Source organism: Pseudomonadota bacterium, assembly GCA_008501635.1.
GTDB lineage: Bacteria > Pseudomonadota > Gammaproteobacteria > QQUJ01 > QQUJ01 > QQUJ01.
Genome location: QQUJ01000030.1, coordinates 173,015 through 267,328 on the forward strand (window position 1 = coordinate 173,015; position 94,314 = coordinate 267,328).

The 94,314-nt window shown below is 61.4% G+C and carries 98 protein-coding genes and 2 tRNA genes (1 of these 100 running past the window's edge); 50 read left to right on the forward strand and 50 right to left on the reverse strand.

Annotated features, from left to right (window positions below; translation table 11 throughout):
- From DWQ09_18060 to queC, 10 genes are all read left to right on the forward strand, one after another.
- Nucleotides 1-597: the 3' portion of a Holliday junction branch migration DNA helicase RuvB gene (locus DWQ09_18060; GenBank protein ID KAA3626129.1), read on the forward strand. The gene continues 456 nt to the left of window position 1, outside the view; the window shows 597 of its 1,053 coding nt (coding positions 457-1,053); its start codon lies off the left edge, out of view; its stop codon occupies nt 595-597.
- Nucleotides 587-1,015 (forward strand): tol-pal system-associated acyl-CoA thioesterase, encoded by a 429-nt coding sequence (gene ybgC, locus DWQ09_18065; protein ID KAA3626130.1) that lies wholly within the window; start codon nt 587-589, stop codon nt 1,013-1,015. Before DWQ09_18060 ends, ybgC begins: the two co-directional genes overlap by 11 nt.
- Before the next feature lie 11 nt (nt 1,016-1,026).
- On the forward strand, nt 1,027-1,701 hold the full coding sequence (tolQ, locus tag DWQ09_18070; protein KAA3626131.1) for a protein TolQ: 675 nt from the start codon (nt 1,027-1,029) through the stop codon (nt 1,699-1,701).
- A gap of 38 nt (nt 1,702-1,739) precedes the next feature.
- Nucleotides 1,740-2,177, forward strand: a complete 438-nt coding sequence (gene tolR / locus DWQ09_18075) for a protein TolR (protein KAA3626132.1) — start codon at nt 1,740-1,742, stop codon at nt 2,175-2,177.
- Between the two features lie 4 nt (nt 2,178-2,181).
- Nucleotides 2,182-3,117, forward strand: coding sequence for a cell envelope integrity protein TolA (gene tolA / locus DWQ09_18080; GenBank protein KAA3626133.1), 936 nt, complete (start codon nt 2,182-2,184; stop codon nt 3,115-3,117).
- Between the two features lie 3 nt (nt 3,118-3,120).
- Entirely contained in the window at nt 3,121-4,431 is a 1,311-nt protein-coding gene (locus DWQ09_18085; protein ID KAA3626134.1) for a Tol-Pal system beta propeller repeat protein TolB, read from the forward strand.
- A 35-nt stretch (nt 4,432-4,466) separates the two neighbouring features.
- Nucleotides 4,467-5,024, forward strand: a complete 558-nt coding sequence (gene pal / locus DWQ09_18090) for a peptidoglycan-associated lipoprotein Pal (protein ID KAA3626135.1) — start codon at nt 4,467-4,469, stop codon at nt 5,022-5,024.
- 2 nt (nt 5,025-5,026) lie between these two features.
- On the forward strand, nt 5,027-5,902 hold the full coding sequence (gene ygbF, locus DWQ09_18095) for a tol-pal system protein YbgF (GenBank protein KAA3626136.1): 876 nt from the start codon (nt 5,027-5,029) through the stop codon (nt 5,900-5,902).
- Between the two features lie 190 nt (nt 5,903-6,092).
- Nucleotides 6,093-6,734, forward strand: coding sequence for a 7-carboxy-7-deazaguanine synthase QueE (locus DWQ09_18100; GenBank protein KAA3626137.1), 642 nt, complete (start codon nt 6,093-6,095; stop codon nt 6,732-6,734).
- A gap of 21 nt (nt 6,735-6,755) precedes the next feature.
- Nucleotides 6,756-7,430, forward strand: coding sequence for a 7-cyano-7-deazaguanine synthase QueC (queC, locus tag DWQ09_18105; protein KAA3626138.1), 675 nt, complete (start codon nt 6,756-6,758; stop codon nt 7,428-7,430).
- Between the two features lie 20 nt (nt 7,431-7,450).
- On the opposite strand, the gene DWQ09_18110 is transcribed toward queC, so the two are convergent.
- Entirely contained in the window at nt 7,451-8,689 is a 1,239-nt protein-coding gene (locus DWQ09_18110) for a YeeE/YedE family protein (GenBank protein ID KAA3626139.1), read from the reverse strand.
- A gap of 383 nt (nt 8,690-9,072) precedes the next feature.
- Here DWQ09_18110 and DWQ09_18115 point away from each other — a divergent pair, with 383 nt between their 5' ends.
- Nucleotides 9,073-9,759, forward strand: a complete 687-nt coding sequence (locus tag DWQ09_18115; GenBank protein ID KAA3626140.1) for a hypothetical protein — start codon at nt 9,073-9,075, stop codon at nt 9,757-9,759.
- 727 nt (nt 9,760-10,486) lie between these two features.
- Here the strand turns inward: DWQ09_18115 and DWQ09_18120 are convergent.
- The 3 genes from DWQ09_18120 to DWQ09_18130 form a co-directional block, all read right to left on the reverse strand.
- Complete coding sequence (locus tag DWQ09_18120) at nt 10,487-10,972, reverse strand: hypothetical protein (GenBank protein ID KAA3626141.1); 486 nt, start codon at nt 10,970-10,972, stop codon at nt 10,487-10,489.
- A gap of 90 nt (nt 10,973-11,062) precedes the next feature.
- Nucleotides 11,063-11,695: a hypothetical protein gene (locus DWQ09_18125; protein ID KAA3626142.1), complete on the reverse strand. Its 633-nt coding sequence runs from the start codon at nt 11,693-11,695 to the stop codon at nt 11,063-11,065.
- Nucleotides 11,696-11,816: 121 nt separating this feature from the next.
- Nucleotides 11,817-11,999, reverse strand: coding sequence for a hypothetical protein (locus DWQ09_18130; protein KAA3626143.1), 183 nt, complete (start codon nt 11,997-11,999; stop codon nt 11,817-11,819).
- Here DWQ09_18130 and DWQ09_18135 point away from each other — a divergent pair.
- A complete protein-coding gene (locus tag DWQ09_18135; protein KAA3626144.1) occupies nt 11,998-12,486 on the forward strand; it encodes a hypothetical protein in 489 nt (162 codons plus the stop codon). The two genes, DWQ09_18130 and DWQ09_18135, sit on opposite strands and share 2 nt — an antisense overlap.
- Before the next feature lie 93 nt (nt 12,487-12,579).
- Here the strand turns inward: DWQ09_18135 and DWQ09_18140 are convergent, their stop codons facing one another.
- From DWQ09_18140 to soxY, 5 genes are all read right to left on the reverse strand, one after another.
- A complete protein-coding gene (locus DWQ09_18140) occupies nt 12,580-13,575 on the reverse strand; it encodes a hypothetical protein (protein KAA3626145.1) in 996 nt (331 codons plus the stop codon).
- Nucleotides 13,576-13,653: 78 nt separating this feature from the next.
- The gene (locus DWQ09_18145; protein ID KAA3626146.1) at nt 13,654-14,688 is read right to left on the reverse strand and encodes a DUF302 domain-containing protein; all 1,035 of its coding nucleotides are present in this window, start codon (nt 14,686-14,688) and stop codon (nt 13,654-13,656) included.
- Between the two features lie 75 nt (nt 14,689-14,763).
- A complete protein-coding gene (locus tag DWQ09_18150; protein ID KAA3626147.1) occupies nt 14,764-15,048 on the reverse strand; it encodes a hypothetical protein in 285 nt (94 codons plus the stop codon).
- A 146-nt stretch (nt 15,049-15,194) separates the two neighbouring features.
- Nucleotides 15,195-15,506, reverse strand: a complete 312-nt coding sequence (soxZ, locus tag DWQ09_18155; protein KAA3626148.1) for a thiosulfate oxidation carrier complex protein SoxZ — start codon at nt 15,504-15,506, stop codon at nt 15,195-15,197.
- 30 nt (nt 15,507-15,536) lie between these two features.
- On the reverse strand, nt 15,537-16,013 hold the full coding sequence (soxY, locus tag DWQ09_18160) for a thiosulfate oxidation carrier protein SoxY (GenBank protein ID KAA3626149.1): 477 nt from the start codon (nt 16,011-16,013) through the stop codon (nt 15,537-15,539).
- A 505-nt stretch (nt 16,014-16,518) separates the two neighbouring features.
- Here soxY and DWQ09_18165 point away from each other — a divergent pair.
- The 7 genes from DWQ09_18165 (at nt 16,519) to DWQ09_18195 (ending at nt 24,569) form a co-directional block, all read left to right on the forward strand.
- Nucleotides 16,519-17,988, forward strand: a complete 1,470-nt coding sequence (locus DWQ09_18165; protein KAA3626150.1) for a PAS domain-containing protein — start codon at nt 16,519-16,521, stop codon at nt 17,986-17,988.
- Nucleotides 17,989-18,243: 255 nt separating this feature from the next.
- On the forward strand, nt 18,244-19,320 hold the full coding sequence (locus tag DWQ09_18170; GenBank protein ID KAA3626151.1) for a C4-dicarboxylate ABC transporter: 1,077 nt from the start codon (nt 18,244-18,246) through the stop codon (nt 19,318-19,320).
- Nucleotides 19,321-19,514: 194 nt separating this feature from the next.
- Nucleotides 19,515-20,051: a C4-dicarboxylate ABC transporter gene (locus DWQ09_18175; GenBank protein ID KAA3626152.1), complete on the forward strand. Its 537-nt coding sequence runs from the start codon at nt 19,515-19,517 to the stop codon at nt 20,049-20,051.
- A gap of 159 nt (nt 20,052-20,210) precedes the next feature.
- Nucleotides 20,211-21,566 (forward strand): C4-dicarboxylate ABC transporter, encoded by a 1,356-nt coding sequence (locus tag DWQ09_18180; protein ID KAA3626232.1) that lies wholly within the window; start codon nt 20,211-20,213, stop codon nt 21,564-21,566.
- A 21-nt stretch (nt 21,567-21,587) separates the two neighbouring features.
- Nucleotides 21,588-23,144, forward strand: a complete 1,557-nt coding sequence (locus DWQ09_18185; GenBank protein ID KAA3626153.1) for an acyl CoA:acetate/3-ketoacid CoA transferase — start codon at nt 21,588-21,590, stop codon at nt 23,142-23,144.
- Nucleotides 23,145-23,242: 98 nt separating this feature from the next.
- A tRNA-Lys gene (locus tag DWQ09_18190) sits at nt 23,243-23,318 on the forward strand.
- A gap of 87 nt (nt 23,319-23,405) precedes the next feature.
- Entirely contained in the window at nt 23,406-24,569 is a 1,164-nt protein-coding gene (locus DWQ09_18195) for a MiaB/RimO family radical SAM methylthiotransferase (protein KAA3626154.1), read from the forward strand.
- Nucleotides 24,570-24,622: 53 nt separating this feature from the next.
- On the opposite strand, the gene DWQ09_18200 is transcribed toward DWQ09_18195, so the two are convergent.
- The 3 genes from DWQ09_18200 to DWQ09_18210 form a co-directional block, all read right to left on the reverse strand.
- On the reverse strand, nt 24,623-25,813 hold the full coding sequence (locus DWQ09_18200; GenBank protein ID KAA3626155.1) for an aspartate/tyrosine/aromatic aminotransferase: 1,191 nt from the start codon (nt 25,811-25,813) through the stop codon (nt 24,623-24,625).
- Between the two features lie 89 nt (nt 25,814-25,902).
- Nucleotides 25,903-26,121 (reverse strand): hypothetical protein, encoded by a 219-nt coding sequence (locus DWQ09_18205; GenBank protein ID KAA3626156.1) that lies wholly within the window; start codon nt 26,119-26,121, stop codon nt 25,903-25,905.
- 2 nt (nt 26,122-26,123) lie between these two features.
- A complete protein-coding gene (locus DWQ09_18210; protein KAA3626157.1) occupies nt 26,124-27,509 on the reverse strand; it encodes a M48 family peptidase in 1,386 nt (461 codons plus the stop codon).
- A 312-nt stretch (nt 27,510-27,821) separates the two neighbouring features.
- Between DWQ09_18210 and DWQ09_18215 the strand changes: the two genes are divergently transcribed.
- On the forward strand, nt 27,822-28,052 hold the full coding sequence (locus tag DWQ09_18215; protein KAA3626158.1) for a sulfurtransferase TusA family protein: 231 nt from the start codon (nt 27,822-27,824) through the stop codon (nt 28,050-28,052).
- A gap of 164 nt (nt 28,053-28,216) precedes the next feature.
- Nucleotides 28,217-28,699 (forward strand): peroxiredoxin family protein, encoded by a 483-nt coding sequence (locus DWQ09_18220; GenBank protein ID KAA3626159.1) that lies wholly within the window; start codon nt 28,217-28,219, stop codon nt 28,697-28,699.
- Nucleotides 28,700-29,093: 394 nt separating this feature from the next.
- Here DWQ09_18220 and DWQ09_18225 read toward each other — a convergent pair whose 3' ends face one another.
- The 10 genes from DWQ09_18225 to DWQ09_18270 all read right to left on the reverse strand — a co-directional run bounded on the left by DWQ09_18225 (nt 29,094) and on the right by DWQ09_18270 (nt 37,079).
- A complete protein-coding gene (locus tag DWQ09_18225; protein ID KAA3626160.1) occupies nt 29,094-30,200 on the reverse strand; it encodes a histidinol-phosphate transaminase in 1,107 nt (368 codons plus the stop codon).
- Nucleotides 30,201-30,306: 106 nt separating this feature from the next.
- Nucleotides 30,307-31,662, reverse strand: coding sequence for a histidinol dehydrogenase (hisD, locus tag DWQ09_18230; protein KAA3626161.1), 1,356 nt, complete (start codon nt 31,660-31,662; stop codon nt 30,307-30,309).
- On the reverse strand, nt 31,628-32,266 hold the full coding sequence (locus tag DWQ09_18235; GenBank protein KAA3626162.1) for an ATP phosphoribosyltransferase: 639 nt from the start codon (nt 32,264-32,266) through the stop codon (nt 31,628-31,630). The genes hisD and DWQ09_18235 overlap by 35 nt, the downstream gene beginning before the upstream one ends.
- 19 nt (nt 32,267-32,285) lie before the next feature.
- Nucleotides 32,286-33,545 (reverse strand): UDP-N-acetylglucosamine 1-carboxyvinyltransferase, encoded by a 1,260-nt coding sequence (murA, locus tag DWQ09_18240; protein ID KAA3626163.1) that lies wholly within the window; start codon nt 33,543-33,545, stop codon nt 32,286-32,288.
- A gap of 45 nt (nt 33,546-33,590) precedes the next feature.
- Nucleotides 33,591-33,842, reverse strand: a complete 252-nt coding sequence (locus DWQ09_18245) for a BolA family transcriptional regulator (GenBank protein KAA3626164.1) — start codon at nt 33,840-33,842, stop codon at nt 33,591-33,593.
- Between the two features lie 89 nt (nt 33,843-33,931).
- A complete protein-coding gene (locus DWQ09_18250; protein ID KAA3626165.1) occupies nt 33,932-34,252 on the reverse strand; it encodes an STAS domain-containing protein in 321 nt (106 codons plus the stop codon).
- Nucleotides 34,239-34,817: an ABC transporter substrate-binding protein gene (locus DWQ09_18255; GenBank protein KAA3626233.1), complete on the reverse strand. Its 579-nt coding sequence runs from the start codon at nt 34,815-34,817 to the stop codon at nt 34,239-34,241. The genes DWQ09_18250 and DWQ09_18255 overlap by 14 nt, the downstream gene beginning before the upstream one ends.
- A 188-nt stretch (nt 34,818-35,005) precedes the next feature.
- Nucleotides 35,006-35,479 (reverse strand): outer membrane lipid asymmetry maintenance protein MlaD, encoded by a 474-nt coding sequence (gene mlaD / locus DWQ09_18260; GenBank protein ID KAA3626166.1) that lies wholly within the window; start codon nt 35,477-35,479, stop codon nt 35,006-35,008.
- A gap of 2 nt (nt 35,480-35,481) precedes the next feature.
- Nucleotides 35,482-36,264: a lipid asymmetry maintenance ABC transporter permease subunit MlaE gene (gene mlaE / locus DWQ09_18265; GenBank protein KAA3626167.1), complete on the reverse strand. Its 783-nt coding sequence runs from the start codon at nt 36,262-36,264 to the stop codon at nt 35,482-35,484.
- Nucleotides 36,258-37,079, reverse strand: coding sequence for an ABC transporter ATP-binding protein (locus tag DWQ09_18270; GenBank protein KAA3626168.1), 822 nt, complete (start codon nt 37,077-37,079; stop codon nt 36,258-36,260). Before DWQ09_18270 ends, mlaE begins: the two co-directional genes overlap by 7 nt.
- Nucleotides 37,080-37,361: 282 nt before the next feature.
- Between DWQ09_18270 and DWQ09_18275 the strand changes: the two genes are divergently transcribed.
- From DWQ09_18275 to mgtE, 15 genes are all read left to right on the forward strand, one after another.
- Nucleotides 37,362-38,342, forward strand: coding sequence for a calcium/sodium antiporter (locus DWQ09_18275; GenBank protein ID KAA3626169.1), 981 nt, complete (start codon nt 37,362-37,364; stop codon nt 38,340-38,342).
- A gap of 27 nt (nt 38,343-38,369) precedes the next feature.
- On the forward strand, nt 38,370-39,377 hold the full coding sequence (locus DWQ09_18280; GenBank protein ID KAA3626170.1) for a KpsF/GutQ family sugar-phosphate isomerase: 1,008 nt from the start codon (nt 38,370-38,372) through the stop codon (nt 39,375-39,377).
- 13 nt (nt 39,378-39,390) lie between these two features.
- Entirely contained in the window at nt 39,391-39,918 is a 528-nt protein-coding gene (gene kdsC / locus DWQ09_18285) for a 3-deoxy-manno-octulosonate-8-phosphatase KdsC (GenBank protein KAA3626171.1), read from the forward strand.
- Nucleotides 39,915-40,472: an LPS export ABC transporter periplasmic protein LptC gene (gene lptC / locus DWQ09_18290; protein ID KAA3626172.1), complete on the forward strand. Its 558-nt coding sequence runs from the start codon at nt 39,915-39,917 to the stop codon at nt 40,470-40,472. The genes kdsC and lptC overlap by 4 nt, the downstream gene beginning before the upstream one ends.
- Nucleotides 40,453-40,989: a lipopolysaccharide transport periplasmic protein LptA gene (lptA, locus tag DWQ09_18295; GenBank protein ID KAA3626173.1), complete on the forward strand. Its 537-nt coding sequence runs from the start codon at nt 40,453-40,455 to the stop codon at nt 40,987-40,989. The genes lptC and lptA overlap by 20 nt, the downstream gene beginning before the upstream one ends.
- Nucleotides 40,986-41,708: an LPS export ABC transporter ATP-binding protein gene (gene lptB / locus DWQ09_18300; GenBank protein ID KAA3626174.1), complete on the forward strand. Its 723-nt coding sequence runs from the start codon at nt 40,986-40,988 to the stop codon at nt 41,706-41,708. The genes lptA and lptB overlap by 4 nt, the downstream gene beginning before the upstream one ends.
- 257 nt (nt 41,709-41,965) lie before the next feature.
- The gene (locus DWQ09_18305; protein ID KAA3626175.1) at nt 41,966-43,432 is read left to right on the forward strand and encodes an RNA polymerase factor sigma-54; all 1,467 of its coding nucleotides are present in this window, start codon (nt 41,966-41,968) and stop codon (nt 43,430-43,432) included.
- Between the two features lie 39 nt (nt 43,433-43,471).
- Nucleotides 43,472-43,804: a ribosome-associated translation inhibitor RaiA gene (gene raiA / locus DWQ09_18310; protein ID KAA3626176.1), complete on the forward strand. Its 333-nt coding sequence runs from the start codon at nt 43,472-43,474 to the stop codon at nt 43,802-43,804.
- 41 nt (nt 43,805-43,845) lie between these two features.
- Nucleotides 43,846-44,319 (forward strand): PTS IIA-like nitrogen-regulatory protein PtsN, encoded by a 474-nt coding sequence (gene ptsN, locus DWQ09_18315; GenBank protein ID KAA3626177.1) that lies wholly within the window; start codon nt 43,846-43,848, stop codon nt 44,317-44,319.
- Nucleotides 44,316-45,263 (forward strand): HPr(Ser) kinase/phosphatase, encoded by a 948-nt coding sequence (gene hprK, locus DWQ09_18320; GenBank protein KAA3626178.1) that lies wholly within the window; start codon nt 44,316-44,318, stop codon nt 45,261-45,263. The genes ptsN and hprK overlap by 4 nt, the downstream gene beginning before the upstream one ends.
- Nucleotides 45,260-46,120, forward strand: coding sequence for an RNase adapter RapZ (locus tag DWQ09_18325; GenBank protein ID KAA3626179.1), 861 nt, complete (start codon nt 45,260-45,262; stop codon nt 46,118-46,120). The genes hprK and DWQ09_18325 overlap by 4 nt, the downstream gene beginning before the upstream one ends.
- The gene (locus tag DWQ09_18330; protein ID KAA3626180.1) at nt 46,117-46,521 is read left to right on the forward strand and encodes a PTS fructose transporter subunit IIA; all 405 of its coding nucleotides are present in this window, start codon (nt 46,117-46,119) and stop codon (nt 46,519-46,521) included. Before DWQ09_18325 ends, DWQ09_18330 begins: the two co-directional genes overlap by 4 nt.
- 1 nt (nt 46,522) lies before the next feature.
- A complete protein-coding gene (locus DWQ09_18335) occupies nt 46,523-46,789 on the forward strand; it encodes an HPr family phosphocarrier protein (protein KAA3626234.1) in 267 nt (88 codons plus the stop codon).
- Nucleotides 46,790-46,812: 23 nt separating this feature from the next.
- Nucleotides 46,813-48,549 (forward strand): phosphoenolpyruvate--protein phosphotransferase, encoded by a 1,737-nt coding sequence (gene ptsP / locus DWQ09_18340; protein KAA3626181.1) that lies wholly within the window; start codon nt 46,813-46,815, stop codon nt 48,547-48,549.
- Between the two features lie 187 nt (nt 48,550-48,736).
- Nucleotides 48,737-50,086, forward strand: a complete 1,350-nt coding sequence (mgtE, locus tag DWQ09_18345; protein ID KAA3626182.1) for a magnesium transporter — start codon at nt 48,737-48,739, stop codon at nt 50,084-50,086.
- A gap of 22 nt (nt 50,087-50,108) precedes the next feature.
- Here the strand turns inward: mgtE and DWQ09_18350 are convergent, their stop codons facing one another.
- The 15 genes from DWQ09_18350 to DWQ09_18420 all read right to left on the reverse strand — a co-directional run bounded on the left by DWQ09_18350 (nt 50,109) and on the right by DWQ09_18420 (nt 64,235).
- Complete coding sequence (locus DWQ09_18350) at nt 50,109-51,002, reverse strand: EamA/RhaT family transporter (protein ID KAA3626183.1); 894 nt, start codon at nt 51,000-51,002, stop codon at nt 50,109-50,111.
- Nucleotides 51,003-51,034: 32 nt separating this feature from the next.
- Nucleotides 51,035-52,180 (reverse strand): outer membrane protein assembly factor BamB, encoded by a 1,146-nt coding sequence (gene bamB, locus DWQ09_18355; GenBank protein KAA3626184.1) that lies wholly within the window; start codon nt 52,178-52,180, stop codon nt 51,035-51,037.
- Nucleotides 52,177-52,818: a hypothetical protein gene (locus DWQ09_18360; protein KAA3626185.1), complete on the reverse strand. Its 642-nt coding sequence runs from the start codon at nt 52,816-52,818 to the stop codon at nt 52,177-52,179. Before DWQ09_18360 ends, bamB begins: the two co-directional genes overlap by 4 nt.
- Nucleotides 52,819-52,842: 24 nt before the next feature.
- Nucleotides 52,843-54,126 carry a histidine--tRNA ligase gene (locus DWQ09_18365; protein ID KAA3626235.1) on the reverse strand — a complete coding sequence of 428 codons (1,284 nt, stop codon included), beginning with the start codon at nt 54,124-54,126 and terminating at the stop codon, nt 52,843-52,845.
- 196 nt (nt 54,127-54,322) lie between these two features.
- Nucleotides 54,323-55,417 carry a flavodoxin-dependent (E)-4-hydroxy-3-methylbut-2-enyl-diphosphate synthase gene (locus DWQ09_18370; GenBank protein KAA3626186.1) on the reverse strand — a complete coding sequence of 365 codons (1,095 nt, stop codon included), beginning with the start codon at nt 55,415-55,417 and terminating at the stop codon, nt 54,323-54,325.
- A gap of 55 nt (nt 55,418-55,472) precedes the next feature.
- Nucleotides 55,473-56,561, reverse strand: coding sequence for a helix-turn-helix domain-containing protein (locus tag DWQ09_18375; GenBank protein ID KAA3626187.1), 1,089 nt, complete (start codon nt 56,559-56,561; stop codon nt 55,473-55,475).
- Nucleotides 56,561-57,313 carry a type IV pilus biogenesis/stability protein PilW gene (locus DWQ09_18380; protein KAA3626188.1) on the reverse strand — a complete coding sequence of 251 codons (753 nt, stop codon included), beginning with the start codon at nt 57,311-57,313 and terminating at the stop codon, nt 56,561-56,563. Before DWQ09_18380 ends, DWQ09_18375 begins: the two co-directional genes overlap by 1 nt.
- On the reverse strand, nt 57,310-58,434 hold the full coding sequence (gene rlmN / locus DWQ09_18385; protein KAA3626189.1) for a 23S rRNA (adenine(2503)-C(2))-methyltransferase RlmN: 1,125 nt from the start codon (nt 58,432-58,434) through the stop codon (nt 57,310-57,312). Before rlmN ends, DWQ09_18380 begins: the two co-directional genes overlap by 4 nt.
- A 10-nt stretch (nt 58,435-58,444) precedes the next feature.
- The gene (locus DWQ09_18390) at nt 58,445-58,876 is read right to left on the reverse strand and encodes a nucleoside-diphosphate kinase (GenBank protein ID KAA3626190.1); all 432 of its coding nucleotides are present in this window, start codon (nt 58,874-58,876) and stop codon (nt 58,445-58,447) included.
- 243 nt (nt 58,877-59,119) lie between these two features.
- Nucleotides 59,120-59,443, reverse strand: coding sequence for an iron-sulfur cluster assembly accessory protein (locus DWQ09_18395; protein KAA3626191.1), 324 nt, complete (start codon nt 59,441-59,443; stop codon nt 59,120-59,122).
- 51 nt (nt 59,444-59,494) lie between these two features.
- Nucleotides 59,495-60,688 (reverse strand): IscS subfamily cysteine desulfurase, encoded by a 1,194-nt coding sequence (locus tag DWQ09_18400; protein ID KAA3626236.1) that lies wholly within the window; start codon nt 60,686-60,688, stop codon nt 59,495-59,497.
- Nucleotides 60,689-60,744: 56 nt separating this feature from the next.
- On the reverse strand, nt 60,745-61,878 hold the full coding sequence (locus tag DWQ09_18405; GenBank protein KAA3626192.1) for a cysteine desulfurase: 1,134 nt from the start codon (nt 61,876-61,878) through the stop codon (nt 60,745-60,747).
- A gap of 37 nt (nt 61,879-61,915) precedes the next feature.
- Nucleotides 61,916-62,386, reverse strand: coding sequence for a Fe-S cluster assembly transcriptional regulator IscR (gene iscR, locus DWQ09_18410; GenBank protein ID KAA3626193.1), 471 nt, complete (start codon nt 62,384-62,386; stop codon nt 61,916-61,918).
- Nucleotides 62,387-62,444: 58 nt separating this feature from the next.
- Nucleotides 62,445-63,290 (reverse strand): serine O-acetyltransferase, encoded by an 846-nt coding sequence (gene cysE, locus DWQ09_18415; protein KAA3626194.1) that lies wholly within the window; start codon nt 63,288-63,290, stop codon nt 62,445-62,447.
- Nucleotides 63,291-63,509: 219 nt separating this feature from the next.
- Nucleotides 63,510-64,235, reverse strand: a complete 726-nt coding sequence (locus DWQ09_18420) for an RNA methyltransferase (protein KAA3626237.1) — start codon at nt 64,233-64,235, stop codon at nt 63,510-63,512.
- Between the two features lie 114 nt (nt 64,236-64,349).
- Here DWQ09_18420 and DWQ09_18425 point away from each other — a divergent pair, with 114 nt between their 5' ends.
- Entirely contained in the window at nt 64,350-65,150 is an 801-nt protein-coding gene (locus tag DWQ09_18425; GenBank protein KAA3626238.1) for an inositol monophosphatase, read from the forward strand.
- 90 nt (nt 65,151-65,240) lie between these two features.
- Nucleotides 65,241-65,531, forward strand: coding sequence for a hypothetical protein (locus tag DWQ09_18430; protein ID KAA3626195.1), 291 nt, complete (start codon nt 65,241-65,243; stop codon nt 65,529-65,531).
- Nucleotides 65,532-65,549: 18 nt separating this feature from the next.
- Here the strand turns inward: DWQ09_18430 and secF are convergent, their stop codons facing one another.
- The 6 genes from secF to DWQ09_18460 all read right to left on the reverse strand — a co-directional run bounded on the left by secF (nt 65,550) and on the right by DWQ09_18460 (nt 72,923).
- Nucleotides 65,550-66,491 (reverse strand): protein translocase subunit SecF, encoded by a 942-nt coding sequence (gene secF / locus DWQ09_18435; protein KAA3626196.1) that lies wholly within the window; start codon nt 66,489-66,491, stop codon nt 65,550-65,552.
- Between the two features lie 21 nt (nt 66,492-66,512).
- Nucleotides 66,513-68,366 carry a protein translocase subunit SecD gene (gene secD / locus DWQ09_18440; protein ID KAA3626197.1) on the reverse strand — a complete coding sequence of 618 codons (1,854 nt, stop codon included), beginning with the start codon at nt 68,364-68,366 and terminating at the stop codon, nt 66,513-66,515.
- Between the two features lie 14 nt (nt 68,367-68,380).
- On the reverse strand, nt 68,381-68,707 hold the full coding sequence (locus DWQ09_18445) for a preprotein translocase subunit YajC (protein KAA3626198.1): 327 nt from the start codon (nt 68,705-68,707) through the stop codon (nt 68,381-68,383).
- 220 nt (nt 68,708-68,927) lie between these two features.
- A complete protein-coding gene (locus DWQ09_18450) occupies nt 68,928-70,031 on the reverse strand; it encodes a tRNA guanosine(34) transglycosylase Tgt (protein ID KAA3626199.1) in 1,104 nt (367 codons plus the stop codon).
- A 61-nt stretch (nt 70,032-70,092) separates the two neighbouring features.
- Nucleotides 70,093-71,139, reverse strand: coding sequence for a tRNA preQ1(34) S-adenosylmethionine ribosyltransferase-isomerase QueA (locus DWQ09_18455; protein KAA3626200.1), 1,047 nt, complete (start codon nt 71,137-71,139; stop codon nt 70,093-70,095).
- Nucleotides 71,140-71,234: 95 nt separating this feature from the next.
- Nucleotides 71,235-72,923 carry a methyl-accepting chemotaxis protein gene (locus DWQ09_18460; protein ID KAA3626201.1) on the reverse strand — a complete coding sequence of 563 codons (1,689 nt, stop codon included), beginning with the start codon at nt 72,921-72,923 and terminating at the stop codon, nt 71,235-71,237.
- A gap of 195 nt (nt 72,924-73,118) precedes the next feature.
- Between DWQ09_18460 and DWQ09_18465 the strand changes: the two genes are divergently transcribed.
- Both DWQ09_18465 and glgP read left to right on the forward strand, forming a co-directional pair.
- Nucleotides 73,119-73,205 (forward strand) — tRNA-Leu (locus DWQ09_18465).
- 101 nt (nt 73,206-73,306) lie between these two features.
- The gene (glgP, locus tag DWQ09_18470) at nt 73,307-75,865 is read left to right on the forward strand and encodes an alpha-glucan family phosphorylase (GenBank protein ID KAA3626202.1); all 2,559 of its coding nucleotides are present in this window, start codon (nt 73,307-73,309) and stop codon (nt 75,863-75,865) included.
- On the opposite strand, the gene DWQ09_18475 is transcribed toward glgP, so the two are convergent.
- From DWQ09_18475 to glgC, 4 genes are read right to left on the reverse strand one after another with little or no spacing between them, the layout of a single operon-like run.
- A complete protein-coding gene (locus tag DWQ09_18475; protein KAA3626203.1) occupies nt 75,860-76,225 on the reverse strand; it encodes a DUF2784 domain-containing protein in 366 nt (121 codons plus the stop codon). The genes glgP and DWQ09_18475 overlap by 6 nt on opposite strands.
- On the reverse strand, nt 76,222-77,691 hold the full coding sequence (gene malQ, locus DWQ09_18480; protein ID KAA3626204.1) for a 4-alpha-glucanotransferase: 1,470 nt from the start codon (nt 77,689-77,691) through the stop codon (nt 76,222-76,224). Before malQ ends, DWQ09_18475 begins: the two co-directional genes overlap by 4 nt.
- The gene (locus tag DWQ09_18485) at nt 77,688-79,403 is read right to left on the reverse strand and encodes a glycoside hydrolase (GenBank protein KAA3626205.1); all 1,716 of its coding nucleotides are present in this window, start codon (nt 79,401-79,403) and stop codon (nt 77,688-77,690) included. The genes malQ and DWQ09_18485 overlap by 4 nt, the downstream gene beginning before the upstream one ends.
- 5 nt (nt 79,404-79,408) lie before the next feature.
- A complete protein-coding gene (gene glgC / locus DWQ09_18490; GenBank protein KAA3626206.1) occupies nt 79,409-80,677 on the reverse strand; it encodes a glucose-1-phosphate adenylyltransferase in 1,269 nt (422 codons plus the stop codon).
- 215 nt (nt 80,678-80,892) lie between these two features.
- On the opposite strand from glgC, the gene DWQ09_18495 reads away from it, so the two are divergent.
- On the forward strand, nt 80,893-83,088 hold the full coding sequence (locus DWQ09_18495; GenBank protein ID KAA3626207.1) for a 1,4-alpha-glucan branching protein GlgB: 2,196 nt from the start codon (nt 80,893-80,895) through the stop codon (nt 83,086-83,088).
- 135 nt (nt 83,089-83,223) lie between these two features.
- Nucleotides 83,224-85,278, forward strand: coding sequence for a PAS domain S-box protein (locus DWQ09_18500; protein KAA3626208.1), 2,055 nt, complete (start codon nt 83,224-83,226; stop codon nt 85,276-85,278).
- Nucleotides 85,279-85,483: 205 nt separating this feature from the next.
- Here DWQ09_18500 and DWQ09_18505 read toward each other — a convergent pair whose 3' ends face one another.
- Both DWQ09_18505 and DWQ09_18510 read right to left on the reverse strand, forming a co-directional pair.
- On the reverse strand, nt 85,484-86,401 hold the full coding sequence (locus DWQ09_18505; GenBank protein KAA3626209.1) for a sulfurtransferase: 918 nt from the start codon (nt 86,399-86,401) through the stop codon (nt 85,484-85,486).
- Nucleotides 86,402-87,187, reverse strand: coding sequence for a dioxygenase (locus DWQ09_18510; GenBank protein KAA3626239.1), 786 nt, complete (start codon nt 87,185-87,187; stop codon nt 86,402-86,404). It lies immediately after the preceding gene.
- A gap of 189 nt (nt 87,188-87,376) precedes the next feature.
- On the opposite strand from DWQ09_18510, the gene DWQ09_18515 reads away from it, so the two are divergent.
- From DWQ09_18515 to DWQ09_18545, 7 genes are all read left to right on the forward strand, one after another.
- The gene (locus tag DWQ09_18515) at nt 87,377-87,826 is read left to right on the forward strand and encodes a GNAT family N-acetyltransferase (GenBank protein ID KAA3626210.1); all 450 of its coding nucleotides are present in this window, start codon (nt 87,377-87,379) and stop codon (nt 87,824-87,826) included.
- 87 nt (nt 87,827-87,913) lie between these two features.
- Nucleotides 87,914-88,261 (forward strand): ArsR family transcriptional regulator, encoded by a 348-nt coding sequence (locus DWQ09_18520; protein KAA3626211.1) that lies wholly within the window; start codon nt 87,914-87,916, stop codon nt 88,259-88,261.
- A 76-nt stretch (nt 88,262-88,337) separates the two neighbouring features.
- Nucleotides 88,338-89,420: an arsenical-resistance protein gene (gene arsB / locus DWQ09_18525; protein KAA3626240.1), complete on the forward strand. Its 1,083-nt coding sequence runs from the start codon at nt 88,338-88,340 to the stop codon at nt 89,418-89,420.
- A 188-nt stretch (nt 89,421-89,608) separates the two neighbouring features.
- Nucleotides 89,609-90,565, forward strand: coding sequence for a permease (locus tag DWQ09_18530; GenBank protein KAA3626212.1), 957 nt, complete (start codon nt 89,609-89,611; stop codon nt 90,563-90,565).
- Between the two features lie 9 nt (nt 90,566-90,574).
- Nucleotides 90,575-90,805, forward strand: coding sequence for a thioredoxin family protein (locus DWQ09_18535; GenBank protein KAA3626213.1), 231 nt, complete (start codon nt 90,575-90,577; stop codon nt 90,803-90,805).
- A 301-nt stretch (nt 90,806-91,106) separates the two neighbouring features.
- A complete protein-coding gene (locus tag DWQ09_18540; GenBank protein ID KAA3626214.1) occupies nt 91,107-92,021 on the forward strand; it encodes a cation transporter in 915 nt (304 codons plus the stop codon).
- A gap of 209 nt (nt 92,022-92,230) precedes the next feature.
- Entirely contained in the window at nt 92,231-92,704 is a 474-nt protein-coding gene (locus DWQ09_18545) for a C_GCAxxG_C_C family protein (GenBank protein KAA3626215.1), read from the forward strand.
- Here the strand turns inward: DWQ09_18545 and DWQ09_18550 are convergent.
- Nucleotides 92,697-93,062 (reverse strand): hypothetical protein, encoded by a 366-nt coding sequence (locus DWQ09_18550; protein ID KAA3626216.1) that lies wholly within the window; start codon nt 93,060-93,062, stop codon nt 92,697-92,699. The genes DWQ09_18545 and DWQ09_18550 overlap by 8 nt on opposite strands.
- Before the next feature lie 139 nt (nt 93,063-93,201).
- Between DWQ09_18550 and DWQ09_18555 the strand changes: the two genes are divergently transcribed.
- On the forward strand, nt 93,202-94,014 hold the full coding sequence (locus DWQ09_18555) for an amidohydrolase (GenBank protein ID KAA3626217.1): 813 nt from the start codon (nt 93,202-93,204) through the stop codon (nt 94,012-94,014).
- Nucleotides 94,015-94,314 lie beyond the last annotated feature (300 nt).

The window sequence follows — 94,314 nt, forward strand, 5'->3', positions numbered from 1 at the left end:
CCTCCCTTCACCCTGGTGGGCGCCACGACGCGCGCGGGGCTGCTCACCTCGCCGCTGCGCGATCGCTTCGGCATCGTTCAGCGGCTGGAGTTCTACAGCACCGCGGAACTCACCACCATCGTGCAGCGCTCGGCGCGCATCCTCAATGTGGCGACAGCGCCTGAAGGGGCGGCCGAGATCGCGCGCCGCTCGCGGGGCACGCCGCGCATCGCCAACCGTCTGTTGCGCCGGGTGCGCGATTACGCTCAGGTGAAAGGCGACGGCACCATCACCGCCGAGCTGGCACGGCAGGCGATGGCCATGCTCAACGTCGATGACAGCGGCTTCGATGTGATGGACCGCAAACTGCTGCTGACCGTGATCGAGAAGTTCGACGGTGGGCCGGTGGGCGTCGACAACCTGGCTGCCGCCATCGGCGAGGAGCGCGGCACCATCGAGGATGTGCTCGAACCCTATCTCATCCAGCAGGGTTTTCTGATGCGCACCCCGCGCGGACGCATGGCCACCCGCAACGCCTATCTGCATTTCGGGCTGCGCGCCCCGCAACGCAGTGAACCAAACGAACGGGACAATCTCGATCTTTTCAATGGCGACTAAAGCCGAAACAGTGACCGGCTTCCTTTGGCCAGTACGCGTTTACTACGAAGATACCGACAGCGGAGGCGTGGTCTATTACGCGAATTACCTGAAATTTATGGAACGGGCCCGAACCGAATGGCTGCGTCATCTCGGTTTCGCCCAGGATGAACTTGCGGCCCGTGAAAATGTCATATTCGCGGTGAGAAGGGCGGAGGTGGATTATCTGCGCCCGGCACGATTCAACGATGCGCTGGAGATTCGATCTACCATCGTCGAGCGGGGGCGTGCCAGTCTTACCTTCGAACAACAGATCACCAAACCGGCAAACAAGGGGGAGCTGCTGTGCAGCGGACGTATTCGAGTGGCCTGCATCGACGCGACGAGCTTCCGGCCACGCCCCCTCCCGGAAATCCTGCGCAACCAACTCACCGAGTAGGGAGATGACTCGTGTCGGCTGACCTTTCATTGATCCACCTCATCGGCGGCGCGAGCCCTCTCGTGCAACTGGTGATGGTCGCACTGATACTGGCTTCGCTGATCTCGTGGACCTTCATCTTCCAGAAATGGAGCGCGCTGAAGGGCGCCAAGAACGCGGCCAACGCCTTCGAAGACCGATTCTGGTCGGGCGGCGATCTCAACCAGCTCTATCGCGAAATCGCCGGGCGCAACGTGACCACCGGCATGGAGAACATCTTCGCCGCCGGCTTCTCCGAATTCAGCCGTTTGCGCAAACAGACCGGGGGGGAACCGAAGAGTATCGTCGAGGGTGCGCAGCGCTCGATGCGCATCGCCCTGGCGCGTGAAACCGATCGCCTCGAACACCATCTGTCGTTTCTCGCCACCGTGGGCTCGACCAGTCCTTACGTGGGCCTGCTCGGCACCGTGTGGGGCATCATGAACTCGTTCCGCGCGCTGGCCAACGTCAAGCAGGCCACCCTGGCGCAGGTGGCACCGGGAATCGCCGAGGCGCTGATCGCCACAGCCATGGGGTTGTTCGCCGCGATTCCGGCGGTCATCGCCTACAACCGCTACTCCAACGATGTTGAACGTCTGTTGAATCGCTACGACACCTTTGTCGAGGAGTTTTCCACCATTCTGCAACGCCAGATGCACGTCTCCTGAAGCCAACCCAGAATCCGGATAATAACGAGCACCCGTCAATGGCCCGAGTCCGCATCCGCCGCCGCCCCATGTCAGACATCAATGTCGTGCCGTACATCGATGTCATGTTGGTGTTGCTGGTGATCTTCATCATTACCGCCCCCCTGCTCACCCAGGGCGTCAAGGTCGACCTGCCGCAGGCAGCCTCCGAACCGCTTTCACGGCAGGACATCGAGCCCCTGGTCGTGACCGTGGATAGCGCGGGCAGTTTCTTCCTCAACGTCGGTGATGGCAGCGGCAAAGCCATTTCCGCTGACACGTTGCTGGCGCGCGTTGCCGCGGTGCTGCGCCGCAGGCCGGAGACGCCGGTTCTGGTGCGTGGCGACCGCCAGGTGCCCTACGGGCAGGTGATCCAGGCAATGGCGTTGTTGCAACAGGCCGGAGCACCGAGCATCGGCCTGATGACCGAGCCGCCCGCACAAGGCAGGGCGCGCTAGGACCATGAAGGCATCACCCGGCAACAGGAACCCACTGGCGATTGCGCTCTCGGTGCTGGTGCACATCGTCGTCATAGGGCTTGTTGTCGTCAGTTTTCAGTGGACTCCATCTATCTCCACGCCCGAATCGCAGCCCATCATTCAGGCGGTGGCCGTGGATGAGCAGAAAATCGAACAGGAGGCCAGGAAGATCGAAAAAGCCGAGGCCGAGCGCAAAGCGGCCGAAGATCGGCGCAAGCGCGAGGCCGAACAGGCCGCGAAGAAACTGCGCGATCAGCGTATCACCGAAGAGAAACGACTGGCGGATCTGCAGAAGAAACGCGTGGAAGAGGAGCAACAACGCAGAGAGATCGAGCGTCAGCGTAAAGTGGCCGAACGGAAACACCAGGAGGCGGAGCGCCAACGCCAGGAGGCCGAAACCAAGCGCGTCGCTGCGCAGAAAGCGGAACAGGAGCGCCTGGAGAAACTGCGCAAGGAGCGCGAGGTCGAAGAACAGCGTTTGGCTGCACTGGAAGCAAAACGTAAAATGGAAGAAGAGAAGCGGCGCAAGGAAGAAGCGGAACGGCAGCGCCGTGAGGAAGAAGAACATATTCGACAAGAGCAGATCGCCGCCGAAAATGCGCGACTGGAGCAGCAACGCCAACTATTGGCCAATCAGACGATTGCCAAATACACAGACCTGATGCGCCAGAAAGTGTCGCGCAACTGGTTGCGCCCGGCGGGTTCGCGTAATGATTTGAAGTGCACTGTGCGGGTGCGGTTGATTCCCGGCGGAGATGTGGTAGGCGTGCAGATCATCACCCCCAGCGGCGATCCGGTATTTGATCGTTCAGTGGAGACCGCGGTGCGACGCGCATCACCGTTGCCGATTCCCAGCGACGCTCTCGTTTTTGACCGTATGCGCGAGATCGTTTTTGTGTTTGATCCAGCGAAAGGCTGACCTTTGCGAACTATACAACGATTGTTAGCAGTAGTGATGGGGTTGGGTATCTGGTTTGCAGCCCCGGCCTACGCCACCCTTACCATTGAGATAACCCAAGGCACGGAGGGAGCGCTGCCCATCGCCATTGTCCCCTTCGCCTGGGAAGGTTCCACGCCGCCACCTGAGGATGTCAGCGGTGTCATCGCCAGCGACCTGCGCCGCAGCGGCCGCTTCGCCCCACTGCCCGATCAGGACCTCATCTCGCGTCCCCACGAAGGCGCGCAGGTGCGCTTTGCCGACTGGCGCGCTCTGAATGTGGAAAACCTGTTGGTCGGGCGCGTGAAGGTGATGGGACCCGGCATGTATGTGGTGCAGTTCCAACTGTTCGACGTCTACAAGGGTGTGCAGATGGCGGGTTACAGCATCCCTGCCAACAAGGAGAACCTGCGCCGCACCGCACACCATGTCGCCGACATTGTCTACGAAACCCTGACCGGTCAGCGCGGTGCATTCAACACCCGCATCGCCTATGTCGTGGCGCTGCCACCCGGAACTGACGATGCTGTGCGCTACCAGCTGCAGGTCGCCGACTCCGACGGTTACGCGCCCAATACGATACTGCGTTCACCGCAACCGCTGATGTCGCCCTCCTGGTCACCGGACGGAACCCGGCTGGCCTATGTCTCCTTTGAAAACAAAGCACCGGAAATTTTCGTGCAGGATGTCAACTCCGGTCAGCGCCGCTCGGTAAGCCGTTTCAAGGGCATCAACGGTGCGCCCGCCTGGTCACCCGATGGCAGGCGCCTGGCGGTCACCCTGTCGCAGAAGGGCAATCCCGACATCTACACACTGGACATCGGTTCGGGCCAGGTGCAACAGTTGACCCACAGCTTCGCGATCGACACCGAGCCGGCGTGGACACCGGACGGCAAGCACATCGCTTTCACATCCGACCGCGGTGGCAAGCCGCAGATCTACCAGATCGCGGTCAGCGGCGGGAAGCCGCAGCGCCTGACCTTTGAGGGCGAATACAATGCCCGTCCGGCCTTCTCGCCCGATGGCAAACAACTGGTTTTCGTCAATGGCCAACAGAACAAGTATCGAGTCGCCATCATGGAGTTGGAAAACAAGATCCTGCGCATCCTGACGGACGGCACACTCGACGAATCTCCCAGCTTCGCGCCCAATGGCAGCATGTTGCTCTACGCCACCAGGGATCGCGGACGGGGACTGCTGGCGGCAGTCTCGGTCGATGGACGCGTCCATCAGCGGCTGGTACCTCAGGCGGGTGACGTGCGCGAACCCGCCTGGTCACCCTTCGAGCAACGTTAACCAGATCGATAACAAGATTACGAAAGGAACCCCCGATGAAACCCCTTATTAAGGCTTTACCCTACGTGTTGGCCGCCCTGGTTTTGGCGGGCTGCGGAACCACTGGCGGAATCCAGGATGAAGGGCAGCAGCCCATTGTCGATGATCAGAGCACGCTGGGCGGCGCGACCGGTCAGGACGGCGCAGGCGCCCAAACCAGCGGATTGCAAGGTCCCGGCGGTATCGATATGCAGACGCTCAACGATCCGGCGAGCCTGCTTTCCAAACGTGTCCTCTACTTTGATTTCGACAGCAGCAAGATCAACGAAGAGGAGCGCGCGATCGTCACCGCCCACGCCGGATTCCTCGCCAACAATCCGGCGGCCAGGATGACCCTGGAGGGTCATGCCGACGAACGTGGCACGCGCGAGTACAACATCGGCCTCGGCGAACGGCGCGCTCTGGCGGTCCGCCAATTGCTGCTGTTCATGGGCGCACGCGATGACCAGATCCAGACCATCAGCTACGGCGAGGAAAAACCCGCTTCGCTGGGTCACGACGAGAGCTCGTGGCGCCTGAATCGTCGCGTCGAGATCCTCTACGAGGGCTTGTGATTATGTCTATGAGATTCCCTTCCCTGCTGGCGATGGGACTCTGCCTGGCCGCAGGGACGGCCAGCGCGCAGACCAATATCGCTCCGGTCATCGACGCTTCGCGTCCGGCGGCGACCACCACCACTCCACCGCGTGCAGCCGCGCCCGCCGGTGCCACCGCGTCACCGTTGACTCCCGCCGGGCCGGCGGCGATCCCCCCGCAAAACCAGGCGCTGATCGAGGTGCTCACCCGTCTGCAGCAGTTGCAGGAAGAGGTGCGCGAGATGCGCGGCGAGATGGAGGTGCAATCCCACGCTATCGAGAACCTGAACCAGCGCCAGCGTGATCTCTATCTGGATGTCGACCGGCGTCTGCGCCGGGTCGAAACCGGTGGGCAGATCACCGCACCCGCCGTGGCTCCCGGCGCGGCCAGTCCGCCCGTCACCACCGGTGCCCCAGCGCCGACCACCGCGCCGGGGAGCAGTGCACCTGCCGCGACGGCCACCGATCCAGCCCAGGAGCAGGCTGCGTATCAGCTCGCCTTCAATCTCCTCAAAGAGGGTCGGTACCAGCGCGCGATCGGGCAGTTTCAGGAGTTTCTCGCGCACTATCCCGGCGGCACGTACGCCGATAACGCACAGTACTGGTTGGGTGAAGCCAATTACGTAACTCGTAACTTCACGCAGGCGATCGACGAATTCCGCAAGGTGCTTAGCGGTTTCCCGGACAGCCCCAAGGGCGCAGATGCCCTGTTGAAAATCGGATACGCTCAGTACGAACTGCAGCAGTGGCAGGATGCACGCGCCACCCTCACCGAGATCGGCCAGCGCTATCCGCAGTCCACTGCGGCACGCCTGGCAGAAAACCGTTTGCAGCGCATGAAAAGCGAAGGGCGTTAAGGCCAACACCAGCGGCGTCGGCGGCAGTTCAGCCGCCGGCGCCCATCAACCGATCAGGCAAACGATTGCTCTCGAGTCACGCGCATCGCAGCCCGTTCGATACCAGGCGCTTTAGGGTAGAATACCCACCCTGGCTCAGTGACCGCTCCAGCCACCGTTGAAACCCGAGGCCCAACCCGCTACGAACTCCGTGTGCAGCCTGCGCATCACCGAAATCTTTTACTCCCTGCAGGGAGAGGGGTTGAGCGCGGGTGAGCCGACGGTATTCGTGCGCCTGACCGGGTGTCCCTTGCGCTGCGCCTACTGCGACACCAGTTACGCATTTCAGGGCGGTGAGTGGATGACCCTTGCCGATATACGACAAAGAATTGCGGAGTTCGACTGCAGGCAGATCTGCGTGACAGGTGGCGAACCTCTGGCTCAGCCCAATTGCCAGGCGCTGCTACGGCAACTTTGCGATGCGGGATACACCGTATCGCTGGAGACCAGTGGAGCGCTCGATGTGGGTGCTGTCGATAGCCGGGTCATCAAGGTCATGGATCTGAAAACACCGGGATCCGGAGAAGTTGGGCGCAACCGCCTGCAGAATCTCGAGTATCTTGCGCCCACTGATCAGCTCAAATTCGTGCTTTGCGATCGAACGGATTACGAGTGGGCCAGACGGATGGTCGAACAGCACGGACTGGCGCAACGCTGCACTTTGCTTTTCAGCCCCGCCGCGGGCCAACTCGACCCGCGCGCGTTGGCGGAATGGGTACTGGAGGACCACTTGTCAGTACGCCTGCAGCTGCAGCTGCACAAGCTGATCTGGGGCGACACCCCCGGACACTGACACAGGATAATCGGGAGCACGATGAAAAAAGCGGTGGTATTGCTGTCCGGCGGACTCGACTCCACGACCACGTTGGCGGTGGCACTGGAACAGGGTTACGACTGCTATGCCTTGAGTTTTGACTACGGACAGCGGCATGCGGCGGAATTGGCGGCTGCGCGCCGTGTAGCGCAAGCGTTAGGGGTACGCGAACACAAAATATTGCATTTGGGCCTCAATGCCATCGGCGGTTCAGCACTCACCGATACCGGCATTGACGTGCCCACCGCACCCAGTGAAGGCATCCCTGTCACCTACGTTCCGGCACGCAATACGGTTTTTCTCGCGCTCGCCCTCGGCTGGGCTGAGGTTCTCGGCGCACAGGACCTCTTCCTCGGCGTCAACGCGGTTGACTACTCCGGTTACCCTGACTGCCGGCCCGAGTTCATCGATGCCTTTGAACAATTGGCCAATCTGGCCACCAAAGCCGGCGTGGAGGGAGCGCGGTTCAAAGTGCACACACCGCTCATCGATCTCACCAAGGCCGAGATCATCAAAACGGGCGCGCGGCTGGGCGTGGACTACGGATTGACCTTGTCGTGTTATGCCGCCGCCGACGATGAGCTGGCCTGCGGCCGGTGCGACTCCTGTCGTTTACGAGCCGCCGGGTTCGAGGCCGCGGGCATCAGCGATCCAACACGTTACGCCGAACGCTGAGATCACCAACCCGCCAGGGGTCAGACCGCTTCGAGTTTTCGCATCCCCTTGGGTAACAGACGCAAATCCACCAGACTCGATACCAGTGCCGACCAGATGTTGGCCTCCTCTTCGTAGACCAGCCGGTAGTACTCGACTTTCATGGTCAACACGCTGCCAAGGATGATGCCGGCCAGTGCGATCATCGAACCGAGCGCCATCGTCGAGACACCAGTCACCCCCTGGCCGATCGAGCAGCCCATCGACAGCACACCACCGATGCCCATCAGTGTCCCTCCGATGACATGGTTGACGAAATCACCCCAGGAGCGGAACCACTCGAAGTGAAAATGTTTGGTTACCACCGAGTAGGCGAACGATCCAAACACGACACCCGAAATGACCATCATCCCGAACGATATCAGGTGCCACTGGACGGGGAGTATTTCAAAGGGGTCCAACTGCACCTGCTGGGTATACCAGTAACCCCATTCGCCGGTCGGATTGATGAAGGTCAGCGACTGCGGCGCAACGCCGACCGGGGGTTGATCCATGAAATCCGCGAACTCCTTCCACTCTGCACCGATGCTGCCACCCGTGATGTACCAGCCCACGACCACCAGAATGCCGACGGCGCCACCACCCAGGAAGAAGTCAAAGCGCTCGCGGAAGTGCTCCGAGCGCAGGATGACGACAAATAGCGCCAATGCAACTGCACCCGCCAGTACCCAGCGCAGTGTGGCAGACGCCTCGATTCCCAGCATCCCGGACAGTAAAACGCTTATCTCCTGGCTCTCGATACCGAACCGGGCCAGATCGATACTCAGCGGCTGGATCCAGCTGTGGAAGACGAGGCCGTAGAAATCGGTTTTGGTCATGATGTACGCCCAGGTGCCCATGACCGTGAACACCACAATCGATTTAATGTTGCCCCCACCCATGCGAATGGAGGTCATGTTGCCGCAGCCACTGCTCAGCGTCATGCCGACGCCAAACATGAGGCCGCCCAGAATAAACCGCGGCCACATGAAATTGGAGCTGCGATAGGGAGGCAGCGTGGTACTCATGTCGACCACCCCGGTCATCTCCATAATCAGGACGCCGGTTATGGCAATGGCGATGGCGAATCCCCAGGCGCCCAGGCGCCCGTAGTGACCGATATTGATCCAATCAGAAACCGCGCCCAAGGTGCAAAACCCGGTTTTGCGAACCGCAACACCGAGTACGAAGGCCAGCACCCACGCGCTGGCCAAAACCTGATGGGTAATATTCCACTCCACCGTTCTCCCCCTTCGCAGCAACCCTATAATTGTGTGCCCATTCTACCGGGGCTCCATCCCGGACAGCGCAATAAGGCTTAGAAGTTTTTTATATGACACAAAGCTACATTGATGACACTCACCTCGGTCCCCCACCTGCTGTCGACTCAGAATCAATACTCTATCGGCGCCAGGAGAACAAACCGCTGCAAGGCCCGCTTGCCCCGGACAGTCGGCACACGGAGAGCCGCGGGGTAACAAAACACCGCCACACGGCTGGATCGCTGTCTATCCCATACTGCCAGGTTGACTATCATCATTTCAGTGTATTCTAATATACTGACTGGCTGAGGGGGCTTTAGATCGATTTTCTGTTTACAGCGTCAGCTATCGGGAGAACAGTCATGAAAATTCAGCGTATCACGAAGTCTGTATTTGCCACACTGCTATTAGCGGCGGTGGCCGGTGCGGGGATCTCAGCCGAGCCACCCCCGGGCACCGACGCTCGAACGCAGGCAATGGAGCACAAGTTCGAGAAAGCGAAACAATACTACGGGGAATGCCAGGGCGTTGATCAGGGCGACTTTGAAAAGATTCGCCCGCACCTGAAAGCCTTCACGGACATGGAGGTGATGGCGGAATACATGTCAGATCCTGCCAAGTTCGCACAGTTGGCGCAGACTATCTACGACCCGCGCACCATCCACGTCATGATGAAATGCTCCACCGAACCGGTCATGTGGGATACCTGGATGAGCGGCATGACCGATTTCGACAAAATGATGCGCACCGCCATGCGCTTCATGAATCCCGCGATGTACATGAACTGGATGATGGCGCCCATGAATCCCAACGTCTGGGGACCGATGATGGGGATGATGGATCCCAACATGATGGCTCGCTGGACGACAGCCATGGCGAACCCCGCTTTCTATCAGCCATTCTTCGCGCCAATGGACCCCAACTGGTACACACCGCGTATGCAATGGATGATGGATCCGCGCAGCATGCAGCCCATGTTCAACATGTTCAATATGCCGAACATGATCCCCGGGCAGCCCACCGCCGTACCGGTGCAGCCTAACCAGTAAACCACGCCGCGACGTAGGATCCGAAGGGTCGCCACTCCGGGTGGCGGCCCTTCTTTTTATCCTCAGCAACCGCGACCCGGTAACGACCTCCCCTATCAGAATCTATCTCAAAATCCCGCGCCTGCTGAATTGAACCCCAGGGGTGCGCGGGGGATTTTGAGATCGGTTCCTATCAACAGGTGCATTGTGGCATTTACCCGTATCCACGCGTGCGCCCGCCAGGTCCCACACCCTCCACCGCCCGCTCACGCGTCGCGCCGATGTCACTGCGCCCTTCTGTCGATCCACGGCCCGTACTCGGTGTCCATCTGCATCAGCGCCCCGCGGGCGGGTCAATCCACCGTCACCGAGGATCATGATGCAACGGGCCACAGCGGGATCGCGAGGGCATCAGAAAGGGTTTGGGAACGTCACGACTTTCAGCCCTGGGCATCAAGACAAGGGCGATTCCAGAACACCGGGGTTGCGGTTTGGGTCGGAATGCAGAGTCAGCTACAAGCGAGTTTCGCTGGTCAGGGTTGAATTGCGCCCCGGGTCGAATGCACGCACAAGCACCACCCTCGATCAACACAGCGCAACGCTGCCGCGCAAAAGGCGGTCAATACGTCGCGACAATCGTGCGCGACACTGCATGCGCCGCAGCTACCTTGAAAGAAAAAGAGGCGGAGGAAAAGGAAAACCCCGGACACATGATCTGCATCCGGGGTGGATTGCCAGGTGGCCGACCCTATCTGGGTGCTGCTGGGAAACCGGGCATCTGTCTACGCATGGCCTCCCATTTTTCACGCTGCTCCTTGGTGAAAACAGCGAGTTGTTTGTTGTAGGTGGCGATCGCGGCTTCAATCAACTGCTGTTGCAGTGCGAACATCTTGCCGTACATCGCACCTATGGCCTGCGGATCCGGGTTGGGCACCATCATCATACCGGGTAGTTTCTGGGCGACTTCCCCCATGCTCTTCATGGTGCCGAGACTGGCATCGCGCGCGGCGTTTCCGATCTCGGTCAGTTGCTGCAGTTGCTCATTGGTTAACCCGAGCACGGCCAGCGGATTGACCGCACCCATGGGTTGCATACCCGGCATCGCACCCGGCATTGGCATCATGGGTTGCTGCACGCCCATGGGCGGCATGGGATATTGGGCAAAGACCACCCCTTGACCGAGCAACAGCACGGCGACAGTGAACAATCGGAGAAAACGATTGCGATTTAGCACGGTGCGCTCCTTCTCAATGAATGCTTGGGAAACAAACAAGCACCGGCCAGAGATACTCTGACCGGTGCCGTGTCCGGCACTACAACCGGATTACTTCTTAGCCTGCGGGACCTCGGCAGGTGCCGCAGGTGCAGCGCCGGCGGCCGGAGCCGTCTGAGGCATCATCTGCGTCCAGGCATTGGGGTCAAACCAGTTGAAGCCGGCAGCACCACCCGCCGCCGGCTGACCCATCGGCATGGTATAGGCACCGGGGTTCATCCAACTCATGTAGGTGGCGGGATTCATGAAGGCCGCGTAGGCGCCCGGATTCATCCACTGCATATAAGCCGCTGGATTCATAAACTGGCTGTAGGCGGCCGGATTCATCATCTGCATATAAGTTGCCGGATTCATGAAAGCGGAGTAGGCGCCCGGATTCATCCACGCCATCATGTTGTTGGGATCAGCAAACTGCATCCACCACTGCGGCTGCATGAACTGACCGTAGGTCGCCGGATTCATCATGGCCGGGTAGGTGGCAGGGTTCATGAACATCGCCCAACCGCCCGGATGCGCCAGATTGAACTGCGGCACGCCACCACCAAATCCCTGCACGGGTGCGGCACCACCGGGTGCGCCCATACCTCCAAACCAATTCGGCACCTGGGCCTGAGACTGCTGCGGAACAACGGCAAAACCAAGAGCCAATGCCAGTGTTAGTCCTACCAAATAGCGCTTAAACATGACTTCCCTCCCGTTAGTAAAAAATCGGTGATGCTGCAAGTAAGTAGTATTTTAGAATATAGTTATATACGTATTTCAGGGTCTGTATCCCCTTCGGGGTGGAAATGGAAAATAATGTCTACTATTCGGTGATATGCAGGCTGTTTGGTACACCGGTATCGGAGGTCAATACAATGCGTAACCTTTTGTTTTTTATGTTCTTTGTTGTTTTTTCGGTGAGCGGGACGTTGCAGGCGGCATCCGCGGGGGCAAGTGCGGCAAATCCCGCACAGGCGCCCTTCGATACATCCACGGTGATGCCCATGGGCAATCCGTCATTGCAGTTCAACCTCGCCCGTCCAGAAGGTTGGGCAATGTTCATCGACCCCCGCGCCCACGCCTCCGCACATGCGGCATTGATGCATCCCGCGACCTACGCCCAGTTCATGCAGCCGCAGTGGTGGATGCAGTTTGCTGATCCCAACAACATGATGGCGTGGATGAATCCGGCCTCTTACACCACCTTTATGAATCCGGCCACCTACATGGGATGGATGAACCCCGCGCCGTACATGCACTTCATGAATCCTGCCATGTACATGCAGTGGATGAACCCCGGCGCTTATACCGCCTACATGAACCCGGCCACCTACATGCAGTGGATGAACCCCGCCGCCTATGCTTTGCCCGGGACTCAGGCGGCACCTACCGCTGTTCCCTTCAACTGGTTTGACCCCACTGCGTGGACCGCAATCAACCCGTCGTACGCGGCACCGGCTGCTCCGGCGACGCCCGACAGGAAAGGTCAGTAATAGCGCTGCTCCGACCGTTCGCCTGGAAACAGGTTGCAGAAACCAGAAACGCGCCTGAGGCGCGTTTCTTCCTGACGCGGCAAACGTGGGGTGTTACTTGGCAGCAGGTTGGGTCGTTTGACCCGTGCCTGGCATCATCTGCGTCCAGGCTTTGAAGAACTGTTCGTACTGCTTGGGGTCCATCATCTGATTCATCGGCTGTCCACCCGGGGCAGCCATCCCTGGATTCATAGCGCCCATGGGATTCGTCGAGCCCATACCCGGGCTCATCATACCCATCGGGTTGCTCATGCCACCCATCATCGGCGCCATCATCATGGGGTTCATCGGATTCATCATGCCCATGGGATTCGTCGAGCCCATACCCGGGTTCATCATACCCATCGGGTTGGTCATGCCGCCCATCATCGGTGCCATCATCATGGGGTTCATCATATTCATCGGATTCATCATGCCCATGGGATTCGTCGAGCCCATACCCGGGCTCATCATACCCATCGGGTTGGTCATGCCGCCCATCATCGGCGCCATCATCATGGGATTCATCATACCCATCATCGGCGCCATCATCATGGGATTCATCATGCCCATCATCGGCGCCATCATCATGGGATTCATCATGCCCATCATCGGATTCATCATCCAACTCATCGGGTTCATCATGCTGCTGGCAGGATTCATCATCGACATCGGGTTCATGGCCGTCCCGGGACTCATCATCGACAAGGGATTCATAGCAGTCCCGGGATTCATAGCAGTCCCGGGATTCATCATTCCCGTCCAGGCTGCGGGATTCCCCATGGCTTGGTAAGACGAGTCAGCCATATTCAGATAAGCACCGTAGTCTTTCTGATACCGGGCGACGGTCTCCGCCTCGTGACACGCAGCGCAGGTACCAATGGCCGGTTGTCCCTGCATCATCTGATTGACGACATTGCTCCAAACCGCGGGATCCATGCTCTTTGTTATGGCGTATGAGGTGGCCGGTGCGGCTGACGCAGGATCGGTCGCCGCCGCCGTTATGCCCAATCCTGCGTAGGCAGAGGTTACGACCAGCACCATGGATGAGACGGTTTGCTTAACCTTCATAGTTAAATGTCCTTGACTTCTCGGTTGTCATCTCAGGCAATCGACCCCTGAGCCAAATTGCAGCGCCAGTACGGCGGGTCAGAAGTCGCCGGTCGCCGCGCCTTCCATAATGTAGCGCATGGCGTTGCGGATGCGCTGCGCGTCGGCCCTCAACTCTTTGTCGAGCTCACTGTTGGGATTCTGCGCATAGTCCAACCAGTTGATGTCCCAGTCCATCGTCATTACCCAAAGCTTGCCCTCCCCATCTTCAAGCAGGGCGATGCGGCAGGGTATGAAGATGACGAACTCCGGCACGTAGTCGAGTATCTTGCGTGCGACGACAGCGTCGCAGAACTGAAAGATCTCGACGCGCGGTGTGTTTTCATCACCAGTGATGGCGCGCACGTCTTTCCACAAGGGACTATGGCCTACGAGCTTGAAATTCACCTCGTTGGCACGCAGCTTCATGGAATCGACCGCATCGTCGAACGAGACCCCTTCCTCCACCGGAAGTTTGTCGGTCATGATGCTGATCATGTCGCGCATGGAGAGCGGGCTCATCAGCATCATGCTCTGGTACATGCTGCGTTTCGCCTCGGTGGAAATGCTCTCTGAAACGGTATTTGGCTTCCAGTTTCGAAGGGTTTGCGTAGGGAAACCCGGTACTCGGATGGCGGGGATGCGATCCGGAACAGTGCCCTCGCCTTTGGCCAGATCGACCAGGTCCAATTTCTCTTGCTGCTCAGCTCCAGGCGTTGGCGTCAGCCCGAACATGAACCGCGGATCGGCCGCGCGCATCATCGCATCCATGACCTGGAAACGTGTCGCCTCATCCATCGCAGGCCCCATAAAATGGTTACCCATGACGTTCATCCACTGGAACATCATCCCGGCATAGTTGGCATTCGGGTTGTTGGCATATGCCGGAGGTAACTGGCCTGCCGAGTTTGCCACCCACTGAAAATCCATCCAAGGTACGGTTGGAGGTACTTGCGGTGCCGGCGCAGCGCCGGAGTTCGCAGCATTCTGCGCTCCAGCAGGCGTCACCCAGAATGCGGCTGCCAGAACGATTGCGAGGACATTCCTCAACGCCATCATTGGTCTCCCCATCGTATCAATATAGATCAACCCCACATAATCCGGCGGCGCTGAAGTCCCCCCGCAACGGACGCGGGTTTCAGCCGCGGGAAAAGATTACCAGCTGTAATTCTACTGAGTCGTATCCGACGGCGCTCCCGACAGGAGCTGCCCGAACCATGAAATCACGGTGAAAGGCGTGCTGCAGGCCACGGTCACCATGTCACTGATCATTTTGGGCATATCCAGGCATCCGGCGCTCTGGCCATACGGTTGATTCACCGGACAGGTGGATGACTGGCTGGTTTGGCCTGTAGGACACAGGAAAGTCTGACACTGCTGCGGTTCCGATGTCGCATCCGCTGTCAAGGGCGAAGCGGCGATCAACGCGATGGCTAGTAGAAGTTTCTTAGGCATTGGCAGTATCCATATCCTGGTAACTGGGTAACGTAGTTAGCGGTAGATACGCCCAAGCGTCTGGCTTCTGAGCACACCTGAATGATAACGGTCGTATTTCCTTCTGTAACTCGATCGGGGCACACAAGACACGATCGCTCGGTGCGTTACGAGATCGTGTCCGAAAGCTCGCCCGTGGCCCCCTTGCTATCCGTCCATTTCAGCGTTACCGCTTCGCCCTTGTTACCCCCTTTGAAGCGGAACGACATATAGGGATTGGCAGAGACGCCACCACCCCAGTGGACTGTCAGCACCGTATTGCCGTTGTGCAGGCAGGCGATCTCCTTGATGAAATGCTCTGGAATCAGCTCGCCCGACGTTTTGTCACGACGGCGTCCACTCTCCATAGGATGAGCGAGGATCGCCTTCACTTCCGTAACGCCGTCTTTCAACTTCACGCGAATCTTGTCTTTCGCCATTTTCTCGACCTCGTAGATTCTGCTGTCGGATCAGCCGCAACCGCCGATCGCCACCTTGACTGATTTCTGCGCCGAATAGATTTTGCCGCCCGCGTAGACCAGCGCGGTCACCGGGCAGCTTTCCGCGACCTTGATTCGTACCGAGACGTAGGCCTCGCAACCCTGGCCAAGTACGTACTCCGCCACCATCGGCCGCGGATTCTTCTCGACCAACACGACGATCTTTTCGACGTTCTCAATGTCTGTGGTGACCTCGACGGGCACTTGCGAACCGTTCTCGGCAACGTCCGGTGCGTCTACCGTTACCCGCTCACTGGCTTCCGGAGCAACACCACCAGTGATTGCATTCTTCGCCACATCAAACTTGTCGGTCGCGAATGCCTCGGCAGGCCAGGCCGCCCAAACGATACGCGGTATCAGGAATCCTGTGCTTGCGACAACGCCCATCGCGCTGGCTGCCATCGCGCCTTTCACTACCAGTCTGCGCTTTTCGTTAATCTTGTTCACTGCCAAAACTCCCACCAAAACGGATAGTCAAGCTGTTAAGAAGACCGAAACACCCCGCCGGGTGCTTGCGGCGTACAGGGTATCCAGAAAAACGACTGGCCCCCAAAGAAGATAGGTTAATTAGCACATTACCGAAAACTTCTAAACCAAAGACATAGCCCATAGTAGGTACTGAAAATGGCATCCGGTATTAATCGATTGTTTTCACCCGCCCGCGATGCACCTCACTGTATTTCATAGTGATTTACTGCGAATCTCCACGGGTGCTCATAACCCGCGGTGCCGAAAGGCGTGTAACGCATCATCGGTTCAACCGCGCGCTCAAGCACATCCCACGCAAAACAGGAACGATCGAACTTTTCCGCAGATAACGCCCCAGCAACCGCATTACATCAACCCCGAACAGCCGCATCAAGTACCAGTGCGCTGCTCGGCAGTGATTCATCGATACTCGACTCGCAAACTTGCACGCGGCAGATCCCCAGTCTAGTGTTTGAAGGGCCGAATGCAGAGGCACAGGGAGCGCCTAACAAAAGTGCAAACCGAGCAATTTCTATCCGATGCCAAGCAGTTGCACCGGCAGGCGGTGCAGTCGCTGTTCCAGCTGTTCGAGTCCCAGTGCGAAGGCAGCATCGCCGTCGATCGAGACGCGCGCATTGTCTGGATCAACGATAAGTACCGTCTGTTGCTTGGTTTGCCTGACGGATTGGATGTCATCGGCCGCGACGTCGAAGAGATCATCCCGCAGAGCATGATGCGACAGGTGATTCGAACCGGTCGCCCAATTCTGCTCGACATCATGGCGTTCCAGAATCACGATTTCGTAGTCACGCGCATCCCGCTGATCGATGAGCAGGGAGAGATCACCGGGGCGGTCGGTTTCGTACTCTACGACACCATCGAACCTCTCAATCACATCCTTACCAAATTCAACCAGCTGCAGAGCAGATTGGCAAAAACGGAACGCGAACTCGCGTTTCACCGTAAAGCCAAGTACAGTTTTTCTCAGTTCCTGGGCAACAATCCGGCAATTCAGGAAATCAAGCGCCATGCGCGGCGCGCAGCCGAGCACGATTCCAGCGTCCTGCTGTTGGGTGAAACCGGCACCGGCAAGGAGCTCCTGGCGCACGCTATCCACAACGCCTCCCCGCGCGCCGATCAACCATTCGTGGGACTCAATGTCACCGCCATCCCTGAGACGCTGCTCGAATCAGAGTTCTTTGGGGTCGCACCCGGCGCTTACACGGGTGCCGACCGCAAGGGGCGCAAAGGGAAGTTCGAACTCGCCAATGGCGGCACGCTGTTTCTCGACGAGATCGGCGAAATGCCGCTGAACCTGCAATCCAAACTGTTGAGGGTGCTTCAAGAGCAGGAGTTCGAGCCGCTCGGTTCAAACCGCATCGTACGGGTCGACGTACGCATCATCGCCGCCACCAGTGCCGAGCTGGAGGAGAAGGTCAAGAAAGGCGGGTTTCGTGCTGATCTCTACTATCGGCTCAAGGTGCTACCCATCCGCTTGATACCGCTGCGCGATCGCCTGGATGATATCCCCATTCTCTGCGAACGCCTGCTCGAGCAGCTCGCCCTGCGCAACCACAGCAAAGCACGCGAACTCGATGACTCCGCGTTGGCGACGCTCACCGCCTACGCCTGGCCCGGTAACGTCAGGGAACTCAGCAACGTGCTGGAGCAGAGCTGCGCGTTAAGCGACAAAGCCAAACTGGCCGCAGCTGATTTCGCGGGCATCCTTCCCGCGGCATCCAACTCGAAACCCACTCGCCCGCGCGCTGACAGCGTAAGACCCCTGGCGGAACTTGTCGCGGAGATCGAACGCTCCGCCATTGGTGCCGCCCTCGAGGCGACTCGCGGCAAAAAGACCGCTGCCGCGAAAATGCTGGGAATATCGCGGGCGAAGCTTTACGAACGACTCGCCGAATTCGGCATGCTGTCCAATAGCCAGACAGAAAACGTCTGAATTCCGGACAATTACTATCCCAACTTGCAGATGGTCTGCGAGGATTGGCAGTGAGTGTCCGGAATTCAGACAAGTAGCTGTCATTGGTCGGCTTGCACAAGCCGAGCACTAATCATAACTCTCTGATTATTCTGGTTTATATAAAAATGGCATGAAGCCTGCCTTAAAGTGTGGAATCCACGGCACCTGCCCTGGAAATCCGTACAACCCCCTTCGGTCGGGGGGCGTTCACCGAATGAGGAGAGAGGGAAAACCATGAAAGTATCCAAACAACTGTTGGCACTCACTGCAGCCGCCGCCTTGACCACAGCTACGGGCAGCGCCCTGGCTGCCAAAGTAAAGCCGGTACTGCTGAAGGTGCCGATTGCGTTTGCCACCGTCCTGCCGGCGCTGGGTACACCGATCAAATGGGTGGGCGACAATATCGACACGGTCTCCAACGGCACGGTCAAGATGAAGGTCTACGAGCCGAACAAGCTGGTCGCCCCGTTCGAGATTCTCGATGCCGTCAGCACCGGCAAGGTCAACGCCGGCTACACCACCGCCGGTTACTGGGCGGGCAAGATCCCCGCCTCGCCGCTGTTCTCGGCGGTGCCGTTTGGTCCTGAGGCGGGTGAGTACATGGCGTGGCTTTACTACGGTAACGGTCTGAAGCTGTATCAGGAGATGTACGATCAGGGCGGCTACAACGTCAAGGTGATCCCCTGTGCCATCATCGCGCCGGAGACCTCGGGCTGGTTCGCCAAGCCGATCAATTCGGTGGCGGATCTGCAGGGGCTGCGGATGCGCTTTTTCGGCCTTGGCGGCAAGGTGATGCAGAAGCTCGGGGTATCGACCTCGCTGATACCCGGGGGTGAGATCTTCCCGGCCCTGGAGAAGGGCGCCATCGACGCGACGGAGTTCTCCATGCCGGCGATCGATCAGCGCCTCGGCTTCTCCAAACTGGTCAAGTACAACTACTACCCCGGCTGGCACCAGCAGGCGACGGTGTTCGAGTTGCTGGTGAACAAGGACGAGTGGAACCAGATGCACGAGAGCCAGCAGGCGGTGGTCGAGACCATCTGCAAGGCCTCGATGGCGCAGTCGTTCGCCGAGGGAGAGGCGATTCAGTTCGAGGTGATGAAAAAGAACGTCGAAGAGGCCGGTGTGAAGAACATGTACTGGTCGGACGAGATGCTGGCCACCTTCCAGAAGACATGGGACGAGGTCGTCGCGGAGGAGGCTGCAAAGGATGCCTTTTTCAAGAAGGTCTACGAGGATCTGGCCAACTTCCGCAACGGCTACGATCTGTGGGAGGCCTACGCCTTCCTGCCGCGCGCCCAGCGCCAATAACACGCGCGGCGACAGATGACAGGAAGAGGGGGCGACGCGAGTCGTCCCCTCCCCTTATTTCAGGGAGCAAACCATGGCCGTTTTGGCCTGCCGGTCGCCAAGAACAACGGAAATCCTAATTGCAGTTCACCTGATTCCAAGCCGTTGACTGGATTTCTTGAGCTCTGGCAACAAGTTGGGGGGAGGGAGGTTCGATGAGCACACCAGTTATTGCTGAACATGAGCCCATACCCGTCCCGCTTGCGGACGCGATTGACCGGTTGATCCGCTGGTTAGGACACGGGATCTGCTGGGTCTACGGGGTGTTGGTGTTTGTGATCATCCTGCAGGTGGTGCTGCGCTATGGATTTGGCGAGGGCAAGGTGATCCTCGAGGAGTTGCAGTGGCATCTGTACGCCGTGGGGGTGATGTTCGGCGTCGCCTACGCCCAGGCCAACGATGCGCACATTCGCGTCGACATCGTGCACATGCGCCTGCGTCCCCGCACCCAGCGGCTGTGGGAGATCTTTGGCATCGTGGTGTTTCTGCTGCCTTTCGTGTGGGTGGTCTTTTATACCAGCCTGGAGTTTGTTACCGAAGCCTGGCGGGTGGGCGAGCGCTCCGATGCGCCCCTGGGGCTGCCCTACCGCTGGCTGATCAAAGGCGCCATTCCGGCGGCGTTCGGGCTGCTGGGGCTCGCCGCGCTCTCTAGGCTGTGGCGCGATCTTTACCTGCTGATGAAAAACAGATGATTTCGCGCCAAGGCGCAAAGACGCCAAGGGGCGCGAAGATTTTTATTCATGATTTTCTTGGCGAACTTGGCGTCTTGGCGCGAAATCCCCTTCGCCCTCATTCAACGATTCTAGGCTGCGGTTATGGGATTTGACGTCAACAACCTCCTGGTCATTGCGATGTTTCTCGCCTTCATCGCGTTTTTGTTTACCGGCTTTCCGGTCGCCTGGGTGCTGGGCGGGATCGGCGTGCTGTTCGCCGGGGTGGGGTACCTGTCCGACCTCCACCTCGACACCATCACCGGGCTCGATTTCCTCACCCTCGGGCTGGTGGTCAACCGCATCTACAAGATCATGGACAACTGGGTGCTCGTCGCCCTGCCGATGTTCATCTTCATGGGGCTGATGCTCGACAAGTCCGGCATCGCCGAGCGGCTGATGCACTCGATGCAGGAGCTCTTCGGCAAGGTGCGCGGCGGGCTCGCCGTGACCGTAACGCTGATCGGCATCATCCTCGCCGCCTCGACCGGGATCATCGGCGCCTCGGTGGTGCTCCTGGGACTGCTCTCCTTACCGGCGATGCTCAAGCAGGGTTATAACAAGGCGCTCGCCCTGGGCACCATCGCCGGGGCCGGCACCCTGGGGATCCTCATTCCCCCCAGCATCATGCTGGTGATCATGGCCGATCAATTGGGGCTCTCGGTGGGGGATCTGTTCATGGGCGCGGTGCTGCCGGGGCTGCTGCTCGGCACCCTCTACGGGGTCTACATCCTGGTGCTCGCGCTGTTTCGGCCCCGGCTCGCCCCGCTCAATCCCGAACGCCGCCCGATCACCGCGGCCATGGTGTTCGATGTGTTCAGATCGATCCTGCCCCCGGTGCTGCTGATCGTGGCGGTATTGGGTTCGATCTTCGCCGGCATCGCCACCCCCACCGAGGCCTCGGGGGTCGGCGCGCTCGGGGCGACGCTCCTGGCCGGGTACAACAAACGGCTCAGCTTCAAGGTGTTTAACGAGGTGCTGCGCTCGACCTACAACACCACCGCCTACATCTTCGCCATCTTCCTGGGGGCCACCTGCTTTGCCCTGGTGCTGCGCGAACTCGGCGGCGATGAGCTGATCGAATCGGCCATCACCTCGCTGCCCTTCGGCCCCTGGGGGATCATCGCCTTCATCCTGCTGATCATCTTTCTGCTGGGCTTTATCCTCGACTGGATCGAGATCACGCTCATCGTGCTGCCCTTGATCGCCCCGATCGTCAGCGGGTTGGGGCTCGATATCCCCGGCTTTGGGGTGGTGGATAACCCGGAGCTGGTGTGGTTCGTGCTCCTGGTCGCGGTGGCGTTGCAAACCAGCTTCTTGACGCCGCCGGTGGGTTTTGCGCTCTTTTATCTCAAGGGCGTGTGCCCCCCCGAGGTGCGCCTGGCCGATATCTACAAGGGCGTGATTCCCTTTATCATCCTCCAACTCATCGCCCTCACCACCGTCGCCCTCTGGCCCGCCATCGTCACCTGGCTGCCGTCGGTGGCGTACAGATAGCCACACAGGAGAACCGCTTGCATGGGTGTGAGCAAAGTCATCGACGCACGCGCCGCTGTCGCCAGCGTAAAACCGGGGGACACGCTGGCAACGGCAGGATTTGTTGGGATTGGCTTCCCCGAGGAACTGGCCATTGCCCTGGAGCAGCGTTTCCTCGACGAGGGCGGACCGCGCGACCTGACCCTGGTCTACGCTGCCGGACAGGGCGACGGCAAAGATCGCGGTCTCAACCACTTTGGCCACGAGGGGATGGTGCGCCGGGTCATCGGCGGCCACTGGGGGCTGGTCCCCAAACTGGGGGCACTGGCCAGTGCCAATAAAATAGAAGCCTACAACCTGCCGCAGGGGGTCATCGCGCACCTCTACCGCGACATCGCCGCGGGCCGCCCCGGGGCGCTCACTCGCGTTGGCCTCCATACCTTCGTCGATCCGCGGGTGGATGGCGGCAAACTCAATGCGGCGGCCCAACACAATATTGTTCGCCTGATGGAGATCGATGGCGAGGAGTATCTGTTCTACAAGGCATTCCCCATCAACGTGGCGCTACTGCGCGGCACCACGGCCGATCGCAACGGTAATATCACCATGGAACACGAGGCCTTGCCGCTGGAGTGTCTGGCCATCGCTCAAGCGGTGCGCAATTGCGGCGGAACGGTGATCGTCCAGGTGGAACGCATCACCGAACGCCATATCCTGAGCCCCCATCTGGTGCGCATCCCCGGGATCCTGGTCGATCACGTTGTCATTGCCCGCCCCGAGAACCATTGGCAGACATTCGGCGAGATCTACAACCCCGGCTATACCGGCGAGATCCGCACCTCGGCTGCCAACGCCAAACGACTGCCCCTCGACGAGCGCAAGATCATTGGCCGACGGGCCGTAATGGAGCTGCAGGCCGGCGCTGTGGTCAACCTCGGCATAGGCATGCCCGAAATGGTGGCAGCGGTTGCCGAAGAGGAACAGACCTTCGAGCGCGTGGCGCTGACCGTCGAGCCGGGCGGCATCGGCGGGGTACCCGCCGGGGGGCTCAGTTTCGGCGCGGTTGCGAATGCCGACTCAATCATCGATCAGCCGGCGCAGTTCGACTTCTACGACGGTGGCGGCCTCGACCAGACCTTCCTTGGCATGGCTGAAACCGACGCCCGCGGCAATGTGAACGTCAGCCGTTTCGGCCCCAAGACCGCCGGTGCCGGTGGCTTCATCAACATCAGCCAAAACGCCAAGGCGGTTTATTTTCTCGGAACGTTTACTTCAGGCGGACTGGACATCCAGGTGCGCGACGGCGGGCTGCATATCGCTCAGGAAGGCAAGGCCCGCAAATTCGTTGCAGCCGTGCAGCATCTCACCTTCAATGGCCGCTACGCGATCGAACGCGGCCAGCAGGTGATGTACATTACCGAACGTGCCGTGTTTCGCCTGACAGGTGACGGACTGGATCTGCTCGAGATTGCACCGGGCATCGATCTGGAACGTGACCTCCTGGCCCATATGGCGTTTCAACCACGGATCGCCGAATCACTGAAGACCATGGACGCTCGAATTTTCCACGACGGACCGATGGGCCTCGCCGACGAGTAAGCATCGCTGAACCCGCCCGATATTGGGATGAAAATCGGGGAGGCTTTCTGTATCATTGCGCCTTTCCTGAAATCTGTCCCCAACGATCAGGTATCCGTGGGCCGTTAGCTCAGTCGGTAGAGCATCTGACTTTTAATCAGGTGGTCGCTGGTTCGAATCCAGCACGGCCCACCATCCCCTATCCCGTACTGTGGGGGGGCGACATTGACCTCACCGCCACAAAAACCTGTCCGATTCTACATCCGCACGCTGGGTTGCAAGATGAATTGGCTCGATTCTGCGCGTCTGAATGCGGCGTTGAGCCGCGCCGGACATGTTCCTGTCAACCGCGAATGCGACGCCGACTATGTTCTCGTCAACTCCTGCACCGTCACCGCGCAGGCGGATCGCAAATCCCGTCAGCAGGCCAACGCCGCGCGCCGCGCGCACAAGCAGGTCGCCGTTCTGGGCTGCGGACCCCGTATCGACGCGCAGAGCTATAACAATCAACTGAACGATGTCCTGGTCTTCGAGTCCGAGCAGCGCCTGTTCGACTACTTCGGTATCGAGGCCGACTGTGATCCACTGCCCCTCAACACCCGCACCCGCCTGCCGATCGCCATTCAGACCGGCTGCGATGACGTATGCGGTTTCTGCATCACGCGCTTCGTCCGCGGCGCACACCGCAGCCTGCCGGTCGAGGCCATCGTACGCCAGATCCGTCACGCGGAAGAGCTCGGGTTGCACGAGGTCGTGCTGACCGGAATCAACCTGGCGGCGTGGGGTTGCGATGACACCCGTCATCCGCACAACGCCCGGCTGCATGAGCTGCTCACGGCAATCCTCGCCAAGACCGGGATCCCGCGGATCCGCCTCTCCTCGCTGGGACCCCAGTATCTCAGCGCCGGGTTCTTCGAGGTCTTCGCCGATTCGCGGATCTGCGATCATCTGCACCTTTCCGTGCAAAGCGGATCGCCGGGCGTTCTAACACGCATGGCGCGCGGACACGGAATCAGCGAAGTGCTGAACGTTGCGGCGCAGGCTCGCGCGGCGCGCCCCCAGGCAGGGCTTGCCGCCGACCTGATCGCCGGCTTTCCGGGAGAGACCGAGGCCGAGTTTCGCGAGACGATCGACACTGTTGAAAGCGTCGGTTTCGCCAAGCTGCACGTCTTCCCTTTTTCCGCACGCCAAGGCACACCTGCCGCGGGTGCCAGCGACCAGGTCCCGGGTGAAGTGAAAAAGATCAGGGCTGCAGAACTGCGCGTCCTCGGCGATACACTGCGTCAACGCTTTATTCACTCGCAATGGGGAACAGGTCACGTCGTGCTGACCGAAAAGAACGCAACCGGTCTTACACCCAACTACATCAGGGTCAGCATGCCAGGCGAAGACGAGGGCGAACTGCGCCCGGTCCGCCTGGGGCCGCACAACACGGTAGCCGGATAGTGAAACGGGCCTCGAAAGGCCCGCTCCTCATAGCCAGGCCCAGAACCAGGAAATCACAGCACCGCCGCAATGGCCGAGCACAGTGCATCCATGTTGGCACGGGTTATTCCCGCCACGCTGATACGGCCTGATCCGACGATGTAGATGCCGAACTCGTCTTTCAGACGTGCGACCTTCTCGGGATTCAACCCCGAGAAGGAGAACATGCCGTTCTGACGTTCGATGAAGCTGAAATCACGCTCCACTCCCTTGGCTTTCAGGGTCTCGACAAACAGCGTGCGCATCGCGTGGATGCGTTCGCGCATCTCGGTCACTTCCTTTTCCCATTGCGCGTAGAGCGCCGGGTCTTCCAACACAGTGGTAACGACGGCACCGCCGTGCGCCGGCGGATTGGAATACATGGTGCGCACGATGGACTTGGCCTGACTGAACGCGGTATCCGCGGTTGCGCTGTCCCTGGCGACCAGAGTGAAGGCGCCGACACGCTCATTGTAGAGACCGAAGTTCTTCGAGAAAGAGCTTGCCACCAATAATTCGGCGTTCTTCGCAGCGAAGTTACGCAGCCCCGCCGCATCCTCGTCGAGACCCCTGGCGAAGCCCTGGTAGGCGAAGTCGAACAGCGCGAGCCACCCCTTCTCGGCGCCGAGTTGCGCCAGCACTTCCCACTCTTCCGCCGTGGGGTCGATGCCGGTCGGATTGTGACAACAGCCGTGCAGCAGCACCACATCACCCGGCTGCGCCTGCTGCAGATCGCGCACCATCGCCGCAAAGTCTTTGTCCTTGGCGGCCGCATCGTAGTAACCGTACTGGAGCACTTCCAGACCCGCGGATTTGAACACCCCGCCGTGATTCGCCCAGGTCGGGTTGCTCACCCAGATGCGCCGACAGCCCAACTGACGCACGATGAACTCTGCCGCAACACGCAGCGCCCCGGTGCCGCCCGGGGTGTGCGCAGTGCGCGCGCGGTTGCCGGTCACGATTTCGCTGTCGGCGCCAAAGAGCAGGCGCTGAACACCCTTACCGAAGGCCGCGGTGCCTTCAATGCTCAGGTAGCTCTTGGTGTTCTCCTGCTCCACCAGGCGCTGCTCGGCCAGTTTGACGGTTTTAAGAATCGGCGTAGTACCGGCTTCGTCTTTGTAGACCCCTACACCCAGGTTGATTTTGTCCTTGCGTGAATCGCTCTTGAACGCCTCGCTCAGTCCCAGAATGGGATCGGCTGGTGCCTCGCTCACCTTTTCAAACATGGCTGTCCTCACAATGGCTGGCCTGACAAAGGCGGCGATTATCCCACAACAGTGCGGACTTTGTGCAGCGCGGAATGCGATACCAGATACTATTCCTGTTCCATCTCCCGCAATTGCTCTATGGAAAATCCCGCCTGCCCCCATTCGCCGCAGGAGGGACATTCGGCATGCAGCACCAGCAGTTGATCCGCGGGACTGGTGTAGTTGGCATCCGCCTCGCGGTGAAACTCCATGATTCCGGCAAAACCGCACGGACACTGGGTCCAGCGTTTGTAGGGCCCCAGGTTCTTCACGGGATTGGTACGCACCGTTACGACTCGGCCTTTTCGCGCTTCATGTCCGTGCGCATCTCGTTGCGGCGGGATTCCAGACGCGCCCGCGTGTAGAGATCGAGATCATGCACCTTAAGCGCCAGTTCCAACTGGCGGATCGCTTCACCGTAGTGGCCCAATTGATGGAACGATTCGGCCAGATAGCCGTGCGCTTCAGCAACTCTGCCTGCCTCACCACTGGCACGTGCCGCCAATCGATACAACTCTGCATCGGGGGCGCGTCCGCGCATGTACTCTTGGAGGAACTCCCGTGCTTTGGCGGCCTGGTCGGTCTGCATGAGCGTAGTCGCGTAACCCAGAGCAAGGGGGTAATTGCCCGGGAAGAGGCGCAACGCATCCGCGTAGATGGTCAGCGCCTCCTTCCATTGGGACGCGGCCACCTCAATGTCCGCCAGCAACAGACGATAGGCCAACCGATCCGGCTCCTCACGCTGCAGAGCGAGTGCCGCTTCGCGCGCGGCCGGGATACGTTTGGCGCGTAACAACAACAGCGCCTCTCCATAGCGGGCGGCATCACGAACCACGCCTTGGGATTCGGTGCTCATCTTGTGAAATTGCTGGTAAGTCGCATCGAGATCTTCGGCTGCCCGCGCCACCACGCGTGCCTGCGCCAAATGGAACTCCAGCGCCAACACCTGCTGCCGAACCGGCAAACTCGATGCCCGATCCCTGGCCTCCGCGAGTCGATCCGTGGTCACTGGGTGGGTCAGCAGATATGAGGGTAGTTGTGTGCCATAGTAACGGCTGGCCCGCTGCATACGCTCAAAGAACTCGGGCATATCACCCGGATCGAAACCTGCGTTGGCCAGAATCTGAATTCCAATACGGTCGGCTTCGCGTTCGTTGTCACGGGTGAAGTTGATTTGGCGTTGCACAGTTCCTGCAGCAACACCCGCAATGGCCGCACTCCCCAACTGCGCATCGGCGCCACCCAGAAGAATCGCCCCCAACAGCGCTGCTGCGGCAGGCAAACTCATACTGCTGGCATCCTCATAGGCACGTGCCAGATGATTCTGGGTCACATGCGCAATCTCGTGCGCCAGCACTGCTGCCATCTCTCCCTCGTCCTGGGCGGCTGCGATCAATCCGGTATGCACACCGATATAACCTCCCGGCGCGGCAAAGGCATTTATGGAGGGGTCATCCACCACGAAAAAGGTAAAGGGCTGATCGAGGACATCGGCACTGCCTACCAGCCGGGCACCAACCGCCTCGACGTATTCGGTGATCAGTGGGTCTTCCAGCAATTTGCCCGCCTGCTGCAGCCTGCGCATCAACTCTTTCCCGATACGCTCCTGTTCGTGCGCGGACCAGATACTGCCCGCGGTGCTGCCCATCTCCGGCAGTTGCACCCCGGCGGCCATGCCCACAGAGGACAACAGGAGAAGAACGGCTACGGTGGCTGCCTGAACTCTCGGTATCAAAACGGTGTCCCCTGATTCTCATGCGTCCCGGGCGCGCAAATAGGCCTGTCGACGACTGCGACTAGGCATTCTGACTCTTGCCGCTGCACGGTGTTCCCGAAAACCCCGTTCGCCGAGTATCCCCACGGGGTAGGCTGCATGCTATCCCTTACGGGAGTGCGGACGTGACTTGCCTTTACCCTGACCGCTGACATATAAGTACTGGCTGACATTCTAATAGACACATCACCATCCAATTGGAGGAGTTCAACAATGGCTGATTTCGATCAGGAACTCGACGCAACGGGCCTCAATTGCCCGCTCCCGATCCTGCGTGCCAAGAAATCCCTCGCGGGTTTACAGAGCGGCCAAGTCCTACGTGTGGTAGCCACCGACCCGGGATCCGTCAAGGATTTCGACGCTTTCGCCAGGCAAACGGGCAACGAACTACTGGATTCGAGCGAAGATGCAGGGACCTATTACTTCCGTATTCGCAAGGCCTGAACAGCATTCAACGTCGCAGCCGATCCAGTTGTGGCGTGCATCAATCGCACTCCCGCGAATGTCGCACTTGCCTGTCCAACCCGCAACCCCTTTCAGGGCTGTAGACCGGCTTGTCGCGATCCGCTGTGACCATTCTGTCGCTCTGTTGACCGGAAGGAAACTCAATGTCTGATCAAAAAAGTTTGGCCATTATCGCCACCAAAGGTTCGCTGGACTGGGCCTATCCGCCGTTTATTCTTGCGACCACCGCGGCCGCTCTGGGTTACAAGACGAGTATCTTCTTCACCTTCTACGGCCTGCAATTGCTGAAGAAGGACATGAACCTGCAGGTCACCCCGCTCGGCAACCCCGCAATGCCCATGCCCATGGGCATGGACAAGTGGTTCCCGGTTCTCGGTACTGCACTGCCGGGTATGCAGTCGATGATGAGCATGATGATGAAGCAGAAGATGAAGGCCAAGGGCGTGGCCAGCATCAACGAACTGCGCGATCTTGCGCTGGAGGCCGAGGTGAAAATGATCGCCTGTCAGATGACCGTCGATCTCTTCGACTTCCAGCCCAAGGACCTCATCGACGGCATCGAATACGGTGGTGCCGCCATGTTCTTCGAGTTTGCCGGCGAATCCGACGTCAGCCTGTTCGTCTGATCAGCAGATCGCGCAGCGGTGAGGTGGCGCTCTACAGCCACTTCACCGCCACTTCACGCCTGCCCCTCATCCAGCGTATAGCGGTCTATACGGCGCACATCCTCTTCTGCACCAGGGTGGTGTTTCAACTAAAACCTATCTCAGAATCCCCCGCGAGCTGTGCCGGTCGCTCGTGGTTCGAGCGCCAGGTGTGGCGAGCGTGGTTGGGTCATTCCCAATGAGCGAGCCGCGACGCCGCGCTGGAGCCACGAGCGCCCGGCCCTGCGGGTTGGCCCCAGAGGAGCGCTGGGTAGGCCCGAAGGCGCAGCCAATAGCAGCGCTATTGGCAAGTCGAGAACACCGCCAGCGCACCTCTGGGGCTCAACACAGTACGCGGGGGATTCTGAGATAGGTTCTAGCCTGAAGAATATTGCAGCGCTGCGCTGGATACCAACGCAGCCAGGAAGGCCCGGTTCTCCTCGGGCGTCCCAACTGTCACCCGCAAGCAATCGGTCAACCGCCCGCCGGCTCCATTGAGATTCTTGATCAACACTCCCCGCGCTTTGAGTGCGGCGAACAACTCATCGGCCCGGCCCGCAGGGCAGCGGATCAGCAGGAAGTTAGCACGACTGGGATAGACGGTGATGCCAGGCAGGGTAGCCAGTGCCTCGAACAGCGACTCGCGCTCGCGGCAGATCTCCGCGGTCTGCGCATCGAACACCGCGCTGTGGCGGAGCGCGAACCGGGCGCTGACCTGGGTCAGTACGTTGATGTTGTAGGGCAGCCGCACCTTGTCGAACTCGCCCAACCAACGAGGGTCGCCCACCAACAAACCGAGCCGCAGCCCGGCCAGCCCCATTTTCGAGACCGTGCGCATCACCACCAGATTGGGGTACTCCGCCACCGCTCCCAGAAGGGAGGCTCCCGCAAACGGCGCGTAGGCCTCGTCGACCACCACCAGCCCCGGCGCGGCCTCGATCAGCCGGCGGATCTCAGCCTCGGGCCACAGGTTGCCGGTCGGGTTATTGGGGTAGGCGAGGAACAGCACCGCCGGCTGGTGACGCTCGATGGCCGCCAGCATGGCCGGCATGTCGAGGGTGAAATCGTCACCCTTCAACGCGACACCCACGTAATCCATGCCGGTAAACAGCCCGATCATCCGGTACATGACGAAACTGGGCTCCGGCGCCAACACGCTGCGCCCCTCCCCGGCCAGGGCCAGGGCGATCATCTGAATCAACTCATCGGAACCGTTGCCGAGCAGGATCTCGGCCGCGGCGGGAATCGGCATCGCCGCCCGCAGTGCATCCTTGACACCGCGCGCATCGGGATCGGGGTAGCGATTGACCGGTGTCTCACGCAACAGCGTCAGCCACTCCTCGACCATCTCGGCGGGCCAGCGATAGGGGTTTTCCATGGCGTCGAGCTTGATCAGGTTGCCGGGATCGGGGACGTGGTAGGCGGACAACGCCCGTATCTCGGGCCGTATCCAGCGGTGCACCCATGCTTTGGAGTCGTTCATCTAAAGTCTTTCAACGCAGAGCCGCAAAGACACCACGATCGCAAAGCGAACACAACCGATAAAATCTTCGTGCCCGTTGCGTCCTGGCGCCTTCGCGTTGAATTCTTTACCGATCCTCGCTCTTCACCCGATACTCCGCCGAGCGTGCATGGGCCGTCAGACCCTCGCCACGCGCCAGGGAAGCGGCAACCTTGCCCAGATGACTTGCTCCCTCGGGCGAGCAGAAGATGATGCTGGAGCGCTTCTGGAAATCATAGACCCCCAGCGGCGAGGAGAACCGCGCCGTCCTCGAGGTGGGCAGCACGTGGTTGGGGCCGGCACAGTAATCACCCACGGCCTCGGCGGTGTAGCGCCCCATGAAGATCGCGCCGGCGTGGCGAATCTTCTGCGCCAGCGCCTGCGGATCGGCTACCGAAAGTTCCAGATGCTCCGGGGCGATGAAATTGGCCACCGCGGCCGCCTCATCGAGATCCTTGACGCGTACCAGTGCGCCGCGCGCGCCCAACGAGGTGCGGATCAGTTCGGCACGCTCCATCCCGGGGCACAGGCGATCGATGCTCTCGGCCACCCGGTCGAGGAATCCGGCGTCGGGACTGATGAGTATTGCCTGGGCGTCCTCGTCGTGTTCCGCCTGTGAGAAGAGATCCATGGCGATCCAATCGGGATCGGTCTGCCCATCGCAGATCACCAGGATTTCCGAAGGCCCGGCGATCATGTCGATGCCGACGGCACCAAAGACCATGCGTTTGGCGGTCGCCACATAGATATTGCCGGGGCCGACGATCTTGTCCACCTGCGGAATGGTTTCGGTCCCGTAGGCCAGTGCCGCCACCGCCTGGGCGCCGCCAATGGTGAAGACTCGATCGACGCCACTGATCGCCGCGGCTGCCAGCACCAGGTCGTTGACCTCGCCGTCGGGTGTGGGCACCACCATGATCAGTTCCGGTACTCCCGCCACCTTGGCCGGGATGGCGTTCATCAGTACCGACGAGGGGTAGGCCGCTTTGCCGCCAGGGACGTAGAGACCGACGCGATCGAGCGGCGTCACCTGCTGGCCGAGCACCGTACCGTCGGCTTCGGTGTAGGACCAGCTCTCCATCTTCTGGTGCTGGGCATAAGCACGCAACCTGTGCGCCGCGAACTCCAGCGCCTCGCGCTGCTGGGCAGGCAAACTCCCTCGTGCCTGCTCCAGGCGATTCTGTGGGATCTCCAACTCGGCCATTCCCTCGGCCTGCATACGATCGAAGCGGTTGGTAAACTCCACCACCGCCGCGTCGCCACGTGCGCGAACCGCGTCGATAATCTCCTGCACCGTAGCGTGAACGGCGGCATCGGAAACGCCCTCCCACGCCAGCAATGCGGCGAGCTGCGACTGAAACCCGGGCCGGGTGCTGTCGAGGCGCTTGATGTCGATCACTGCGAAATCCTCACTGCGCGGCTTGCACCGTCGTCTCCAGGGCATCGATCAGCTCCTGCACGGCGGTGTGTTTCATTTTCATCGACGCCTTGTTGACCACCAGGCGCGAACTGATGTCGGCGATGTGCTCCAGGGGAGCGAGGCCATTCGCCTTGAGGGTGTTGCCGGTATCGACCAGATCGACGATACGGTCCGCCAGCTTTACCAGCGGCGCCAACTCCATGGAGCCGTAAAGTTTGATGGTCTCCACCTGCCTGCCCTGGCGGGCGTAGTAACGACGCGTGATGTTGGGGTACTTGGTCGCCACCCGCAGGCGTTCGGCCGGTTCCGCCTCCTCGGGTCGGCCCGCCACCATCAAGCGGCAGCGGGAAATTCGCAGATCGAGCGGCTCGTAGAGCCCATCGCCCCCATGCTCCATCAGCACATCCTTACCGGCCACGCCCAGATCGGCGGCCCCGTACTCCACATAGGTGGGCACATCGGAGGCGCGAATGATCACCAGCCGCACATCGGGCCGGTTGGTCTCCAGAATCAGCTTGCGGCTGGTCTCCGGATCGTCCCGGGGAATGATCCCGGCGCCCGCCAGGAGCGGCAGCGCCTCCTGGAAGATGCGTCCCTTGGAGACAGCGATGGTCAGTGTGTCGCGCATGTTCGTTGCTGAGATGAGATCAGGAGGGAACGCGACGAATCTTCGCGCCCAGCTGGGCAAGCTTTTCCTCGATATTGTCGTAGCCGCGATCGATATGATAGATCCGGTCGACGCGCGTCTCGCCTTTCGCCACCAGACCCGCCAGCACCAGACTGGCCGAAGCGCGCAGATCGGTGGCCATCACGGGCGCGCCCTTGAGCAGCCTGACGCCGGTACAAATGGCGGTGTTCCCCTTGAGCTCGATCCTGGCACCCATGCGATCGAGTTCCGGCACATGCATGAAGCGGTTTTCAAACACCGTTTCGGTAATCGTTCCCACCCCCTCGGCAACCGCATTGAGTGCGGTGAACTGAGCCTGCATATCGGTCGGAAAGGCCGGATAAGGAGCGGTGCGGACCTCCACCGCCTGCGGCCTGCGTCCCTCCATGTCGAGATCGATCCAGGTGTCGCCGACCTCGATCTTGGCACCCGCCTCGCGCAGCTTGACCAATACTGAATCGAGCAGCGAGGGTTGCGTGTCCTTGACCTTGATGCGGCCGCTGGTCATGGCCGCAGCCACCAGAAAAGTACCGGTTTCGATACGATCGGGGAGGATGTTGTACCGCCCGCCCCGCAGGGCCGTCACCCCTTCGATGGTGATGGTATCCGTACCCTGGCCGGTGATCTTGGCACCCAGTGAATTGAGGCAATGCGCCAGATCGACCACCTCGGGCTCGCGCGCGGCATTCTCGATAATGGTGACGCCATCGGCCAGGGTGGCCGCCATCATCAGGTTCTCGGTACCGGTAACGGTCACCAGGTCCATGAAGATGCGTGCACCACGCAGGCGCTTGGCGCGGGCACGAATATAGCCGCCCTCGACAACTATGTCCGCCCCCATGGCCTGCAGTCCCTTGATGTGCAGATTGACCGGTCGCGATCCGATGGCGCAGCCGCCTGGCAACGACACGTCAGCCTCGCCAAAGCGCGCCAACAGCGGGCCGAGCACGAGGATCGACGCGCGCATGGTCTTGACCAGTTCGTAGGGAGCGACGAAGTTGTTGATGGAGCGCGGATCGACCTCGACATTCATACGCTCGTCGACGGTGAGTTCCACCCCCATGCCGCCGAGCAACTCCATCGTGGTGGTGATGTCGTGCAGATGCGGTATGTTGCCGATTGCGACCATCCCATCCACCAGGAGTGTCGAGATGATGATGGGCAGCGCGGCATTCTTGGCGCCGGACATACGCACCTCACCGGAGAGCGGCACGCCACCTTCGATGATCAGTCGGTCCATAGGTCCCGGTCGGAAAGGGCCTTGGTGTGTGTCAACGGCAGAGTGTCAGGCACTGGGACGTCCCTCGGCTTCCCACTCTTCGGGGGTCAGCGTCTGTATCGAGAGCGCATGGATCTCGGCGCGCATCTTGTCCCCCAAAGTCGCGTAGACCTGACGGTGCTGCTGAACCAGCCCTTTACCGGCAAATGAATCGGCGACAATGACAGCCTTGAAGTAAGTACCGTCTCCACTGACAGATACGTGCTCGGCCTCGGGAAGGCCGGCACGGATTATCGCCTCGATATCTTGCGCTTGCATCTTTGCGGAAACTCCTGCCCGGACACGGGAAAAGGGACCTATGATACGGGAAATTGCGGTGCGGCGTTAACGACCGGGGGACACGGCGCCTAATCGGCGTCGGGCGCCTCATCGTTCAACAATCCATACACCTGGCTAATTCGAGCCATGGCCTGCATCTGCTCGGGGATATTGCGAAACGTCAGCTTTGCGCCGCGCTGCCGCGTCTGCCGCAACCACTCAACCAGAAGCGCGAGACCGGCGCTGTCGCTGCGCTTGACGCCGCGCAGATCAATCACGGTTTCCTGGCCTGGTCTCTGCAACGGTTCCAGCAGCCCCTCCAGCTGCGGCACGCTGGCAAAACTCAGGGCGCCGGTCAGCAGCAGTTCGCCGTCGCCGCCCTGCTTCAGACAGGCGTCATTTTGCACCATCACCACCCTTGTTGCGGGTCGCGAGGGTGGCGATCAGGTTGTCGATACCACCACTGCTGATTTCGTTGGCGAAGGTGCTGCGGTAATTGGCAACCAGGCTGATATCGTCGATCGCGACATCGTAGACCTTCCATGCACCATCCGTGAGATGCATCCGGTAGTCGATGGGAATCGGGAAGGCACCCGGCTGTTCCACCTCGGCCCGCACCTTGACCTGGGTATCATCCGGTTTCATGCGCACCGGTTGCATGGTCACCTTCTGGCCTTTGTATTCGGCCAGCGCCGTTGCGTAGGTACGCACCAGTAACGCGGTAAACTCCTCTAAAAAGCGCTGACGTTGTTCCGGCGTTGCCTTGCGCCAATTCTTCGCCAGCACCCAACGCGAGATGCGTTCAAAATCGAAATGGGGCAGCGCAATCTCCTCCACCAGCCGATAGATCCGGTCCGGATCCTTTTCAATCACCGCCTTCTCGGCCTGGATCGCCTGCAACAGCCTGTCCGTGGTGTCCTGCACCAGTTCCAAAGGTCCCATCGCCGCCTGCGCCACGCCCAGCCAACCGGCCATTGCCAGCAGGAGCAGTATCACTCCGCCTCTGCGCACTCTTTTTCTCATGTAAGCTCCCTACCGACTTCTGTCGTTTGTACCCGGCAAACCGCCACCACGCTCAAACTGCCAACTTCCACCAGCGACGCCTTCGTGCACAACGGTCCGTTCTTGGGTGTTGAGAGTTCAAACCGTGCGCCAAGTTCCACCTATTCCTTGACGCCTTCCGCAGCCTTGCTGAAGAGAAACTGACCGATGATCTTCTCCAGCACCAGCGCGGACTGGGTCAGCTGGATGCTGTCCCCGTCCTTGAGAAACTGTTCCTCACCACCGGGCTCGAGACCAATATACTGCTCGCCCAGCAAGCCCGCAGTGAGGATGCTGGCGCTGGTATCCGTGGGCAACTTGTCGTAGTGCGCACTCACGTTGAGCGTCACCAGGGCCTCGTAGTTCTCATTGTCGTAGCTGATACCGGCCACCCGCCCTATCCTTACCCCCGAAACAGTCACCGGTGATCGCACCTTGAGGCCGCCGATGTTTTCGAATCGGGCTACCAGCGTGTAGCCTTTTTCATCCGTGAAACCGCTCAGATTGCTGACCTTCATCGCCAGCACGAAGAGCGCCGCCAGTCCCGCAGCGACAAACAGCCCGACCCATATTTCCGTAGTTCGTGACTGAAACATGATTAGACCTCTGTGAACATGAGTGCGGTGAGCAGGAAATCGAGCCCCAATACCGCCAGTGCCGTGTGCACCACGGTGCGGGTCGTCGCCCGGCTCACCCCCTCGGAAGTGGGCACTGCGTCGTAACCCTCGAATACCGCGATCCAGGTCGCCACGACTCCGAACACCACGCTCTTGATGACGCCATTATAGACATCCTCCTGCAGATCCACCTTGGCCTGCATCTGCGACCAGAAGGCCCCTTCATCGACGCCCAGCAGGCCAACGCCGACAAAATAGCCGCCCACAACCCCCACGGCACTGAAGATGGCGGCCAGCAGCGGCATCGAGATCACCCCGGCGAGGAACCGCGGACCGATAACACGCTGCAGGGGATCGACTGCCATCATCTCCATGCCGGAGAGTTGCTCGGTGGCCTTCATGAGCCCGATCTCTGCGGTTAAAGCCGACCCGGCGCGTCCGGCAAAGAGCAGTGCCGCGACCACCGGTCCCAACTCGCGCACCAGCGAGAGCGCCACCACCACGCCCAGCGACTCCTCGGCACCAAAATCGACCAGGGTGTTGTATCCCTGCAGTCCCAGCACCATACCGACAAACAACCCCGAGACCAGGATGATCACCAGCGACAGCACACCCACGGAATAGATCTGCCGGATTACCAGACCAAAGCGCCACAGCAGTCCCGGCAGTGTAACCAGGGTATGAAAAAGAAAGAGGTGACCGCGTCCCAGGCGCTCGAAGAAATTGAGCCCGGCCCGCCCCAGTCGCTGCAGCAGGGTCAGCATGCCGCGTCCCCGTCGAGCAACTCCACAGCGAGGGGCGGCGCCGGATAGTGGAAGGGCACCGGTCCATCGGGCAGCCCCTGCATGAACTGGCGCACCCAGTCGGAATGGGAATCGCGCAGCGCCGCCGGTGTGCCGTGCTCGATAACCTTGCCTCCGGCAATCACGTAGATGTAGTCGGCGATGGAGGCGGTCTCAGCCACATCGTGCGAGACGATAATAGAGGTCAGCCCCAACGCGTCGTTCAGCGTGCGAATCAATTTCACCAGCACACCCATGGAGATCGGATCCTGCCCCGCGAAGGGCTCGTCGTACATGATCATCAGCGGATCGAGCGCGATGGCGCGCGCCATCGCTACCCGCCGCGCCATGCCGCCAGACAACTCACTGGGCATCAGATCACGTGCGCCGCGCAGTCCAACGGCCTCCAATTTCATCAGGACCAGATCGCGGATCATGCGCTCGGGCAGCCGGGTGTGCTCGCGCAGCGGAAAGGCGACGTTCTCGTAAACAGTAAGATCGGTCAGCAGGGCGCCGCTCTGAAACAGCATTCCCATACGCTTGCGCAGCTCATACAACCCGCTGCGTGACAACCGCGCCACCTCTTCGCCATCGACGTGCACAGCGCCTTCCAGCGGTCGCAGCTGGCCACCGATCAGGCGCAGCAGCGTCGTCTTGCCGCTGCCGCTCGGCCCCATGATCGCCGTGATTCGGCCGCGGCGGATATCGAGATCGACACCGTCGAAGATCGCCCGCGATCCGCGCAGGAACCGTAATCCGCGGATCTCGACGAGTGTCTCGGGTTGGTTGGCTTGCAAGGCAGACGATCCAGGGTTGGTTGTGCTTTCTTGTTCGGGTCGCGTCACTGCGCCGGTGCTGCAGGTACTCGGCCGCAAGTGTCGGTGCTCGCAGGAATCAAGTCAACTTCATCGGCGGCCCATCGGGCGGCACCTGGCAGCCACCCGGCGTGCGGCCCGTGCTGCCCTGCGCGGCGTCGTGTCATAATAGATCGCGTGTCGCCGGCCTGCTGAGACCCGTCGCACAGTAGGGCCTGTCGCCCCTGAACCCCGAGTCTCGCCCAAAACCAACGCCACCGCTTGATGGATCATACGACCGGTCTCCTGTTACCCATTGCCGCCGTCATCGCCGGATTCCTCATGCTGGTCTGGGGCGCGGACCGCTTCGTCGTCGGCGCCGCCGCCACGGCGCGCAACCTGGGTATATCCACGCTGATCATCGGTCTTACGGTGGTGGGATTCGGCACGTCAGCCCCGGAGATGCTGGTCTCGGGCATGGCCGCCTGGCAGGGCAACACGGGGCTCTCGATCGGCAACGCGCTGGGATCCAACATCGCCAACATTGGCCTGATCCTCGGGGTAACAGCCCTGATCGCCCCGCTCGATGTCCATTCGGACACCTTGCGTCGCGAGTTTCCCATCCTACTCGCCGTCGTTATGTTCGCAGGCGTACTGATGGCGGACGGCAACCTGGGACGTATCGACGGTCTGTTGCTGCTGGGCGGGCTCTGCATGATGCTCTACTGGCTGGTGACGCTGGGGATGCGCATGCGCCGCGGTGATCCCATGACCCGGGAGATCACGGCCGAAGTACCCGAAGCGCGGCCACTCTCCCGCGCGCTGATGTGGTTGGTCTTCGGCCTGGCGGTACTGCTGGTCAGCTCGCGCATGCTGGTGTGGGGGGCGGTGGAGATTGCCCAGAGCCTGGGCGTCAGCGATCTGGTCATCGGCCTCACGATCGTTGCCATCGGCACCAGCCTCCCCGAACTGGCGGCCGCCATCGTGAGTGCCATAAAAAAGGAACACGACATTGCGATCGGCAATATCATCGGTTCCAATATGTTCAACTTGTTGGCGGTGCTGCCACTGCCCGGCCTGATCAGCCCCGGAAGGTTTCCCGAAGAGGTGCTGGTGCGCGATCTGCCGGTCATGGCAATAATGACCCTGGCCCTGTTCGCCATGGCTTATGGATTCGGGGGACACGGCCGCATCAACCGCTTGGAGGGGGGTACGCTGCTCGCCGCCTTTGTCGGCTACCAGGTCATGCTCTACATCCAGCACTGAAACCTAAACCCAACGACGCGACCATACATGGCACCACAAGACTCGACATCTTCCCCGGTGGATCATCCCGACGCGAAGTTCTGTGATCTCGGGCGGGCGGTGATCACGACCGAGGCGGCCGCAGTGACGGCGCTCGCTCAACGCATCGATGCCGGGTTCGCCCGTGCCTGCCGCATCCTGCTCGCCTGCGAGGGGCGCATCATCGTGCTCGGCATGGGCAAATCAGGGCATATCGGCAGCAAGATCGCCGCCACCCTGGCGAGCACCGGCAGTCCGGCCTTTTTCGTCCATCCGGGCGAAGCGAGTCATGGCGATCTGGGAATGATTACCGCCAAGGATGTGGTACTCGCGCTCTCCAACTCGGGGGAAACGGAGGAGATCCTCACCATCCTGCCGCTCATCAAACGCCTCGATGTGCCGTTGATCACCCTCACCGGCAAGCCGGACTCCACGCTGGGGCGCCAATCCAGCGTCTGTATCGATGTCAGCGTCGATCAGGAGGCCTGTCCGTTGGGTCTCGCGCCCACCTCCAGCACCACCGCGACGCTGGCCATGGGCGATGCACTGGCGGTTTCGCTGCTCCAAGCGCGCGGCTTTACGGCCGCCGATTTTGCCCGCTCGCATCCTGCGGGGCGCCTGGGCAAGCGCCTGCTGCTGCGCATCCACGATGTGATGTACAGCGGCGCTGAAGTTCCGCGGGTGCCCGAATCTGCCGGCCTCAGTACCGCACTGCTGGAGATGAGCCGCAAAGGATTGGGGATGACCGCGATCGTCGATGGCGCCGAGCGTGTGGTCGGCATCTACACCGATGGCGATCTGCGCCGCACGCTCGACCAGGGCATCGATATCCACAATGCTCCGGTCGCCTCGGTCATGACGCGCGGCTGCACGACGGTCACGGCGGATCTTCTGGCCGCGGAAGGGCTGCAGATCATGGAGGAAAAGAAGATCAACGGTCTGCTGGTGGTCGACGCCTCCAACCGGCTCATCGGCGCGTTGAATATGCACACCCTGCTGCGCGCGGGCGTGCTGTAGGGGCGGCCGGCAGATGCAGGATACTCTCGCCAAGGCTGCCGCAGTTCGTCTGGTGATCTTCGATGTGGACGGCGTACTGACCGACGGCAGCCTGTTCTTCAGCGATCGCGGGGAGGAATTCAAGATTTTCAATGCCCGCGACGGCCACGGCCTCAAAATGTTGCAGCGTTCGGGTGTGGAGGTCGCTATTCTCTCCGGGCGCCGCTCAGCCGCTGTTCAGACCCGCATGCAGGCCCTTGGCATCCGCCATGTCCATCAAGGTCTGGAGGACAAGGGCCCGGCCTTCGAGGCCCTGATCACGGAACTGGGCATCGGCGCCGACCAGGTCGCCTATGCCGGGGACGATGTCATCGATCTGCCGGTAATGTGTCGGGTTGGCCTGGCCATCGCGGTCAGCGATGCGCACCCGCTGGTGCGGCAACACGCCCATTGGCAAACCACCCTTCCCGGGGGGCGCGGCGCCGCGCGCGAGGTGTGCGAGCTGATCATGGAGGCCCAGGGCACACTGCAACCCGCCATGGCGGGGTATATCTCCAGATGACCCGCGCCAGCGTGGTGTTTGTCGCCCTCGTCGCGCTCGCGCTGCTGAGCAACTGGGTTGCGGATATCCTTACCCCGCAACCGGCGATCAGCCGTCCCGAGCGGCATACGCCCGATTTCTTCCTTACCTCCGTCCAGCTACGCGCCATGGACGAGAACGGTGTCCTCCAGCACCGCATGAGCGCCGCGCGTATCGTTCACTACAGCGACGATGACAGCAGTGAATTGCTCGAACCGCGTTTCTACGCCATCGGCGATCAGGGACCACTCTGGGAGGTCCGCAGCGATCAAGGCAGCAGCGATGCGGACGGAAAAGTGGTTATGCTGCGTGGCGCGGTCACGATGACTCAGCTGGGCGCAGCGAACGGTGTACTCCAGACCCGCGATCTGTTGCTGCGTCCGCGGGAGAATTACGTCGAAACTGCAGCCCGGGTGACCTTTCAAGACGGCACCAGCCACATCGAAGCAACCGGGCTGCGCGGTAATTTGGGAGAGGGCGGGTCATTGCAGCTCTTGGCAAAGGTACGGGGAGTCCATGCGCCGGCTAATCACTAATTCGCTGATACTGATCGTCACCGCGATGCCCGCATCCGCCTGGGGTCTCGACAGTGATCGCGACCAGCCTATGCACCTCGAAGCCGATAGCGTCACCATCGACGACCAGAAGAAGATCAGCCGTTACAGCGGTGCGGTGCAGATGAGCCAGGGCAGTGTACGCGCCACCGGCGATGAGATCGTGGTGCACTCCAACGAGGATGGACCGGAACGCATCATCATGATGGGCTCCCCCGCCACCTTCCGCCAACGTCCCCAGGGCAAGGAGCAGGATGCTTACGGCCACGCCCGGCGCATCGAACACGATACCGAACGCGAGACAACCCTGTTCATTGGCGAGGCACGCTTCTGGCAGGGAAAGGAAGAGTTCGCCGGTGCCAGCATCGAGTACGACGCTGCTCGCGACCGGGTGCACGCCCAGGGCAGCACCGATGGCTCGAGCCGCGTTCGTATCGTCATCCAACCCAAAAACCAGTCCGCTCCGGACACCGCGGACACACCGAAAGCCGCGCAGTGACCCGGCTCACGGCGACAGCTCTGGCCAAGCGCTACCGCGACCGCAGTGTGGTCAGCGATGTCTCGCTGGAGATCAGCAGCGGTGAGGCGGTAGGCCTGCTGGGACCCAATGGCGCAGGAAAAACCACCTCTTTCTACATGATCGTCGGCCTGATTGCCGCCGATGCCGGGCAGATCGTCATCGACGGACGCGATATCACCCGGCTTCCGATGCATGAACGCGCGCGGCTTGGCGTGGGGTACCTGCCGCAGGAGGCCTCGGTGTTTCGCAAACTGACCGTAGCGGAGAACATCCTTGCCATCCTGGAGATTCGCGGACTCTCCGGCGCCGAGTGCCAGGAACGCCTCGATGAGCTGCTGCATGAACTGCATATCGGACATCTGCGCGAGCATCTGGGCATGAGCCTCTCCGGCGGTGAACGGCGACGGGTCGAGATCGCCCGGGCCCTGGCGGCCGAGCCGCGCTTCATACTCCTGGATGAGCCTTTCGCGGGAGTCGATCCGATCTCGGTGCTGGACATTCAGCGCATCATCGAACACCTCTGTGAGCGCAACATCGGGGTATTGATCACCGACCACAACGTGCGCGAAACGCTGGGCATATGTCATCGCGCCTATATTCTCAACGCCGGTCAGGTGATCGCCCAGGGGAGTGCCGAGGAGATCCTGAACAACGCACTGGTACGTGAAGTCTATCTCGGTGAGAAATTCCGGCTGTGATCCGGAGTGCCGGCATGGTTTCACGATCACCGCGCTAGTTGCCACTGCGCGCGTGGCGGGTCACAATTGCCGCTTCGCTCAGGGAGGGGGCCCGGGCGGAACTTGAGCAACAGCTGTTCCGCCGCATGTCAAGGCTTGATACTTATCAAAGTTCGTGCCAATACTGTGCCGAGACCCGGAAAACGGGCATGGCATGGGTTATTATTTGGTTAGCCCAGCACACTTAAATAGGCTCCATTGCTCAACCAACCTCTCCAATGAAGCAGTCGATTCAGCTACGCCTAAGCCAGCAGCTCACGATGACACCGCAGCTGCAGCAGGCTATTCGCCTTTTGCAGCTCTCCACCCTGGAGCTGCAACTGGAGGTGCAGCAGGCGTTGGAGTCCAACGTGATGCTCGAAAACGAGGAGGAACTCGAGCAGCAGGAACCTGCACTCAGCATCGAGATCGAACTCAGCAACCGCAACGGCAGCAATGGCAGCAGCGCCGAAAGTGAAGTAAATCAGACACCTGCCGACATCCCTGAAGATCTGCCCGTAGACAGCGCCTGGGAGGATGTCTACGACACCGGCGGAATGAGCTACTCAAACTACGACGGTGACGACCGCGAGTACGACCACGCCGCTGAAATTGATGAAAAGCTCCACGACTACCTGCTCTGGCAACTGCAACTGACGCCTTTCAATGAGACCGATTTCACCATCGCCTCGGTGATTGTCGACTCCATCAACGACGACGGTTACCTCACCTGCAGCCTCGAAGATGTGCTGGAAGCAGTCAAAGAAGACCTGGGGGAAGTGGAACTGGACGAAGTGGAGGCGGTGCTGCATCGGATACAGAACTTCGACCCGCCCGGCATCGGTTGCCGGGACCTGGGCGAGTGTCTCTATTTGCAGTTGCGGCAACTACCCGACAATACCCCGTTCCGTAGAGAGGCGATGCGGTTGGTCACGGAGCATCTGGATCTTTTGGCGGGCCGTGATCAGCAGTTGCTGATGCGCCGCGCGCGGCTTGACGAGGAGACACTGCGCGAGGCGCTGGCGCTGGTCCGCTCGCTCAATCCTCACCCCGGCAACAGCATGCCGAGTACGACGACCGAATACATCGTGCCCGATGTATACGTGCGCAAGATGAACGGTGCCTGGCGCGTCGAGCTCAATCCGGAAACGACGCCACGCCTGCGAATCAACACTCAATACGCGGGCATGATCCGCCGCGCCGATAACAGCGCGGACAACACCACGCTCAAATCGCACTTGCAGGAGGCGCGCTGGTTCATCAAGAGCCTGCAAAGCCGCAACGAAACGCTGCTCAAGGTTGCCTCGTGCATCGTCGAGCGCCAGCAGGCATTCCTGGACTACGGCGAAGAGGCCATGAAACCGATGGTGCTGCGCGATGTGGCCGAAACCATCGAAATGCACGAATCCACCATTTCGCGCGTCACCACCCGCAAGTACATGCACACACCACGCGGCATCTTCGAGTTCAAATACTTCTTTTCCAGCCATGTCAGTACAGCGAGCGGTGGCGAATGCTCCGCCACCGCGATCCGTGCACTGATGAAAAAACTGGTCGCTGCGGAGAATCCGGCCAAACCGCTCAGCGACAGCAAGATTGCCCGTATCCTCTCGGATCAGGGCATACAGGTAGCTCGCCGTACCGTGGCCAAGTATCGGGAAGCGATGTGCATACCGCCCTCGAACGAACGCAAACGCCTGATCTGAGGTGACAGGCGCACCCTTTCAACCCCAAGGAGTCACAACATGCAACTCAACATTACCGGTCACCACATCGAGATCACCGCCGCACTGCGCGACTACGTCAACACCAAGTTCGAGCGGCTGCAGCGCCACTTCGATCAAGTAACCAACGTGCATGTCATTCTCAGTGTCGAGAAACTGGCCCAGAAGGCTGAAGCCAAAATGCACATCAGTGGCGCCGATGTCTTCGCCGACTCCGTGCAGGAAGACATGTATGCCGCTATCGATGGGCTGGTAGACAAGCTTGACCGCCAGTTGAAAAAACATCGCGGCAAGCAAAACGATCACCACCGTGCCGAGGGTGGCATCAAGAGCAAGAGCGTCGAGTCGTTGTAATCGAAACCTGTAACAGGGCCTGCCGGCCTGAGTGCTGCATCATGACAATTTCCGATCTACTGAGCCCCGAACGGGTTGTGCCCAAGGCCGACATCACCAGTAAAAAACGTGCCTTGGAATATCTGAGCACGCTGATTACCGAGAGCTGTCCCGATCTCGATCAAGCGGAAATATTCTCCAGCTTGTTGAGCCGGGAGAAACTGGGCAGCACCGGACTGGGCAATCGTGTAGCGCTACCCCATGGCCGCATCGCCCACGATCGACCCGCGGTCGGGGCCTTCGTCACTGCGGCGGTGCCCGTTGATTTCGACGCCATCGACGACCAGCCGGTCGATCTGCTGTTCGCGCTGGTGGTCCCGGAAGAATCCACCGACGAGCACCTGCAGATCCTCGCACAGCTTGCCGAGATGTTTCGTGACGCAGACTTCTGCGAGCGGCTGAGACAGACCAGCGACCCCGCTGAGTTGCTGCAACTGCTCAGCGCCTGGCGCACAGCGGACAGTTCGGTCACATGACGCAGCCGGTCACGCCCCGCTCTCTGTTCGAGACCTTCTGTGACCAGCTGGGTTTGGAATGGGTAGCGGGCGCGGCCGGCGGCGACATCCCCATCCCCTCCACCGGTTCCGGGTACACCGGCATGGCGCTGGTGGGGCATTTGAATTTCATACGACGACCGCGCGTGCAGGTGCTTGGCATTCGCGAACTCGACTACCTCGCCGCCCTCGATTCCGGTTCTCGCGCTGAAGCGATTTCCAGTATTTTCATCGAATCGTCACCATTCATAATGGTGGCCAACAATCAGGTGGTGCCGCAGGAACTCATCAATGAAGCGGAGGCCACTGCCACCCCGTTGTTCTCCTCGCGGCTGGGCAGCCACGAGCTGATCAGCCACCTCCACTACTACCTGGCCAATCTATTGGCGGAGCGCCTCACCATCCACGGCGTCTTCATGGAGGTGATGGGCAGCGGGTTACTGCTGACCGGCGAGGCGGGATTGGGCAAAAGCGAACTTGCATTGGAACTCATCAGCCGTGGTCATCGGCTGATTGCCGATGATGCACCGGAGTTCGCCCGCATTGCTCCCGATATCGTCAACGGCACCTGCCCCGAGCCATTGAACGATTTTCTCGAGGTTCGCGGCTTGGGCGTTCTCAACGTCCGTGCCATGTTCGGCAGCAACGCCGTGAAGAGCAGCCGCTACCTGCGCCTGATCATAAATCTCAAAATCGCCACAAAGGAAAACACCCAGGGATTGGATCGTCTCTACGGCACCAGTCGGCCGCGCAACGTGCTCGGCGTCGATATCCCGGAAATCACCCTTTTCGTTGCACCAGGACGCAACCTGGCCGTGATGGTGGAGACCGCTGTGCGGCATCATTTGCTGGTACTCAAGGGTTACGACGCTGCGGAGGATTTCGTCAACCGCCAGCAACGATTCATCCAACAGGAAAGCACATGAAACTGGTCCTGATCAGCGGTCTTTCCGGTTCAGGAAAGAGCACGGCACTGCGCACGCTGGAGGATCTCGGCTACTACTGCATCGATAACCTCCCGGTGCTGCTGCTCTACGACTTTGCACAGCAGATGCAACGTCGGCCCGCCGACACGATCCGTAACTCCGCAGTGGGAATCGATGCCCGCAATCTGGAAGAGGATCTGCAGCAGGTGCCGAGCATTCTGGAGCGCCTCAAAAACGACGGTGTCGAATGCGAGGTGCTGTTTCTCACCGCCGACGACGACGCCCTTTTCAAACGCTTCAGCGAAACGCGCCGCAAGCATCCGCTAAGCGGCAATCGATACTCTTTAGCCGATGCCATCGAGAGCGAACGCGCGCGTCTTGAACCCATCGTCTCGTGCGCGAATCTCGTCATCGACACCAGTTTGACCAACATCCATGAATTGCGCGAATTGGTACGCGAGCGAGTCTACGGTCGGGCACGCAATTCGATTTCACTGTTATTCCAGTCATTTGGCTACAAACACGGTGTGCCCGGCGATGCCGATTTCGTCTTCGATGTCCGCTGCCTCCCCAATCCCTATTGGGAACCGCAGTTGCGACCGCTGAACGGTTTTGATGCTGCGGTCATCGAATATCTCGAATCCCAGCCCATGGTGATGGCGATGATTGAAGATTTGCGCGGCCTGCTCGAACGCTGGCTACCCCACTTCGAGGCCGAGAACCGGAGTTACGTGACGGTTGGCATTGGCTGCACCGGTGGTCAGCACCGTTCGGTTTACACCGTTGAGAAGCTCGCGGCGCATTTTCGCAAACTGTTGAGCGGCACCGTACTGACACGGCATCGGGAACTCAAATGAGCGTCGGGTTGCTGATCATCACTCACGAGGGAATTGGTGGGGCGCTGCTCAGAACCGCTACACATACGCTGAAATCCTGCCCGATAAACGCCGTGGTTCTCGAAGTTCCCCAGGACAACCGGCTCGAGTCGCATCAACTGCGAGCGCGCCGCCTACTCGACCAGGTTGACCAAGGGGATGGTGTGCTGATCCTCACCGATCTCTACGGCGCGACGCCCGGCAATATCGCCAGCGCACTGCACGATGGCAGGCGGGTGATAACCGTAACCGGCATCAATCTACCGATGGTCATGCGGGTTCTCAACTACTCGTCGCTGCCTCTCGAAGAACTTGCGGAAAAAGCGATCGGCGGCGGCAAGGACTGTATCTTCGCCTGTGATCAGGAGTCTGGTTGTGGCTGAGATCGAGACCGAAATCACTATCATCAACAAGCTGGGGCTACATGCGCGGGCAGCCGCAAAACTGGTGACCGTCGCCTCGGGTTTCGAAAGCGATATACAGCTGCTGCGTGATTCGCGCCGCGCCAACGCCAAAAGCATCATGGGGGTGATGATGCTGGCCGCGGGCAAAGGCACCACGCTCAAGATGATTGTCGCCGGCGGCGATGCCGAGTCCGCGACCAGCGCCATCCAGGAGCTGGTAAACGACAAATTCGGCGAAGGTGAATAGCCAACCGTGAGCACCGCGCACCCATGACGCTCGAACTGAACGGCATCGGCGTTTCCCGCGGCATTGCTATCGGCAAAGCCTACCATTTGCAGCGCCGCTCTTTGGAGGCCGTCGAGTACTGCCTGCCGAAGTACAAGATCGATGACGAGGTTGCCCGATTTCGCGCCGCCGTAAACAGCGCGAAGCGTCAATTACGTGGTATTCGCGACCAGATCCCCGAGGATGCCCCCAGCGACATCGCCGCCTTCATCGACACCCACCTGCTGATGATGGACGATGCGGCCCTCTCCAAGGCTCCCGCCAAGCTGATTCAGGAGCGGCGCATCAACGCCGAGTGGGCATTGCAGATGCAGCGCGACTCGCTGGTGAGGGTCTTCGACGAAATGGACGATCCCTACCTGCGCACGCGCAAGGACGATGTCGATCACGTCGTCAACCGCATCCAACGGCTGTTGCTGGATGCCGATCATCACGAAGGCGAGACACCGGAGAAGCGATTCAAGGGCCGCATCATTGTCGCTGACGACCTGACGCCCGCCGATACCGTGCTGATGCAGAACCAGGGCATCGCCGGCTTCATTACCGAGTTCGGCGGCCCTCTCTCTCATACCGCGATACTGGCGCGCAGCCTGGGCATACCCGCCGCGGTGGGAGTGCGCAACGCGCGGCGCTATCTGCGTGATAACGAACAACTGATTCTCGACGGCCAGCATGGCATCGTACTCGCCGACGCCACGCCGAAGATCATACGCTACTACCGCGAGGGGCAGAGTGAGGAGAAGCGTTACCAGCAGGAGCTGCAAAAGCTCAAGTGGCGCAGTGCCATAACGCTCGACGGTGTAGCCATCAAACTGATGGCCAATATCGAACTCGCGGAAGACACCCGCGCCGTGCGCACCGTGGGCGCGGAGGGGGTGGGACTCTACCGCACCGAATTCATCTACATGAACCGCACCGATCTGCCGGATGAGGAAGAGCATTTCGAAACCTACCGCAATGTGCTGAAAACGCTGCGCGGCACCCCCATCACCATCCGCACGCTGGATCTCGGATCAGACAAGCAGGTGGACAGCGGGCGCGTCAGCGGCCCTCTGCCGACCAATCCCGCGCTCGGCTTGCGGGCGATTCGCCTGTGCCTGCGCGATCCATCGTTGTTTCTTCCGCAACTGCGCGCCATTCTTCGCGTCTCTGCCCTGGGGCCGGTGCGCATCATGATCCCCATGCTTTCCAGCACCCAGGAGCTGTTTCAGGTGTTGCAGATCATTGCGGATTTGAAGCGCGAGTTTCGTGAATCCGGGATCAAGTTCGATGCCAATATTCCTGTCGGCGGTATGATCGAGGTGCCGGCCGCCGCCATCTGTGCCCACATCTTCGCCAAGCATCTCGACTTTTTCTCGATCGGCACCAACGATCTGATCCAATACACCCTTGCCGTAGATCGGGTGGACGACACGGTAAACTACCTCTACGATCCTCTGCACCCCTCGGTGTTGCAGCTCATCGCCACCACCATCAAGGCCGGCAGAAAAGCCGGTATTCCGGTAGCGATGTGCGGCGAAATGGCGGGTGATCCCCGTTACACACGCCTGCTCCTGGGGATGGGGCTTTGCGAATTCAGCATGCATTCCTCGTCACTGCTGGAGGTAAAGCGCATCATCAACAACAGCGAAATCAATGCCCTCTCACACGCTGTCAAACGTATTCTGCGAACCACCCACCATTCAGAGATCGCATCGCTGGTTGACCGCCTGAACGTCTGATGTCGCACCCTGGTGGGTGGTTGGGCAACCGGCCCGATCGTCGGTGTGCATCAGCTCCCACGTTCACGGTTCTCATGCGTCGCGTCAATATCACTTTACCAGTGTACTTGCTACACTTGCGGCGGCATCCGGCCAGGGGCCGGTCACGCCACCTCCCGTTACACGACTTACGGTCTGACAGATCGCCATGCAGGAACAAGAACAACATCGCGAACGCCTGCGCAAGTTCACCGCCGCATTGGAGGAGGGAACGCTGCGCCAGGTTGGACGGATGATCAACGAATTGCATCCGGCCGAGATCGCGTTGCTGCTCGAATCTCTGCCCCCCACCCAGCGCCATGTGGTCTGGGAGCTCGTCGATGAGGAGTACGACGGCGATGTGCTCACCCACCTCAATGACGAGGTGCGCGCCAAACTGCTGGAGGAGTACGACACCAGCGAACTGGTTGCGGCTACCGAGGGACTGGAAGCCGACGACATCGCCGACATCCTCCAGGATCTTCCCGACACCGTCATTCGGGAGGTCCTGAGCTCCCTCGACAAACAGGATCGCCACCGCATCGAGGCCGTTCTCTCCTACGCGGAGGATACCGCGGGCGGTATCATGAGCACCGACACCCTGACGGTGCGTCCCGATGTAACGCTCGACGTGGTGTTGCGCTACCTGCGCATGCGCGGCGAAATCCCCGAACTGACCGACAATCTCATCGTGGTCAACCGCAACGACCGCTACCTGGGATTGCTGTCACTGACCGACCTGCTCACCAAAGACCCAACGCTGCGCGTGGGTCAGGTCATGGTGCGCGACGTCGACGGTATCGCCGCGAACGCTCCCACCAGTGAAGTGGCAAAGATCTTCGAGCAGCGTGACTTTATCTCGGCGCCGGTAGTCGATGAGCAGCGCCGCCTGCTCGGTCGCATCACCGTTGACGATGTCGTCGACGTCATCAAGGAAGAGGCCGACCAGACGCTGCTCAGCATGGCCGGTCTGGACGAGGAAGAGGATCTCTTCGCACCGGTGCTGACCAGCACCCGACGCCGTGCCATCTGGCTGGGTGTCAATCTGATCACGGCATTCCTTGCCTCGTGGGTCATCGGTCAGTTCGAGGGGGTACTCGACAAGATCGTCGCGCTCGCAGTGCTGATGCCTATCGTCGCCAGTATGGGCGGCAACGCCGGCACCCAGACCCTGACGTTGGCGATTCGCGGATTGGCACTGGGCCAGGTGAGCAGTGCCAACTCCGCCTGGCTGCTCGGCCGCGAGCTGGCGGTGGGGCTGCTCAACGGTCTGTTGTGGGCGGTCGTGGTCGGGATCGTTGCCGTCGCCTGGTTCAAGGACTACTCGATCGGCTTCATCATCGCCGCCGCCATGGTCATCAATCTGGTCGCAGCGGCCATCGCCGGGCTCACCATCCCCCTGCTGATGAAGCGCATGGGCATCGATCCGGCGTTGGCGGGTACCGTCGCCCTCACCACCGTAACCGATGTCGTGGGCTTTCTTGCCTTTCTGGGACTGGCCAGTATCTACCTTTTGTGACGGGTCACAAATCGAGCAGTGGTCAGGTACTTCGCCGCATGGTCACCACCAGCAGCACACTGCCCAGGATGAGAACGCTGCCCACCAGTCCCATTGTCCCGAACCGCTCGTCCCACCACCACCAGGCAACGAGCACCGCCACTACGGGTTCAACGGTGACGACGACCGCCGCACGCGTCGCGTCCAGATGGCGCAGTCCGGCGTAGTACGCCAGATAGGCGAAATAGGTCGAGACCACCGCCACGCTGATGACGCAGAGCCAGGCCAGCGGCGTCTTGTCCGCGAATTCGACAAAGGGCAGCAGCACCAGTGCGCCCACCGGCAGGGCATAAAGAAACAGCGTCGGTGTACTGTAGTGGCGGAGAAAACTTTTGCCGAAAATGAAATAGAGTGCATAGGTAAAACCGGACAGCAGGCCGAGTGCGATCGCGATCCCGCTCACCCCGCCTTCACGCAGTACACCGCCACCCTCCTGCGCGATAAACGCTACGCCAGTCAGTGTCAAAACTACCGCCAATATTTTGCGTGGTGTCGCACACTCGCCGAGAATCACCTGTGCCATCAGCACCACCCACGCGGGCGCGGTATAGAGCAGCATCGAGGCCAGGGCAGCACCGCCGGCCTCCACGGCGCCCTGATAAGCGGCGTAGAAAATTGCTATGCAGACCACGCCAAACACAGCAATGAGGGGCAGGTGCCTGGGGGCAACACGCATTTGGCGCCGGGCGGCGGCGTGGACGCTGAACAGTATCCAGGCGAGGGCGGCGCGCCAGAAGGCCACCTCAAGGGGTGCCACGCCCTCTTCAAAGGCGAAGCGCGCCACCGGACCGATCAGCGCCCAGAGGCTTGCCGCCAGGAGTAACAGCGCATACCCCCAGAATCGGTGATCGGAGCGATTCCCCGGAGAGTGGGGCATGTTCACAGGCGCTGCACGAAAACGTGGCCCGGTCAGGATGCGCTATCGAGTGTGATTGCTGTCAGGACCCCGCCCCGCCCGTAGACATAGAGCGTGTCGTCGATCACCGCGGGCGCCTCCAGTAAACCCTTGCTATCGATTTGCACGCGGCCAACGATACGCCCATCGTCCTGTGACAGAAAATGCAGATAACCCTCAAAATCTCCGACCACCACGTAATCCCGGTAGGCGGTGGGCGCGGTCAAACCCCGCGCCTGCAGCTTCTCCTGCTTCCACAGCGCCACACCGTTATCACGCGCCAGCGCCCACAGGTGACCGCGATCATCGGTCACGTAAAGCCGGTCGCGGTTCAGACCGACGGGTTGATAGCCCGAAATATCCCGCGCCCAGATCAACACTCCAGTGGTCGCGGCGACCGCGGCCACCCGCCCCTGATAGGCGGTAACGAACAGCGTGCCGTCATCCAGAACCGGATGAGCATCGATGTCGACCATGCGATCGAGCTCTGTCCTCCCGCGTGGCACCGCAATGGTGCTCTCCCACAGCACGCGTCCGCCATTTAGCTCGAGCGCCGCGAGCTTGCCACTGGCGAAACCGGCGTAGACGCGACCACCGTCGGTCACCGGCGTACTCGTACCACGTAGACTGAGCGCCGGCACGCGCTGTTGATAAAACCATTTGCGCTCACCGGTCGCCCCGTCCAAACCAAACAACTTGCCGTCGCTGCTGTGGGCAATGACCACACCACCCTCCATCTGCGGCGGGGCGAGGATCTCGCTGGAGAGCTCACTGCGCCAACGTTCAACGCCGTCCGCCGCATTCAACGCCACCACTTCGCCATTGATGGTGCCCACCAGCAACTGCTCACCTCTCAACCCCACGCCACCGGTGATCTCCAGATCAGTGGAGCGCTCCCAGAGCCTTCTGCCATTACCCCGATCGACCGCGACGAGCTTGCCGCCACGGTCAGCGGCATAGATGGTGCCGCCATCGAACACCGGTCGCAGCGTCACGCGCTGCCCGTCGGTACCCGAACCCACCTGAGTACGCCACAGTGTGCGGACCGGAAGTTCGCTCTCCAGCACCGGCAGCGGCGCCGGCGGATCCGGATCGACCACCGAGCTGCAACCCGCGAGCGCCGCGGTCACCAGGGCGGCAGCGAGCAGGGCGTGTCTCATCGAATGGCCTCGTCCGCCGTCAGTCCCAGGTCGTCGAGCTTGAGTTGAATCAGCGCGCTGTTGGCAGGATTGCGGCCCAACGCCTTGCGATAGGCGTCGCGTGCGGCCTTGGTATCGCCATCCACCAGCGCGAGGTCGCCCTGGATCTCATGGTAGTCACTGGCAAACGTGCCGAACTCCACCCCCTGCAGCAATGCTTGCACTGCCGCGTGCTCTCCCTGTTCGAGCAGTACGCGGGCCAGACGGATACGGGCAACATGGCGTAACTCATCGGTATCGCCATTGGCCAATACCCAGCGCAGCCGCTCTTCAGCGGCACCGAGATCACCCTGCTCCACGTGCGCCCTGGCCATCATCAATGCGCTGAGTGCCGCGTAGGGCGTGTCGGCATACTGCCCCACGACCACCTTGCCCTGCTCCAGCACCTCGTCATGGCGGCCAGCCTGCGCGGCAACATAGATCGCCTCGTACTGTGCCGAGGCCGCAGCGCCGCGCTCGTCGACATGTTTTTGCCAGTACTGCCAGCCGAACAGCCCCCCCAATCCGATCACTGCGCCGGTAATCAAGGCCACCGCATTCTCACGCCACCATTTTTTAAGGGCTTCGATTTGTTCCTGTTCTGATGCGTAGACGTCCACCGCTCGCTCCTGACTGCCTGCTCGTTATGATTCGAATAGCCGCGCGCGCAGCAACGCCGCAAGCTCTGTTTGGGGCACGGTCACCTGCCGCTCGCCGCCGCGCAGATCCTTGATACCGACACTCCCCTGCGCCAATTCCTCATCGCCAAGAATCAACCCCAACCTGGCACCGCTCCGATCAGCCTTCCTGAACTGATTTTTGAATCCACCGCCGCCACAGTGGCAAAGAATCCGTACACCGGGAAGTGCATCGCGCAGCCGCTCTGCCAACAGGAACCCCTGCCGTTGTGCCGCTTCGCTGGCACTGATCAGGTAAACATGCGGCGCCTGTCCATCCTCTACCGATTGCCTGCGCTCTTCGATCAGCGCCACGAGCCGCTCCAGGCCCATGGCGAAACCTACACCCGGCGTAGGGCGTCCACCCAACTGCTCGACCAAACCATCGTAGCGGCCGCCCGCGCAGACCGTGCCCTGCGCGCCGAGTTGATCGGTTACCCACTCGAAGACAGTGTTGCAGTAGTAGTCGAGTCCACGCACCAGACGCGGATTGATGCGGTAGCGAATCCCGGCGGCCTCGATCAATGTCGTCAATCCCTCGAAGTGGCGCCGCGAAGCGTCGCCGAGAAAATCGGCCAACCCGGGAGCGCCGGCGATCACTTCCCGCATCGCCGGATTCTTGCTGTCGAGGATACGCAACGGATTGCTGGTGAGCCGACGCCGGCTGTCTTCGTCCAGCACTGTCACATGCGCTTGAAGATAGACGGTCAGCGCATCGCGGTAAACGGCACGCTCTTCGGCGGTACCCAGCGAATTGATCTCCAGTTCGACGATGTCATCGATACCCAACTCCCGCCACATGCGTGCGCTCATCAGGATCTGCTCGGCGTCGACATCCGGCCCAGTCAAACCGAAAATCTCGGCGCCAATCTGATGAAACTGGCGGTAGCGTCCCTTCTGCGGGCGCTCGTGACGAAACATCGGACCGATGTACCAGAGACGTTGCACCTGGTTGTACAGCAAACCGTTTTCGATACCCGCCCGGACACAGCCGGCCGTGTTTTCCGGGCGCAGTGTGAGGCTGTCGCCATTGCGATCGTCGAAGGTATACATCTCCTTCTCGACGATATCGGTCACCTCGCCGATGGAGCGGGCAAAGAGCTCGGTACGCTCGAGGATCGGTGTGCGAATCTCACGATAACCGTAGGCTAGCAGCACACCGCGCAGCGTAGCTTCCACATGCTGCCAGAGCGAACTTTGCTCCGGCAGGATGTCGTGCATACCGCGAATGGCCTGGATCTCTTTGGACAAACCCACTTCCTTATTCGATAAAATGGCAACATCTTCTCGCGCTAAGGCGCCAAGGGCGCAAAGTTCGCCAAGAAGAATCCTATCAATTCAGATCTTCGGCACCGCAATCCGACACCGACAGCGAAGCGGTGAGGAACGGCGTTGAAACACTACTTCCGCTCTTTCTTTGCGAGCCTGGCGTCTTTGCGCGAGAGGCTTATACATCCCCTTCCCGCTGGCGGCGCAAGCGCTCCCGGATCTCGCGTTCCAGCCGGTCTACCAGATCATCGTCGGTCACCTTCTCCGCCGGTTTGCCGTCGCGGTACATGAGATTGGGTTCACCACCGGCTATCCCGATATCGGCAATTTTCGCCTCTCCGGGGCCGTTGACCACGCAGCCTATGACTGCCACATCGAGGGATTCGGTGATATCCGCCAGACGCACTTCGAGTGCATTCACGGTTTTAATCACATCGAAGCGCTGGCGCGAGCACGAAGGACAGGCGATCAGGTTGATGCCGTGACTGCGCAGATGCAGGCTCTTGAGGATATCGAAGCCCACCTTCACCTCTTCCACCGGATCGGCCGCCAGCGAGACGCGCAGCGTATCCCCGATACCTTCAGCCAGCAGCATCCCGATACCGACCGCCGATTTTACGGTCCCCGAACGCAGCCCCCCCGCCTCGGTTATGCCCAGATGCAGGGGCTGCTCGATCTCCCCCGCCAAGGTACGGTAAGCGGCGACCGCAGTCTGCACATCGGAGGCCTTGAGACTGATTTTGAACTCATGAAAATTCAGACGATCAAGGATCTCCACATGGCGCAAGGCGGACTCGACCAACGCCGCTGGCGTCGGCTCCTGGTACTTTTCCAGAAGATCCTTCTCCAGCGAACCGGCATTGACGCCAACACGGATCGGAATCCCCCGGTCGCGTGCGCAATCGACCACTGCGCGGATACGATCCTCCCGGCCTATGTTGCCCGGATTGATGCGCAGGCAATCGGCCCCCAGCTCGGCCACCCGCAATGCGATTCGGTAGTCGAAGTGGATATCCGCAACCAACGGCACGCTCACCTGCTTGCGAATCGCGCCAAAGGCGTCCGCAGCTTCCATGGAGGGGACGGAGATGCGCACGATGTCCGCGCCCGCTGCCGCAATCGCCTGCACCTGCGCGACGGTGGCCGCCACATCGCAGGTTTCGGTATTGGTCATGCTTTGCACCGAGATCAAAGCGTCGCCACCGACGGCGACCGAGCCGACCTTGATCTGGCGTGATCTACGCCGTTGGATGGAGATGGTGGGATGCACGATCAGCCTCTGCCGTGGTCGCGAATGCTCGCGCCATACCCGCTAGAGCGCCCCATGGCTAGCGCTCACCGTCAGGTGCAGCGCCGAGGGTAAGGCGCGCTACGCCGCGGCTGCTGGCACGAATATCGGTGACCGGCTCACCATTGAAACGCAGCTCAACTCCGGGAGCATTGCCCAGGAAAATGGCGAACGGACCCTGGCCGGTCACCTCGCGAACCGTGCCGGCCTTCAGCAACTGATAAACCAGTCGCTCTCCGTTCACATCGGTCACCTCCGCCCACGAGTCGCCCAGCAACTCGAGAACCAGGCGATCTCCACCGCTGTCTGCAGCATCGGATCGCGTCACGGGCGTGACGACCGCGGGCAACGCTGCAGCGACTGGATCGGCCATTGGCTCGGGCATGCTGGAAATCGCCGGATCCGGCCGGGAAACCACGGCCGGCGCTGGCTCTGGCGGTTCGGCAACCATGGGTGTCGAAGGCGTCGATGCCACGATGGGCGGGGTCGGATCGGGGGCCATCACCACCTCTGGAGATGGTTCGGCTAGCGGCGGTTTCTTCGGTGCAGGTTCCGGAACGACGGGTGGCGGCACAAAGGCCGGTGTGCTCTCACTGTTTGCCTCGGCAACCGGCGGGTGCGCAGGCAACTCCACCTGCGCCGGGGTAAGCGCTGCGCTGCCCGGACTGCCGTTGATCCCTAACCGGCTGAGGAGCGATGAGGTCGATTCATCCTGAAACCAGGCGACCAACAGCGCACCCAGGACCACAACAACCGCCACCGAACCCCAACGCAACAGCAGGTGCTCGCTGCGTTGTTTGTTCGTGAGGATCGCTCCTTTGGGCAACGCCGGCCGCGCTTCGATCAGCCCCAATCGTTCGAAAGTTTCGATCACCTCGGTAACCGGTAGTCCGAGCAGGCGGGCATAGCTGCGCAGATAACCACGAGCGAAGAGAATAGAAGGCAGACGTTGATAGTCGTCCGACTCCAATGCATCGATGATGGCCTGCTTGAGCTTGAGCTGATCAGCCGCCTGCGCCAGCGACAGGCCACGCGCCTCCCGTGATGCGCGCAGTAGCGCTCCGGGGCCCTCGGGGCGCTCCTGCCCAGACTCCGGCGATTGTTCCACAGGAAGCCACTCGGCGCTCATCAGCGTTTCGATTCCAGCAATAGCCGCGCTTCTTCCGAATCGGGATACTCTCCCTCCAGCAGCTGCGAATAGCTGGCGACCGCGTTGCGATCGCCCAACTCGCGCTCCACCTGTATTCCCAACCACAGGGTCTGCGGTGTGGGCTTGGCAACCGCCTGGTAGCGCTGCAGGTAGCCCCGCGCGCTCAAAGCGTTGCCCTGCTCGAAACTGATGCGCGACATTTGGAACAGCGCCTGGGCAAACTGCGGGTTTTTGCGCAAGGCTGCACGCAGGTATTTCTCGGCCAGTGCGGGGTCCCGGGCACGCAGGCACTGGCCGGCATTGCTCAGAGCCACCTCCGGTTGCGGGTAGAGTGGATTATCGACAGCGGCATCGAAATGCTTCATGGCCATATCCACTTCACCCTTGCGGCATAAGAAAACGGCGTAGGCATTGCGTGCGTATGAATCGCTTGGGTCGAGCTCGACGGACCTGATGTAGTGGCCATCCGCCTTGTCCGCGCGCCCCATATTCTCGTAAACAACAGCGATCGCCGCCTGTGCCTTGGCGTTTTTGGGATCCTGCTCAACCGCTTTGGTGAGCTTGATCAAGGCCAGCTCCAGATCGCGTTCTTTCAGATAAGCCAGGCCCAACTCGGTATTGAGCTGGGAACTCTTGATCAACTGTTCCTCCTGCTGCCGTACCGCTGCGTTGCTGCAGGCAGCAAGGGTAAATCCCACGAGACAGAGCAGCGTGGTTTTTACAGCACTCATGGGTGCACCTCGACTACGGGTGGATTGACCGCGCGTGCGCGACGGTTCTGCACCTTGCCCGCCAGCTGACCACACGCGGCATCGATATCCTGGCCGCGTGGCTTACGGGTAACGGTCATAATGCCGGCCGCCAGCAGCACCTCGCGGAACTCGTCAAGTACGGCGTTGCTCGAGGCACGATAGGGCGCCCCTGGATACGGATTGAAGGGGATCAGATTGACCTTGGAGGGGATGCCGCTCAGTAACTTGACCAGTTTGCGCGCATCGTGGACGGAGTCATTGACCTCCGCGAGCATTATGTACTCCCAGGTGATGCGCCGGCGTGTGTCACCGCCGATGAATTTCCGGCACGCCGACAACAGCTCGCTAATGGGATATTTGCGATTGATCGGCACCAATTGGCTACGCAGTTCATCGTCAACCGCATGCAGCGAGACCGCGAGACTGATGTCGGTCAGCCCGGCAAGCCGCTCGAGACCCGGCACCACGCCGGCGGTACTCAACGTAACGCGACGCTTGGAAAGCCCGAAGCCGAGATCGTCCATCATCAGCCGGCAGGCCCGCACCACGTTTTCAACGTTGAGCAGTGGCTCTCCCATGCCCATCAAAACCACATTGGTGATAAGACGCGTATCGTTCACGCCGGGCCATGCCTGATCACCGACCGCTGAGCGGCCCAGCTGTTCGTTGGCTACCCAGACTTGTGCAATGATCTCGGCAGCGGTGAGATTGCGGTTGAACCCCTGTTGGGCAGTGACGCAAAAGGCGCAATCCAGCGGACAACCCACCTGCGAGGAGATACACAGCGTGCCGCGATCACCGTCGGGTATGAAGACGGTTTCGACGCAATTGCCGTCGTGCAGGCGCAACAGCCATTTACGGGTTCCATCCGCCGACACCTGATCGGTGACCACCTCGGGCAGGCGGATCTCGGCAATCTCACTGAGTCGGGTGCGCAACGATTTGCTGAGGTTGCTCATCCGATCGAAATCGATCACGCCCAGATGGTAGATCCACTTCATCAATTGGTGGGCACGAAAGCCTTTCTCACCCAATTCGGTGAACCAGGCCTCCAAGCCGATACGATCAAAATCCAGCAGATTGACGCGTGTTTCGCTCAAACGATTGCTCTTAGCGGGTGCGCGGGCAGATTTCACCTTCGCTGAAAAAGAAGGCAATCTCGGCACGTGCAGTGTCGGGACCATCCGAGCCATGGACGGCGTTTTCGCTCACATCGTCAGCGAAGTCGGCGCGAATGGTGCCCGCCGCAGCTTCCTTGGGGTTGGTGGCACCCATGACCTCGCGATTCTTGGCGATGGCGTTCTCGCCTTCCAGCACCTGCACCACCACCGGCCCCGACATCATGAATTCGACCAGGTCCTTGAAAAAGGGACGTTCCCTGTGAACGGCGTAAAAGCCCTCTGCCTGCTCACGGGAGAGGTGCAGCATCTTGGCCGCCACGATGCGCAAGCCCGCTTTTTCGAAACGGCTGTAGATCTCGCCGATCACATTCTTGGCAACCGCATCAGGTTTGACGATGGAAAAGGTACGCTCAATGGCCATTCGTAACTCCACAGCTGGATAAGACAAGCCCGCGTCTTTGGCCGCGGGCTGCATAAATCAACGTATAAGTTTACCGCTTTGGCGCGGGCCTAGGCAACGCAAGACCCGGGTTCAACGGGCAGCGGACTCACGCGCAAGGTCAATACAATGCGGTTATCCCCGAGGGCTGCCCCCTACATGCACCTTGGTACCTGCCGGGACAGGGAACGGGCAGGATGCGAGCGCAAAGCGCGCCCTTGCGGATCAGACGCTGAAGCTGGTCCCGCAGCCGCAGGTGGACTTGACGTTGGGATTATTGAACTTGAACCCCTCGTTCAATCCCTCTTTTGTGTAGTCAAGCTCCATGCCTTCCAGAAACGGCAGGCTCTCCTTGTCGATGAGCAGCTTTACCCCCTGGACTTCGAAAACCACGTCGTCTGCATCGATTTCCTTGGCGAAATCCATGATGTAGGAGAGCCCCGAACAACCCGAGGGCTTAACGCCGACGCGCACACCAACGGTTTCTTGGCGCGCCTCGAGAAAACCACGCACGCGCTCGGCAGCGGAAGCAGTCAGTGTCAATGCCATAACGAACCTCTTTCCAATCGTCTGTTCAGTTGCCCGTAAAGCCACCGGTGCTCAACGACAAGCATCGGCGGCTAATGAATTCCACGTCGGCGACAAGGCCCGCAACTGGTTGACCTTGTCACATACCGCCTCGATCGTGATATCGATCTCCTCCTCGGTAGTGTAACGCCCTACTGAGAACCGGATCGAACCATCGGCCAATTCTGCACTCCGCCCCAGCGCGCCCAGCACATAGGAGGGTTCACGGTTGGCCGAAGAGCAGGCCGAGCCGGAACTGAGTGCGATCGAACCAAGGGCCATCATCAGTGCCTCGGCATCGATACCGCCGAAGCACACATTCAGATTGCCTGCTACACGCCGCTCCAGATCACCATTGAGGCAGATCGACGGCAGTTGCTGCAAACCTTCCCAGAGGCGGTTGCGCATTCGGCGGATGCGCTCATTCTCGAGCGCAAAACGCTCGCGTGCGATCCGATACGCCTCACCCATACCAACGATCTGATGCGTTGCCAGCGTTCCCGAGCGCAACCCCCGCTCATGGCCACCACCGTGCATCTGCGGTGCGAGGCGAACCTCCGGCGCCGGACGCACATAAAGTGCGCCAATTCCCTTGGGACCGTAGAGTTTATGGGCCGAGAACGACATCAAATCCACCTGCCAGGTGCGCAGATCGATAGCCAATTTCCCGGCGCTCTGCGCCGCATCCACATGAAAGAGGACACCGCGTTCGCGCGCCAGTTCCCCGAGGGCGGTGATATCCTGCACTACGCCGATCTCGTTGTTGACGTGCATGACCGAAAGCAACGCGGTGTCATCGCTCAGCGCCTCGCGCACCTTGTCGAGATCGAGCAGCCCGTTGGCCTCGGGACGCAGATAGGTCGCCTGGTAACCCTGAATCTCCAGATAACGGTAACAGTCGAGCACCGATTTATGTTCGGTCACCACGGTAACGATGTGGCGCCGTGTACCGCCCAAGGCCTCGATCACGCCTTTGATGGCCAGATTGTTCGATTCGGTCGCTCCCGAGGTCCAGATCAGACTCTCCGAATCACATTGAATCAACTCGGCGACCTGCTGCCGGGCGCGCTCCACCGCCTGCTCTGCGTGACGCCCGAAACGGTGTGACCGCGAGGCCGGGTTACCGAAGACACCGTGTCGCGTCAGATACTCGGCCATGCGACCGGCAACCCGTTCATCGACCGGTGTCGTAGCGGCATAATCGAGATAGATCGAGCGTTTAGTCATGGTGATCGGCATCATTTAGGGTTTTTATATACACGATCGGTCCCATCTCGAAGCCACTAGCCTGTCAGCAATGGCGCCATGCGCTTACGCAATGTGTGCAGCGCGGCGATCAATCCATCGACGTCGGCGCGGCTGTTACCCACGCCGAAACTGACCCGCACCGCACTGAATGCCACCTCGCGCGCCACACCCATCGCCACCAATACATGACTGGGATCGCCGCTGCCGCTGTGGCAGGCCGACCCGCTGGAAACAGCGATGCCGTGGCGATCCAGGTGCAGCAATGTGGTCTCGCCATCGATGCCGGGTAGCGCGAACATGACGGTATTGGGTAAGCGTTCGGCATCAGCACCCAGTACCTTGGCACCATGCAGCTCGGCGAGACGCGAAATCAGGTAGTCACGCAGCCCTTCGGTGTGAGCCCGACGCTGCGCCTGCTCATTAGCCGCCAGTTCAGCCGCACATCCAAATCCGGCAATGGCCGCCACATTCTCCGTGCCTGAGCGCAGTCCGCGCTCCTGTCCGCCACCCCGGAGTATCGGTTCGAGATCCAGCGCCTTGTCCACAACCAGCGCACCCACGCCTTTCGGCCCGTTGAGTTTATGCGCCGACAAGCTCAACAGATGAGCACCCGTATCGGCAAAGCGCAGTGGCAGTTTGCCCGCCCATTGCACAGCGTCGGTGTGCATCACTACACCCCGTGTACGCGCCACAGCGGCCAGCTCAGCCACCGGTTGCAGCACGCCCGTCTCGTTATTGGCCGCCATCACCGAACAGATGCGGGTATCCGCGGAGAGGCCATCCATCAGGGACTCCGGTTGCGCGCGGCCCTGATCGTCGACGGCAATGGTCTGTGTCTCCCAGCCATCCCGCTCCAGCGCCTTCGCCGGCACCAGAACACTGGGGTGCTCCACAGCGCTGACTAACAGGCGGCCCGGCTGTACGGTTTGCGCCACCCCCGAGAGTGCCAGGTTGTTGGCTTCGGTTCCCCCGCTGGTAAAGATCACCTGCGACGTCTGCACACCGAGCCACGCGGCAACCTGTTCACGCGCCGCTCCGACAGCGCCGCGCGCGGCGCGGCCAACGCGATGCACGCTGGAGGGGTTGCCACAATCGAGAAACGGCAGCATCGCCTCGCGAACCCGCTCATCAAGCGGGCTCGTGGCGTTGTGATCGAGATAAGCAGTCATGACGGGTGGCCTGTGCGACCTTCCGCTCGCTATGGGCTCAGGAGGTGGCCGACTCGACCGTGAACTGCTGAACACGCTTCTCCTGACGATCGGAAATCTCGCGAATCGCGCTGCGCTCGACCAGCTGGCCCAGGGATATGTTGCTGAGAAAGTCCTGAATCTGCTGGCTGAGATCGCACCACAACTCATGGGTCAGACAGGTATCGTTGTCCTGGCAGTTGCCCAATCCGCCGCACTTGCGAATATCGACATCCTCATCCACGGCCGTAATCACGTCGAGGACGGCGATTTCCGGTGCCGCGCGCGCCAATCGGTAGCCGCCGCCGGGGCCACGGACGCTGCTCACCAATCCACGACGGCGCAGGCGCGAAAAAAGCTGCTCCAGATAGGAGAGCGAGATTCCCTGGCGTTTGGAAATATCTGCGAGCGTGATAGGACCATCCTTGTAATGGATGGCCAGATCCAGCATCGCCGTTACTGCGTATCGTCCTTTGGTCGTCAATCTCATGGCTGCACTCCGCCTCTACAACAGTTGCCGAATTATCCCACAAAACAAAGTGTTTATGTCAATTACTCGCAAGGCGCGACTCTGAGTCGGGCGGCTCGGGATCGCCCGCGACGTGCGCCTTCTGGCGTTCGCCCTCGCCGGGCGCGGTACTGGCAATCTCGCACGGTTCCAGGTCGGGCACATCCACGTCACCGGGCTCGGCGCCAAGCTGCTTCAACGCCGCGCACATCGCCTCCATGCGCTGATCCATGCCGTGGATGTGGTCGAGCATGCTGTTGATGGCATGGGCCACCGGATCGGGCATGTCGCGTGTCGTGCCATAGGCATCGAAACCCATCTTTTCCGCGATGGCAGCACGCGCCTTGGCCTGTTCGGGATCGACCCTGTCGGGTTGGCGCGTGGCCACGACGCCCGGCACCCCGACCACCGTGGCTCCCGCAGGTACGTCCTTGAGTACGACCGCGTTGGAGCCAATGCGTACCCCGTCGGCGATGGTGATCGGCCCAAGAACTTTTGCACCGGCTCCGACCACCACATCCCTGCCCAGCGTGGGATGACGTTTACCGCGATCCCATGAGGTGCCACCCAGGGTGACGCCATGGTAAAGCGTGCACTCATCCCCGATCTCGGCCGTTTCACCGATTACCACACCCATACCATGGTCGATGAAGAGCCGACGGCCGATGCGGGCCCCGGGATGGATCTCGATACCGGTAAGCCAGCGCGCGATATGGGACACCATACGCGCCAACCACTTCAGCTTGTGGTTCCACAACCAGTGCCCCAAACGGTAGCTGATCAGAGCGTGAATACCGGGATAGGTCGTCAGCACCTCAAAGGTGTTACGCGCCGCCGGATCGCGGTCGAAGACGCAACGGATGTCTTCACGCAGATGATCAAACATGGAAAACCTCTCGATAAATGATGGGCCGGCTATCTTGCAAAAAACTTTAAGGCGTCGTGCGGCAACATCGCCGAGAACCGCTCTGCGGGTGCGAACCCCATCGATTGGCGCGGTATCGGAAAGCAATCTCCATGTCTATTTCAAACCCCATAAAACCTATCTAATCACTCAACTACGGTCAGAATCGCATAGTAGCAGAAAGCCCTTCAGCGTGCATGGTCATTCGTGACGCCGCGCCTGCCGTTGGGCCGCTTTCAGAATGCCGCGCAGCAGATTGACCTCGGTCTGTTCCAGATCGATGCGGTTGAAGAGCCGCTTCAGGCGCCGCATCAGCTGTTTCGGCGCCTCGGGATGGAGGAATCCGATCTCGACCAGCGCCTCCTCCATGTGCTGGTAGAGCCCCTGGATCTCCTCGTCGCGGGCCAAGGGGCTGTCGCGTTCCGGCACCGGGACGCGTGCCTCGCTGCTCGCAAGCTTGAGTTCGTAGGCGATCACCTGGACGGCCGCACCCAGATTCAGTGAGCTGAAGTGTTCGCTGGTCGGGATATGAATCAGATGAGCGCAGCGTTCCAGTTCCTGATTGCTCAGCCCCGAGTGCTCGCGGCCGAACAAAACAGCTACCCGCCCCTCCTGCGCGCCACGCCACAGCATTGTGGCCGCTTCGCGCGGTTCGAGCGCCGGCCAGGGAATGGTGCGCAAACGCGCGCTGGTGGCCATCACCAGCGTGCAATCGGACAGCGCTTCGTCAAGATCCGCGCACACCCGCGCCTGTGCCAGCAGATCGTCGGCTCCCGAAGCGCGCGCGGTGGCCTCCGCGCTCGGAAAACGCTCGGGCGCGACCAGGGTCAGGCACTTGAGGTCCATATTTTTCATGGCGCGTGCCGCGCTGCCGATGTTGCCGGGGTGGGTGGTGCCCACCAGAACGATCTCTATGTTTTCGAGCATGGTGAGAGAAGGTACCGTTGGGCACCAGCCCACGCAACCGGCCATCACTGGCTTGTCACCGACTGCACTCGGTTGCTATCCTTGCCCGCCCTTCGCGTAGCTATGGCCACATCCATGCACCCCATGCTCAACATCGCCGTGCGCGCCGCCCGCGCCGCAGGCAATCAGATCCTCCGCTACGTCGATCGCCTGGATACGCTGAACGTGTCGACCAAGCAACGGAATGAGTTCTTTAGTGAGGTCGATCAACTTGCCGAGCAAGAGATCATCAAGGTGCTGCGTAAATTCTACCCCGACCACGCCATCCTCGCCGAGGAGAGCGGTGCGCAGGGCAGCAACGATGACTACACCTGGATCATCGACCCGCTCGACGGCACCACCAATTTCCTCCATGGCTTCCCGCAGTTTGCCGTCTCCATCGGGTTGCAGCACCGCGGCCAGATCGAGCAGGGCGTCATCTACGATCCGCTGCGCAACGAGCTTTTCACCGCCACCCGGGGCTCGGGTGTACACATGAATGACCGGCGCCTGCGCATCAGCCGCAAGGAAGGGCTGGAGGGCGCACTATTGGGGACCGGCTTCCCCTTTCGCGATATTCACCACCTGGAGGCCTACCTCGCCATGTTTCGTGATCTCTTCCCCCTTACAGCCGGTATTCGGCGGGCGGGAGCTGCCGCGCTCGATCTTGCCTATGTGGCGGCAGGACGGCTCGATGGCTTCTGGGAGATCGGCTTGAAACCCTGGGATATGGCAGCGGGTGTACTGATGATTCAGGAGGCCGGCGGCAGTGTCAGTGACTTCAGCGGTGGCAAAGCCTATCTCGAGACCGGCAACGTGGTCTGCGGCGCACCCAAGGTCCACGCGCAGCTGCTCAGCACCATCCAACCCCACCTGCTCGATGATCTGAAGCGCTAGCCCGACCCGATGGGCGACGGCTCAAGTTTCAGCCGCGTCGCCCGAAACAGTGGTAAGGAAACTCACGCTTTCTCACCACAGGAAATGGGGATGGCCCACCACGATCACAGATCGAACAGACCGACCGCGCTCCTCGCGGACAAGGCGCTCGAGTTGGTGATGCGCGACGTGCTCGGCGGGATGAGCGAATTGGCCACGATCGCTGGTTTTTCGCCCGCCCCCTGCGAGTTCGAGATCCTGGAACCGCGACGCACGCCGGTGCGTGTCGAGCCTGGAGCCACGGCGCGCATCCTGCACTACCCCGGTCCGATTCGTGAGAGAAGCGCCGACGTCGTGGATTTTCTCACCCGCCGTGAACTATCGAGCGTGTCCGGGCGCTGAAATCGAGGTCACCCCCGGTTACAACTGTGCGCCGTCGCCCACATCCTCTTTCTGCGGCGGCATCAAATCCTGCTTGCTGACACCCAGTGCCAACGCCACGGGGCTGGCAACGTAAATCGACGAATAGGTACCCACGACAATGCCGATGATCAATGCGGTGGCGAAGCCGTGGATGATCTCACCACCCAGTAAAAACAGCGCCACCAGCACCAGCAGCGTGGTCAGCGAAGTCATCAAGGTGCGCGAGAGCGTCTGGTTGAGGGAGGTATTGGTGATCTCCGTTGGGCTTCCCTTGCGCATTTTGCGGAAGTTTTCCCGGATGCGGTCGAAGACCACGATGGTGTCGTTGAGCGAGTAGCCGATCACCGCCAACACCGCTGCCAGCACCGGCAGATCGAATGGCAGCTGCAATACCGAAAACACGCCCAGGGTGATAATCACGTCGTGGATCAGTGCTGCGACCGAACCCACGGCAAAGCGCCATTCGAAACGGAACGCCACATAGATCAGAATCAAGATTAAAGCAGCCAAGGCTGCGAGTCCGCCGTCTTCCGCGAGTTCCTCGCCCACCTGCGGGCCCACGAACTCTACACGACGCAGCTCGGGTTGAGCCGCCCCGGTTGCGCCGCGCAGCGTGTTGAATACCTGGGTACTGAGATCGGCGCTGCTAACCCCCTCGCGCGGTGCCAGGCGCACCAGCACGTCACGCGAGGTGCCGAAATGCTGCACGGTGGCGTCGCCGAATCCGCCGCTTCCCAGCGCCGTGCGCAAACTACCGAGATCGGCCGAATCCTGATAACCCACCTCGATCAGCGTACCACCGGTAAAATCGATGCCCAGGGCCAGTCCACGGGTGGCTAAAGACCCAATGGAGACGACCAGCAGCACGGCCGAAACGATCATAGCAATGCGTCGCAGTCCCATGAAATCAAAGTGAGTTTTCTTCTGCAAGAAACGCATAGCAGCTTTCCCGTCAACCGGTTAGATGGCAAGTTTGTGGACGCGTTTGCGTCCATAGATCAGATTGATCACCGCTCGAGTACCCATGATGGCGGTAAACATCGAGGTGACGATGCCGATGGAGAGGGTCACGGCAAATCCCTTGATCGGGCCCGTACCGAAGCTGAACAGCACGATGGCGGCGATCAGGGTGGTGATATTGGCATCGGCGATGGTCGAGAACGCCTTTTCGTAGCCGGCCTGAATCGAAGCCTGCGGTGAATTACCCAGGCGCAACTCTTCGCGGATGCGTTCGAAGATCAGCACGTTGGCATCCACCGCCATACCCACGGTGAGCACGATGCCCGCGATACCCGGCAATGTGAGCGTCGCTTGCAGCAGCGACAACACCGCGACGATCATGACCAGATTGGCAAACAGCGCAAGATTGGCCACCAGGCCGAAGAGCCGGTAATAGAGTGCCATGAAGAACAGCACCACCACGAAACCGACCAGCACCGAGGTGAAACCCTGATCGATATTGTCCTGGCCAAGACTGGGGCCGACGGTGCGCTCCTCGATGATCTGCACCGGGGCGGCCAGAGCGCCGGCGCGCAGCAGCAAGGCGAGATCGCGCGCCTCGTTGGAGCTGTCCAGCCCGGTGGTCTGAAAGCGCTTGGAGAAGTGGTCGCGGATGGTGGCGACGTTGATCACCTCCTCCACGCGGCGCACCGAGTTCACCGGCTTGCCGTCGACGAGGCGTGTTTCGGTCTTGTTCTCGATGAACACCACCGCCATCGGCTTACCGATGTTTTCGCGTGTCACCTGGCTCATTTTCTTGGCGCCAGCGCCGTCGAGCGTGACAAATACCGCGGGGCTGCCGCTCTGCTGATCAAAACCGGAAGCGGCGTCAATGATCTGATCACCGGTAACGATCACTCGCCGGTCGAGCAGGATCGGTGCGCCGTTACGCTCGCGATAGAGCCGCGAACCGGGCGGCACCTGTCCCGCCAACGCTTTTTGCACATCGTGCGTGCCATCGACCAACCGGTACTCCAAGGTCGCCGTGGCACCGAGAATCTCCTTGGCGCGCGCGGTATCCTGCACACCGGGCAGCTGCACCACGATGCGTGAACTACCCTGCTGCTGAATCACCGGTTCAGCGACGCCCAGTTCGTTGACACGATTACGCAGCGTGGTGATGTTCTGCTGCAGCGCGAACTCCTGAATCTCGTTGCGCTCCTGCTCCGAGACCACACCCAGCAGCGCGATATCGCTGCCTTCGCCTTCGTCGCTCAGCTTGAGCCCCGGGAACTCGCGTTCGATCTGCGCGCGCGCGGCGGAGCGTTCAGCGGCATCGCGAAACTTGACCCGCACCCCATCGCTGTCGCGGTTGATGCTGATGTAGCGCACCTTGCTGTCACGCAGCAAGGTGCGCAGGTCACTGATATAGCGCTCCTCGGCCTGCTGCACAGCAGCCACCATGTCCACCTCCATCAGGAAGTGCACGCCGCCCCGCAGATCCAACCCCAGGTACATGGGCTGCGCATCCAGCGCCTGCAGCCAGGCGGGAGTGCTGGCCGCCAGGTTCAGGGCCACGATGTAGTCGCCGCCCAGCGCCTGCTTGACCTGATCCTGCGCCGCAAGCTGGGCATCGGTATCGGCAAAGCGCACCAGAAGCCGGCCCTCTTCCAGCTCCAGTCCCTTGGCCTTGAGATTGGACCGCGCCAGAGCCGCCTCCACCTGCGCCTGGGTGGATAGATCGACCTTCGCCGTGCGTGTCGCAGAGATCTGCAGAGCAGGATCCTCGCCAAACAGGTTGGGAAGGAAGTAGAGCGTCCCGACCACTAAAACGACCAGGATGAGCAGGTTTTTCCAGAGGGGATAGCGATTCATGACGACCAGCTTGTTTATTCGGACTTGGTGGTGCCCTTCGGCATGACGTTGGCGATCGCGTGCTTTTGCACCTTTATCTCGACGTTGTCAGCGATCATGACGGTGGCAAAGTTATCACCTACATCGGTGATCTTGCCGAGGATCCCCCCACTGGTGACGACCTCATCGCCCTTACCCAAGGTCTCCACCATTTTCTTGTGCTCCTTGGCGCGCTTTGATTGCGGACGGATCAGCAAGAAATAGAAGACCACGAAGATCAGAATCAGCGGCAGAAAACCGATCAGTTGGTTGCCCGTTGCCGCCTCGCCCTGTGCCAGGGCGTCGGTGATAAAAAAGCTCATGGAGTGCTTTCCTTGTGGCTGTTGAAAAAACGGATTAGCCGCCCGTCGCGCCCAGGCTGTTCCCCCGAGGCCGGGCCGGCGAAAGCGCGTATTGTAACCTGAACCGTTTGAAATAGGCGAAAGGGTGGAGAACGACCGGGAAAGGCAGGGTATCCGTCCGCCAACCCATTCGTTTTCGTTCCCCGTACGGGCCGCGGCGCACACGTCGCCGGCACGCTGCTTATTCCTCCCCGCACCGCTGTTCCCTGAACTGCCTCACGAAGGCCGCCAACCGCCCCCCTGCGATGGCGGCGCGCAATCCCGACATCAGTTCCTGATAGTAATGGAGATTGTGGAGGGTATTCAGGCGGGCACCGAGGATTTCGTTGCACTTGTCCAGATGACGCAGATAGGCGCGACTGTAGTGCTGGCAGGTATAGCAGCCGCAGGACTCGTCGAGCGGCCGGTCGTCACGTTCGAAACGGGCGTGGCGGATCTTCAGATCGCCGTAGCGCGTGAAGAGATGGCCGTTGCGGGCATTACGGGTGGGCAGCACGCAGTCAAACATATCGATTCCCCGGCCAACCGAATCGACGAGATCCTCCGGCGTTCCCACCCCCATCAGGTATCGGGGCTGGTCGGCGGGCATCTGCGGGACCAGGTTGTCCAGCACCCGCCAGCGATCGATCTTCGGTTCGCCCACCGAGAGCCCGCCCACGGCATACCCGTCGAACCCGATACCGACCAGACCGGCCAGCGACTCAGTACGCAACAGATCATAGACGCCACCCTGCACGATCCCGAACAGCGCGGCAGGCGAGTCGCCATGGGCCGCCCGACTGCGCTCAGCCCAGCGCAGCGAGAGCTCCATTGAGGCGCACGCTTCGGCTGCGGTGGCCGGATAAGGCGTGCACTCGTCGAAAATCATCACGATATCGGCGCCTAACGCACGCTGGATGGCCATCGACTCCTCGGGCCCCATGAAGATCGGGTCGCCGTTGACCGGTGAGCGAAAATGAACGCCCTGCTCGGTGATCTTGCGCAACTCGCCGAGACTGAAAACCTGAAACCCCCCCGAGTCGGTCAGAATCGGCCCCTGCCAATTCATGAATCGGTGCAGATCGCCATGAGCACGGATTACCTCCAGCCCTGGGCGCAGGTAGAGATGAAAGGTGTTGCCCAGGATGATCTGCGCCCCCAGGGCGCTGAGTTCCTCCGGCGTCATCGCCTTGACGGTGCCGTACGTACCCACCGGCATGAAGGCCGGCGTCTCGACCGTCCCGCGCGGAAAGGTCAGGCGTCCGCGGCGGGCACGGCCATCGGTGGCGAGAACTTCAAACTGCATGTGACTCATCGTGGCTTCGCACACAACGTCATTTCGCGGAAAGATGCGGGATCTGCTTTTCTCATCCGGGCACATCCGGCTGCGGATTGCGGGTGATGAACATGGCGTCACCGTAGCTGAAAAAACGGTAACCCGCCGCAACCGCATGCGCGTAGGCCGACATCACCGGCCGGTAACCGCCGAAGGCGCACACCAGCATCAGCAACGTCGACTCAGGCAGGTGAAAATTGGTGATCAGCGCATCCACCACCCGCCACGCGTAGCCCGGGTAGATAAAGATGTCGGTCTCGCCCGCGTAGGGTCGCAGTGCGCCGTCGCGGGCCGCGCTCTCAAGACTGCGCACCGCCGTCGTGCCCACTGCGACCACGCGCCCGCCACGTTGGCGTGCGCGGTTGACCGCAGCAACCGCCTCGGGACCGAGTTGCAACCATTCACTGTGCATGCGGTGGTTGCGGACATCGTCGACACGCACGGGCTGGAAGGTTCCTGCGCCGACGTGCAACGTCACGAAAGCCGTTTCGATGCCACGTTGGCGCAGCCGGTCAAGCAGCGGTTCATCGAAATGCAGCCCCGCGGTGGGTGCGGCGACCGCGCCGGGGTTGCGGGCATAGACGGTCTGGTAACGCGTGCGGTCTTCGGGTTGGTCGTGACGTGCGATGTAGGGTGGCAACGGCATGTGCCCCAGGCGTTGCAGCATCTCCAACACCGGCTCCACGCCCGCAATGCGCAACACAAACAGATCCTCGCGCCGTTCGACAACCTCGGCGTCTACTGCGTCTTCGATGCAAATGAGTGTTCCGGATCTGGGGGCTTTGCTGGCGCGCACCTGGGCCAGCAGCGTATGGGTATCGAGCACGCGCTCGACCAGCACCTCAACCCGGCCGCCCGTACGCTTGCGACCAAAAAGCCGCGCCGGAATTACGCGGGTATCGTTGAAGACCAGCAGATCTCCGTCGCGCAGCAGTTCCGGCAGATCGACGAACCGTCGGTCGCTGACAGCGCCGCTTGTCCCATCGAGGCAGAGCAACCTGCTGCCCACCCGCTCCGCGAGCGGGTACTGGGCGATCTGTGCATCGGGAAGGTCGAAATGGAATCGAGTGCGCAGCATGGGGGGCGCATCTTACCGCCCCCACCCCTGCCACGGCCACCCTCGACGCACCGGCGCGGTGGGCGCGCAACCATACCAGACCCGGTGGCAGCCGCTCAAACCTTGAAGCGATTGACCAGCTGCTCCATGCGTGTGGCCAACGCGGCGACCTGATCCGCGGCATGCGCGGTTTGCTGGGCCTCATCGGCAATCGCCTCGGCCTTCTGGTTGGTGGCCACCACGTTGCGGTTGATCTCCTCGCTCACCGAGTTCTGTTCCTCGGCTGCGGTGGCGATCTGGGCGGTCATTTCGTTGATGGTCTTGATGCCGCCTGCGATCTCGGCGAGCGACTCCGCCACCTGATCCACCATATCGGCGCTCTGCTTTGCCTTATCGCGTCCCTTGCCCATCACCTCGACGGCGCGCGCCGCGCCCGCCTGCAATTGGGCAATCATCGCCTCGATTTCGCGGGTCGACTCCTGCGTGCGACTCGCCAGTGAGCGCACCTCATCGGCGACGACCGCGAATCCCCGTCCCTGGTCACCGGCCCGTGCCGCCTCGATGGCGGCGTTCAGCGCCAGCAGATTGGTTTGATCGGCCACGCCACGGATCACGTCGAGTACGGTACCGATCTCTTCCGATCCCTTGGCCAGATTGTTGATCACCTCGGCTGCCCCGGCAATCTGCACGACCAGGGCCTCGATGCCGCCCATCGCCTCCACCGCCTTCAAGGCGCCGGATTGGGCATTGTCGTTGGTCGATTGCGCGGTAACGGCGGCCTCCGCGGTATTGCGCGCCACCTCCTGAACCGTGGCCACCATCTCGTGCATCGCGGTGGCCAGCTGCGCGGTCTCCCCCTGCTGCTCCTTGACCAGTGTCACCGAATGTTCGGTTACCGCCGATGTCTGTTTGGCCGCGCCGCTGAGCTGCGATGCGGCACTGACGATCTCGCCGACCAGACCGCGCATACTCTCGGCCAGGGCATTGAAAGTCCCGGCGATGAGCGCCACCTCGGATGCGCCCGATTCGTCAACGCGTTGGGTCAAATCACCCTCGGCAATCCTGGCCGCCGCTTGCGATACGCCTATCAGGCGCCGTTGCAGCCCCTGGCGCACCACCAGGAACATGATCACCCCGAGCACCACGAATGCCGCCACCAGGCCTGCGCCGATCTTGGCGCTGAGCACGGCACCGATCGCCACCTGTTCCGTTATCGGCACCATCACCTCCAGGATGCCCACCACGTCGTTCAGCTTCCAATCGGTTTTGGGGCTCGATTCATGGCTGTTGTGGCAGCGCACACAATCCTCGCTCACCATGCGATCGGCGATCGCCACCCGCACGAACTCCTTGTCGCGCTGAACGACGGTTTCTTCCGGTGCCGCCCGAATTCGTGTCCACGCATCCTGCGCGAAGGCATCCAGCTGGCGATCCTTGCGCCACGGGAACGGGTAGGCGCTGTACTGACGAATGGAGAGTCCATCCTTGCCGAATTCTGCGTTGAGATCGTGAATGACGGTATCGGGCGACGGAATGTAGCCGATCCCCTTCGCCTTGTGCTCGTGAGAAACCTGAATCGGGTAGATGATCACGCGGGTCAGTACATTGTCGGCGTAGTAGTTGCGGATGGTCCGCATCTGATCGGCCGTTTGCCTGGCGGAGCGCACCGCGCTGTCGACCGCGTTGTTCTCGATGGCCTGGGGGATATAGATCGACAGGGCGCCAATCGCCATGATCGAAAACACCCCAAACGGAATCATCAGGCGCCATACGAGGCTACGGCGGCCACTCGCGGAACTTTTCATTGATATCCCCTTCAGCAAATCGCGCTCCACCCACCCGAATCATTCGGCTCGATCAGTTCTGTTTATTGTTCGGCACGCAAAATACCGCACATTTGTTGGATCTCCTACGATATCGGCGATCGCGGGTACTCCTTGAGTGCTTCCAATCAACGCTTGGCGCTCTACCGGGGTTTCCTTATAATCCGCCGTTCGCGCGCCGGGGTGGCGAAATTGGTAAACGCAGCGGACTCAAAATCCGCCGGTGGTGACACCTTGAGGGTTCGAGTCCCTCCCCCGGCACCACGATTCCCTCTCCCCCATCGTGTTGCCACTCCAAAACCGCTGCAATACGGCCCATAATGCGGGACAAGAACTAAAATCCCGCCATCAGCCAGGTCAACCGCATGTTTGGTACTCGATTTACGCTAGAAGTCCGCCCGCGGATTCCCAAAAAACTGGAACGCCTCCGGGCGCTCGCCGATAACCTGCTCTATAGCTGGGATCGTCGTGTGCGCGGCCTCTTCTACCGGCTCGATCACGAGCTTTGGCACAGCTCCAACCACAGCCCCAAGGTGTTCCTGCGGCGCATATCGCAGCGCCGCCTGGAGGATGCCGCGGAGGATCGCGTATTCATGGAGGAGTACAGCCGCGTCTGCTCGGCCTTCGACAGCTACATGCAAGAGCACGTGCAATCCGACGTGCGCCTGCTCTTCGACCCCAAACGCGACATGGTGGCCTACTTCTGTCTGGAGTTCGGCTTCCACGAAAGCCTGCCCCTCTACTCGGGCGGCCTTGGCATCCTGGCGGGCGATCACTGCAAAGCCGCCAGCGATCTTGGCCTGCCCTTCGTCGCGGTGGGATTGCTCTACCGGCAGGGGTATTTCACCCAAACTATCGATAATCACGGCAGTCAGATCGCCCACTACACACCGACCCATTTCGAGGATCTGCCGATCTCCCCGGCGCGCGATGCCGAGGGGCGCGAGGTGCATGTCCACCTCGACTTGCCGGGACGGCAGATCGAAATCAAAGTGTGGCGCGCACAGGCCGGGCGCATCAGCCTCTACCTGCTCGACACCGATCTCGATGTCAATGCCGAGCAGGACCGGCGCATCACCTATCAGCTCTACGGCGGTGACGAGAACGTCCGTATCCAGCAGGAACTGGTGCTGGGGGTGGGCGGGACACGGGCGCTGCGGGCGCTGGGTATCCAGCCCACGGTCTGGCACACCAACGAAGGCCACGCCGCATTCCTGATCCTGGAGCGCTGCCGCGAATGCCATGGCGCCGGGATGAGCTTTGACGCCGCCCTGGAGTTTGTGGCCGCGCATACCGTCTTCACCACCCATACACCCGTCTCTGCCGGTCACGACGTATTCGACCACGACACCATCAAACACTACTTCAAGGATCAACTCGGCGGTTACGGCACCACCCTGGAGCGGCTTCTGGAACTGGGCTCAAGTCCCGGCAATCAAGGCAGCTTCAACATGACCGCGCTGGCACTGCGCGGCTCGCGTTTTCACAACGGTGTCAGCAAGATTCACGGGCAGGTCGCCTCGCGCATGGAGGGGTATTGCTGGCCGCAGATCCCCCATGCGGAGAACCCGCTGGGCTACATCACCAACGGCGTACACGTGCCCACTTTTCTCGCACTGCAGTGGTCGAGTCTGTTCGATCTGCAGTTCAGCGCCGAGTGGCGCAATCAGCTGCTCAATCACGAGTACTGGCAGCGGCTCGACGATATACCCGATCACAATTTCTGGAGCGTGCGCCAGCTGCTGAAGTCGGAACTGCTCACCGATGTGCGGCGCCGTGCGATCCGTCGCCACCGGCGCAACGGTTGCAGCGAGGCACAGATCGAGCGCCTCACGCGTTTCCTCTCCCCCGATCACACCGACACCCTGATACTCGGCTTTGCGCGCCGCTTCGCCACCTACAAACGCGCGACGCTGCTGTTTCAGGATCCGGAACGGCTGGCCCGCCTGCTCAATGATCCGCATCGTCCTGTGGTGCTGATCTTCGCCGGCAAGGCCCACCCCCAAGACCTGCCGGGGCAGCAACTCATCCACACCATTCACGAATACTCGATGCGGCCGGAGTTCGAGGGGCGTATCGTGCTTTTGGAAGGGTATGATCTGGCGCTGGCGCGCAAAATGGTGGTCGGCGTCGATGTCTGGATCAACACCCCCGAGTACCCCCTGGAGGCTTGCGGCACCTCGGGGGAGAAAGCCGGGATCAACGGCGTGCTCAATCTCAGTGTGCTCGATGGCTGGTGGGGGGAGGCCTTCAACGGCAGCAACGGCTGGGGTATCACACCCCACGATCCGCATCTGGATCTCGCTGTCCGTAACCGCGAAGAAGGTCGGGAGCTGATGGATCTGCTGGAGCAGGAGGTGGCTCCGCTCTACTTCGACCGCGACGGTCACGGCTTCTCGGAGGGCTGGATCGAACGCTCCAAGAATTCCATGAAGACCCTCATCCCCCAATACAATTCTCAACGCATGGTGATGGACTATGTGATGCAGTACTACGGACCGGCCAATCTGCAGTACCAGACCCTGCGCGCCGCGGGCGGCGAACCGGCGAGCCGATTGGCCGAGTGGAAAAAGCGCATCGCTGCGGCCTGGCCGCACGTCACCATCCGCCGCCTCGATCAGGCCCGTGATTTCATCCTGGCCGGTGATGCGCTACCGCTGGACGTGGCGGTGCACCTCGGCGAACTGACGGCGGACGATGTGGTCGTCGAATGTCTGATCGGTCGGGATCAGGAGAACGGGGAGTTTACGATCCAGTCGCATTTCCCGTTGCACAAAACCGCCACCAACGAGCAGGGCGAAACCCTCTTTCACCTTGAACTGACCCCCAATCTGCCCGGCCTGCAGCACTACATGGTCCGGGTTTATCCCTACCACGAACTGCTCAGCAGCCCGTTCGAGATGGGCTGCATGATCTGGTTATGAGGCATACCACGAGACCAGCAGGTAGAGCAGACCGTTAGATGCCAACACCACCCAGCCGATGGCGCGCTGCAACCCCTCGGTCAGTCGGGTCCGGCCAAACAACGGCAGCAAATAGTGTTCGACGAAACCGCCGCCGAAGGCCTGCTGCCCGGCCTGCACGCGAAGGCGTTTTTCCAGCGGGGTAAGCGGGCACGTCCAGCCGACAACCATGATCAGCCCCGCCCAGATCGCGATCGGCAGCTGCAGCCAGATCAGCGCGGGCCACGCGAACAGCAACAGAGCACCGAGCAGAGCGAAGGCAACGAAGAGCAGGTGCACCGCCAACACCAGCTCCGCGATCAGGCGGTAGACCGGTTTCATCGTCCATAACTCTGCAGCAGACCCGCAAGCCATTTCGTATCCAACGCCTCCAGCCGCGACCATTCAAAGCGCCAGTTCCAGTTCCCTTCGCTGGTGCCGGGGGTGTTCATGCGGTGTTCGCGATCGAGCGCCAGGAGATCCTGCAGCGGCACCACCGCCAGTCGCGCTACCGAGCGCAGCGCGGCACGGATCAACGGCCACGGCATCGTTTCCTGCGGATGGCCGAGGTAGGCCAGCAATCGCTGGCGGGTCTCCTCGGGAAGCGCGGCATACCAACCCACGGTGGTGTCGTTGTCGTGCGTGCCGGTGTAGACGACCCGGTTCGAGCGATGATTGTGGGGAAGATAGGGATTGCTGCTGTCGCCATCGAAAGCGAACTGCAGGATACACATGCCGGGCAACCCGAACCGCCGGCGCAGGGTGTGCACCTCGGGGGTGATGTGGCCGAGGTCTTCGGCGATCAGGGGCAGCGATTCAAAACGCGCATGCAGCCATTCGAACAGCACCTCGCCAGGCACTTCCACCCACCTGCCCTCGCGGGCCGTCGCGCTGGACGCCGGGATCTGCCAACAGGCCTGAAAACCGCGGAAATGATCGACCCGCACCCAGTCGAAGAGCCGCAGCTGGGTTGCCAGACGCTGCTCCCACCAGGTAAAGCCCTCGGCAGTCATGCGATCCCAGTTGTAGAGCGGGTTGCCCCAGCGTTGCCCATCCGCCGCGAAATAGTCCGGAGGCACGCCCGCCACGAATCGCGCGTGTCCCTCCTCGTCGAGCATAAACAGATCCGGACGCGCCCACACCTCGGCGCTGTCGTGGGCGACGAAGATCGGCAGGTCGCCGAACAGCTTCACCCCTCTGGAGCGGGCGTGATCGCGCAGCGCCCACCACTGACTGAAGAAGAGGTATTGTTCGAAACGCTGCTGCCCGATCGCCTCCGCCAGCCGCTGGCGGGCGGCCTGCAGAGCCTGAGCGTCCCTGGTTCGCAGTGGTGCGGGCCACTCCCACCACGGCCTCTCACCCTGCTCCGCGCGCAGCGCCTGGAACAAGGCGTAGTCCTCCAGCCAGTGAGCGGTTTCGTTGACAAATGCAACGAAGGCGGTCTTCTCCCCGGGCTCGGCGTGCTGCTCGAACCGCTTCCGCGCCGACCGCAACGCGTGAACCCGGGCGGTCTCCGTCGCGTCCGTTCGCTCACGTTCGGCCTCCGTCAGCCACCCCTGTTTTTGCACCCGGTCGAGACTGATCAGTTGTGGATTGCCGGCATGCACCGAAAAGCTCTGGTAGGGCGAGCGATCGCGATGGGTCGGTCCGACCGGCAGCATCTGCCAGACGCTGAAACCGGCGTCGGCCAGCCAGTCGATAAAACGGTGTGCATCGGGTCCGAGATCACCATTGTCCACCCCGCCCGGCAGCGAGGCGGGATGAAGCAATACACCGGCGCGACGGCGATCGAGCGTGCGCCGGCTCATGGCTCCGGGGACTTCCCGGAGCGCATCACCCCGCCGCCGGCGGGCGCGCCGCCGCCTTGGGTGAAGGGACGATCGAGGTACTCCGGCGCCGGCACCTGCAGCAGCCGATACAGGGTGCTCAGCTGGCGGCGGAACAGGCGTTCGAAATCAGCCACCGAGTCGGCCGGATTGTAGTCGCCGAACCACCAGAACCAATCGGAACCCTCGCAGATGGCGAGTTGCCGCTCGGCCTGCTCGCGCGCCGTGCCAACCAGCCGTCCGTTCGCCACCTCGCCGTCGAAGGCCTGCTTGGCCGCCACCAGCATTTCCCAGCCACGGTTCTTGGCGGGGTCACCGATCCAGGTGGAAAAAGTCCCGTAGACCCAGCTGCCGGCAACGACCCCGGCCAGCCGCTCGTGGGGTTCTGCGGTGGCCAGCTGATCGCTGAACGTGCTGAGCAGCAGTTGCGGATGATCCGCCAACCGCCGATACAGCGCGCTGAGAAAGTAGTGACCGTTGTTGGGGTAGTATTCCCAGGCGTTCTCGCCGTCGAGAATGATCGAAACGCAGCGGTCGGCGATCTCGCGCGTCTCCGCCTCGATGCGCAGAAGATGGTTGATCAGATCGGCCACAGCATCGTCAGCGTGCCAGTCGGCATAGGTGAAGCCGATGAGATCGGAAAGCCCGTCATCCCGGAAAAAACAGGCCGCCGCACTCGCATCGATGCGATAGGGACGGTGCAACCACCGCTTGGTGGTATCGTCCGCCGCCAGCCCGAGATGATGGCGGCTGTGCCGCAGCACGTTCTCGCCGCTGGCACACCAGCGGAAACCGGCCTCACCCAGCATCCGCAGCGTGGCGGTGCTCACGCCGCCCTCCGCAGGCCAGCAACCCTCGGGACGTCTGCCGAAGTGCTCCTCGAAGAGTTGGCAACCGCGCTCGATATGCCACTGCACCCGGCTCTCACCGTCGGGGTAGGACGGCACATCGGGCAGTTCCACCCCCGGCATGGCCTCGCTGGCGCTCTGCAGATCGAGCAGCAACGGTGCGATGGAGTGAGCATAAGGCGTCACCGAGAGTTCCACCTTTCCCGCCTCGGCCAGAACGCGATAGCGTGGCAGCACCCCGGCGAGCAGATCGCCGATCAGCGACAGCAATAGCCGTCGATCCTGATCCGTGAAGTTGCAGCTCCGATCGAGCAAGGTGCGCACGCGCCTATCCTCGCGCCGTACCGTTTCTCCCAACCAGGCGATGTGATACCAGACCACGAGATCGACAAAGAACTGACGATTGAGGTAGAGAGCGTCCCGCGGAGACGCCAGCATGCGTTCGGCCAGATCCGCAATGCGCCGAAAGGGTGGAAAGGGATCGATCATGCGCTTGCGGTTGGCCCGCAGCAGCGCACGGATCAGCGCCGCGCGTTTCTGAATGTCGTCCGGGCACTCGCCGGTGGCCAGCAGCACCAGCAGCGGATCGCGCAGCTCTGTACCCCGATCGAGGTACTCGCGCACCTGGGTCGCGTAGTCATCGATCTGCTCCAGCAATGTCGGGGCAAAATTGACGACCGCCCGGGCGCCGGGCTGGGCCTCCAGATGAGCCGCCATGTCGACGTAGTCCTTGATGGCGTGCAGATAGACCCAGGGCAGCTGATAGACCTGGGTCAGCGGATCGGCGTAGTGAGGCTGGTGCATATGCCAGCACAACACCACGGGCAGGCGGGAAGCGGCACTCATGGCGATCAGCTAAGGCCGTGCCGATCCTGGCCCAGCATGTGCGGCGCCACCAGCACCACACCATTCGGTGTGATGTGAAAGCGTCGTGCGTCCTCCTCCGGATTCTCGCCGATGACGGTGTGCGGCGGCAGGGTACAGCCCTTGTCGATGACCGCCTTGCGGATCCGGCAGTGGCGACCGATCTCCACATCCGGCAGCACCACACACTCATTGATGTGACTGTAGGAGCGTACCCGCACGTTGGAGAAGAGCAGCGATCGCCTGACCCGCGATCCCGAAATCAGACAGCCACCGGAGACCAGCGAATCGACCGCCATACCGCGCCGGTCGTCATCGTCGAAGACGAACTTCGCCGGCGGCAACTGCTCCTGATAGGTCCAGATCGGCCACTCCGCATCGTAGAGGTTGAGCTCCGGAGAGACACCCGCCAGTTCCAGATTGGCCTCCCAGAAGGCGTCTACCGTTCCCACGTCACGCCAATAGTGCTGGCTGCCGCTCTTGGGGTCACGAAACGGGTAGGCGAAGACCTTGCGCCCGGTGATGGCCGCCGGGATCACATCGCCACCAAAATCATGCCGTGAATCAGGGTTCCGGCTGTCCGCTTCGAGCACCTCGTAGAGATAGCGGGTGCGAAAGACGTAGATACCCATGGAGGCCAGCGCCACATCGCCGCGACCCGGTAACGGCTGTGGGTCGGCCGGCTTCTCGGTGAACTTGACGATGCGCCCCCCGTCGTCAACCGTCATCACGCCGAAGGCGCTGGCCTGGTCAAGCGGTACCTCGATGCAGCCGACGGTGACATCGGCATCATGGGCCACGTGATAGGCGATCATCGAACCATAATCCATTTTGTAGATATGGTCGCCAGCCAGCACCAGCACGTACTCCGGCTGATGGCTGCGGATGATATCGATGTTCTGATAGACCGCATCGGCGGTGCCGGCGTACCACTCCTCGCCGGTACGCTGCTGCGCCGGCAGCAGGTCGATGAACTCGTCGAGTTCCGAGCGCAGGAAATTCCATCCACCCTGGATATGGCGTAGCAGGGAATGGGATTTGTATTGGGTAAGCACCCCGATACGCCTGACGCCGGAGTTGAGGCAATTGGAAAGCGGGAAATCGATGATGCGGAATTTGCCGCCGAAGGGGACGGCGGGTTTGACCCGCCAGCGGGTAAGATCATGCAACCGCGTGCCCCTGCCCCCCGCAAGGATCAGCGCCAGGGTGTCACGCGTCAAACGGCTGACGAAGCGTGCGCTGTAGCGAAATCCCATCCGATCACCCCCTCCTCAATGCATTGACACGCCGCGCCGATGCGACTGACCCATACAGCGCCTTGATAGTTATGGCGGAGAACCCGTTATCATGTAACGGGGCCGTTGGCACGATTCCGGCCGCGGCGCGCAGCGTAACAGTACCGCAAGCGCATGACATGCAGAATAACAATACTCCCCCTCCATGCAATTATAGATAGCCGAGTCGCAAGCCGATGAATACCACCCCGCCAACCGACCCGCCGTGGAGCGCGACCGATCTGCAGCGCCTCGCCGAGGCGCGCCACCACGACCCCTGCGCGGTGCTGGGTCGGCATGTTCACGCCGACCGGGCGTGGCTGCTCACCTATCTGCCCCATGCCACAGCAGCGTGGTTGGGAGAGGGAGACCAGGCCCTCCAGCGCCTGGCCGATACCGATTTCTTCTACTGTCGCACCGCCGGTCAGGAGCTTTCCACCCATCCCCTGCTCCGCTGGCGCGATGACGCCGAGCGCACCCACCAGCGGCACGATCCCTACAGTTTCGGCCCGCAGCTGGGCGATCTTGATCTCCACCTGTTCAGCGAAGGCCGCCACTGGCACGCCTATCGCTTTCTCGGTGCCCAGCCATGGCAGGTCGACGGTATCGACGGCACGCTCTTCGCCACCTGGGCCCCCAACGCGGAGCGCGTCAGTGTGATCGGCGATTTCAACGTCTGGGACGGTCGCGCCCACCCCATGCGGGTGCGCGGCGGCAGCGGGGTCTGGGAGCTTTTTCTCCCTGGAATCGAGGCCGGCAGCCTCTACAAGTTCGAGATTCGCAACCGCGACAGCGGCAACATCGCCAGCAAGCAGGATCCCTACGCACGGGCCTTCGAGATCCGGCCCCGGACCGCCTGTCGCGTAGCCGGCGCACCGCGGCATGTGTGGGACGATGCGGCCTGGATGGAGCAGCGCCGGCATCTCGACTGGCTGCATGCCCCGTTCTCGATCTACGAGGTGCACCTGGGCTCCTGGCAGCGCGGCGAGCAGGGCGGGTTTCTCAACTATCGGGAGCTGGCGCACCGCCTGGTCGAGTATGTCCGCGACCAGGGTTTCACCCATATCGAGCTGCTGCCGATTACCGAGCACCCTCTGGACGACTCCTGGGGCTACCAGACCTTGGGCTACTACGCACCCACCAGCCGCTTCGGCGACGCCGACGATTTCCGCTACCTGGTCGATCATTGCCATCGCCATGGCATCGGTGTGCTGCTCGACTGGGTGCCAGCCCATTTTCCGCGCGACGAGCATGGCCTGGCGCGCTTCGACGGCAGCGCGCTCTACGAACACGCGGATCCGCGGCGCGGCGAACACCGCGACTGGGGAACGTTGATCTTCAACTACGGGCGCAACGAGGTGCGCAACTTCCTGCTCTCCAGCGCCATCTACTGGCTCGAGGAGTTCCATCTCGATGGGCTGCGGGTCGACGCCGTCGCCTCCATGCTCTATCTCGACTACTCGCGTGAACCGGGTGACTGGATGCCCAACCGTTTCGGCGGCCGCGAAAACCTGGAAGCGGTCGATTTTCTACGCCAGCTCAACGCCGTCATTCACAAGCAGCAGCCGGGGGCGGTCGTCATGGCCGAAGAGAGCACCGACTGGCCCATGGTATCGCGGCCCGGCTATCTGGGCGGACTCGGTTTCTCCATGAAATGGAACATGGGGTGGATGCACGATACGCTGGAGTACCTGAGCAAAGATCCGGTGCATCGCCACTTCCACCACGACATGCTCACCTTCAGCCTGCTCTACGCCTTCAACGAGAATTTCATCCTGCCCTTCTCCCACGACGAAGTGGTGCACGGCAAACGCTCCATGCTCGACAAGATGCCCGGCGATCCCTGGCAACGCTTTGCCAATCTGCGCCTGATCTACACCTACCAGTTCACTCACCCGGGCAAGAAGCTGTTGTTCATGGGCAACGAGTTTGCGCAGGGCAAGGAGTGGGCCTTCGATCAGGAACTGGACTGGTGGTTGCTGGAACGTCCGGAACACCAGGGCATCAAGGCGCTGGTACGTGATCTCAATCATCTCTATCGCGACCATCCCGCCCTGCACGCGCACGACTTCGATGCCTCCGGTTTCGAGTGGATCGACTGTCACGATGCGGCGCAATCCGTCGTCAGCTTTCTCCGCTGCAGCGACCGGGAGCAGATCGTCGTCATCCTCAACTTCACGCCGGTCCCGCGCCACGATTACCGCATCGGTGTCCCGCGCACCGGCCTCTATCGCGAAGCCTTCAACTCCGACTCGACCTACTACGGGGGAAGCAATCTAGGCTGCGGTGGCCAGCTCAATGCCGACGGGAATCCCTGGATGGGGCGTCCGGCCTCGGTGACGTTGACCGTGCCTCCGCTGGCGGGGGTCATCCTGGTGGCCGCGGGTGACTGAAACCGTGCTTGTAATGGAGTGCGCAAACGGTCTCGGTAATGCGGGGCCGGTCTGCTAAGGTTGGGTCAGGGATAACACGCCGCGCGGGATCAGCGGCCGACCAGCGGAACACAGGGACATCCTCCAGTGACGAACATGCCGGCTGATATCAGCGAACACCGACAACGCGAGATACTCGCCAACACCCTCGATTACCTGCCGGTCGGCATCACCATCTACGACAGTGACCTGCGGCTGGTGGTCAGCAATCGCAAACTCGGCGAACTGCTCGATCTGCCCCCTGACCTGAACCGTCCCGGAACGTCGTTGGAGAGCATCGTCCGCTTTGCCGCCCAACGCGGCGACTACGGAGCCGGTGACGTGGAAGTGCTGGTGCGCCAGCGCCTGGATTTGACCCACCGGGCCGAGTACCACCGAATCGAGCGCGAGGTCTCGGGGAGGACCATCGAAATCCATGGCAATCCGCTGCCCGACGGCGGATTCATCACCATCTACTCCGATGTCAGCGAGCTGCGCGCAGCCGAGCGCACCAGCCGCGAGAACGAGCAGCGCTTTCGCCAGCTGCTCGACCTGGCGCCCATCCTGATCTGCGTCCACTCGGGCGGGGTCATTCAATTCATGAATCCGGCCGGTGCGCGCCTGCTGGGTGACGAAGATCCCGAGCACTGGATCGGGCGCGCCGTCCTCGACATGGTGGCACCCCAGGACAAAGAGATCGTCTGGTCGCGCCTGCAACAGCTCGACCACAAGGGCGAGACCCTGCCGATGATGGAGCAGCACTATCAGCGCCGCGACGGCTCCATCGTGGATGTTGCCGTTTCCGCAGCCCTGTTTCGCGTCAACGGACGGATGACCTTCATCACTGTCGCGCGCGACATCACCGAACTCAAACGCATCGAACGCCAGCTGCGCGCCAGCGAGGCGCGATTCCGCGATTTTGCCGCCGCCGCCTCCGACTGGTTCTGGGAGACTGACGAGCAACATCGCCTGACGTTTCTCTCGGAGCGCGGCTACGAGATCATCGGTCGACCGCAGAGTCAGGTATTGGGCAAGACCCGCCATGAGCTCACCGGCGCCGAAGAGCTGCACCAGAATCCCGACAAATGGCGCAGGCATCGCGACACGTTGGAATCCCACCAGCCCTTCCGCGGCTTTGAGTACCCGATTCAATCGGCCGGCGGAAAGCGCGCGATGATCTCCGTCAGCGGCACCCCGCATTTCGCCGAGGATGGCCGGTTTCTGGGGTACCGCGGTGTCGGCACCAACACCACCGCCCTGCACGAGGCCCAGACCCGGCTGCGCGACAGCGAACGTCAGCTGCGCACCATCCTGCAGGCCAGCCCGGTCGGTGTCGGCGTCGCCGATCTCGACAGTGGCAAGATCCGTTTCGCCAACGCCCGCTTCGGGCAACTGACCGGCCTTGGCGCCATGGAGGTCACCCAGCGCACGCTCGGCGAGCTCGTGGCGGAAAACGAAGACCGGGATACGCTGCAGGAGTTTCTGGACAACGACGGCGAGGTCATCGACTACGAGATCGAGCTGGTCCACGCCTCGGGTTCCACCTTCTGGGCTCTGATCACGATACGCACCATGCCGTTTGAGGAGGAGAGCGCGCTCTTCATCTGGATCTACGACATTTCGGAGCAGACCCGCACCCGCGAAAAGCTCGCCATGTTGGCTCATCTGGACGATCTCACCGGCCTGGCCAACCGGCGTGCTTTCCACGACGAACTGCGTCGCCAGCTCGCGCACGCCCGTCGTACCCAGCAGCCCATGGCGGTGCTGTATCTGGATCTCGATGGCTTCAAGTCGATCAACGACAATCTTGGCCACGAGGCCGGCGACCAGGTCTTGCGTGAGGTCGGGAAGCGACTGCGTCTGGCGCTGCGTGAAGGCGACCTCGTGGCGCGCGTCGGGGGCGATGAATTCGCCACGCTGCTGTGCGGCAATCTCCAAAGCAGCACCGCGGAAACCGTGGCGAGCAAGCTCATCGAGGCCGTGTCGGGGAGCTACCAGGTCGGCACGTCCAGCGCCCGCCTCGGGGCCAGTGTCGGTATCGCCCACAACGACATCAGCAACGAGGATGCCGATACCTTCATCAACCGCGCCGATCAGGCCATGTACACCGCCAAACGCAGCGGCAAGGGCCGCTACGCCCTGTGGTCACCGGATCTGCCAGCACCGCCGTGATTTGCAGTCCTGATCGAAACGCTGCGTCACGCTATCGAATGTGATGCTTTTGCGCGCAGCGCCTCGATCGACAACTCCGATGCATGGCTCTGCCCAGCGCTCCAGGCGGCTACACGGTCAGGTAAAGGCCACTATCGAATGCACGTTGCAGCGGATTTGACACTGCCAAACCAGGTCCTGTTAACAGGCCCCTGGGTACGCTCGGCTAGCAACTCACGCACCCGGGACCTCCGGCCGTCATCCCCCTTTGCAGGGGCGCGGCGGCATCCCTGGCATACTCCAGCATCGAACCGTCGTAGAGCTTCAGATTCTCGTATCCAAGCGACCGCAGCGTGAGGTAGGCTTGCGCGGCACGGTGCCCCGTGCGGCAGTACAGGACGACAGGCTGCGCGCTGTCGCTGACGCCAAGTGCGCGCAGGCTCTCCTGCAACGGCCCCGCTTCAAGGCGTTGAAAACGTCCGTCGAAGGCTACCGTCGCGTCCCAGGGCCACCAGCGCGCGCCGGGAATATGACCACCGCGCGGATCGCGCGGGTCACCACTGTACTCCTCACGGGTGCGCACATCCAGGAGCATGGCGTTGCCCTCGGCGGCAACGGTCTTCAGCGCCTCATGGGCGATGTCATTGTCGCGCCCCTGTCCCGCAACCGGCTGGTATGGTTGCGGTGTCGGTCGGACCCACCGGTTTTCCACCTTGCGCCCCTCGAGGATCCACTTCACCAATCCTCCGTCGAGGACCGAAACCGCCGCGTGGCCGATGCGCTCCAGTTCCCAGAACAGCCGTCCGGCGTTGAGGCCCCCTGCATCGTCGTAGATCACAACATGGTGATCGCGCCGGATTCCCAGCTCACCCAACAGGCGGAGCAACTGCGCATCCTCGATCCGCAGGACGACTCCGTCGCGGCGCCGTTGCACGAGGGCATCGTAGTGCAGTTGTACCGCGCCCGGGAGGTGAAAACGCTGGTACTGCATCGGGTCACCCGTCATATCCACTACGACAACGCCGCTGTCACCTGTCCGCGACGCGAGCCATTCGGTATCCACCAGCACGGGAGCGGCCTGCGCGTAGCTGCCGATCAGCGCGCACCAACCCATCAACACCGGTATCCATCGTTTCATCGTCATTCACTCCCAGCCAAACGCGGTCATCGCCAACACGCCGTACTCGATCACCCGATGCAGCACGCGACCGCGTCCGCCCTGCGCCGCACCCATCGGTACGAACAGCGGCAGCAGATGCTCGGGCGTCGGGTGATTGCGCTTCGCCTCCGGTCCTAGCTGTTCGTACGCCACCAGCGACGCGGTATCGCCCGCTTCGACGTGTGCCACCAGCCAGTCGTCGAACACCTGCGCATACCCCTGCGGCGCGGCTTCGCGGCGCTGCCCCCAAAAGGCGCGCAGATCGTGCGTCGCACCGCCGCTGCCGAGAATCATGACGCCTTCGTCACGCAGCGGGGCAAGCAACCCGCCGAGCCGGAAGTGGTGCGCGGCGGGCAGATGCGGCTGCACCGCCATCGACACCACCGGGATCTGCGCGTCGGGAAACATCAGCATCAGCGGCACCCAGACCCCATGGTCGAAGCCGCGCCGGGCATCGACCTGCACCACGCCGTGCAGCGGTTTCAATAAGACCGCGGCGCGTGCCGCAAGTTGCGCGTCGCCGCGCGCCGGGTACTCGAGATCGTAGAGCGGTGCGGGAAAACCACCAAAATCATGAATCGTCTGCGGGTAGGGATTGGCACTCAGACTCACAGGTGACGTTTCCCAATGCGCCGATACACACAGGATCGCCGCGGGAGGCGGCAGCGATGCGCCGAGTTCGCGGAGAAACCGAGCGGTCGCTCCGTGCTCCAGAGCCAAAGTTGGCGCACCGTGGGAGATGAACAGGGCCGGTTGGCGTAAGGTGCTCATGGTCATGAGTCTAGAACCTATCTCAGAATCCCGCGCGACCTGTGCCGGTCGCTCGCGGTTCGAGCGCCAGGCGCGGCGAGCGTGGTTGGGGCCCGGTGAGCCACGAATCCTCATCAATTTTGCGCAGCCGGCTCGTATAATGACCCCACGACTTCAACCCCACCGGCGTTTGCAGGAAATCCAACCAACATGAGCCAGGAACCCACGGATCTGGACACTCCCGAGTTGCAAACCGATATCGTCGCGTTCGACCGGGAGCGGGAAACGCTCTACGCCATTCGTCAACGTGTGTTTGTCGAGGAACAGGGCGTGCCTGAGGCCATCGAGCACGACGCGCTCGATCCCAGCTGCATCCACGTCCTGGCCCGCTGGCAGGGCGCACCTGTCGGCACCGGGCGCCTCACCCCCAACGGGCGTATCGGGCGCATGGCGGTACTGCCCGATCACCGCCGTTTCGGGATCGGCTCGGCGCTACTCGAACGGCTTCTCGACGCGGCGCGCGAGCGCGGCTTCAAAGAGATCGTGCTGGCCGCGCAGGTCTCCGCCATCACCTTCTACGAGCGCTTCGGTTTCAAAGCTGAGGGCGTGGTCTTCGAAGAGGCCGGTATTGATCACCTGATGATGCGGCGCACGTTGTAGCGCCGGCAGACCCGCCCTCCCCCTGCCATTTGCCTGACCGTTCGACCCAGGTTATATTACCTAAACCATATATATGGATACACGCATATGCTTCCCGAACTTTTCTTCAAGGCGCTGGCCGACTCGACACGCATGCGTGCCCTGGCCCTGATCGCCGACGCCGGGGAACTTTGTGTCTGCGAGCTGACCCATTCCCTCGAGGTGAGCCAGCCCAAGATCTCGCGCCACCTGGCACAGCTGCGCGAGGCCAATGTCGTGCAGGACCGGCGCGCGGGGCTCTGGATCTACTACTCGCTCCACCCCGAACTTCCCGCCTGGGCGCGCGCGGCACTGACCTCCACGCTCCAGGGTATAGGCGAGCAATCGCCCTTTGCGGCCGACCGGCTGCGGCTGCAGCGGATGACCGATCGGCCGCGCACCGCACGCTGCGCCTGATCGGCCACGACCGAAGGAGAACGAACACGTGAGCATTGGTTGTGAAACCGCCGCCAAGCAGGCGAGCGGCGCCCCCATGGGAATCTTCGAGCGCTACCTGACCGTCTGGGTGCTGCTCTGCATCGTGGCGGGCATTGCGCTCGGTCGGATATTCCCGCCCCTGTTCCAGAATCTCGGGCGCCTGGAGATTGCGCAGATCAACCTGCCGGTCGCAGTGCTGATCTGGCTGATGATCATCCCCATGCTGCTGAAGATCGACCTGCGCGCGCTGGGCGGCGTGCGCCGCCACTGGCGCGGCGTGGGCGTCACGCTGTTCGTCAACTGGGGGGTAAAACCCTTTTCCATGGCCCTGCTCGGCTGGTTCTTCATCGGCTGGCTGTTCCGGCCCTGGCTGCCGGCCGAACAGATCGACAGCTACATCGCCGGGTTGATCATCCTCGCCGCCGCGCCCTGCACCGCCATGGTCTTCGTCTGGAGTCACCTGATGCGCGGCGAACCCCACTACACGCTGTCGCAGGTCGCGCTCAACGACGTGATCATGATCTTCGCCTTCGCGCCCATCGTCGGCGTCTTGCTGGGAATTTCGGCCATCACCGTGCCGTGGGATACGCTGTTGCTCTCGGTACTGCTCTACATCGTGGTGCCGCTGCTGTTCGCCCACTTCTGGCGCGGCTGGCTGCTCGCCAGTGGCGGACAGCAGCGGCTCGACCGGATGATCCAGCGCCTGCAGCCCTTCTCGCTCGCTGCACTGCTCGCCACACTGGTGCTGCTGTTCGGCTTTCAGGGCGAACAGATCATCGCCCAGCCGTTGATCATCGCGCTGCTCGCGGTGCCGATCCTGATCCAGGTGTTTTTCAATTCGGGGCTCGCCTATCTGCTCAATCGCGCGGTGCGCTCGCCGCACTGTGTCGCCGGCCCCTCGGCGCTGATCGGCGCCAGCAATTTCTTTGAACTCGCCGTAGCGACCGCCATCGCCTTGTTTGGATTCGAGTCCGGGGCAGCGCTGGCCACGGTGGTGGGTGTGCTGATCGAGGTGCCGGTGATGCTGGTGGCGGTAAAGGTGGTCAATAATTCGCGCCGCTGGTACGAGCGGCGTGAAGGTATTGTACCGGACGAAGAGTGCTGCCCCCCGACGGCGCAACTCGATCACGGTTCTTGAGGTGGGCAGGTCGAGGGACGTAACACGATGACCACGCACGGCGGTGCTCCTCCTGCCGTCCGGACTGGCGAGCGCGAAAGCGCAATTCTCCTTGATACGGCATGGCTAGAGGAGCGTATGGACGATCCCCTGCGCATCATCGTGGAGGTTCGCCTGGTTCAGCCTTGCAACCAGGAGTATGCGCTCTGATGTTCGATGCACTGGCCAATCTGATCGCCTACCAGCTGCTGGGGCTCGATCCGTCCAGCAGGTTGGGTGCGGCTCTTCATTTTTTTGTCATGGATACGACGAAAATATTTGTTCTGCTGATTCTGATCGTCTACGCGATGGGGTTGCTACGCGCCATGCTGTCGCCCGAGCGTGTGCGTGATTACGTGCGCGGGAAACCGAAGTGGCTGGCCCGCACCAGCGCCATCACATTGGGTGCAATGACCCCGTTCTGTTCCTGCTCCTCGGTCCCGCTGTTCATCGGTTTCGTGGAGGCCGGCATTCCCTTGGGCGTGACCTTCTCGTTTCTAATCGCCAGCCCCATGATCAATGAGGTAGCGGCGGTGATCCTGGTGGGAATATTGGGCTGGAAGCTGGCCGCGCTCTATGTCGTCGCGGGTCTGACTGTCGCCTACGCGGGGGGTGCGGTCATCGAGCGCTTCCGGCCCGAGCGTTGGGTGGAGGGTTACGTCTGGAAGATCCAGATGGGGGAGTTGAACGTCGCCGCGCCCGATACATCGCTCGCCGGCCGCCATCGCTACGCGGTCGCCCAGGTTCGCGAAATCGTCGGGCGCATCTGGAAGTGGGTATTGCTGGGAATCGGCGTCGGTGCCCTCTTCCATGGCTACATCCCGGAATCATGGGTGGTGGAGCATCTGGGTGGCACCGGCAACTGGTTGGCGGTGCCGGGGGCGGTACTGCTGGGGGTTCCCCTCTATTCCAACGCCACCGGCGTTATCCCCGTCGCCGAGGCGATGCTGGCCAAGGGTGTCGCAATGGGCACCACTCTGGCCTTCATGATGAGTATCGCCGCGCTGTCACTGCCCGAGATGCTGATTCTGCGCAAGGTGATCCACTGGCGGGGGCTTGCCCTGTTCGCGGGCGTATTGGCCATTGCGATTACGCTGGTGGGTTGGGGTTTCAATTTACTGGCTTGAGGAAAAACGATGAAACGGATCAAAGTACTGGGCAGCGGTTGCGCCAATTGCATCACCACGGCGCGCCTGGTCGAAGAGGCAGCCAAGGCGAAGGGCGTAGAGATCAAACTCGAGAAGATCGAGGATGTCGCCGAGATAATGCGCTATGGCGTCATGTCGACCCCTGCCGTGGTCGTAGACGACAAGGTTGTGCATGCGGGTAGTGTCCCAGCCAGAGAAACCGTCAGCAGCTGGTTTTGATGTCCATCTGTCCGGGCATGCTGCCCACCACCTGATCAACACCTGTGTCGTAGTCCTTCGATGAGGTTAAATACCTGGTGCGGGGCGAACAATCAGGCATTCCCGGTTTCGCGGGCGAACACTGGTTTGCCTGGGACGCAAGGGTGACCTCGCGCCTCGAGTATCGATACGCCTTCGACGATGCTCTCGATGGCGCCCAGGTGGAGCCCTGTCTCGGGACGCGACATCCAGCGCGGCTCCATCGCCCAGGTGTTGAAGCGAGTGCGGGGTATTGCGAATCTGTTATGAAAAGCCTGAATCCATGAACTCGATTCACGATCACACCGGACACCGCCACAGCGCAGGCAGTGGACGTAGCCTCATGATCGCGTTGATGCTGACCCTCGGCTATGCCGTGGTGGAGGCCGTCGCGGGCTGGATCTCCGGTTCGCTGGCGCTGCTCGGCGACGCCGGCCACATGCTCACCGATGGATTGTCGCTGGCCATCGCCGCCTTCGCGGCGTGGCTGGCGCAACGACCGCCCTCGACACGTCACAGCTACGGTCTGGGCCGCGCCGAACTGCTGGCGGCGTTGCTCAACGCGCTGTTCATGATCGCGATCGTCGTTGCGATCACCAGCGCGGCGGTCGATCGCCTCATGACCCCGCGCCCGGTGGCAGGTGAGGCGGTGGCCATCGTGGCGGTCATCGGGCTGCTGATCAATTTGGCGGTGATCTGGCAGTTGACCCGCGCGGAACGGAACATCAACGTGCGCGGCGCGCTGTTGCATGTGCTGGGCGATCTGCTGGGTTCGGTGGCGGCGCTGATCGCCGGTGTCGTGATTACCGTCACCGGCTGGACCCCCATCGATCCGATTCTCTCACTGGTCATCGTCGCATTGATTCTCTTCTCGAGCCTGCGCCTGCTGCGCGATGCCTTGCATCTGTTGCTGGATGGCGTGCCGCACGGCATCGACCTGCCGGCGGTGGGCCGCGCGCTGGCCGAGTTGGAGGGTGTCATCGAGGTTCACGACCTGCACATCTGGCGGCTCTCAGCGGAGCGTACCGCGCTCTCGGCCCATCTGGTGATCGACAAGCCGCAGCACTGGCAGCAGCGACTCGCCGCAGCGCAGGCGCTGCTGCGCGAAACCTTTGCCATCGACCACGCCACGCTGCAACCCGAACTTTCCGCCCCAGAGTCTGTGCTGTTGCAACTCAAAAGTCCGGATGCGGGATGACTCAAACTCCGGCAATCACGCCTCAGCGCGTCCGCAGCGAGGGGTCGATACATCTCCTGCTTTCTGAAGCTTTCCTGTTATCCCCTTGGGATTGCAGCGAAAACAGGTGCCCCAAAGGCTCGACTGCGGTAATCTATGTCCCTGCTTTGTTGCAGGACATTTCCAAGCCAGGGAGGAGATGCCCGCAGAGACGGGCACACTGGGGACCCATGAACATCAAGAAGATCGAACGACGCACCGCGCAACTCTACGACGAAGGGCTGTACTGCGCCGAGAGCGTGCTGCAGGCCGTGTCCGAGGCGAGCGGTCATCGGTGCGACTCGCTGCCCGGCATTGCCACCGGCTTCTGCAGCGGTATGGCGCGCACGGCGGGACCCTGTGGTGCGCTGAGCGGGGCGATCATGGCGTTCGGACTGGAGAGCGGCCGCACCGGATCGGGCCAAAGCGTCGAGCGCACCTACTCCCAGGTGCAGCGCTTGATCGACGAGTTCGAAAACCGCTTCGGCTTCAGCAACTGCGGAGATCTGCTCAACTGCCATCTCGGCACCGTCGCGGGTCAGGAACGGTTTCGCGAGCAGCGGCTGGCCGAACGTTGCCGCAGTCTCACCATCGGCGCCGCGGTCATCGCCGCCGAGATCATCGAGGCCGACCGCAGCGCCGACGACGCATCCAAAGCTAGCTGAAGAGATAGCCGATCAGATCGCCGAATCCCCAGATCAGCGTTCCGCCTATCAGCATGTAAAGCCCGTGCCCTTCGATCTCCCAGATCGACTCCTGTTCGCCGGCCGCGCGCACCATCGAACGTTTGGCCTCATCGACCGCCCAGTCGCGCTGGCTTTGCGACACGAGCTGGGTGCGCCAGCGCCGCAAGCGCTGCGAGTGATCGCGGATCTGACTGGAGGTGAGCAGGATGCCAATGGCAACCACCGCCGAACCGGCCCGCGAGAACCACTCCCAGTTTCCGCCTTGCACGCTAAAGAGCGCTCCAAACGCAAGGATCAGCGCGACCACCACGTAGGCCACGCGTGTTTTTCCGGACATCGTCGCTTCCTCACCGCACGTTCACCCTGATTCTAGAACCTATCTCGATATCCCCCACGTGCTGTGCCGACAGGATGGCCGGCCTCTGCTTAACTTTGAGCCAGAGCGTCCAAACCGTACTCACTTCTCGGAGGCGACCATGCGCAGGCTCGCGATCATCTTTGCCGTTCTGGTACTCACATCTCCCACGCGTGCCGAGGAACTGCCGATTTTCGATGCCCACATCCACTATAGCCATGACGCCTGGGCGCCCTATCCACCGGACAAGGCCATCGCAATACTTCGCGCGGCGGGACTCTCGGGCGCCCTGCTGTCGAGCTCCAACGACGAAGGGCAGCAGCGGCTGTATGCGCTGGCCCCCGATCTCATCGTGCCCGAGCTACGTCCCTACCGGCGTCGCGGGGAGACGCAAAGCTGGCTGCGCGATGGGACGGTGCTGGACTATCTGGAGCAGAATCTCGTCCAACGCCGCTACGTGGGCATTGGTGAGTTTCATGTCGATGGCGCGGACGCCGATCTGCCCGTCGTCAAACGGACCGTTGAACTCGCCCGGAAACACCAGCTGATTCTCCATGCCCACTCCGACGCCGACGCCATAGAGCGGCTGTTCCAACAATGGCCGGAGGCGCGTATCCAATGGGCGCACGCCGGTTTTGCGTCGTCCGAGCGTGTTGGCGCCATGCTGCGCAAATACCCCAACCTGTGGTGCGACCTCTCTTTTCGCTACGAGGTTGCCGGCGACGGCGAAATCGCCCCCCATTGGCGTGCGCTGTTCCTGGAGTTTCCGGACCGGTTCATGGTGGGTACCGATACCTACACGCCTGGACGTTGGGATGAAGTGGTCAGCCACGCCCGGTGGGCACGTGCCTGGCTCTCCCTGCTGCCGAGAGAGGTGGCCGAGCGGATCGCGTGGAGGAATGCCGACACCCTGTTCGGCAAATGGCGCGAGTGACGCGACAAAGCAGGGTTGGTGGCGGGAGTTCGATTTCGAAGGAGCGCCGCCACCGGATCGGCCCGACGTTTTTTGGCGGACACGGTCGCTTACCAACTGTGGATACTCCACCGGGTAGAGCCGGTGGCTTGGTTGCGACTGAAAGCCGGATCGATCGGCCATCCGGCCGATGTGCAACCCGAACATTGTTTACGAATTGAACCGGGCACATGGTTTACACCTTAGTCACTGATGTGATGCCATTGTTTTGGCATCAGTATTTGTTTGGTTCGTTGGTTGAGGATGCCCAGTCGATGAAAG

Bases quoted from the DNA above. Each gene is read 5' to 3' on its own strand.
- ybgC (KAA3626130.1), top strand. From the start codon at position 587: ATGGCGACTAAAGCCGAAACAGTGACCGGCTTCCTTTGGCCAGTACGC.
- tolR (KAA3626132.1), top strand. From the start codon at position 1,740: ATGGCCCGAGTCCGCATCCGCCGCCGCCCCATGTCAGACATCAATGTC.
- tolA (KAA3626133.1), top strand. From the start codon at position 2,182: ATGAAGGCATCACCCGGCAACAGGAACCCACTGGCGATTGCGCTCTCG.
- pal (KAA3626135.1), top strand. From the start codon at position 4,467: ATGAAACCCCTTATTAAGGCTTTACCCTACGTGTTGGCCGCCCTGGTT.
- ygbF (KAA3626136.1), top strand. From the start codon at position 5,027: ATGTCTATGAGATTCCCTTCCCTGCTGGCGATGGGACTCTGCCTGGCC.
- queC (KAA3626138.1), top strand. From the start codon at position 6,756: ATGAAAAAAGCGGTGGTATTGCTGTCCGGCGGACTCGACTCCACGACC.
- DWQ09_18115 (KAA3626140.1), top strand. From the start codon at position 9,073: ATGAAAATTCAGCGTATCACGAAGTCTGTATTTGCCACACTGCTATTA.
- DWQ09_18125 (KAA3626142.1), bottom strand. From the start codon at position 11,695: ATGTTTAAGCGCTATTTGGTAGGACTAACACTGGCATTGGCTCTTGGT.
- DWQ09_18135 (KAA3626144.1), top strand. From the start codon at position 11,998: ATGGGCAATCCGTCATTGCAGTTCAACCTCGCCCGTCCAGAAGGTTGG.
- DWQ09_18130 (KAA3626143.1), bottom strand. From the start codon at position 11,999: ATGGGCATCACCGTGGATGTATCGAAGGGCGCCTGTGCGGGATTTGCC.
- DWQ09_18140 (KAA3626145.1), bottom strand. From the start codon at position 13,575: ATGAAGGTTAAGCAAACCGTCTCATCCATGGTGCTGGTCGTAACCTCT.
- DWQ09_18150 (KAA3626147.1), bottom strand. From the start codon at position 15,048: ATGCCTAAGAAACTTCTACTAGCCATCGCGTTGATCGCCGCTTCGCCC.
- soxZ (KAA3626148.1), bottom strand. From the start codon at position 15,506: ATGGCGAAAGACAAGATTCGCGTGAAGTTGAAAGACGGCGTTACGGAA.
- DWQ09_18165 (KAA3626150.1), top strand. From the start codon at position 16,519: ATGCAGAGGCACAGGGAGCGCCTAACAAAAGTGCAAACCGAGCAATTT.
- DWQ09_18170 (KAA3626151.1), top strand. From the start codon at position 18,244: ATGAAAGTATCCAAACAACTGTTGGCACTCACTGCAGCCGCCGCCTTG.
- DWQ09_18175 (KAA3626152.1), top strand. From the start codon at position 19,515: ATGAGCACACCAGTTATTGCTGAACATGAGCCCATACCCGTCCCGCTT.
- DWQ09_18180 (KAA3626232.1), top strand. From the start codon at position 20,211: ATGTTTCTCGCCTTCATCGCGTTTTTGTTTACCGGCTTTCCGGTCGCC.
- DWQ09_18185 (KAA3626153.1), top strand. From the start codon at position 21,588: ATGGGTGTGAGCAAAGTCATCGACGCACGCGCCGCTGTCGCCAGCGTA.
- DWQ09_18195 (KAA3626154.1), top strand. From the start codon at position 23,406: ATGAATTGGCTCGATTCTGCGCGTCTGAATGCGGCGTTGAGCCGCGCC.
- DWQ09_18200 (KAA3626155.1), bottom strand. From the start codon at position 25,813: ATGTTTGAAAAGGTGAGCGAGGCACCAGCCGATCCCATTCTGGGACTG.
- DWQ09_18210 (KAA3626157.1), bottom strand. From the start codon at position 27,509: ATGGCCGCCGGGGTGCAACTGCCGGAGATGGGCAGCACCGCGGGCAGT.
- DWQ09_18215 (KAA3626158.1), top strand. From the start codon at position 27,822: ATGGCTGATTTCGATCAGGAACTCGACGCAACGGGCCTCAATTGCCCG.
- DWQ09_18220 (KAA3626159.1), top strand. From the start codon at position 28,217: ATGTCTGATCAAAAAAGTTTGGCCATTATCGCCACCAAAGGTTCGCTG.
- DWQ09_18225 (KAA3626160.1), bottom strand. From the start codon at position 30,200: ATGAACGACTCCAAAGCATGGGTGCACCGCTGGATACGGCCCGAGATA.
- hisD (KAA3626161.1), bottom strand. From the start codon at position 31,662: ATGCCCTGGAGACGACGGTGCAAGCCGCGCAGTGAGGATTTCGCAGTG.
- DWQ09_18235 (KAA3626162.1), bottom strand. From the start codon at position 32,266: ATGCGCGACACACTGACCATCGCTGTCTCCAAGGGACGCATCTTCCAG.
- murA (KAA3626163.1), bottom strand. From the start codon at position 33,545: ATGGACCGACTGATCATCGAAGGTGGCGTGCCGCTCTCCGGTGAGGTG.
- DWQ09_18245 (KAA3626164.1), bottom strand. From the start codon at position 33,842: ATGCAAGCGCAAGATATCGAGGCGATAATCCGTGCCGGCCTTCCCGAG.
- DWQ09_18250 (KAA3626165.1), bottom strand. From the start codon at position 34,252: ATGGTGCAAAATGACGCCTGTCTGAAGCAGGGCGGCGACGGCGAACTG.
- DWQ09_18255 (KAA3626233.1), bottom strand. From the start codon at position 34,817: ATGGCCGGTTGGCTGGGCGTGGCGCAGGCGGCGATGGGACCTTTGGAA.
- mlaD (KAA3626166.1), bottom strand. From the start codon at position 35,479: ATGTTTCAGTCACGAACTACGGAAATATGGGTCGGGCTGTTTGTCGCT.
- mlaE (KAA3626167.1), bottom strand. From the start codon at position 36,264: ATGCTGACCCTGCTGCAGCGACTGGGGCGGGCCGGGCTCAATTTCTTC.
- DWQ09_18275 (KAA3626169.1), top strand. From the start codon at position 37,362: ATGGATCATACGACCGGTCTCCTGTTACCCATTGCCGCCGTCATCGCC.
- DWQ09_18280 (KAA3626170.1), top strand. From the start codon at position 38,370: ATGGCACCACAAGACTCGACATCTTCCCCGGTGGATCATCCCGACGCG.
- kdsC (KAA3626171.1), top strand. From the start codon at position 39,391: ATGCAGGATACTCTCGCCAAGGCTGCCGCAGTTCGTCTGGTGATCTTC.
- lptC (KAA3626172.1), top strand. From the start codon at position 39,915: ATGACCCGCGCCAGCGTGGTGTTTGTCGCCCTCGTCGCGCTCGCGCTG.
- lptA (KAA3626173.1), top strand. From the start codon at position 40,453: ATGCGCCGGCTAATCACTAATTCGCTGATACTGATCGTCACCGCGATG.
- DWQ09_18305 (KAA3626175.1), top strand. From the start codon at position 41,966: ATGAAGCAGTCGATTCAGCTACGCCTAAGCCAGCAGCTCACGATGACA.
- raiA (KAA3626176.1), top strand. From the start codon at position 43,472: ATGCAACTCAACATTACCGGTCACCACATCGAGATCACCGCCGCACTG.
- ptsN (KAA3626177.1), top strand. From the start codon at position 43,846: ATGACAATTTCCGATCTACTGAGCCCCGAACGGGTTGTGCCCAAGGCC.
- hprK (KAA3626178.1), top strand. From the start codon at position 44,316: ATGACGCAGCCGGTCACGCCCCGCTCTCTGTTCGAGACCTTCTGTGAC.
- DWQ09_18325 (KAA3626179.1), top strand. From the start codon at position 45,260: ATGAAACTGGTCCTGATCAGCGGTCTTTCCGGTTCAGGAAAGAGCACG.
- DWQ09_18330 (KAA3626180.1), top strand. From the start codon at position 46,117: ATGAGCGTCGGGTTGCTGATCATCACTCACGAGGGAATTGGTGGGGCG.
- ptsP (KAA3626181.1), top strand. From the start codon at position 46,813: ATGACGCTCGAACTGAACGGCATCGGCGTTTCCCGCGGCATTGCTATC.
- mgtE (KAA3626182.1), top strand. From the start codon at position 48,737: ATGCAGGAACAAGAACAACATCGCGAACGCCTGCGCAAGTTCACCGCC.
- DWQ09_18350 (KAA3626183.1), bottom strand. From the start codon at position 51,002: ATGCCCCACTCTCCGGGGAATCGCTCCGATCACCGATTCTGGGGGTAT.
- bamB (KAA3626184.1), bottom strand. From the start codon at position 52,180: ATGAGACACGCCCTGCTCGCTGCCGCCCTGGTGACCGCGGCGCTCGCG.
- DWQ09_18375 (KAA3626187.1), bottom strand. From the start codon at position 56,561: ATGAGCGCCGAGTGGCTTCCTGTGGAACAATCGCCGGAGTCTGGGCAG.
- DWQ09_18380 (KAA3626188.1), bottom strand. From the start codon at position 57,313: ATGAGTGCTGTAAAAACCACGCTGCTCTGTCTCGTGGGATTTACCCTT.
- DWQ09_18390 (KAA3626190.1), bottom strand. From the start codon at position 58,876: ATGGCCATTGAGCGTACCTTTTCCATCGTCAAACCTGATGCGGTTGCC.
- DWQ09_18395 (KAA3626191.1), bottom strand. From the start codon at position 59,443: ATGGCATTGACACTGACTGCTTCCGCTGCCGAGCGCGTGCGTGGTTTT.
- DWQ09_18400 (KAA3626236.1), bottom strand. From the start codon at position 60,688: ATGACTAAACGCTCGATCTATCTCGATTATGCCGCTACGACACCGGTC.
- DWQ09_18405 (KAA3626192.1), bottom strand. From the start codon at position 61,878: ATGACTGCTTATCTCGATCACAACGCCACGAGCCCGCTTGATGAGCGG.
- iscR (KAA3626193.1), bottom strand. From the start codon at position 62,386: ATGAGATTGACGACCAAAGGACGATACGCAGTAACGGCGATGCTGGAT.
- cysE (KAA3626194.1), bottom strand. From the start codon at position 63,290: ATGTTTGATCATCTGCGTGAAGACATCCGTTGCGTCTTCGACCGCGAT.
- DWQ09_18420 (KAA3626237.1), bottom strand. From the start codon at position 64,235: ATGCTCGAAAACATAGAGATCGTTCTGGTGGGCACCACCCACCCCGGC.
- DWQ09_18425 (KAA3626238.1), top strand. From the start codon at position 64,350: ATGCACCCCATGCTCAACATCGCCGTGCGCGCCGCCCGCGCCGCAGGC.
- DWQ09_18430 (KAA3626195.1), top strand. From the start codon at position 65,241: ATGGCCCACCACGATCACAGATCGAACAGACCGACCGCGCTCCTCGCG.
- secF (KAA3626196.1), bottom strand. From the start codon at position 66,491: ATGCGTTTCTTGCAGAAGAAAACTCACTTTGATTTCATGGGACTGCGA.
- secD (KAA3626197.1), bottom strand. From the start codon at position 68,366: ATGAATCGCTATCCCCTCTGGAAAAACCTGCTCATCCTGGTCGTTTTA.
- DWQ09_18445 (KAA3626198.1), bottom strand. From the start codon at position 68,707: ATGAGCTTTTTTATCACCGACGCCCTGGCACAGGGCGAGGCGGCAACG.
- DWQ09_18450 (KAA3626199.1), bottom strand. From the start codon at position 70,031: ATGCAGTTTGAAGTTCTCGCCACCGATGGCCGTGCCCGCCGCGGACGC.
- DWQ09_18455 (KAA3626200.1), bottom strand. From the start codon at position 71,139: ATGCTGCGCACTCGATTCCATTTCGACCTTCCCGATGCACAGATCGCC.
- DWQ09_18460 (KAA3626201.1), bottom strand. From the start codon at position 72,923: ATGAAAAGTTCCGCGAGTGGCCGCCGTAGCCTCGTATGGCGCCTGATG.
- glgP (KAA3626202.1), top strand. From the start codon at position 73,307: ATGTTTGGTACTCGATTTACGCTAGAAGTCCGCCCGCGGATTCCCAAA.
- DWQ09_18475 (KAA3626203.1), bottom strand. From the start codon at position 76,225: ATGAAACCGGTCTACCGCCTGATCGCGGAGCTGGTGTTGGCGGTGCAC.
- malQ (KAA3626204.1), bottom strand. From the start codon at position 77,691: ATGAGCCGGCGCACGCTCGATCGCCGTCGCGCCGGTGTATTGCTTCAT.
- DWQ09_18485 (KAA3626205.1), bottom strand. From the start codon at position 79,403: ATGAGTGCCGCTTCCCGCCTGCCCGTGGTGTTGTGCTGGCATATGCAC.
- glgC (KAA3626206.1), bottom strand. From the start codon at position 80,677: ATGGGATTTCGCTACAGCGCACGCTTCGTCAGCCGTTTGACGCGTGAC.
- DWQ09_18495 (KAA3626207.1), top strand. From the start codon at position 80,893: ATGAATACCACCCCGCCAACCGACCCGCCGTGGAGCGCGACCGATCTG.
- DWQ09_18500 (KAA3626208.1), top strand. From the start codon at position 83,224: ATGCCGGCTGATATCAGCGAACACCGACAACGCGAGATACTCGCCAAC.
- DWQ09_18505 (KAA3626209.1), bottom strand. From the start codon at position 86,401: ATGACGATGAAACGATGGATACCGGTGTTGATGGGTTGGTGCGCGCTG.
- DWQ09_18510 (KAA3626239.1), bottom strand. From the start codon at position 87,187: ATGAGCACCTTACGCCAACCGGCCCTGTTCATCTCCCACGGTGCGCCA.
- DWQ09_18515 (KAA3626210.1), top strand. From the start codon at position 87,377: ATGAGCCAGGAACCCACGGATCTGGACACTCCCGAGTTGCAAACCGAT.
- DWQ09_18520 (KAA3626211.1), top strand. From the start codon at position 87,914: ATGCTTCCCGAACTTTTCTTCAAGGCGCTGGCCGACTCGACACGCATG.
- arsB (KAA3626240.1), top strand. From the start codon at position 88,338: ATGGGAATCTTCGAGCGCTACCTGACCGTCTGGGTGCTGCTCTGCATC.
- DWQ09_18530 (KAA3626212.1), top strand. From the start codon at position 89,609: ATGTTCGATGCACTGGCCAATCTGATCGCCTACCAGCTGCTGGGGCTC.
- DWQ09_18535 (KAA3626213.1), top strand. From the start codon at position 90,575: ATGAAACGGATCAAAGTACTGGGCAGCGGTTGCGCCAATTGCATCACC.
- DWQ09_18540 (KAA3626214.1), top strand. From the start codon at position 91,107: ATGAACTCGATTCACGATCACACCGGACACCGCCACAGCGCAGGCAGT.
- DWQ09_18545 (KAA3626215.1), top strand. From the start codon at position 92,231: ATGAACATCAAGAAGATCGAACGACGCACCGCGCAACTCTACGACGAA.
- DWQ09_18550 (KAA3626216.1), bottom strand. From the start codon at position 93,062: ATGTCCGGAAAAACACGCGTGGCCTACGTGGTGGTCGCGCTGATCCTT.
- DWQ09_18555 (KAA3626217.1), top strand. From the start codon at position 93,202: ATGCGCAGGCTCGCGATCATCTTTGCCGTTCTGGTACTCACATCTCCC.